This is a genomic window from Acinetobacter sp. YH01005, from assembly GCF_013420465.1.
In the GTDB taxonomy this organism is placed as follows: Bacteria; Pseudomonadota; Gammaproteobacteria; order Pseudomonadales; family Moraxellaceae; genus Acinetobacter; species Acinetobacter amyesii.
Map to the genome: position 1 here is coordinate 1 of NZ_VOYA01000010.1, position 115,343 is coordinate 115,343.

112 protein-coding genes, 1 other RNA gene and 3 pseudogenes (1 of these 116 running past the window's edge) are annotated in these 115,343 nt (G+C 41.2%); 65 read left to right on the forward strand and 51 right to left on the reverse strand.

The genetic code is table 11. The features are described from left to right. Window positions 1-198: 198 nt before the first annotated feature. Window positions 199-324, reverse strand: a pseudogene (locus FTT72_RS16295) (hypothetical protein); the annotation flags it as partial. A gap of 32 nt (window positions 325-356) precedes the next feature. Between FTT72_RS16295 and FTT72_RS08720 the strand changes: the two are divergent. Next, window positions 357-697, forward strand: a pseudogene (locus FTT72_RS08720) (IS3 family transposase); the annotation flags it as partial. A gap of 141 nt (window positions 698-838) precedes the next feature. Here FTT72_RS08720 and FTT72_RS08725 read toward each other — a convergent pair. Genes FTT72_RS08725 through FTT72_RS08735 form a run of 3 tightly spaced genes read right to left on the reverse strand, consistent with a single transcriptional unit; the run spans window position 839 to window position 2,608 of the window. Further along, window positions 839-1,480 (reverse strand): hypothetical protein, encoded by a 642-nt coding sequence (locus FTT72_RS08725; protein ID WP_180178223.1) that lies wholly within the window; start codon window positions 1,478-1,480, stop codon window positions 839-841. Window positions 1,481-1,498: 18 nt separating this feature from the next. Continuing rightward, the gene (locus FTT72_RS08730) at window positions 1,499-1,927 is read right to left on the reverse strand and encodes a ClpXP protease specificity-enhancing factor (protein ID WP_078194278.1); all 429 of its coding nucleotides are present in this window, start codon (window positions 1,925-1,927) and stop codon (window positions 1,499-1,501) included. A 27-nt stretch (window positions 1,928-1,954) separates the two neighbouring features. Then, entirely contained in the window at window positions 1,955-2,608 is a 654-nt protein-coding gene (locus FTT72_RS08735) for a glutathione S-transferase N-terminal domain-containing protein (RefSeq protein ID WP_180005135.1), read from the reverse strand. Window positions 2,609-2,772: 164 nt separating this feature from the next. On the opposite strand from FTT72_RS08735, the gene FTT72_RS08740 reads away from it, so the two are divergent. Then, window positions 2,773-3,018: a hypothetical protein gene (locus FTT72_RS08740; protein WP_180178224.1), complete on the forward strand. Its 246-nt coding sequence runs from the start codon at window positions 2,773-2,775 to the stop codon at window positions 3,016-3,018. Between the two features lie 63 nt (window positions 3,019-3,081). Here FTT72_RS08740 and rpsI read toward each other — a convergent pair whose 3' ends face one another. After that, complete coding sequence (gene rpsI, locus FTT72_RS08745; RefSeq protein ID WP_078190115.1) at window positions 3,082-3,468, reverse strand: 30S ribosomal protein S9; 387 nt, start codon at window positions 3,466-3,468, stop codon at window positions 3,082-3,084. Window positions 3,469-3,480: 12 nt separating this feature from the next. Next, window positions 3,481-3,909, reverse strand: coding sequence for a 50S ribosomal protein L13 (gene rplM / locus FTT72_RS08750; RefSeq protein WP_004722943.1), 429 nt, complete (start codon window positions 3,907-3,909; stop codon window positions 3,481-3,483). Window positions 3,910-4,570: 661 nt separating this feature from the next. Between rplM and pdxA the strand changes: the two genes are divergently transcribed. From pdxA to FTT72_RS08770, 4 genes are read left to right on the forward strand one after another with little or no spacing between them, the layout of a single operon-like run. Beyond that, window positions 4,571-5,554: a 4-hydroxythreonine-4-phosphate dehydrogenase PdxA gene (gene pdxA, locus FTT72_RS08755; RefSeq protein WP_180178225.1), complete on the forward strand. Its 984-nt coding sequence runs from the start codon at window positions 4,571-4,573 to the stop codon at window positions 5,552-5,554. Between the two features lie 21 nt (window positions 5,555-5,575). After that, a complete protein-coding gene (locus tag FTT72_RS08760) occupies window positions 5,576-6,433 on the forward strand; it encodes a pilus assembly protein PilJ (RefSeq protein WP_180178226.1) in 858 nt (285 codons plus the stop codon). 30 nt (window positions 6,434-6,463) lie between these two features. Next, the gene (gene rsmA, locus FTT72_RS08765; RefSeq protein WP_180011634.1) at window positions 6,464-7,276 is read left to right on the forward strand and encodes a 16S rRNA (adenine(1518)-N(6)/adenine(1519)-N(6))-dimethyltransferase RsmA; all 813 of its coding nucleotides are present in this window, start codon (window positions 6,464-6,466) and stop codon (window positions 7,274-7,276) included. A gap of 6 nt (window positions 7,277-7,282) precedes the next feature. Then, window positions 7,283-8,128, forward strand: a complete 846-nt coding sequence (locus FTT72_RS08770) for a symmetrical bis(5'-nucleosyl)-tetraphosphatase (protein ID WP_180178227.1) — start codon at window positions 7,283-7,285, stop codon at window positions 8,126-8,128. A gap of 53 nt (window positions 8,129-8,181) precedes the next feature. Here FTT72_RS08770 and FTT72_RS08775 read toward each other — a convergent pair whose 3' ends face one another. From FTT72_RS08775 to hflX, 6 genes are all read right to left on the reverse strand, one after another. Continuing rightward, window positions 8,182-8,628 carry a DUF2147 domain-containing protein gene (locus FTT72_RS08775; RefSeq protein WP_180024993.1) on the reverse strand — a complete coding sequence of 149 codons (447 nt, stop codon included), beginning with the start codon at window positions 8,626-8,628 and terminating at the stop codon, window positions 8,182-8,184. Window positions 8,629-8,769: 141 nt separating this feature from the next. After that, window positions 8,770-9,219 (reverse strand): DUF2147 domain-containing protein, encoded by a 450-nt coding sequence (locus FTT72_RS08780; protein ID WP_180178228.1) that lies wholly within the window; start codon window positions 9,217-9,219, stop codon window positions 8,770-8,772. Window positions 9,220-9,279: 60 nt separating this feature from the next. Beyond that, window positions 9,280-9,732: a DUF2147 domain-containing protein gene (locus tag FTT72_RS08785; protein WP_180024995.1), complete on the reverse strand. Its 453-nt coding sequence runs from the start codon at window positions 9,730-9,732 to the stop codon at window positions 9,280-9,282. Window positions 9,733-9,980: 248 nt separating this feature from the next. Next, complete coding sequence (locus FTT72_RS08790; RefSeq protein ID WP_078190106.1) at window positions 9,981-10,655, reverse strand: LrgB family protein; 675 nt, start codon at window positions 10,653-10,655, stop codon at window positions 9,981-9,983. Between the two features lie 10 nt (window positions 10,656-10,665). Beyond that, on the reverse strand, window positions 10,666-11,037 hold the full coding sequence (locus FTT72_RS08795) for a hypothetical protein (RefSeq protein WP_078194269.1): 372 nt from the start codon (window positions 11,035-11,037) through the stop codon (window positions 10,666-10,668). 43 nt (window positions 11,038-11,080) lie between these two features. Beyond that, complete coding sequence (gene hflX / locus FTT72_RS08800) at window positions 11,081-12,415, reverse strand: ribosome rescue GTPase HflX (protein ID WP_180178229.1); 1,335 nt, start codon at window positions 12,413-12,415, stop codon at window positions 11,081-11,083. A 410-nt stretch (window positions 12,416-12,825) separates the two neighbouring features. Here hflX and FTT72_RS08805 point away from each other — a divergent pair, with 410 nt between their 5' ends. Continuing rightward, a complete protein-coding gene (locus FTT72_RS08805; RefSeq protein WP_180011647.1) occupies window positions 12,826-13,647 on the forward strand; it encodes a 1-acyl-sn-glycerol-3-phosphate acyltransferase in 822 nt (273 codons plus the stop codon). Between the two features lie 48 nt (window positions 13,648-13,695). Here FTT72_RS08805 and FTT72_RS08810 read toward each other — a convergent pair whose 3' ends face one another. Further along, window positions 13,696-15,315, reverse strand: coding sequence for a phospholipase D family protein (locus FTT72_RS08810; protein ID WP_257233417.1), 1,620 nt, complete (start codon window positions 15,313-15,315; stop codon window positions 13,696-13,698). 104 nt (window positions 15,316-15,419) lie between these two features. Here FTT72_RS08810 and FTT72_RS08815 point away from each other — a divergent pair, with 104 nt between their 5' ends. Beyond that, the gene (locus FTT72_RS08815; protein ID WP_180178231.1) at window positions 15,420-16,430 is read left to right on the forward strand and encodes a metallophosphoesterase; all 1,011 of its coding nucleotides are present in this window, start codon (window positions 15,420-15,422) and stop codon (window positions 16,428-16,430) included. A gap of 299 nt (window positions 16,431-16,729) precedes the next feature. On the opposite strand, the gene FTT72_RS08820 is transcribed toward FTT72_RS08815, so the two are convergent. Together FTT72_RS08820 and FTT72_RS08825 are read right to left on the reverse strand one after the other, a co-directional pair. Then, a complete protein-coding gene (locus tag FTT72_RS08820; protein ID WP_111885003.1) occupies window positions 16,730-18,043 on the reverse strand; it encodes an MFS transporter in 1,314 nt (437 codons plus the stop codon). Window positions 18,044-18,188: 145 nt separating this feature from the next. Continuing rightward, window positions 18,189-18,830: a hemolysin III family protein gene (locus FTT72_RS08825; RefSeq protein WP_180178232.1), complete on the reverse strand. Its 642-nt coding sequence runs from the start codon at window positions 18,828-18,830 to the stop codon at window positions 18,189-18,191. Between the two features lie 107 nt (window positions 18,831-18,937). Here FTT72_RS08825 and FTT72_RS08830 point away from each other — a divergent pair, with 107 nt between their 5' ends. Beyond that, on the forward strand, window positions 18,938-20,161 hold the full coding sequence (locus FTT72_RS08830) for an SAM-dependent methyltransferase (RefSeq protein WP_180178233.1): 1,224 nt from the start codon (window positions 18,938-18,940) through the stop codon (window positions 20,159-20,161). A gap of 11 nt (window positions 20,162-20,172) precedes the next feature. After that, window positions 20,173-20,598: a GNAT family N-acetyltransferase gene (locus FTT72_RS08835; RefSeq protein ID WP_252725871.1), complete on the forward strand. Its 426-nt coding sequence runs from the start codon at window positions 20,173-20,175 to the stop codon at window positions 20,596-20,598. A 79-nt stretch (window positions 20,599-20,677) separates the two neighbouring features. On the opposite strand, the gene FTT72_RS08840 is transcribed toward FTT72_RS08835, so the two are convergent. The 3 genes from FTT72_RS08840 to FTT72_RS08850 all read right to left on the reverse strand — a co-directional run bounded on the left by FTT72_RS08840 (window position 20,678) and on the right by FTT72_RS08850 (window position 24,550). Continuing rightward, window positions 20,678-21,016: a hypothetical protein gene (locus FTT72_RS08840; protein WP_078190097.1), complete on the reverse strand. Its 339-nt coding sequence runs from the start codon at window positions 21,014-21,016 to the stop codon at window positions 20,678-20,680. Between the two features lie 184 nt (window positions 21,017-21,200). Then, on the reverse strand, window positions 21,201-23,333 hold the full coding sequence (locus FTT72_RS08845; RefSeq protein ID WP_180178234.1) for a 3-hydroxyacyl-CoA dehydrogenase NAD-binding domain-containing protein: 2,133 nt from the start codon (window positions 23,331-23,333) through the stop codon (window positions 21,201-21,203). A gap of 11 nt (window positions 23,334-23,344) precedes the next feature. After that, entirely contained in the window at window positions 23,345-24,550 is a 1,206-nt protein-coding gene (locus tag FTT72_RS08850; protein WP_180026706.1) for an acetyl-CoA C-acetyltransferase, read from the reverse strand. A 68-nt stretch (window positions 24,551-24,618) separates the two neighbouring features. Here FTT72_RS08850 and FTT72_RS08855 point away from each other — a divergent pair, with 68 nt between their 5' ends. Beyond that, complete coding sequence (locus tag FTT72_RS08855; RefSeq protein WP_180178235.1) at window positions 24,619-25,026, forward strand: hypothetical protein; 408 nt, start codon at window positions 24,619-24,621, stop codon at window positions 25,024-25,026. A gap of 49 nt (window positions 25,027-25,075) precedes the next feature. Here FTT72_RS08855 and FTT72_RS08860 read toward each other — a convergent pair whose 3' ends face one another. Then, window positions 25,076-26,086, reverse strand: a complete 1,011-nt coding sequence (locus FTT72_RS08860; protein ID WP_180005120.1) for an AraC family transcriptional regulator — start codon at window positions 26,084-26,086, stop codon at window positions 25,076-25,078. A gap of 210 nt (window positions 26,087-26,296) precedes the next feature. Between FTT72_RS08860 and FTT72_RS08865 the strand changes: the two genes are divergently transcribed. The 5 genes from FTT72_RS08865 (at window position 26,297) to FTT72_RS08885 (ending at window position 33,836) form a co-directional block, all read left to right on the forward strand. After that, on the forward strand, window positions 26,297-27,418 hold the full coding sequence (locus FTT72_RS08865; protein WP_180178236.1) for a CaiB/BaiF CoA-transferase family protein: 1,122 nt from the start codon (window positions 26,297-26,299) through the stop codon (window positions 27,416-27,418). 216 nt (window positions 27,419-27,634) lie between these two features. Beyond that, entirely contained in the window at window positions 27,635-28,873 is a 1,239-nt protein-coding gene (locus FTT72_RS08870; RefSeq protein ID WP_257221519.1) for a carbohydrate porin, read from the forward strand. Window positions 28,874-29,043: 170 nt separating this feature from the next. After that, entirely contained in the window at window positions 29,044-31,449 is a 2,406-nt protein-coding gene (locus tag FTT72_RS08875; RefSeq protein ID WP_180178237.1) for a glucose/quinate/shikimate family membrane-bound PQQ-dependent dehydrogenase, read from the forward strand. A gap of 265 nt (window positions 31,450-31,714) precedes the next feature. Further along, window positions 31,715-33,358, forward strand: a complete 1,644-nt coding sequence (locus FTT72_RS08880; RefSeq protein ID WP_111885012.1) for a nitrite/sulfite reductase — start codon at window positions 31,715-31,717, stop codon at window positions 33,356-33,358. Continuing rightward, complete coding sequence (locus tag FTT72_RS08885; protein WP_180085417.1) at window positions 33,351-33,836, forward strand: DUF934 domain-containing protein; 486 nt, start codon at window positions 33,351-33,353, stop codon at window positions 33,834-33,836. The genes FTT72_RS08880 and FTT72_RS08885 overlap by 8 nt, the downstream gene beginning before the upstream one ends. Window positions 33,837-33,905: 69 nt before the next feature. Here FTT72_RS08885 and FTT72_RS08890 read toward each other — a convergent pair whose 3' ends face one another. From FTT72_RS08890 to FTT72_RS08900, 3 genes are all read right to left on the reverse strand, one after another. After that, a complete protein-coding gene (locus FTT72_RS08890) occupies window positions 33,906-34,355 on the reverse strand; it encodes a VOC family protein (RefSeq protein WP_180178238.1) in 450 nt (149 codons plus the stop codon). A gap of 206 nt (window positions 34,356-34,561) precedes the next feature. After that, complete coding sequence (locus FTT72_RS08895; protein ID WP_180178239.1) at window positions 34,562-35,737, reverse strand: acetyl-CoA C-acyltransferase; 1,176 nt, start codon at window positions 35,735-35,737, stop codon at window positions 34,562-34,564. Between the two features lie 113 nt (window positions 35,738-35,850). Next, window positions 35,851-36,372, reverse strand: a complete 522-nt coding sequence (locus FTT72_RS08900; protein WP_180025009.1) for a GspH/FimT family pseudopilin — start codon at window positions 36,370-36,372, stop codon at window positions 35,851-35,853. Between the two features lie 378 nt (window positions 36,373-36,750). Here FTT72_RS08900 and omp38 point away from each other — a divergent pair, with 378 nt between their 5' ends. Next, a complete protein-coding gene (gene omp38 / locus FTT72_RS08905; protein WP_180178240.1) occupies window positions 36,751-37,830 on the forward strand; it encodes an outer membrane protein Omp38 in 1,080 nt (359 codons plus the stop codon). Between the two features lie 432 nt (window positions 37,831-38,262). Beyond that, window positions 38,263-40,439 (forward strand): annotated as a pseudogene (locus FTT72_RS08910) (TonB-dependent receptor). Window positions 40,440-40,503: 64 nt separating this feature from the next. Here FTT72_RS08910 and FTT72_RS08915 read toward each other — a convergent pair. Next, entirely contained in the window at window positions 40,504-41,568 is a 1,065-nt protein-coding gene (locus FTT72_RS08915) for an aldehyde reductase (RefSeq protein WP_180050338.1), read from the reverse strand. Between the two features lie 384 nt (window positions 41,569-41,952). Here FTT72_RS08915 and FTT72_RS08920 point away from each other — a divergent pair, with 384 nt between their 5' ends. From FTT72_RS08920 to bfr, 3 genes are all read left to right on the forward strand, one after another. Continuing rightward, window positions 41,953-42,741, forward strand: a complete 789-nt coding sequence (locus FTT72_RS08920; protein ID WP_180178241.1) for a hypothetical protein — start codon at window positions 41,953-41,955, stop codon at window positions 42,739-42,741. Window positions 42,742-43,098: 357 nt separating this feature from the next. Continuing rightward, window positions 43,099-44,073 carry a 23S rRNA (adenine(1618)-N(6))-methyltransferase RlmF gene (gene rlmF / locus FTT72_RS08925; protein WP_180022679.1) on the forward strand — a complete coding sequence of 325 codons (975 nt, stop codon included), beginning with the start codon at window positions 43,099-43,101 and terminating at the stop codon, window positions 44,071-44,073. Between the two features lie 361 nt (window positions 44,074-44,434). Continuing rightward, a complete protein-coding gene (bfr, locus tag FTT72_RS08930; RefSeq protein ID WP_067762676.1) occupies window positions 44,435-44,899 on the forward strand; it encodes a bacterioferritin in 465 nt (154 codons plus the stop codon). Window positions 44,900-44,956: 57 nt separating this feature from the next. Here bfr and FTT72_RS08935 read toward each other — a convergent pair whose 3' ends face one another. After that, window positions 44,957-45,523 (reverse strand): peroxiredoxin, encoded by a 567-nt coding sequence (locus FTT72_RS08935; protein WP_180146902.1) that lies wholly within the window; start codon window positions 45,521-45,523, stop codon window positions 44,957-44,959. A 160-nt stretch (window positions 45,524-45,683) separates the two neighbouring features. Here FTT72_RS08935 and FTT72_RS08940 point away from each other — a divergent pair, with 160 nt between their 5' ends. From FTT72_RS08940 to bioD, 5 genes are all read left to right on the forward strand, one after another. Beyond that, window positions 45,684-46,445, forward strand: coding sequence for a YqiA/YcfP family alpha/beta fold hydrolase (locus tag FTT72_RS08940; protein ID WP_180178242.1), 762 nt, complete (start codon window positions 45,684-45,686; stop codon window positions 46,443-46,445). A gap of 87 nt (window positions 46,446-46,532) precedes the next feature. Continuing rightward, the gene (gene bioA / locus FTT72_RS08945) at window positions 46,533-47,825 is read left to right on the forward strand and encodes an adenosylmethionine--8-amino-7-oxononanoate transaminase (protein WP_180178243.1); all 1,293 of its coding nucleotides are present in this window, start codon (window positions 46,533-46,535) and stop codon (window positions 47,823-47,825) included. Next, on the forward strand, window positions 47,822-48,988 hold the full coding sequence (locus FTT72_RS08950) for an 8-amino-7-oxononanoate synthase (protein ID WP_180178244.1): 1,167 nt from the start codon (window positions 47,822-47,824) through the stop codon (window positions 48,986-48,988). Before bioA ends, FTT72_RS08950 begins: the two co-directional genes overlap by 4 nt. 1 nt (window position 48,989) lies before the next feature. Next, complete coding sequence (gene bioC, locus FTT72_RS08955) at window positions 48,990-49,763, forward strand: malonyl-ACP O-methyltransferase BioC (protein ID WP_180005440.1); 774 nt, start codon at window positions 48,990-48,992, stop codon at window positions 49,761-49,763. Then, on the forward strand, window positions 49,764-50,426 hold the full coding sequence (gene bioD, locus FTT72_RS08960; protein ID WP_180041076.1) for a dethiobiotin synthase: 663 nt from the start codon (window positions 49,764-49,766) through the stop codon (window positions 50,424-50,426). Window positions 50,427-50,473: 47 nt separating this feature from the next. Here bioD and rluB read toward each other — a convergent pair whose 3' ends face one another. The 3 genes from rluB to FTT72_RS08975 are packed head-to-tail and all read right to left on the reverse strand — an operon-like array spanning window position 50,474 to window position 53,021. Then, window positions 50,474-51,592: a 23S rRNA pseudouridine(2605) synthase RluB gene (gene rluB, locus FTT72_RS08965; protein ID WP_168379582.1), complete on the reverse strand. Its 1,119-nt coding sequence runs from the start codon at window positions 51,590-51,592 to the stop codon at window positions 50,474-50,476. Window positions 51,593-51,633: 41 nt separating this feature from the next. Continuing rightward, window positions 51,634-52,230: an SMC-Scp complex subunit ScpB gene (gene scpB / locus FTT72_RS08970; RefSeq protein ID WP_078190063.1), complete on the reverse strand. Its 597-nt coding sequence runs from the start codon at window positions 52,228-52,230 to the stop codon at window positions 51,634-51,636. Next, entirely contained in the window at window positions 52,227-53,021 is a 795-nt protein-coding gene (locus tag FTT72_RS08975; protein ID WP_078190062.1) for a ScpA family protein, read from the reverse strand. Before FTT72_RS08975 ends, scpB begins: the two co-directional genes overlap by 4 nt. A gap of 339 nt (window positions 53,022-53,360) precedes the next feature. Between FTT72_RS08975 and FTT72_RS08980 the strand changes: the two genes are divergently transcribed. Beyond that, on the forward strand, window positions 53,361-54,080 hold the full coding sequence (locus FTT72_RS08980; protein ID WP_180178245.1) for a GNAT family N-acetyltransferase: 720 nt from the start codon (window positions 53,361-53,363) through the stop codon (window positions 54,078-54,080). Window positions 54,081-54,094: 14 nt separating this feature from the next. On the opposite strand, the gene FTT72_RS08985 is transcribed toward FTT72_RS08980, so the two are convergent. The 3 genes from FTT72_RS08985 to FTT72_RS08995 all read right to left on the reverse strand — a co-directional run bounded on the left by FTT72_RS08985 (window position 54,095) and on the right by FTT72_RS08995 (window position 55,897). Continuing rightward, window positions 54,095-54,424 (reverse strand): hypothetical protein, encoded by a 330-nt coding sequence (locus FTT72_RS08985; protein WP_180063865.1) that lies wholly within the window; start codon window positions 54,422-54,424, stop codon window positions 54,095-54,097. Window positions 54,425-54,527: 103 nt separating this feature from the next. Next, complete coding sequence (locus FTT72_RS08990) at window positions 54,528-55,145, reverse strand: L-threonylcarbamoyladenylate synthase (protein ID WP_078190059.1); 618 nt, start codon at window positions 55,143-55,145, stop codon at window positions 54,528-54,530. Between the two features lie 89 nt (window positions 55,146-55,234). Then, window positions 55,235-55,897, reverse strand: a complete 663-nt coding sequence (locus FTT72_RS08995) for an elongation factor P hydroxylase (RefSeq protein WP_111885029.1) — start codon at window positions 55,895-55,897, stop codon at window positions 55,235-55,237. Window positions 55,898-55,994: 97 nt separating this feature from the next. Here FTT72_RS08995 and FTT72_RS09000 point away from each other — a divergent pair, with 97 nt between their 5' ends. The 9 genes from FTT72_RS09000 to FTT72_RS09040 all read left to right on the forward strand — a co-directional run bounded on the left by FTT72_RS09000 (window position 55,995) and on the right by FTT72_RS09040 (window position 61,113). After that, window positions 55,995-56,552 carry a DUF177 domain-containing protein gene (locus FTT72_RS09000; protein ID WP_078190057.1) on the forward strand — a complete coding sequence of 186 codons (558 nt, stop codon included), beginning with the start codon at window positions 55,995-55,997 and terminating at the stop codon, window positions 56,550-56,552. Between the two features lie 77 nt (window positions 56,553-56,629). Continuing rightward, the gene (gene rpmF, locus FTT72_RS09005; RefSeq protein ID WP_004279227.1) at window positions 56,630-56,812 is read left to right on the forward strand and encodes a 50S ribosomal protein L32; all 183 of its coding nucleotides are present in this window, start codon (window positions 56,630-56,632) and stop codon (window positions 56,810-56,812) included. A gap of 205 nt (window positions 56,813-57,017) precedes the next feature. Next, window positions 57,018-57,998, forward strand: a complete 981-nt coding sequence (gene fabD / locus FTT72_RS09010; protein ID WP_168379587.1) for an ACP S-malonyltransferase — start codon at window positions 57,018-57,020, stop codon at window positions 57,996-57,998. Next, window positions 57,995-58,729: a 3-oxoacyl-ACP reductase FabG gene (fabG, locus tag FTT72_RS09015; RefSeq protein ID WP_180066832.1), complete on the forward strand. Its 735-nt coding sequence runs from the start codon at window positions 57,995-57,997 to the stop codon at window positions 58,727-58,729. Before fabD ends, fabG begins: the two co-directional genes overlap by 4 nt. An 85-nt stretch (window positions 58,730-58,814) precedes the next feature. Further along, a complete protein-coding gene (gene acpP / locus FTT72_RS09020; RefSeq protein ID WP_078190054.1) occupies window positions 58,815-59,051 on the forward strand; it encodes an acyl carrier protein in 237 nt (78 codons plus the stop codon). A 191-nt stretch (window positions 59,052-59,242) separates the two neighbouring features. Next, window positions 59,243-59,716: a peptidoglycan-binding protein LysM gene (gene lysM, locus FTT72_RS09025; protein WP_180008199.1), complete on the forward strand. Its 474-nt coding sequence runs from the start codon at window positions 59,243-59,245 to the stop codon at window positions 59,714-59,716. Window positions 59,717-59,824: 108 nt separating this feature from the next. Next, window positions 59,825-60,358: a hypothetical protein gene (locus FTT72_RS09030; protein ID WP_180178246.1), complete on the forward strand. Its 534-nt coding sequence runs from the start codon at window positions 59,825-59,827 to the stop codon at window positions 60,356-60,358. Window positions 60,359-60,418: 60 nt separating this feature from the next. Continuing rightward, window positions 60,419-60,787, forward strand: a complete 369-nt coding sequence (locus FTT72_RS09035) for a hypothetical protein (protein ID WP_180178247.1) — start codon at window positions 60,419-60,421, stop codon at window positions 60,785-60,787. A gap of 20 nt (window positions 60,788-60,807) precedes the next feature. Continuing rightward, window positions 60,808-61,113 carry a hypothetical protein gene (locus FTT72_RS09040; protein ID WP_180178248.1) on the forward strand — a complete coding sequence of 102 codons (306 nt, stop codon included), beginning with the start codon at window positions 60,808-60,810 and terminating at the stop codon, window positions 61,111-61,113. A gap of 69 nt (window positions 61,114-61,182) precedes the next feature. On the opposite strand, the gene hemJ is transcribed toward FTT72_RS09040, so the two are convergent. Both hemJ and FTT72_RS09050 read right to left on the reverse strand, forming a co-directional pair. Continuing rightward, window positions 61,183-61,635: a protoporphyrinogen oxidase HemJ gene (gene hemJ, locus FTT72_RS09045; RefSeq protein ID WP_180022661.1), complete on the reverse strand. Its 453-nt coding sequence runs from the start codon at window positions 61,633-61,635 to the stop codon at window positions 61,183-61,185. A 68-nt stretch (window positions 61,636-61,703) separates the two neighbouring features. Continuing rightward, complete coding sequence (locus FTT72_RS09050; RefSeq protein WP_180055301.1) at window positions 61,704-62,933, reverse strand: beta-ketoacyl synthase N-terminal-like domain-containing protein; 1,230 nt, start codon at window positions 62,931-62,933, stop codon at window positions 61,704-61,706. 273 nt (window positions 62,934-63,206) lie between these two features. Between FTT72_RS09050 and FTT72_RS09055 the strand changes: the two genes are divergently transcribed. The 7 genes from FTT72_RS09055 to rimI all read left to right on the forward strand — a co-directional run bounded on the left by FTT72_RS09055 (window position 63,207) and on the right by rimI (window position 71,075). After that, entirely contained in the window at window positions 63,207-64,667 is a 1,461-nt protein-coding gene (locus FTT72_RS09055) for an EcsC family protein (protein WP_180178249.1), read from the forward strand. A 155-nt stretch (window positions 64,668-64,822) separates the two neighbouring features. Then, complete coding sequence (gene rpsL / locus FTT72_RS09060; protein WP_000246374.1) at window positions 64,823-65,197, forward strand: 30S ribosomal protein S12; 375 nt, start codon at window positions 64,823-64,825, stop codon at window positions 65,195-65,197. A gap of 178 nt (window positions 65,198-65,375) precedes the next feature. After that, window positions 65,376-65,846: a 30S ribosomal protein S7 gene (gene rpsG, locus FTT72_RS09065; RefSeq protein ID WP_005011815.1), complete on the forward strand. Its 471-nt coding sequence runs from the start codon at window positions 65,376-65,378 to the stop codon at window positions 65,844-65,846. 131 nt (window positions 65,847-65,977) lie between these two features. After that, on the forward strand, window positions 65,978-68,113 hold the full coding sequence (gene fusA, locus FTT72_RS09070) for an elongation factor G (RefSeq protein WP_180004228.1): 2,136 nt from the start codon (window positions 65,978-65,980) through the stop codon (window positions 68,111-68,113). 93 nt (window positions 68,114-68,206) lie between these two features. Continuing rightward, window positions 68,207-69,397: an elongation factor Tu gene (gene tuf / locus FTT72_RS09075; protein WP_180002848.1), complete on the forward strand. Its 1,191-nt coding sequence runs from the start codon at window positions 68,207-68,209 to the stop codon at window positions 69,395-69,397. Between the two features lie 218 nt (window positions 69,398-69,615). Next, complete coding sequence (locus FTT72_RS09080; RefSeq protein WP_168379090.1) at window positions 69,616-70,497, forward strand: metal-dependent hydrolase; 882 nt, start codon at window positions 69,616-69,618, stop codon at window positions 70,495-70,497. A 119-nt stretch (window positions 70,498-70,616) separates the two neighbouring features. Next, window positions 70,617-71,075, forward strand: coding sequence for a ribosomal protein S18-alanine N-acetyltransferase (rimI, locus tag FTT72_RS09085; RefSeq protein ID WP_168379089.1), 459 nt, complete (start codon window positions 70,617-70,619; stop codon window positions 71,073-71,075). Window positions 71,076-71,159: 84 nt separating this feature from the next. Here the strand turns inward: rimI and FTT72_RS09090 are convergent, their stop codons facing one another. From FTT72_RS09090 to trxB, 3 genes are all read right to left on the reverse strand, one after another. Further along, window positions 71,160-71,975: an arginyltransferase gene (locus FTT72_RS09090; protein ID WP_168379088.1), complete on the reverse strand. Its 816-nt coding sequence runs from the start codon at window positions 71,973-71,975 to the stop codon at window positions 71,160-71,162. A 21-nt stretch (window positions 71,976-71,996) separates the two neighbouring features. After that, window positions 71,997-72,728 carry a leucyl/phenylalanyl-tRNA--protein transferase gene (gene aat / locus FTT72_RS09095; RefSeq protein ID WP_180041054.1) on the reverse strand — a complete coding sequence of 244 codons (732 nt, stop codon included), beginning with the start codon at window positions 72,726-72,728 and terminating at the stop codon, window positions 71,997-71,999. Window positions 72,729-72,838: 110 nt separating this feature from the next. Then, window positions 72,839-73,792, reverse strand: a complete 954-nt coding sequence (gene trxB / locus FTT72_RS09100; RefSeq protein WP_180129874.1) for a thioredoxin-disulfide reductase — start codon at window positions 73,790-73,792, stop codon at window positions 72,839-72,841. A gap of 253 nt (window positions 73,793-74,045) precedes the next feature. On the opposite strand from trxB, the gene FTT72_RS09105 reads away from it, so the two are divergent. Next, entirely contained in the window at window positions 74,046-77,159 is a 3,114-nt protein-coding gene (locus FTT72_RS09105) for a DNA translocase FtsK (protein WP_180178250.1), read from the forward strand. 42 nt (window positions 77,160-77,201) lie between these two features. On the opposite strand, the gene FTT72_RS09110 is transcribed toward FTT72_RS09105, so the two are convergent. Further along, on the reverse strand, window positions 77,202-78,098 hold the full coding sequence (locus tag FTT72_RS09110) for a LysR family transcriptional regulator (protein WP_180178264.1): 897 nt from the start codon (window positions 78,096-78,098) through the stop codon (window positions 77,202-77,204). Window positions 78,099-78,202: 104 nt separating this feature from the next. On the opposite strand from FTT72_RS09110, the gene FTT72_RS09115 reads away from it, so the two are divergent. Beyond that, window positions 78,203-79,105 (forward strand): AEC family transporter, encoded by a 903-nt coding sequence (locus tag FTT72_RS09115; protein WP_180178251.1) that lies wholly within the window; start codon window positions 78,203-78,205, stop codon window positions 79,103-79,105. A gap of 81 nt (window positions 79,106-79,186) precedes the next feature. On the opposite strand, the gene FTT72_RS09120 is transcribed toward FTT72_RS09115, so the two are convergent. From FTT72_RS09120 to FTT72_RS09145, 6 genes are all read right to left on the reverse strand, one after another. After that, the gene (locus FTT72_RS09120; RefSeq protein ID WP_067766167.1) at window positions 79,187-79,474 is read right to left on the reverse strand and encodes a PA4642 family protein; all 288 of its coding nucleotides are present in this window, start codon (window positions 79,472-79,474) and stop codon (window positions 79,187-79,189) included. A 286-nt stretch (window positions 79,475-79,760) separates the two neighbouring features. Then, the gene (gene minE / locus FTT72_RS09125; protein ID WP_078190039.1) at window positions 79,761-80,033 is read right to left on the reverse strand and encodes a cell division topological specificity factor MinE; all 273 of its coding nucleotides are present in this window, start codon (window positions 80,031-80,033) and stop codon (window positions 79,761-79,763) included. A 2-nt stretch (window positions 80,034-80,035) separates the two neighbouring features. Then, complete coding sequence (minD, locus tag FTT72_RS09130) at window positions 80,036-80,848, reverse strand: septum site-determining protein MinD (protein ID WP_067670152.1); 813 nt, start codon at window positions 80,846-80,848, stop codon at window positions 80,036-80,038. Between the two features lie 65 nt (window positions 80,849-80,913). Continuing rightward, on the reverse strand, window positions 80,914-81,633 hold the full coding sequence (minC, locus tag FTT72_RS09135) for a septum site-determining protein MinC (RefSeq protein WP_078193110.1): 720 nt from the start codon (window positions 81,631-81,633) through the stop codon (window positions 80,914-80,916). A gap of 125 nt (window positions 81,634-81,758) precedes the next feature. Beyond that, entirely contained in the window at window positions 81,759-82,823 is a 1,065-nt protein-coding gene (locus FTT72_RS09140) for a preprotein translocase subunit SecA (protein WP_373423587.1), read from the reverse strand. 16 nt (window positions 82,824-82,839) lie between these two features. Further along, on the reverse strand, window positions 82,840-83,763 hold the full coding sequence (locus tag FTT72_RS09145) for an acyltransferase (RefSeq protein ID WP_180041048.1): 924 nt from the start codon (window positions 83,761-83,763) through the stop codon (window positions 82,840-82,842). A 247-nt stretch (window positions 83,764-84,010) separates the two neighbouring features. Here FTT72_RS09145 and FTT72_RS09150 point away from each other — a divergent pair, with 247 nt between their 5' ends. From FTT72_RS09150 to FTT72_RS09190, 9 genes are all read left to right on the forward strand, one after another. Next, window positions 84,011-84,643: an OmpA family protein gene (locus tag FTT72_RS09150; protein ID WP_180004246.1), complete on the forward strand. Its 633-nt coding sequence runs from the start codon at window positions 84,011-84,013 to the stop codon at window positions 84,641-84,643. 137 nt (window positions 84,644-84,780) lie between these two features. Next, window positions 84,781-86,820 carry a UvrD-helicase domain-containing protein gene (locus FTT72_RS09155; protein WP_078193107.1) on the forward strand — a complete coding sequence of 680 codons (2,040 nt, stop codon included), beginning with the start codon at window positions 84,781-84,783 and terminating at the stop codon, window positions 86,818-86,820. Between the two features lie 64 nt (window positions 86,821-86,884). Continuing rightward, window positions 86,885-87,337 carry a dUTP diphosphatase gene (gene dut / locus FTT72_RS09160; protein WP_111885270.1) on the forward strand — a complete coding sequence of 151 codons (453 nt, stop codon included), beginning with the start codon at window positions 86,885-86,887 and terminating at the stop codon, window positions 87,335-87,337. A gap of 563 nt (window positions 87,338-87,900) precedes the next feature. After that, window positions 87,901-89,325 (forward strand): phosphomannomutase/phosphoglucomutase, encoded by a 1,425-nt coding sequence (locus FTT72_RS09165; RefSeq protein ID WP_180178252.1) that lies wholly within the window; start codon window positions 87,901-87,903, stop codon window positions 89,323-89,325. A gap of 10 nt (window positions 89,326-89,335) precedes the next feature. Next, window positions 89,336-90,244 carry an acetylglutamate kinase gene (argB, locus tag FTT72_RS09170; RefSeq protein WP_078190033.1) on the forward strand — a complete coding sequence of 303 codons (909 nt, stop codon included), beginning with the start codon at window positions 89,336-89,338 and terminating at the stop codon, window positions 90,242-90,244. Window positions 90,245-90,453: 209 nt separating this feature from the next. Then, a complete protein-coding gene (locus FTT72_RS09175; protein WP_180073195.1) occupies window positions 90,454-91,302 on the forward strand; it encodes a class II glutamine amidotransferase in 849 nt (282 codons plus the stop codon). A gap of 263 nt (window positions 91,303-91,565) precedes the next feature. Further along, window positions 91,566-92,021, forward strand: a complete 456-nt coding sequence (locus FTT72_RS09180) for a bacteriohemerythrin (RefSeq protein ID WP_078190032.1) — start codon at window positions 91,566-91,568, stop codon at window positions 92,019-92,021. A 142-nt stretch (window positions 92,022-92,163) separates the two neighbouring features. Further along, complete coding sequence (locus FTT72_RS09185; RefSeq protein ID WP_180004250.1) at window positions 92,164-93,246, forward strand: hypothetical protein; 1,083 nt, start codon at window positions 92,164-92,166, stop codon at window positions 93,244-93,246. Beyond that, window positions 93,246-93,572 carry an RnfH family protein gene (locus FTT72_RS09190; protein ID WP_180004252.1) on the forward strand — a complete coding sequence of 109 codons (327 nt, stop codon included), beginning with the start codon at window positions 93,246-93,248 and terminating at the stop codon, window positions 93,570-93,572. Before FTT72_RS09185 ends, FTT72_RS09190 begins: the two co-directional genes overlap by 1 nt. Window positions 93,573-93,615: 43 nt before the next feature. On the opposite strand, the gene FTT72_RS09195 is transcribed toward FTT72_RS09190, so the two are convergent. Further along, entirely contained in the window at window positions 93,616-94,014 is a 399-nt protein-coding gene (locus FTT72_RS09195) for an outer membrane protein assembly factor BamE (protein WP_078193102.1), read from the reverse strand. Window positions 94,015-94,126: 112 nt separating this feature from the next. Here FTT72_RS09195 and fur point away from each other — a divergent pair, with 112 nt between their 5' ends. Beyond that, a complete protein-coding gene (fur, locus tag FTT72_RS09200) occupies window positions 94,127-94,564 on the forward strand; it encodes a ferric iron uptake transcriptional regulator (RefSeq protein WP_078193101.1) in 438 nt (145 codons plus the stop codon). 78 nt (window positions 94,565-94,642) lie between these two features. Here fur and FTT72_RS09205 read toward each other — a convergent pair whose 3' ends face one another. Both FTT72_RS09205 and FTT72_RS09210 read right to left on the reverse strand, forming a co-directional pair. Further along, a complete protein-coding gene (locus FTT72_RS09205; protein ID WP_180178253.1) occupies window positions 94,643-95,764 on the reverse strand; it encodes a PilT/PilU family type 4a pilus ATPase in 1,122 nt (373 codons plus the stop codon). A gap of 27 nt (window positions 95,765-95,791) precedes the next feature. After that, complete coding sequence (locus tag FTT72_RS09210; RefSeq protein ID WP_078190026.1) at window positions 95,792-96,829, reverse strand: type IV pilus twitching motility protein PilT; 1,038 nt, start codon at window positions 96,827-96,829, stop codon at window positions 95,792-95,794. Window positions 96,830-96,954: 125 nt separating this feature from the next. Between FTT72_RS09210 and FTT72_RS09215 the strand changes: the two genes are divergently transcribed. Beyond that, window positions 96,955-97,641: a YggS family pyridoxal phosphate-dependent enzyme gene (locus FTT72_RS09215; RefSeq protein WP_180040456.1), complete on the forward strand. Its 687-nt coding sequence runs from the start codon at window positions 96,955-96,957 to the stop codon at window positions 97,639-97,641. Window positions 97,642-97,834: 193 nt separating this feature from the next. Further along, on the forward strand, window positions 97,835-98,635 hold the full coding sequence (locus FTT72_RS09220; protein WP_078193098.1) for a thioesterase family protein: 801 nt from the start codon (window positions 97,835-97,837) through the stop codon (window positions 98,633-98,635). A 48-nt stretch (window positions 98,636-98,683) separates the two neighbouring features. Here FTT72_RS09220 and FTT72_RS09225 read toward each other — a convergent pair whose 3' ends face one another. From FTT72_RS09225 to FTT72_RS09235, 3 genes are all read right to left on the reverse strand, one after another. Continuing rightward, a complete protein-coding gene (locus FTT72_RS09225) occupies window positions 98,684-102,277 on the reverse strand; it encodes an AAA family ATPase (RefSeq protein ID WP_180026561.1) in 3,594 nt (1,197 codons plus the stop codon). 9 nt (window positions 102,278-102,286) lie between these two features. Continuing rightward, window positions 102,287-103,540, reverse strand: coding sequence for an exonuclease SbcCD subunit D C-terminal domain-containing protein (locus FTT72_RS09230; protein WP_168379059.1), 1,254 nt, complete (start codon window positions 103,538-103,540; stop codon window positions 102,287-102,289). A gap of 133 nt (window positions 103,541-103,673) precedes the next feature. Continuing rightward, the gene (locus tag FTT72_RS09235) at window positions 103,674-104,051 is read right to left on the reverse strand and encodes a VOC family protein (RefSeq protein WP_180004259.1); all 378 of its coding nucleotides are present in this window, start codon (window positions 104,049-104,051) and stop codon (window positions 103,674-103,676) included. A 169-nt stretch (window positions 104,052-104,220) separates the two neighbouring features. On the opposite strand from FTT72_RS09235, the gene FTT72_RS09240 reads away from it, so the two are divergent. The 3 genes from FTT72_RS09240 (at window position 104,221) to FTT72_RS09250 (ending at window position 107,018) form a co-directional block, all read left to right on the forward strand. Continuing rightward, the gene (locus tag FTT72_RS09240; protein WP_180004261.1) at window positions 104,221-105,165 is read left to right on the forward strand and encodes a GGDEF domain-containing protein; all 945 of its coding nucleotides are present in this window, start codon (window positions 104,221-104,223) and stop codon (window positions 105,163-105,165) included. 401 nt (window positions 105,166-105,566) lie between these two features. Beyond that, window positions 105,567-106,016, forward strand: coding sequence for an ABZJ_00895 family protein (locus FTT72_RS09245; protein WP_180178254.1), 450 nt, complete (start codon window positions 105,567-105,569; stop codon window positions 106,014-106,016). Between the two features lie 66 nt (window positions 106,017-106,082). Further along, a complete protein-coding gene (locus FTT72_RS09250) occupies window positions 106,083-107,018 on the forward strand; it encodes a TIGR01777 family oxidoreductase (RefSeq protein ID WP_180177325.1) in 936 nt (311 codons plus the stop codon). Between the two features lie 21 nt (window positions 107,019-107,039). Here FTT72_RS09250 and thiO read toward each other — a convergent pair whose 3' ends face one another. Together thiO and hemB are read right to left on the reverse strand one after the other, a co-directional pair. Next, window positions 107,040-108,164, reverse strand: coding sequence for a glycine oxidase ThiO (thiO, locus tag FTT72_RS09255; RefSeq protein ID WP_180178255.1), 1,125 nt, complete (start codon window positions 108,162-108,164; stop codon window positions 107,040-107,042). A gap of 137 nt (window positions 108,165-108,301) precedes the next feature. Beyond that, on the reverse strand, window positions 108,302-109,315 hold the full coding sequence (gene hemB, locus FTT72_RS09260) for a porphobilinogen synthase (RefSeq protein WP_111885258.1): 1,014 nt from the start codon (window positions 109,313-109,315) through the stop codon (window positions 108,302-108,304). Between the two features lie 107 nt (window positions 109,316-109,422). Between hemB and FTT72_RS09265 the strand changes: the two genes are divergently transcribed. The 3 genes from FTT72_RS09265 to FTT72_RS09275 all read left to right on the forward strand — a co-directional run bounded on the left by FTT72_RS09265 (window position 109,423) and on the right by FTT72_RS09275 (window position 112,867). Then, window positions 109,423-109,920 carry a thioesterase family protein gene (locus tag FTT72_RS09265; RefSeq protein WP_180026566.1) on the forward strand — a complete coding sequence of 166 codons (498 nt, stop codon included), beginning with the start codon at window positions 109,423-109,425 and terminating at the stop codon, window positions 109,918-109,920. 262 nt (window positions 109,921-110,182) lie between these two features. Beyond that, entirely contained in the window at window positions 110,183-111,334 is a 1,152-nt protein-coding gene (locus FTT72_RS09270; protein ID WP_180066787.1) for an efflux RND transporter periplasmic adaptor subunit, read from the forward strand. Between the two features lie 6 nt (window positions 111,335-111,340). Continuing rightward, entirely contained in the window at window positions 111,341-112,867 is a 1,527-nt protein-coding gene (locus FTT72_RS09275; protein WP_180178256.1) for a DHA2 family efflux MFS transporter permease subunit, read from the forward strand. A 67-nt stretch (window positions 112,868-112,934) separates the two neighbouring features. Here FTT72_RS09275 and glpK read toward each other — a convergent pair whose 3' ends face one another. Then, window positions 112,935-114,419 carry a glycerol kinase GlpK gene (glpK, locus tag FTT72_RS09280; RefSeq protein ID WP_180022282.1) on the reverse strand — a complete coding sequence of 495 codons (1,485 nt, stop codon included), beginning with the start codon at window positions 114,417-114,419 and terminating at the stop codon, window positions 112,935-112,937. A gap of 128 nt (window positions 114,420-114,547) precedes the next feature. Here glpK and ssrA point away from each other — a divergent pair. Both ssrA and FTT72_RS09290 read left to right on the forward strand, forming a co-directional pair. After that, window positions 114,548-114,907, forward strand: a transfer-messenger RNA (tmRNA) gene (ssrA, locus tag FTT72_RS09285). A 184-nt stretch (window positions 114,908-115,091) separates the two neighbouring features. Next, on the forward strand, window positions 115,092-115,343 hold the 5' portion of the coding sequence (locus FTT72_RS09290; RefSeq protein WP_180026569.1) for a tyrosine-type recombinase/integrase. Its footprint extends 885 nt past the window's final position; the window shows 252 of its 1,137 coding nt (coding positions 1-252); it begins with the start codon at window positions 115,092-115,094; its stop codon lies off the right edge, out of view.

Below are 115,343 nucleotides of genomic sequence, written 5' to 3' on the forward strand. Positions count from 1 at the left end.
CGAACTCAGAAGTGAAACCTCTTAGCGCTGATGGTAGTGTGGGGTTACCCATGTGAGAGTAAGTCATCGCCAGCTCATTATTCGAAAACACCCCCTGACTAGTGCAGGGGGTGTTTTTTTATGCGTGGAAAAAGATAAAAGGGGGCGAAAATAAAGCGTTGGAAATCCAACGCTATAAATCGACCTAAAACGATAAAATTATTTTAACTGACGTCGTGCATGCTTTAATGCAGTTCTTAACCCTTCTTCTAAAGTTGGATGATAAAAGGGTTTATTTAAAATTTCATGAATGGTTCGTTCTTCTGAAATCATCCAAGCTAACATAAGCCAATGACTGCATAATTTGAATTGTGGGCGGGTATCCAACGAATATCATGGTCCATTCTGACCAAGGCTCACAGCACTGTAGTCGTGATTTTAGAGCGCTATTATTGATGAATAACTGCATCCAAAGCATGTCTAGACGAGGCCTTGCGCAGTATATTGCTCATGGGATAATGCAGTAACAGAAAGCTTCTTTCACACATTTAAAGGTCATGTGGTACATGGCAGTGTATTTTTGACCCGAAAAGAAGCCAATGTTGTCTTGTTTGACTATATTGAGATTTACTACAATCGAGTGAGAAGGCACTCTGCAAATGGTTGGTTAAGCCCAGAAGCCTTTGAGCAGAAATATTTTAAGAATTTAGAGGGATAGGTTGTCCACGATACTGCCTGGGATCATTATTTGGCTACCTTTATCGGGTAAATTTTATATTTAAAATATCAATATCCTAAATATTCGATTAAAAAAAACCTGCTTAAAAAGCAGGTCATAGATTTAGAGAAATGAAGTCAATTAAGCAAAAATATTACATGCTGCAGATGCCAAAATCCATAGAATCACCACTGCAACTACTGGCTCTACAATTTTTGACCAAGTCGGTACTTGTACTTCAGTTGTTACGTCTTCTTGTGTATGTTGTTGATTAACCATTTGATTGAACTCCTTCATTGATGCTTCTAATGATATCTCTTCTTGCAGATTTGGTTTAGAACCAAGGAGCTCTGTTAGGTTGTTTGTTGACCAAACCCAATCATCCGCTTGACCAGAAAGATGTTCAATTTGTCCATTGAGTAATTCTCGAATACTTTGTGGCGAATGTGAGCCTGTATCATGAAGTTGTTTTAATTCATTTAATTGTAAATGAAAAACTTCTGTAGTTAGGTTTTCGAGTTCAGAGCGTTCTAATGTTGATGCATTTGAAGGGTTTGTAGTGAGATGGCGTGAAACTTCCTGAATATAGAGTTCATCAGGCTGAGTAATTTCTTGATAAACCTTTTCGCCATTAATGCGTAGCTGATGAATTAATTCACCTAAGGTTAAAGCATTAATTTCACGTAAATGTTGTCGTTTTTCTTCACGATTTAAATGACTTAAAAGCATAGGCTTTTGAGATTCTATTTGTTCGACAAAATATTGTACTAAATCAAAAGCCATTATTCGCTTCCTTATTCTTTAATCGAGCAACCTTAAACCCGGTTTTTTCTTCGGCTGCTCTTGTTGTTCTTGGTCGTTTGATTTTAAAGCATTTTGATCATTCTGAATACCTTCATATTCTTGAGGATCGAAGAACATGCCTTGACCATTTTCACGTGCATAGATACCTAGAACAGCAGAAAAGGGGATATAGAGGTTTTGCGAAACGCCACCAAAGCGTGCAGAGAAAGTAATCGTCTCATTGCTCATATGCAGCGCATGCGTTGCATGGGGTGCAATATTCAGGACAATTTGGCCATCTTGGATATATTGAACTGGTACCATCGTACCATTCTGTGTCGCATCGACAAGTAGGTACGGTGTAAGTTGATTGTCACAAATCCATTCATAAAGTGCCCGTGTTAAGTATGGACGCGTTGGAGTGAGTTGTAGTTCCTGTTCAGACATAATGCTTACTCGAATATTTATGGGAAATTAATTTTTTGCTAAAAGCTCGCTATAGCGATTTTTTTCCTGCAATGTCATCGATTTGATAAATGCAGGACGGCTAAAGATGCGTTGGCAATAGAGAAATATAGGGCGGCATTGCTGTTTGGGAAGCTCAATCCCCATGGCTTTTAGGCGCAGAAATACAGGTGCGAGCATACAGTCTAACATGCTAAATTGTTCAGACATAAAATAAGGATAATGCTGAAACAAGGGGGTTAGTGAAATGAGTGTATCACGTAATTGTTTTTGTGCTTTTTGTTTGGCTTTTTCATCGAGGGTATCGGGATGGCGAAGCATAATATCGGCAAGTCTTAACCAATCTTGTTCGAAGCGCCATACATATTGACGTTGCTCTGCACGAGGCATGGGTGCATCTGCATACAGTTTATTTTGACGATATCGGTCATCCAGATATTCGGCAATAATACTGCTTTTATAGAGTTTTAGGCCATTTTCAATCATCATCGGAAGTTGATTGTAGGGATTTAAACTTGCAAGATCTTCGTCTTCATCATCAGCAATAATTAAATTATGTTTGATTTGCTTCTCTGCAAGTACATAGCGTATCCAGTGTGAGCGAAAGTCATCCGCATGACTGTAAAGCGTAATCCCTTGAAGAGGTGCATTTTCGACTGACATAATCCGAGACGATGAGAAATGAATAAGATAGGATACTAAAATTAGACAGTAAAATCACGGGGACTTTAGCAATATCAATGCAGCTACAGTGAAAATTACAGTTTTGTTTTATTTGATTTTATCTGATAGCTTTTCATGTCATTCATTTACCTGATCGTCACCGCATGATGACCATTGCACTTGTACAAAAATTATTATTTTTAGCTGCTGTTATTTTTATGGGCATTGGCTTTTATACGGCACTCGCTGGAGGTTATGCCTCTGATTATGGAGCAGAGGATAATAGTCCTGAACAAAAAAGCAAAATGACCATTTGTACAATTACACTAACACTGTCGGTTATATGCTTAATTGCGAGTTTGAGTCTCTTTGTTTATCGGATCGTTACTCTATTCGCATCATCTTCATAAAAATTAAGACATAAAAAAACCTTGGCATAAGCCAAGGTTTTTTTGTCCGATTCGGTAAACGAATTAACGTTTAGAGAATTGAGGACGTTTACGAGCTTTACGTAAACCAAGTTTCTTACGTTCAACTTCACGAGCATCACGAGTAACGAAACCAGCTTGACGAAGAGCAGGTTTAAGAGTTTCGTCAGAAGCGATCAATGCACGAGTAATACCGTGACGGATAGCGCCTGCTTGACCACCGATACCACCACCAGCAACAGTGATGTAAAGGTCATATTTCTCAGTAGCTTCTAAAAGCTCAAGTGGTTGGTTAACAACCATACGAGCAGTTTCACGACCGAAATACTGTTCTAAAGAACGGTTGTTGATTACGAGTTTACCAGTACCAGCTGATAGGAAAACACGTGCAGTTGCGGTCTTACGGCGACCTGTACCATAGTTAGTAGCCATGTGCTGTATCCCTTAGATGTCCAAAACTTGTGGCTGTTGAGCAGTATGTGGATGCTCAGTACCAGCGTACACTTTCATTTTCTTGATCATTGCATAACCAAGAGGACCTTTTGGCAACATGCCTTTTACAGCACGTTCGAAGATTTCTTCTGGTTTGTGAGCAACTAATTTTTCAAAATTAGTTTCACGAATACCACCAGGGAAACCAGTGTGGCGATAATATTTCTTATCAAGTGATTTTTTACCAGTCACTTGAACTTGCTCAGCATTGATAACAACGATGTAGTCGCCAGTGTCAACGTGAGGAGTATAAGAAGTTTTGTGCTTACCGCGTAAACGACGAGCGATTTCAGTCGCAAGGCGACCTAAAGTTTTGCCAGAAGCATCAACAACGTACCAGTCGTGTTGAACTTCAGCTGGCTTAGCGCTGAGAGTTTTCATTAAACCACTACCTATTATAGTTGGTTTGGACTATGGAAGCTGTCCAAACAAAAGGAGACGCGATTCTATACGAATACGTGAAGAATCACAAATGAAAATATAAAATTTCAAGCGCTGTATTGTAGTATATTTCTTCAGCAATAAACAGTAGATAATCCAGAAATTATAAAAAAAGCGGATGAAAGTAAATCATGTCGAATTCTAATCTGTTAAAAAACACATCTGAACCCTTATTTTGCGGCATTGGTGGTATTTAATGGGCTTATGTAGCACCTTGATTTTAAGCCCAACTTTTTTGTATTTGGTATATTTGCATGGGGCGGATGGTGCGATCATCGTTTTGTTGATGATGCTCACTTTATTTTTCCTTAGTTATTTATTGGTTTATCTGTTGATTGGATTATTGCTTGTGAGCGTTATGTCTTTTTGGTTGATAACGAAGTACCCGCAGCATGTGTCAGTCGTTCAGCGCGGCATTATGATTCTTATTTGCATTGATTTGGATCATTGACATTTTAGGTTTTGCTTTCGATTTCATTCCATACAATGTCGTACAACGCGCTTATTTTTGAGTTTTGTCAGGTATTTTTAGTCAATAAAATTAGGTCTGTCATGTGCATCACACAGTATAATAATGTTATTGCACACACAGGATAAACCCATGCTGCCTTTATATATCACGAGCGGTGAACCCGCAGGTATCGGACCTGATATTTGTTTGAGCTTAGCCAATCGAATAGATGAAAGGCCAATTGTGGTTCTTATTGATAAAGATTTGCTGCTCAAGCGCGCTCAACAATTAAAGCTCGAAGTTGAACTGATCGACTATGTTGGGCAGGATGAGTCGGCAGCTCTAGGTCAGCTTTATGTGGAACATGTACCTGTGACTAAACCAGTTATTGCAGGTCAGTTAGATGTGAATAATGCAGCTTATGTGTTGGAGCAATTACGACGTTCTGCAGATTATGCGATGTCAGGCAAAAGTGTTGGTGTTGCCACAGCGCCTGTGCAAAAGTCGATTATCAATGATGCTGGTATCCATTTCAGCGGACATACGGAGTTTTATCAAGAATTTGCAGGCGTTGAGCGTGTCGTGATGATGCTTGCTACAAAAACGCTCCGTGTCGCATTAGCAACAACACATTTACCGCTTCGTGATGTTGCAGATGCCATTACTCAAGAACGTTTGCATCAAGTCATTGATATTTTAATTCATGATTTAAAAACCAAATTTAAAAAAGATCATCCGCATATTTTGGTGTGCGGTCTAAACCCACATGCGGGTGAAGATGGCTATTTGGGCATGGAGGAGATTGAAGTGATTAATCCGGTGCTTGAGCGTTATCGCGCTCAAGGGGTGAATATGAGCCTGAGCTTACCTGCTGATACCTTATTTACCCCTGAAAATTTAAAAGATGCGGATGCGGTTTTGGCGATGTATCACGATCAGGGCTTGCCTGTGTTAAAGTCGCAGGGCTTTGGCGAAGCCATCAATATCACTTTGGGCTTGCCGTTTATTCGGACTTCAGTGGATCACGGCACAGCACTGTCACTGGCTGGAACCGGTCTTGCTAAAAGTTCGAGTTTACAGGTGGCGGTTGATTTGGCTTTAGAATTAGCACGTGCGAAAAATAACGAAAATTAATAATAAGGGTTTGAATTTTATATGAATAATAGTAAAAAATTATCAAAAACAAAACAGGAAAATAACAAGATGCTTGGGGCGAAATCGAACATTCGCCCATTTTTTGGGATTGTGTTAGCGTTGATGCTGTCAGCATGTTCAACGCTTGCTACAGATCATCATTTTTGTGAATTAAAAGTATTATCGCTGCAAATTCCAAAACAGACGGAAGGATTTATACGTTTTGCATTACCGGGTGCTGTGGATGGCTTTAAACATAATCAGCAAAAATTTAATCAAGCGCTGACCGCGGTGCATAAAAAATATGCGAATCGTGATGGTGCTGATAAAATGCTTCAAGATGGGCAGGCAATCAATGCTAATATTGATCTGCTTGTACAGCATCAAAATAGCCTGAGTGCGCTATATGAATATCAACTTCTTGTAAGTGAAACCATTCCGGGTATTCAAGCTGAATATAACCTTCTGGCTGATATGATGGCTAGAGCAAACAATTCAGCTATTCAAGCAATGATTGCCAAAAATCAAGTCTATATTGCGGGACGAATGTTGAGTTCTTTGCTGAAGTTAACTGATGTGAATTCTATTCATCCAGACGATTTAGATGACTTTTTAGCAGATTTTGAAACTTTCAATATTTATTTGAAGGCTCAACTGAATGGTAATCCTGAACTGGGTGTAGAGCGCGTAAACAATGCTGAAATGCGCGAAAGTTTGCTCTCCATTCAGGCTGAAACTGAAGAAATGATGAAATCTGAAACAATGGCTTTGTTGAAACAAAAAGAGCCATTGCTCAGTGTAATTAAAGCGGCTCGGGATAATGTGACCAAGTCCGAAGAAATTTTTGCTCGCTTGAGTGAATTTGAATCAAGTCAGTAATCGTTGTAATAAACCTATGCGGAGAATTTTATGTATCAAATTAATGCCCTAAACCCAAAAGATGAAGGGCATCACACGCGTAAGCGGTTTGGACAGAATTTCTTACATGATCAACGTGTTATTGCCAAAATTGTACGTTCGGTAAATCCGCGTACTGGTGACAATATTGTCGAAATTGGTCCCGGTCTTGCCGCGCTTACATCGCCGTTAATTGGTGAATGTGATGCTCTAACTGTGGTTGAGCTGGACCGTGACTTAGCTGCAGGTTTGCCGGGCCGTGTGCCGCATCCTGAGCGCTTGACCATTGTTGAAACCGACGCGCTGAAATATGACTTTACCGAGCTGTTTGCCGAAGGCCGTCCACTGCGTGTGGTTGGTAACTTGCCGTATAACATCTCGACACCGTTGTTATTCCATCTCTTGGAATTCGGGGACAAAGTCAAAGACATGCACTTCATGTTGCAAAAAGAAGTTGTGGACCGTATTACCGCTTCACCGAATACTAAAGAATATGGTCGTTTATCGGTGATGATTCAATATTTCTGCAAACCGACGTTTTTATTTGAAGTGCCACCGGGCTCATTTAATCCGCCGCCAAAAGTCACCTCTGCGGTATTCCGTTTAGAGCCTTATGCCGTTAAACCGATTATGGCGAAAGATGAAAAAGCGCTTGCGCGTTTAGTTTCACATGTCTTTACTCAGCGCCGCAAGACCTTGCGTAACAGCTTAAAAGGCATGTTGGTTGAAGATGGTTTTGAAAATGCAGGGGTTGATCCAATGGCGCGTCCGGAAACTCTAACACTTGCAGAATTTGTCGCATTAGCAGATCAAATGGTGGCTTAAATAATTATGACTCGCTCTATTCGCTATAACTATGTCATTGGTGATGTTCAAGGTTGTTTTGAAGCATTAAAAGCTTTACTGAAAGAGATCAAGTTTGATGCAGACCAAGATTTTATATGGTTGGCAGGTGATCTTGTTGCACGGGGTGAAAACTCGGTAGGTGCTTTGCGTTTCATCAAAAAATTAGTGGATAGTGAAGTTGCAGCGACGGTACTGGGCAATCATGATCTGACTTTACTGGCATGCGCTCGCGGTATTAAGGATATTAATCCTAAAGACAATATCGATGATGTGATTCACGCTTTAGAAAGTGATGATCTGATCGATTGGCTACGCAAGCAGCCGCTGTGTCTATTTCCGAATGAGCAAACCATTTTGACTCATGCGGGTATTCCTTTGAATTGGACTGCGCAGCAAACCGCAGACTTGGCAAAGGAAGTGGAAGTGGTGATTGGTCATGACGACTTTGATGTGGTCGATGCGTTTCTTCAAGTGATGTACGGTAAAGAGCCGAACCTATGGTCGGATGATTTGTCTGGTCATGCGCGCTTACGCTGTATTACCAACTATTTGACCCGCATGCGCTTAACCGATGCAGAAGGTCGATTAGAGTTCAGTTTTAAAGATTCACTCGATGACCCTATGCCGAAGGGTTTTAAGCCATGGTTTGAGTTTGAGTCACAAGCAGCTCAGACCCATCAAATTCTGTTTGGTCATTGGGCGGCTTTGCAAGGAAAAAGCATTTCAGCAAAAATCCAAAATGTGGATGGCGGATGTGTCTGGGGCAATCAGTTGATGGCATATCGTTTAGAAGATCAGCACATGTTTGCGGTCGATAATCCTGTGATGTAAGTATTTAAAAATAAAAAAGCCGCATTGATGCGGCTTTTTTATTAGTGTGAGGATTAGTCTAAACGAATCCAAGTTTGGTTACGGCCCAAGACTGAAACGCCAATACTTGCACGGATCGAAATACGTTTTCCTGTGCTGTTTAAGCGCACTTTAGCATCATAAACCTTGCCAGAAAGAGGGTCGATAATACGACCTTTTTCATAATTATTTGTATTATTAATTTGCTTTAAACCTTTAACAATTTCCATGCCGAGAATCGGTTGGTTGGTATAAGGCGCAGGGCACTTATTACAGTTTTTTTGCGGTGTATAGCCAGGACGTGGTGTAATTTTAATAATTTTACCGGTATAGGTATTATTGGATTCTTTGTGAATCGAAATAATCGCTTTGGCCGCTCCTGTTTTATCGTCAATTTGTTGCCACGTGCCAGTAATGTCATTTGCAAATGCGACATTCATCAATCCGAATGTGCAAAGGCTGAATAATATTTTTTTAAACATAATCGCTTTTCCCCTAGAAGCGTGATTTATGAGCACGTATGTTAGAAAGTTTACGAGAATAGTCAACTTAATTTTTTAAAATAATTTGAATATCTTAGGCATAAAAAAACCGCCATGGCGGCGGTTTTTATAACATTGAGCTTATTCTTGGCGAATCCAAGTTTGACTACGACCAAGTGCTGATACACCCATATAGCCACGTAGCGTGAGACGTTTGCCACTGGCATTTAGGCGAACTTTTGTGTCGTAAATTTTGCCTGAAAGAGGGTCAATAATACGGCCTTTGTCGTAGTTATTAGTGCCTTCAATATGTTTTAAACCTGTTAAGATATCAAGGCCTAAAATCGGTTTGTTTTTATAAGGTGCAGGGCAATTTACGCAGGTGTCGCGCGGTGTATAGCCCGGACGCGGCGTCACTTTGATGATTTTACCCACGAATGTTCCATTACTTTCTTTACGGATTTCAATAATGGCTTTTTGTGAACCTGTTTTATCATCAATTTGTTGCCAAGTCCCTGAAAGGTCTTGAGCAAAAGCTGAACCACTCATTACAGCAGCTAAGAATAAGAGGCTCACTTTTAATTTTTTCATCAGATATTCCCTGTAGGTGGTTCACCTATATCAAATCAATTTACTGAATAAATTTAAAATTTATTCAACGCGAATCCATGTCTGTGTACGACCAATCGCGGAAATCCCCAGATATCCACGTAAATGTAAGCGCTTACCATTGGCAGAAATTTTGCCTTTTAAGCTGTAAATTTTGCCTGCTAAAGGATCAATAATTTTTCCTTGAGAGTAGGTATTTTCACTTTCAAGTTTCAGCCCCTTAAATACATCCATCCCTAAAATAGGCTGGTTGGTATAAGGTGCAGGGCAATTCACACATTTTTCCTTTGGTGTATAACCCGGACGTGGCGTCACTTTTACAATTTTGCCGGTATAGGTGTCTTTGGCATCTTTTCGAATTTCGATCAGTGCTTTAGGCGAACCAGTTTTATCGTCAATTTGTTGCCAAGTCCCTGTAAGATCTTGAGCATAGAGTGCGGAGCTTGTAACTACAGCACCGAATAATGCAGCCCATTTCAAACTTTTTTCGATCATATTAATAATCCTTTATCAATACACTTTGTGAGGGTTTATTGATCATACTAGGTAATATTTAAACTTAGAGCAACTACTCTAAGCATAAATATTTACATTTTATTCGGGAAAGTTGACATGTTGCACAAAAGTGCCTTTACCAAAAATGTAACATCCACAGCACATCGTTCAATGTGTTGTGGTGTACCCTTGAATTTATATTAAGTTTATTTTTTATACAAAACAATCATTTAAAAGTGATTGCTCAGTCACATATTTTGTAGATAGAGTATGAAAGTTGGCAACCAGATTGCTGTGAATACTGCATTTACCGCCATGCCAAATGCCGCATAGCGCCCAGCAATGCTGCCGCGCTGCCAAGCTTGAGCTGTGCCAATCGCATGTGCAGCAAGTCCTAAGGCGAGTCCTGATGCACGTTCATCATGAATATTTTTGAGTATGATGGGTGAAAACGCTGCGCCAATCACCCCTGATAAAATCACAATCAAAATTACCAAAGGAATCGGGGAATGCAACAGCGTGGCAATGTTGATGGCAATAGGGGTGGTCACTGCCCGTGTAGCAAAAGCCATAATGGTTGGATCTGACAAATGCAGCAAATAAGCCAGCCCCATAGGGAGGGCAACGGCACTGATACTGGCAAAGACTAAAATCCCGCCCACGGCTTTTAAAGGCAAGTCATCGTAGCGCATCGCTGCTAAAGGAATAGCCAAGGCCACTGTGACATAGCCGAGTAAGTTATTGAACAGTGGATTGACCTGTGCCATATAACTTTCATAGGAAATGCCAAAAAGATAGAGCATACCAATGACGAAAAACATCCCAATCACAATCACGGGGATTTGCGGTAATTTTTTATTAATAGGTTTTGCGACAAGATAGGCGATCAAGGTAATGATGAATCCAGAGATGATTGAAAGCATGTTGATTCTCCTATAGCCATTTCTTAGACATTTTTGCGTAGACCCATAGCGGTATGAGGGTGCTGACAAAGAGAACAATCAAAAACATTGGAATTTCATCACCTAAATGCATCATCATCAGCAATGAGCCTGCACTAATGGGTAAGAAGGCAAAGGCACTTTCTTTCATGATTTTATTATTGGTATCGACCAAACTGGCTGGAATTTTGTTGAATTTTCTCCAAAATGAAAGCACGATCAAGAGGGCAATCAAACCGACTAGATTGCCTAATTCTGGGTGATTGAATTGCTTCATGACCCAGACCGCGCCTTCACGGAAAATAATAATTAATGCAATAGTGCCTATCCAGGCTTTCCAGTCGATGCGCTTGATCCAGTCCATTTTTGTCTTTCGTTAAAATTATACTAATCAAGTTTTAACCGATTTAGTCTTTAATTTCAAATTCTTCAAGTGGACGTTGAAATTGTTGCGCACGCGTTCCCAAAATTTCTTCGATGGGTAAATGCGCCTGTTTAATCAGTTGTTCTAACTTATGCGGGGCAATGATGACGTGCAAAATTAAGTTGCCTTGTTCATCATAACTTTCATTTTGGATCACATTGAGCGCATACAGTTGTGTTCTTAATTTGCCATAAGCCGGTTTTAGACGGACTTCAAAGCTTTGAATCTGTCCCATTAAGCATTCTTGAACCGCTTGGCGTAATAAGGGAAGACCTTTACCACTATGTGCTGAGACATAGACACGTTCCGGCTGATGTGGCTTGCCATAGATGATTTTAGGATCTTCGCCACTGACATCAATTTTGTTATAAACGCGCAGAATCGGAACATCGACACCAATTTCTTTCAGTACTTTTTCGACAGCCTCGATTTGTTCCATCATGTCAGGACTGCTGGAGTCAATGACATGTAACAATAAGGTCGCCTCCAACGTTTCTTCTAAGGTGGCTTTAAACGACTCGACCAGTGAGTGCGATAAATTACGCACAAAACCTACAGTATCTGCGAGAACTAAGTTGCCGATACCATCCCAATGTAGACGGCGTAAAGTTGGGTCAAGTGTCGCAAACAGTTGGTCTGCTGCATAGACATCACTTTTTGCTAAATTATTAAATAAGGTCGATTTACCAGCATTGGTATAACCCACCAATGACACGGTTGGAACAGCAGCTTTTTGACGTGCCACACGACCTTGCATACGTGTTTGGCGGACTTTCTCAAGATTCGCTTTGAGTTGTCCCATACGGAGCTTGAGTAGCCGACGGTCAGTTTCCAGCAGCGTTTCACCCGGTCCACGTAGGCCGATCCCACCTTTTTGGCTATCGAGATCGCCACGACTACGAATCAGCCGTGAAGCCATATGTTGTAATTGGGCCAATTCAACTTGCAATTTACCTTCATAGGTACGTGCGCGTTGGGCAAAAATATCTAAAATTAATTCAGTGCGATCGACCACACGACATCGCATGATGCTTTCAAGATTACGTGCTTGGGCAGGGGTGAGGGCATGGTCAAAAATGACCAATTCGGCTTCATGCTCTGCAACCACTTCTGCAATTTCTTCAGCTTTCCCTGAGCCGATAAATAATTTGGCATCAGGCTTAATACGCTGAGCATGCACATGTTGCAAAATATTGGCACCTGCAGATTGAGCAAGTAAGTGGAATTCTTCGGCATCAAGGTCTGCGAGCATTTGTACTGCCACACTGACTAAAATTACGCGTTCACCGCTCGCTTGATGTTGATTTAAATTTTCCACTCAGCACACACTCCTGTTTAAAGATTCATTTTAGGCGAAAATGCAGTACGAGGGTTAATCTAAGTGAGGGATTAATGGCTAAGTTCTGTATGTCGTGCTATTCAATTAGAGAAAGCTTCGAAAGCTCAGCGCCAATAAGAAAAGCACACAAACATATATCAATGAAAAACCAGCAATGGCTTTTAACGCTTGCCATGAAGAAATAGGGGGATTGTCTGAATATGAATGATTCATAATTTTAACCTTTAAAACCGATATAAAAATAATATTTGATTTTTAAAAACGATTAAAATAGGGAAATATTATCTTCGACTTCGGTTTTTATGATCAATGCAAAAAAACTGTCTTCGGTATATGATGATGAAAATTTACGCCAAATTGTGGCACCGTGTCCTTTTAGTGAACCGTTTATGAATCAACCTCAAATCGTCAATACACCGCAAATTAATGTGTTTTCAAAATTTTATTTGTATTGTAAAAAAGTCGGTGCAGCAGCTGTTGCCGTGACGCAGGGTTTTTATTTGGTTTATCGTCATCAATTGTATAAAGACCCGAATAACCCGCAAAATACCCGCTATGTGCAGTATTTTTGTCGCAAGTTATGCAAAGTATTTAATCTTGAAGTCAAAGTGCATGGCGAAATTCCACGTCAACCAGCCCTTTGGGTAAGTAATCATATTTCATGGTTAGATGTGGCAGTTTTGGGTTCTGGCGCACGTGTTTTCTTTTTGGCGAAAGCTGAGATTGAAAAATGGCCAGTGCTGGGTAATTTGGCGAAAGGCGGTGGCACCTTATTTATTAAGCGTGGTTCTGGCGACTCAATTAAAATTAAAGAACAAATTACGGGCTTCTTAAAACAAGATACGCCGGTACTCTTTTTCCCAGAAGCCACCACTTCAGATGGCAGCAAAATTAAAAAAATTCATGGTCGTATTTTAGGTGCGGCAATTGAAGCCGAACGTCCAGTCCAAATTTGCTTAATTTGCTATGTGAATCAGGACGGTGAACTCGATAATATTGCGCCCTATGTCGGAGACATTAGCTTTGATCGGCATGTCAAAAATGTCTTAGAAATGCCGAATGTCACCGCGCATCTGATGACATTGCCCGCAATTGATTCGGCAGGTCATACTGTTGACAGTCTGACACAAGAAGTGCAGCAAAAAATGAATCAGGGATTAGCAGAGCTTCAAGCTAAAGTTCTTAAAGCGCCAGTTCCAGTTGAAGCTTAATGAATTAGTGATACATGCTGCAAGGGGGATGCCTTTGCAGCACAATCCTTACATAAAGCCTTCGAGCGGCAACCAAGAGATAAATTTCACCCCTGCTTTTTGCCACCACTTGATTTTCGGTTCACGTGGATAAATACGCGTTTGACCATTTGACAGCTTAATTTTCCAATTGATCTGTTGGTCTGCATTGAGTACTAACTTATAGGCATATTTACTCAAATTTTCATCCATGGTGTAGTGGACTGCTTTGGCTAAGCGTGGGCTATTCAGTAATACCCCAATTTCAGTATTTAAATATGCTGAGCGAGGGTCAAAGTTAAATGAACCGATAAAGACTTGTTTTTCATCAATTGCCATCAGTTTGGCATGTAGGCTTGAACGGCTTAAACCTTTTAGACTAACTTTAGATTTTTCCGCCAACTCTTTGGTATTGGTGTTGAGGTTTTCTGCATCAGGTCTAGAGAGAAATTCATAGAGTTGAACGTCGTTTTCCAAGAGATCTTGACGATATTTGCTATAAAAAGCATGAACCAATGGCACGTCATTGGCCTGGAATGAGTTAGTCAAGACTCTGACTTTTACGCCATCTGCACGAAGATTTTTTAGGCGTTCAGCCCCTTTTTTTTCTGGGACAAAGTAGGCCGAAACGATATCGACACTTTGTTCCGGTTTATCTAAACGGTTGAGGAGCTGAAAGTTGAGATGCTCTTCTTTTTTAGCCTTAGATTTGATTTTGCTCGGGGAATCTTTGACCACTTCGGCTTTGACCCAGTCAAATTGGATTTTATTGTTGAGCCAGTCATCAAAGGCATGTGAACGGTTAGCTAAGTCCAAATAATTGACCACAGTGGCTTCTTGGTTATAGTCATCGAGTTGTTGTTTGAGACTGTCAAAGCGCAAACTATAGTGGCGTGGATTGACCAATTGACGTACTGGAAAGGCATAATCATCATTCCAATATTCGTCAAAAGAATGGATGATTTCATCGGATGCCGCACCGACCAACATGACGTCGACATCGGAAAATTGATAATTATCACTGACGTTATAGTATTGGTTACTCATATTGCGACCACCAATCAATGCGATTTGATTGTCTGCAATAAAGCTTTTGTTGTGCATACGACGGTTGATGCGTTTTAGATCCAACACCATATCGACAGGGCGGAAATGTCGGAAGCGGTACGGGTTATACAGTTTGACATCAATATTGGTATGTTGGTCGAGTGCCATATAAATGCCTTCCATTTTTTTTGCATTATTGTCATCGACCAATAAACGAATTTTCACCCCACGATCTGCAGCTTTGATCATGGCATGTAGGGCCAAAGCACCAATTTTGTCGTTATCCCAAATATAGTATTGTAAATCTAAACTTTTTTCGGCCTTATTGATTAGCTCAATTCGAGCCGCTAAGGCTTCTAATGGGTCATACAGAACGTGGTAACCGGTTAAATTAGGATTTTGTTCACGTAGCGGCAGCACAATTTTCGCAAGGCTAGTATCGTCAGTGGGAGTATTAAAGGCATATTCCACAGGTTGAGTTTGCTGTTTAGGCAAGGTACTACATGCAGATAAAGTCAAAACAAGGCTACAACTCAGCAAAACCGCCTTAGTGTGGTTGTGTATGAAGGGCAAATTCTGCTGTTTCGGTGTAGCTGAGTTCATACTGTTAGACATACTAAAAAATTTGATTTGAGTATAAGTGTCAGCTGTGAAAAGATAAATATAGTGACCGAGTTTTCTCGTTAGGCAAATTGTAGAGCAAATGTATGTGGGAATTAGATTCCGTAGTGATGTATTTTTATATCGGGTTGGCTGTGCTGGGCGTTTGGGCAATATCCCAAGCTTGGTTAAGTCAGTCGCGCACGGAAACGATTCATCCGTTTAAAGCCTTCGTACATTTGTTGGCATTTTATCTCTCGTATTTACTTATTCCTTTATTCTTCTTTAGCTTTTATGCAGGCTGGAGTGGCTATTATTCACTACATGAAGCGATTTTTGTCGGTGCTGTTACGGGGCTTTTATGCTATGCCCGCTTTATCGAGCCGCACATGATTCAGGTGAAAAAATGCCAATATCAATTAAACGAAACACGACAATTATTAAAGCCAGTTCGCATTGCTTTAATTGGTGATTTACACATTGGTTTATTTTCAGGTCATGAACGTCAGTTAAAAATGATCGTCGATAAAATCAATGCGCAAAATCCTGATTTGGTCGTGGTTGCAGGGGATTGGACTTACGAGCCAGAAAATAAGTTAGCTGAAGAATTGGCTGTACTGAAAAAAATTATTGCTCCAATTTATTCGGTGAATGGTAATCATGATGAGCAATATCCCGGTCCGCCTATTCAAGCGCTGTTAAAACATGCATTAGAAAGTAATCATGTGGTGGATATCGAAGGGCAAGTGGTGGAATTTAATGAGTTTCGCTTATTAGGCGTTGGGGATTTGTGGGCAGGTAAAGCCGATATGCGCTATTTGCCAGAATTGCCACAAGATAAGCCTTGGATCATTTTGTCGCATAATCCAGATACAGTCGATATGGTACCTAAACTTCCGGGACGACCATTGATGTTGTCGGGTCATACGCATGGCGGGCAGGTACAACTGCCATGGTTGACTGATTATGTAATGAAAAAAGTGTCCATTTTAGGCCACAAAAAAGGGCTATATCAGCATGATAATGCAGATGTCTTTGTCACTGTCGGTACGGGGATGGTTGGGGTACCTTTTCGTTTTCTTGTGCCACCGACCATTGATATTATCGAGTTGGTTTAATCAAAAACTACCGTTCATTATCGCTAAACGGTTTGGTGACTGTTCCTCTTGATGAAGAGCTACAAACCTTGTTTCGTTAATAAAATTGAATCGTGCCATTAAACATTTGTAGTTTGAAGTTGAGTGAATGACAGTGTCTTGGAACAGATGATGTGTATTGCCACTCAGTGGGATCTAAGCTGCATGCATGAATGAAATTAAAATGATGTCAACAAGAGAGTAGCTAATCAGGTCATTGACTCAATTTGAGACATAAAAAAGCCAGCGATATCGCTGGCTTTTTTTGCTATTGAATCAGATTAAACCTGATTATTCACATCATCATTTTTAGTTTCGCGAATCATTAAGAACGCGATCAATGAAAGGATTGATGCCGCAGTTAGGTAGTAACCTACTGCATATAAACCATAGCCAGTTGCAAGTTTAGTTGCGATCAATGGCGCGAAAGATGCACCAAAAATACCAGCCATGTTAAAGGTTAAAGCTGAACCTGTGTAACGTACAGACGTTGGGAAGATTTCAGACAATACCGTACCAATTGGACCATAGGTTAAACCCATGATCGCAAGACCGATACATAGGAATAAGAACACCATCGCAGTACTGCCAGACTCAAGCATGCTTGAGAAGACTAAGCCAAACAATGCAGATACAACACATACCGCAATCGAAGTCGTTTTACGACCAAATTTTTCAGCAAATACAGCAGAAAGTGGAATGAAGGCAGCAAAACAAAGTGTGGCAACCAGTTGAAGTTTTAAAAATTCTTCACGTGTGTAACCAAGCTGGGTTGTACCCCATTGTAAAGCGAATACTGTGGTTAAGTAGAACACTACAAATGTACAAATCGCGGCAATCGTACCGAGAATTAACATCCCCCAGTGCTTAGTGATCACTTCTTTGAACGGAATATTTACTTCTTTTTGCTTATCCAATACTTTTTGGAACGCTGGTGTTTCATGTAATTTTAAACGAATCCACAGACCGACAATAACCAATAGCGCACTTGCAATGAATGGAATACGCCAACCCCATTGCATAAACTCAGCTTCAGACATGAAGTGACCTAAGGTCAAGAATGAGCCTGTTGCAAGAATAAAGCCGATTGGCGCACCTAATTGAGGGAACATACCATACCAAGCACGTTTGCCTTCTGGCGCATTTTCAGTTGCAAGTAGCACGGCACCTGACCATTCACCACCTAAACCCAGACCTTGACCTAAGCGACAAAGTGCAAGCATGAGCGGAGCAGCGATACCAATTTGAGCATAGGTTGGAAGCAAGCCGATACATACTGTAGAAATCCCCATGGTGAGGAGAGCGGCAACTAATGTGGCTTTACGACCGATACGGTCACCTAAATGGCCAAAGAATGCTGCACCAATCGGGCGAGCAATAAAGGCAATCGCAAACGTTGCTAGAGATTGAATCGTTGCGGTTGTTGGATCTGTACTTGCAGGGAAGAACAGATGCGGGAAGATAATTACAGCCGCAGTTGCATAGATGTAGAAATCGAAGAATTCGATTGTGGTACCTACAAGACTTGCTGTAAGTACGCGGAATTTTGAATTTGTTGGTTGCTGTTCAGTGGCAGCAGCACTTGAAGACGCCATGGTGGACCTTACACTTACTAAAAATAATTGAACTTAGTTTTAAAAGCGTAATCTTTTTAAAAAAGGCGTAATTTCTTAAAAAAATACGAAATACCAACTTACGGACTGCGGAATTAGGGTCACTAAAGAATGCAGTGTCAGTGGGTTATATCACGTAGAGATAAATCGACAGGAAATGTGATCCTGCACCTATCAATACAAAAATATGCCAGATAGCGTGTGTATATCTTACCTTTTTTAAGGCATAAAACAATGCACCGATTGTATAAGATAGCCCGCCAATGATCAGGTAGGTTAAAGCTTGATCAGATAAAAAGCGTTGCATATCATCCATTACCAGTACTGCAAGCCATCCCATCACCAAATAAGCAATCAACGAAATCTTTTGAAAACGATGAATGAAAATTAATTTGAATAGTGTTCCAATAGCGGCAATAACCCACAGTGCAATGAGTAAATAATGCGCTTTTGCGGTAGGCAGTGCGATTGCCAGAAACGGGGTATAAGTACCTGCAATTAAATAATAGATTGCGGTATGGTCGAGTTTTTTGTACCAACCACGGCGCTCAGGAGATTCTGCGAAGTGATATAGACTCGACGCTGAAAACAATAACAGCATACTGAATGCATACACCCAAAGTGCAAGCCATTTTCCAGTTGGAAGATATGATCCTTTTAAAATCAGTAGGATACCTGCGATGACCGACAACGCTGCACCGAAAGCATGGGTATAGAAATTCAGTCTTTCTTCAGCTTGGTCATAAGCTAAAAGATGGGGAGCATTCATAACGTATCTTTTATAATAATTTAAATATACACATGTATAGTAATTCAATTTTGCTTTTGGTGTAAGAAGATTTAAAATTGTTTTGCAAATTTATCTAGGTTTATATTATGTCATCATTGGCTTCTCCCTCTACGCAAGAGCAGCAATTTTTAGCAGCCTTTCAGCAAGCCATTGAAACACAGCGTTTTGATCGCATGATTTTGAGTCAGTATAAAGGTGAATTAGACCAATTAGAAAAAATGACCTTGCGAGTCATTTCGCTGCAAGGTGAGTCATTTCTCAGCTGTTTATATCGTTACAAAACTCAAGATATCACCAAAAACTATCCAATCGCATCCGCATATCAACAAGTCGAAAGTTTATTGAGTTGTTGTAAGCAAGCCAACCTGATGACCTTGGATGAAGAAATTCAGCTCAAAAAAAATAAAAAGAAAGCGATGCTAAGCATCAGCAAAAAGCAGCCAGCCTTAGGGAAAATTCCTACGGAGCAGCAAGGACATGATCGAGCGAAACATCGCTATGTCGATCAAAACAGTTATTTCTTACAGCCACTCGGTATTACGGATGCAAAAGCACAAATTATTCCGAGCATGGCACGTAAATGGAAACAAATTAATAAATTTGTAGAAATTTTTTCAGGCGCTTTAAGCCAGATCAAAGAGAGCGATCAATCTCTACATGTCGTGGATTTTGGTTCAGGTAAAGGCTATCTGACTTTTGCATTATATGATTATTTAGCAAAACACCAGCAAGTGCCTAAAGTGACAGGGGTTGAGCTAAATCCGAAAATGGTGGAATTTTGCCAAAGCGTTGCGCAGCAGTCGAATTTCAGCCAACTGGATTTTTTCCAAGGCGATGTTCGTACATATGCGCCTGAGCGCTTAGATGTCATGATTGCACTGCACGCTTGTGATGTAGCAACGGACTTTGCGATTCATACCGGCATTCGATTAAATGCGCAAATGATCATGTGTGCGCCGTGTTGTCATAAAGAATTGCGTCCGCAATTGAAAGCGCCGCAAGTACTTGCACCGATGTTGCAATTTGGCATTCATGCGGGCCAGCAAGCAGAGATGCTTACTGACACGATTCGTGCACTTTTATTGAAAGCATATGGTTATGAAACCAAAGTCTTTGAATTTGTGGCACTTGAGCATACCAGTAAAAATAAAATGATCTTGGCAACCAAACGTGCAGACTATGTCGAGCCTGATCAAGCGGTATTGGCGCAGATCCAAGCTTTAAAAGACATGTATGGCATTCAAAAGCATTCCTTGGAATTATTGTTAAATGATCAATGGGACCAGCAAGATATTGGCTGTAAATGCTAAAGGATGAAGGGATGCAGCAGTTAAATATTCAATTCGGTCCGTGGGAGCAACTGGCATCTGCAGCTCGATCGATACGTGAACAGGTCTTTATTTTAGAACAGCAGATATCGCCCGAAGATGAATGGGATGCAGAAGATGAGATTTCACTGCATTTTATTGTTCATGATGGGATGAAAGCTATTGCAACTGCACGTTTGTTGAAAAATAACAGTATAGGTCGTGTTGCTGTTTTAAAGGCTCATCGCGGTCAGGGGATTGGTAAAATCTTGATGCAAGCCATCATTCAACAAGCGACATTAGAGCAACGTGAATATTTAAAACTATCTTCACAAGTGCATGCTATCCCTTTTTATGCAGCGTTGGGTTTTGTTGTTGAAGGTGATGAATATTTAGATTGTGGTATTCCGCATCAAGATATGTATATGGCTTTGGCTTAAATACTTAAAATTGGACAGCTATAAATAAAAAACGCTTAATATTTTAAGCGTTTTTTATTTGCATAGATTGGGTCAAAGCTTAGTGACCATGATCATTCGATGCAGTAGGTTCAGGGCTCATGTCATCCATATGTGCATGTTGTTCTTCGGTCATATGCATGTCTGCTGCAGTCGGTGCAGATGCTTCACGAGCTGCTTGATCAGCTTGCGCCTTTTTCAACGCTTCTTCTGACATCACAGGGGCATTTTTAAATGCATGCTGTTGAGTATTGTCTTTTTTCTGTTGGCTCGGCATATAGTCTGGTTCATTGGTCACAGCAAGCCAGAAAATACCCATGAATAGCGCACCTAAAATACAGAAGATAATCAGTGCTTTCCAGCCCCATGGTGATTTTTCAGGAGAAGTATGATCTGTCATAACAAGCTACTCAATCGGATAAAAAGAAATCAAAAAACTTGTTACTTTATAACATAAAACTGATGAGAGTTCGCGTAAATTCTAGGCTTGTTTGCAAACACGCGACTGAGAAGGAAAATAAAAAGGAGCCGAAGCTCCTTTTGATGTGATTGAACAGCAAAATTTGCATGCTCAAAATGAATAATTAAATCTGCTCAGCTTTCGCCACTTTGTCTTTCAGCAATTGCGGTGCTTTGAAGCGTTCGCCATATTTTGCTTCTAGTGTATTGGCACGTAATAGCGCTTTTTCCAAACCATATTGGTTTAAAAATTGAAGTGCACCACCTGTCCAAGGGGCAAAACCAATCCCGAAGATTGATCCGACATTGCCATCAACAGTCGATTCTAAAACACCTTCTTCTAGGCAGCGTAAGGTATCGAGTGACTGTACAAACAGGAAGCGGTCAATCATTTCCTGTTCAGAAATAGCATTATCTTTCTGCCATTTGCTCAAGCCATCCCAAAGGTGCTTTTTACCGCCTTCAGGATATTCATAAAAACCTGCACCAGCTACTTTACCTTTACGTCCGAACTCATGAATCATCGTTTGAATAACGTCATCCGCACCTGAACGTGGTAGGTCTTTGCCTTCGGCTTGCAAGGCTTTACGTGTCTCGGCCGCAACATGCTCAGACAGCGTTAAAGACACTTCATCTTGAATCGCCAATGGGCCTACAGGCATGCCGGCTTTTAGTGCAGCCATTTCAATGCGGGCAGGGTGTACGCCTTCAGACAGCAGACGTAAACCTTCTTGCACAAAGGTGCCAAAGACACGGCTGGTAAAGAAGCCACGGTTGTCATTCACTACAATTGGCGTTTTGCCAATTTGCTGCACAAAGTCAAAGGCTTTAGCCAAAGTTTCAGCCGAAGTGTTTTTACCTTTAATAATTTCCACTAATTGCATTTTGTCGACAGGACTAAAGAAATGTAGACCGATAAATTTAGCTTGATCTTGAGATGCATTGGCCAAGCCTGAAATCGGCAAGGTTGAGGTGTTGGATGCAAAAATACCGCCATCTGCCAAATAGGCTTCTGCTTCTTGTGTCACTTTGGCTTTGAGTTCGACATTTTCAAATACCGCTTCAATGATCAAGTCGCAGCCTTGTAAGTCGGCAGCATCTGCAGTGGCATGAATCAGTCCTAAAACTTGATCACGTTTTTCTGCACTTAAACGGCCTTGAGATACTTTTTTATCTAGCAGTTTTTGGCTATAGGCTTTGCCTTTTTCAGCAGCTTCAACAGAAACATCTTTGAGTACAACTGCAATGCCTTTTGATGCTGTGGCATAAGCGATGCCTGCACCCATCATGCCTGCACCTAAAATACCAACTTTGGTGGCTTGCCATTTCGCGACGTCTTTTGGACGGCTTGCACCAGACTTAATAGCGTTGAGACCATGCCAGAAGGTGCCGATCATATTTTTAGAAATTTGACCGGTTGCAAGGTAAGTAAAGTAACGTGATTCAATCGTGAGCGCCGTATCAACATCGACCTGAGCGCCTTCAACAGCAGCCGACATAATGGCTTCAGGCGCAGGGTAACAGCCCTTGGTTTTGTCACGCAGCATAGCGGGGGCAATGGCGAGCATTTGCGCCACAGCAGGAGTCGATGGCGTACCGCCCGGAATTTTATAGCCTTTTACATCAAAGGGCTGCTGTGATTTTGGATTGGCTTTGACCCACGCAATCGCTTTGTCCATCAGGTCTTCAAGGCTATCTGCAGTGTCTTGAATCAGCCCCAATGATTTGGCTTTTTCGACACCAACTTGTTTGCCTTCCATCAAGAGCGGAAAAGCATTTTGCAGACCCAATAAACGTACCATACGTACAATACCGCCACCGCCCGGTAGTAAGCCTAAAGTTACTTCTGGTAAGCCAAATTTCGCCTTAGCATCATTCAGTGCGATTCGATAATGACAGCCAAGAGCTAACTCCCAACCACCGCCAAGCGCCGTGCCATTTAAAGCTGCAACAACAGGAATGCCACGGGTTTCGATATAACGCAGTTTGGCTTTCATCTCTTCAATCATATTGAAGAATTCAGTTGCATGCTCAGGTGTAGCTTGAATCAGTTCGTCTAAGTCGCCGCCGGCAAAGAAGGTTTTTTTTGCGGAACGGAAAATAATCCCTGCAATATTTTCATCTGCTTGCAGTTTGTCTACCGTTTCAGCCAGTGCCGTGCGGAAGTCTGCATTCATGGTGTTGGCAGATTGGTTTGGAGAATCTAAAGTTAAAATGACGATATTGTCGGCATTTTTTTCAAATTGAATTGCGCTCATTTTTATTCTCCTTATACCAACTCAATAATCGTTGCGATGCCCATACCGCCACCCACGCAAAGTGTTGCTAAGCCGCGTTTTTTACCTTGGCGTTCTAGTTCATCCATCAGGGTGCCTAAAATCATGGCGCCTGTTGCACCCAGCGGATGTCCTAATGCAATTGCACCGCCATTCACATTGACTTTGGTAGGATCAACCTTGAGTTCGGTAATAAAACGCATCACGACTGCTGCAAAAGCTTCGTTCACTTCAAATAGGTCAATATCATCAATGGTTAAGTTAGCTTTGGCTAAGGCTTTACGTGCAGCAGGTGCAGGGCCAGTCAGCATAATGGTTGGGTCTGCACCCACCAATGCAGTGGCAAGCACTTTGGCACGCGGTTTTAGGCCTTGTTCTTTGATCGCTTTTTCAGAGGCAAGCAATACTACGGCAGCACCATCAACGATGCCCGATGAATTCCCTGCATGGTGTACATGGTTGACTGCGCCGACTTCAGGATATTTTTGCAAGGCAATGGCATCAAAGCCCATTTGTCCCATCATGGCAAAACTTGGGTTGAGCTTGCCTAAGCCTTCTGCTGTGGTCGTTGGTTTAATAAATTCATCTTTGGCTAAAACTGTCACGCCTGCTTTGTCTTTAACAGGAACGACAGATTGGTCAAAATAACCATTGGCTTGAGCTGCTGCGGCTTTTTGCTGAGAGTTGGCTGCAAAGGCATCCACATCTGCTCGACTGTAACCGTCAATGGTGGCAATTAAATCTGCCCCAATGCCTTGCGGAATAAAATCACAAGCCATATTGGTTTCAGGATCAAGTGCCCAAGGGCCGCCGTCACTGCCCATCGGCACACGAGACATCGACTCAACACCGCCAGCCACTACAAGGTCTTCCCAGCCAGAGCGGACTTTTTGCGCCGCCATATTCACAGCTTCTAAACCTGATGCACAAAAACGGTTGATTTGAACGCCTGCTACATCATTGTCCCAACCTGCTGCAATGGCTGCGGTTTTGGCAATGTCTGCGCCTTGGTCACCAATGGGAGTCACACAGCCCAGTACAATGTCGTCTACTGCAGCTGTGTCAAATTGATGGCGGTTTTGCAATTCGTTTAATAAACCGGTCAGTAGGCTAATCGGTTTAACGGCATGTAGTGAACCGTCTTTTTTTCCTTTGCCGCGCGGTGTGCGAATGGCATCAATAATGTAAGCCTCGCTCATAATCCTGTCCCTATGATCTATAAATTTTTATTGGTTTTTTGAGTGTACGGATTAATCAAGCCAGTGCAATGATGAGAACGGGCGAGTCGTTTGATATTTTTGGTCAACGCTTGCTGCTGAATAAGGTCAAAATCAAACTGCATATTGATACCGAGGGTCGGTTAAGATCAGTTGCTATCGATTCAGTACAAATTGAAGATCTGCTTATGCATAAAAATGTGAAGCGAGTGTTGAAAAGTCTGGCTTGGCTTGTTTTTGCTGGCTGCTTAGGTTTTGTATGCATAATCGTTTTTTATATTTATATGATTTATAGCATTCATCCTTCAGATGAAGGGACGGGCGGTTTAGCCTGTGAGTATGATCGAAATGATCATGTGACCAAGGCAGAAATGTATCGTATACAGGATGGTAAACGCGTCATCACGCCTGTCGATCCAATACTTTGTCAAAAACAACGCGCAGATTTTCCGAAATAAAAAACCTGATCGAGATCAGGTTTTAGAGAATGGTATTTTTGAATATTGCTTAATGATAACCATGTAATTGGCGATATAGGCCTGGTGTTACACCGGTCCACTTTTTAAATGCACGGTGGAAAGTACTGGTTTCACTAAAACCGACTTGCTGTGCAACATCTTCAAGCGTTAAGTCTGGGTTAAGCAATAAGTGAATTGCAGCATCTCGACGTAAAGCATCTTTTACACCTTGGTAGCTCTTACCTTCAGCGGCTAAACGACGACGTAGTGTTTGCGGCGATAGATACAGCATTGAAGCAACATCGTTCAAGGTTGGCATTTCTTCGCCAATTTGACTCTTCAGCACATCACGGATACGAGATGTTAATGAATTGGTATTTTTAAATTTAACCAATAACTGTGCAGGAGCCGCTTTTAAGAATTCTTCAAGCGTTTCTTCGTTTTGACGAATGGGTAAATCTAAATAATCCGCTGCAAATGTAATTTCAGTTCGTGGTGTATCAAACTGCATGACAGGTGCAAAAAACAAGGCATCATATTCGTCAGCATGTTCAGGACGTTCATAACCGAAGTGAACACGCTCTAAAGGCAGACGACGTTCAATCAACCAAGAAGCGAGACCATGCCAAATCATCAGCATACTTTCTGTAATGAAATGGTCTGGGTCCATAGATTTTGGAATTTGAGGAACTAAACGTGCTTCGTGCTTATCACGTTCTAGTGTCACCGACCATTCATCACCAAACAGTTTGTAGAACTGCGAAGACAATTCGAGTGCATCACCGAGGGTTTTTGCATGAATAATCAATTGGCACATAATGGCAAAAGTACCCAAGCGGCGCGGTTGAATATCAAAACCGACATGTTCGTCTTGAGTCACCATCCACAACATTTTAATAAAACGTGTGTATTGTTCAGGTGAAATACGCGCTTTGGGTTGGCGTAGAAGTTCAGCCTCAATGCCAACATGAGACAATAAAGTTTCGACATCCATGCCGAGACGTCTCACACCAGTTAAGGCTGCGTTGACGAAATGGATACTGATCGTATCACGACTCATGTTTAATCCTTCAGTCTCTTTAATGTTCACAAATGTTTGACCTAAATGACGCTAAAAAAAGAAATCATGGCAATTTACAACAGCGGTTTTGCCATTTTTACATGGTAAATTGCCGAAACTATCAAGGTAAATGGCTGAACATGACATTGTTTTAATCATTTTATATTTCTACCATGGATAAAAAATCTACACAATTAGAGAAAAATATCCATGGAAGCTGCTTTAAAAGGATTGAAAGTACTCGACTTTTCGACATTACTCCCAGGGCCATTTGCGACCTTGTATTTGGCTGACATGGGTGCGGAAGTTGTGCATATTGAGTCACCGACGCGTCCCGATCTAGTTCGTTTGATGCCACCTTATGCCAATGGGCAAGCCACAGCGCATAGTTATTTAAATCGCAATAAACAATCCATCGCATTAGATTTAAAAGATCCGAAAAGCATTGAATTGATCAAAGCTAAAATTTCAGATTTTGATATCGTGGTAGAACAATTTCGTCCAGGTGTCATGCAACGCTTGGGTTTGGATTATGCAGATTTGGCCGAAATTAATCCGCGACTTATTTATTGCTCGATTACGGGTTATGGTCAAACTGGGCATTACAAAGACCGCGCAGGGCATGACATCAATTACTTGGCTTTATCGGGCATTTCAGGTCATAGCGGACGCCAAGATAGTGGCCCGCCACCGATGGGGATTCAAATCGCCGATGTTGCAGGTGGATCAATGCATGCAATTACTGGCATCTTAGCTGCGGTGATTGAGCGTTACCGTAGCGGTTTAGGACAATATATTGATATTTCCATGACCGATTGTGCCGTAGCATTGAACAATATGGCTGCAGCAGGAGTATTGGCTGCCAATGCGGTAACCGCGGCAGAGACGGCGCATCTGAATGGCGGCAGTTTCTATGACTATTATCGAACGCAAGATGGTCGTTATCTGTCAATAGGTGGTTTGGAGCCACAGTTTTTACATGGATTGGCGAAAATTCTAGATTTACCCGCTTTAGCGACGCAAGGCATGTCATTTGATCCACAGGATCAGACTGAAATTAAGCATGCAGTTGCCAGCAAGATACTGACCAAAACATGGGCTGAGTGGAAAATAATTTTTGCCACTCAAGATGTCTGTGTGGAGCCAGTTTTAAGTTTGGATGAAGCTCTAAATTCACAATTGGCCCAAGAGCGGCATTGGTGTGTTGAAGTTCCGCTACAAGAAGGCGACACAATGACACAAACTCAACTGGCATGTCCGATTAAATTTTCTAGATCAGCATTGATTTATACCCATGTGGGTAAAACTTTAGGTGCGGATAGTTGGTTATGAATGGTATGAAAAAAGGTTATAAGTTAAACAATAAAACCTTTAAAATCTCTTAATTAGATAAACATCTATGTAAATATTGAGAGTTGTTAATAAAAAAATAAATAAATTATACAAATGTGAGAGTATTATATGAACTATTAACACAATTGGTATATAGGTCTCCGAATGAAAATAGCTGTGAGTAAACTTGGATCTTTATATCTTAGCCTCGGAATAATGCTTGCGGGTTCAGCAACCCAAGCGGCAACTACTGCAGATGCTTTCAGTTCTGAAAGCCCATGGATGTTCGGTGATTGGAACGGTCAACGAACAGCGCTTCAACAGAAAGGTTACGATTTTAGTTTTAGTTATGGTGGCGAATTAGCCACTTTGTTAGATGCAAAGCATGCTTCTGGTCATGGCACTGAATATGCGGACCAATTCGCGATCGGGGCACATCTCGATTTAGAAAAAATTGCGGGTTGGAAAGATACCGAAGCGCAAATCAATATCACTGAACGTAATGGTCGTTCATTGTCTCAAACTTCAGATGCATTAAATGGTCATTTAAGTGCAACACAAGAAGTGTGGGGTCGTGGTCAAACTTGGCGTTTGACTGATTTTTGGATCAAGAAAAAATTCTTAGACCAAAAATTAGATATTAAAGTCGGTCGTTTTGGTGAAGGTGAAGATTTCAACAGCTTTGACTGTGACTTTCAAAACTTAGCACTTTGTGGTTCACAAGTGGGTAACTGGGTCGGTGACCAATGGTACAACTGGCCAGTCAGCCAATGGGCTGCTCGCGTGAAATATAACATTCAGCCTGAACTCTATGCACAAGTCGGGGTTTATGAATACAACCCTGAAAATCTAAAACGTGGTAAAGGTTGGAACTTGAGTACCGATGGTTCAAAAGGTGCGATTATTCCTGCTGAAGTAGTGTGGACTCCAAAAGTGGGGACACAAAAGCTTCCGGGTGAATACCGTGCAGGTTACTACTACAGTACCGCTGATGCCGATGTCATTGATAGCCCAATAAATGAAAAAGATCACCATCAAGGTGGTTGGATTGTGGCGAAACAACAACTGACAGCGCACAAAGACGATGCTTCACGTGGCTTAAGCGGTTTTGTGAATGTCACCGTGCATGACTCAGACACCAATAATGTGAGTGATATGCAAAACATTGGCTTGGTCTACAAAGGTGCATTCGATGCACGTCCTCAGGATGAAATTGCGATTGGTTTAGGTCGTATCAGCATTAATGATGATGTGAATGATGCCAATATTGCCAATAACAGCGTTGATGCACGCGGTCTACAAAGTGAAGAGTATGACGCAGAGATTTACTACGGTATTCATGCAGCAAACTGGCTGACTATTCGTCCAAATATTCAATATATCCGTCACGTCGGTGCTTACAAAAATGGTGAGAATGCGTGGGTCGGCGGTATCAAATTTCAAACAGCATTTTAATTGATGTCAAATTAGAGTTCTTATAAAAGCAATTCGGTAATTCTGAGAAAAATTACGATATTTTCCCTTGAATTGTTTTTGTAACAACTTCTCTTTGCGACATAAAAACGGTGGTGTGTTGAATGTGTTTCACGCACCAAATACAACATTCGACAATAGAGGTGGTCAACATGAGCAACCCATCTACCGGAACTGGGATGCGAACATTTACCGTCGTTGTGATGGCAATTTTCGCCTTAGTTCTATTGATTGGTGGTATCTGGCTGGCAGTCCTTGGCGGTTCTTGGTACTACATTATCGCCGGCCTGTTAATGCTGGCTTCAGCAATATACTTAAGAAAAATTCAAAACAGTTCTTTATACATTTATGCAGCGTTGATGCTGGGTACAGTGATTTGGGGACTATGGGAGGCAGGTTCTGACTTTTGGGCACTTGCACCGCGTTTTGATATTTTAGGCTTATTGGGCCTTTGGTTACTGATTCCTGCCGTGACACGCGGTATGGAAAATGGCAAAACTGCGAAAATTACATTATCAGGCACACTGGTGATTGCGATTATCGTGATGATCTATTCAATTTTTAATGATCCGCAAGAAATTCACGGTGAAATTAAAAATACACAACCTCAAACAGCCAAAGCGATTGAGGGTATTGCTCCTGAAGATTGGCCTGCCTATGGTCGTACACAAGGTGGTGTACGTTATTCTCCACTCACCCAAATCAATAGCGACAACGTTAAAGATTTAGAAGTAGCATGGACTTTCCGTACGGGTGAGTTACCAACAGAAAATGACTCAGGTGAAACCACAAACCAAGTCACTCCGATTAAAGTCGGCAATGACATGTTTATGTGTACAACTCACCAACGTTTAATTGCACTTGATCCTGCGACAGGTAAACAAAAATGGGCATTCGATCCTAAACTTAAAGCGGACAATACCTATCAACATTTAACATGTCGTGGTGTGTCTTATTTTGACGCTGCAAATACCACTCAGTTTGCAAAAAGCTTAGAGAACAAACGCTCGACTTCAACTGAATGTCCGCGCAAAGTGATCTTGCCTGTAAATGATGGTCGTTTGGTTGCAGTCAATGCTGACACAGGTAAAGCATGTAGTGATTTTGGTCATAACGGCGAAGTCGATCTACAAAAAGATATGCCTTATCCGTATCCGGGTGGTTATATCCCAACTTCACCTCCAGTGGTTACTGGCACAACCATTGTGATTGGCGGTTCAACAACTGATAACTTCTCGACTAAAGAGCCATCTGGTGTCATCCGTGGTTATGATGTCAATACCGGTGAATTATTGTGGATCTTTGATACAGGGGCGGAAGATCCAAATGCCATGCCAGGCGAAGGTCAAAAATACTCTGTAGCCTCACCGAATGCATGGGCACCTTTAGCATATGACGAAAAACTTGACATCGTTTATGTGCCAACAGGTGTAGGCACACCAGACATTTTTGGTGGTCACCGTACGCCATTAGATGAACGCTATGCAAACTCAATGTTGGCATTAAATGCATCAACAGGTAAATTAATTTGGAATTTCCAAACCACGCATCATGATTTGTGGGATATGGATGTACCATCACAACCTTCATTGGCAGATATCAAAGATAAATCAGGTAATACTGTTCCTGCGATCTATGTCTTAACCAAAACAGGTAATGCATTCGTCCTTGACCGTCGTACCGGTAAAGCGATTGTGCCAATCACCGAAAAAGCAGTTCCACAAACTGTAAAACGTGGTCCACAAACTAAAGGTGAGCATTATTCTGCAACTCAACCGTTCTCTGATTTTGATTTAGCACCAAAAGATAAATTGACTGATAAACAAATGTGGGGTGCCACTATGTTTGACCAGTTGATGTGTCGTGTGTATTTCAAATCATTAAACTACGACGGTATTTATACACCACCTTCTGAAAATGGCACATTGGTATTCCCAGGTAACCTTGGGGTATTTGAATGGGGTGGTATGTCGGTGAACCAAGACCGTCAAGTCGCTGTGATGAACCCAATTGGCTTGCCATTTGTGACTAAGTTGATTCCTACAGATCCAAACCGTGAGCAAACTGCGAAAGGTGCGGGTACTGAACAAGGTGTTCAACCGATGTATGGCGTGCCTTATGGTGTGGAAATCAAAGCTTTCTTGTCACCACTTGGCTTACCTTGTAAACAACCTTCATGGGGCTTTACTGCAGGTGTAGATTTAAATACACATGAAGTGGTCTGGAAAAAACGTATTGGTACAATTCGTGATAGTTTACCGAAATTGTTCCAATTACCTGCTGTGAAAATTGGTGTACCAGGTCTTGGTGGATCAATCTCGACTGCTGGTAATGTCATGTTTGTAGGCGCAACACAAGATAACTATATCCGTGCAATCAATGTAACGAATGGTGATACTTTGTGGGAAGGTCGTCTACCCGCAGGTGGTCAAGCGACTCCAATGACTTATGAAGCAAATGGTAAACAATATGTTGTGATCATGGCTGGTGGTCATGGTTCATTTGGTACAAAACTTGGTGATTACCTTGTTGCGTATGCATTACCAGATAAAAAATAAGTGATTTTACATCGCTAAATAAAAAGCCCGATTTATCGGGCTTTTTATTGGCTGAAATTCTTTATGTAAATTTATGCTAAGTAATGGAGAAATAATTCAATATATTAATAAATAAAAAGTAAATGACCGGAATCCGCTATATCAGTGAAATTGCGACAGTCTTATCAATAAAATCGCTATTAAATATGTAAAAAACGCATTTTCTTGATAGATAAAATCTCGTTATGCTGTGCATTGTTATAATAGAAATTACTAGCTGTACGCCATGTATTTATATACTGATTTTGACCAGCAACTGGTTAATGAACGTGTTGCACAGTTCCGTGATCAAACGGAACGTTATTTAGCAGGTAAATTGACGGAAGATGAATACCGTCCACTGCGTCTTCAAAACGGCCTTTATGTACAACGTTATGCACCGATGCTACGTATTGCAGTACCTTATGGCCTGATGAATTCTAAACAATTACGTAAAATTGCGTCATTGGCTCAGGACTATGACCGTGGTTATGCGCACGTATCTACTCGTCAAAACATTCAGTTTAACTGGCCTGCACTAGAAAATGTGCCTGATATGTTACAAGAGCTCGCATCTGTTCAAATGCATGCGATTCAAACTTCGGGTAACTGTATTCGTAACACAACCACTGACCAATATGCAGGTGTGGTTGCGGGTGAAATTGCTGACCCACGCCCAACGTGTGAATTGATTCGTCAATGGTCAACTTTCCACCCAGAATTCGCTTTCTTGCCACGTAAGTTCAAAATTGCAGTTTCAGCACTGGAAGAAACTGATCGTGCGGCAACGTCTTTCCATGATATCGGTGTGTATATCGTGAAAAATGAAGCAGGCGAGATTGGCTATAAAATCAAAGTTGGTGGTGGTTTAGGCCGTACACCAGTGATTGGTAGCTTTATTCGTGACTTCTTGCCACGTGAAGATTTGATTGCTTATTTAGAAGCGGTACTTCGTGTATACAACTTACACGGTCGTCGTGATAACAAATATAAAGCGCGTATCAAAATTTTGGTGAAAGCATTAACACCAGAAGTATTTGCAGAGAAAGTGGAAGCTGAATTTGCACATACCATCAAAACATTAAAAATTGATGCTGATACCTTGGCGAAAATGGATGAGAACTTCACACCATTTGATTACCAAGATTATGCGGATGAAGATTTCACAGAGCAATTTGCCGCAGAGCCGAAATTTAAACAATGGTTCAACATCAACACCAATGCACATAAAGTCAAAGGTTACCGCATCGTTACGATTTCTCTGAAACGTGCGGGTATTGCACCGGGCGATATGACTGTTGAAGAAATGAACCTGATTGCTGACTTGGCTGACAAATATACCTTTGGTGAGTTCCGTACCACACATGAGCAAAACATTGCGCTTGTGGATGTACCACAAAAAGATTTGTTTGATCTATGGAAAATCCTTGATCAACACAATCTTGCACGTGCGCATATTGGGTTCTTAACCGATATCATTTGCTGCCCAGGTGGTGATTTCTGTTCATTAGCAAATGCGAAATCGATTCCAATTTCTGAAGCCATTACACGTCGTTTTGATGACTTAGATACCATTTACAATTTAGGTAAATTGGATCTGAACATCTCTGGTTGTATGAATGCGTGTGGTCACCACCATGTCGGTAATATCGGTATTTTAGGTGTAGATAAAAAGGGTGCTGAATTCTATCAAATCACTTTGGGTGGTAATGCCGACCATGATGCATCGATTGGTGACATCTTAGGCCCATCATTTGCAGCTGAAGTTGTACCTGACATCATCGAAGAAATCTTAAATACTTATCTAGACCTGCGTGCTGAAGGCGAAGAGTTTATTGATACTTACCGCCGTGTTGGCATCCAACCATTTAAGGAGCGTGCATATGCTTAATACAGCACTACAAGTCCTCTCTAAAGATGGCTCGATTGCAGACAATACTTACCAAGTCATTGGTGAAGATGGTGTGTTGCCACAAGGTGACGTGGTTTTAACAGTTGAGCAGTTAGATCAACTTGCGAATGTAACTGGTAAAAAAGCACTTTTCGTAACGGTGGATGCTTCACCTGAAACCAATGAATTCCCGCTTGATCAGTTAGATGCAATCTTTATCGAGTTTGCTGGTTTTAACGATGGTCGTGGCTATTCATTTGCTGCCTTGTTACGTCGCCAAGGTTTTCAAGGCGAGCTACGTGCAACAGGTGATGTATTCAAAGATGTGTTGAACTACATGAAGCGTTCAGGTTTCGATACTTTTGTAGTGAAAGAAGGTAAAGATATTGCTGAAGCTGCTGCTGGCTTAGGTGATTTTACCAATCCATATCAAGCTTCAACTGCAGTGCCGCAAGCGCATTATCAAACTGGTGCTTAAGTGCCTTGATCAATAAAAAAGCCTCCATTCGGAGGCTTTTTTATTGATCGAAATACTTTTAATGAGTGATTATTCATTTTTAAGCTGGCAATTGACCATCCATTTAATACCGAACTGATCGGTAAATGCGCCATAGAGTGCACCCCAAAAGGTCTTTTCGAGAGGCATTTCTATAGAGCCACCTTTGGACAATGCATCAAACAATCGTTTGGCTTCAGCTTGTTCACTACTGTCTAAATTAATCGAAATATAGTGATTGCTGCCTAAGGTAAAGGGTTGATTGGATTGCGCACAGAATTGTTCGTTGACATCTGAGGCCATCAGCACGGTAAATTCATTGATCGGTAGGGAAATATGCATAATCTTTTGCTGATCTGTATTGGATAGTGAAATGCCATCCTCAGCAGGCATATCACCATAACGCATCACATTGAGGAACTCTCCACCAAATACAGAACGATAAAAATTAAAGGCTGCCTCGGTATTGCCTTGAAAATTCAAGTAGTGATTGAGCTGCATGGTGGTCATCCATTTTTATTATGTCGACATTTATTTTAAGAGCCTTGGCTGAGCTGTATGTGAACAATTTATGTCTAAAATGTAAGCATAAAAAATCCCTCTTACAGAGGGATTTTCAGTCTCCCTCCTTTATTAAAGGAGGGGTTAGGGGAGGATTAAACAATATTCCCTCTAAATCGCCCTTTGTGAAGGGAGTCAGCAGAGGATTAAAGCAATTCAATCGCCACAGCAGTCGCTTCACCGCCACCAATACACAGTGCTGCAATACCGCGTTTACCACCTGTGCGTTTTAATGCATGGATCAGCGTTAATATAATGCGTGAACCTGTAGAACCAACTGGATGTCCAAGCGCACAAGCACCACCATTGATATTTACTTTTTCAGCATCTAATTTAAATTCATCAATTGGGCACATCGTGACCATGGCAAAAGCTTCATTGATTTCCCATAAATCTACGTCAGCAACATTCCAACCCGATTTATCTAGAACTTTTTGAATTGCGCCTACAGGTGCAATGGTAAACTCGGATGGATGCTGAGAATTTGATGCATAAGCCACAATTTTTGCGAGCGGATTTAAACCTTTTGCTGAAGCTTGATCTGCTGAAGTTAAAACTAAAGCAGACGCACCATCAGAAATAGAACTTGCATTGGCAGCGGTAATCGTTCCATCTTTAGCAAAAGCAGGGCGCAGCGTTGGAATTTTTTCGATATTGGCGTTAAAAGGCTGTTCGTCTTTATCGATAATCACATCGCCTTTACGACTCGAAACAGTGACAGGCACGATTTCGTCAGCAAAATAACCCTCAGTAATTGCAGTTTGTGCACGTTTAAGCGAGCGAATGGCGAAGTCATCCATTTGTTCACGTGTATAGCCTTTGGTATTTGCCATATCCTGCGCAAAAGAACCCATGAGTCGGCCCGTTTCTGCATCTTCTAGGCCATCTAAGAACATATGATCTTTAACATCACCATGGCCCATACGGTAGCCAGCTCGTGCTTTGGTCAATACATACGGCGCATTGGTCATTGACTCCATACCACCTGCAACCACGACTTGAGCCGAACCTGCCTTAATCATATCTGCCGCTTGCATCACGGCCTTCATACCTGAACCACACAGCTTGTTGATGGTTACGGCACCAGTTGAATCTGGAAGACCAGCCTGACGCATCGCTTGACGGGCAGGACCTTGTTTCAGACCAGCCGGAAGCACACAGCCCATAATGACTTCTTCAACATCTGTCGGTTGTAAACCCGCGCGTTCGATGGCTGCTTTAATCGTAACTGCGCCTAATTCAGGTGCAGTGACAGCGGCTAAACTCCCTTGAAAACCACCCATTGCTGTACGGGCACCATTCACGATGACGATATCAGTCATTACATGTCTCCATTTTCTTATACATTAATTTTTGAATACGTCAGCAGTATAAGTAAAATTGAACAGGAATAAAGCAAATTTAAAAGGCTGCTTTGGACTCACCGGTTCTCAAATTAGCAACTGGTTGGGTTTTCAAATCGGATATGTCCCATTCGACTTAAGACTGCTCGGATCGGTTGAAGCGTTGATTTCGAACAGTAGTAGAAACTACCATTTGAACCATTGGGTAAACCGGAGCTAGCCTGAAAGGTGAGACTTGGAATGTGTAGAGTCCCACGCCAAGACAGATCGCCATATTTTAAATTGAGTTTGTCTTGCAGCAATATTTTTTCATTTGCGTCGACTTGACGGTTTTTATTACTGTCAATAAATATGATCAGACCACTGTTCCAGTTGTTAGGTTGGCAAAGTTTAAAGTTAAGACTAGGACAAATCACAATATTGGAATGATAAATAGTGGCCTGAGCCCGTGCGAATGCATTGTGATTCTGAATAGTCAATTTGATGTTATTCGCTTCGCGCTGCGCCATTAAATTGTTGAAATGTGGTAAAGCTATCGTCACGATAATGACCATAATCGCAATTGAGACCAAAAGTTCAAATAACGTAAAGCCGGTTTCTTTATTGTAAAGCATTGATTTAATCCAAAATTTAATATTATTTTTATATGTCTAATGTTATATGTGTTTTTAATGGCGATATTAATTTTGAGTATAGAATTTTATTACTCAATTTTAGATAAAGCTGTTAAAATGAAAATAGCAAGTGACAATAGGCGATTCACTGCTCAAAATTGAGTAAAAATTTACCGAATTACAACGGAAATTGTAAGTAATTTTGTCAATAATTTACTTGATTAGATTAATCAAGCACTTGGAAAAAGAATAAAGTGTTTGTATGATTCAGCGTGAATAGCTTAAAAAAAAACTGGGGTATTAAGAAAGCCTATCTCAGGATAGCCAATTTTTCGGCTTGAGCTTGAACAACAATTGTTATCTCTGGAGGATAAATCCATGAAAATGAGTCGTATTGCATTAGCAATGCTCGTAGCTGCGCCTTTAGCAGCTGCAAACGCAGGCGTAACTGTTACTCCATTAATGCTTGGTTACACTTTCCAAGATACTGGTCATAATAACAGTACATTAGATAGCGACAATCGTCTATTATGGAGTGAAGGTGCTGAATCACTTTCAATTCAAGATGATCTATTTGTTGGTGCTGCGATTGGTGTTGAATTAACACCATGGTTAGGTTTCGAAGCTGAATATAACCAAGTGAAAGGTGATGTTGACTACAAAGATGTTGGCGTAACAGAAACTGTTGGCGAATATAAGCAAACGCAAATCAATGGTAACTTCTATGTCACTTCTGATTTGATCACTAAAAACTACGACAGCAAAATCAAGCCATATGTATTGTTAGGTGCTGGTCATTATAAATATGATTACTCAGGTGATGTGTCTGATCTTCCTGATGACGAAGGTACTTTAGGTAATGTGGGGCTTGGTGCTTTCTGGCGCTTAAACGATGCTTTATCTCTACGTACTGAAGCGCGTGCTACACATAATTTTGACGAAAAATTCTGGAACTACACAGCTTTGGCTGGTCTTAACGTAGTTCTTGGTGGTCACTTGAAACCTGCTGCTCCTGTAGTTGAAGTTGCTCCTGTAACTCCAGTTGCTCCAGTTGCTCCAGCTCCTCAAGAGTTGACTGAAGATCTTAACATGGAACTTCGTGTGTTCTTTGATACAAACAAATCAAACATCAAAGATCAATACAAACCAGAAATCGCGAAAGTTGCTGAAAAGTTAGTTGAATACCCTAACGCTACAGCGAATATCGAAGGTCACACAGATAACACTGGTCCACGTGCGCTAAACGAACGTTTATCATTGGCTCGTGCTAACTCTGTTAAATCTTCACTTGTTAACGAATATAACGTTGATCCAGCTCGTTTATCTACTCAAGGTTTCGCGTGGGATCAACCGATCGCTGACAATAACACTAAAGAAGGCCGTGCTATGAACCGTCGCGTATTCGCTACGATTTCTGGTAGCCGTACTGTAGTGGCTCAACCTGGTCAAGCTCAATAATTTGAGTTTAACTTGGGTTAGAAAAAAGCGGCTCTTTTGAGTCGCTTTTTTTTATGTCAAAAAATTAAAAAAGAGACTTAAATTTGGCTAACAGGCACTAACCAAAATGCCTTATTAACTTTTGAATAATAGTAGGATGTAAATGGATACATCTATTCAAAGTCAATAAAGCATGTAAAAATTCAAATTATTTGTATGTTAATTAATCATTTGTTTGCGTAAGAGCTTTAATTGAACATACACAGTTTGTGTTTTTATTTTTTATAAAAATAATTAAAAACAAATATTTACATTTGTGTTATCTACAATTTATAAAAAATTAATATTTATATTTCTCATTAAAAAAATATAATCATCGGGATTTATGATGAAGTTGAGAATTATTCTTAATATAATAATGATTCTTATTAAAATAAAACTAATCTTGAAATGATGAATAATTTTGCAAAAACTCATTTAGTCCGTGCGATTTCAATCGCGATCTTAGGGGTGGGTACATCTGCAGCAGTGAATGCAGCAGAGCGAACCGTGCTTGAGACGATTGAAGTTGAGGTGCCAGCCGAAAAGCAGCTTGCAAATGGAAAATTGAAAGCGTAGACAGACCTTGGTGCACTGGGAAATAAGAAAATTGTTGATACGCCATTTAGCGTAACAGCATATAGTGAAAAACTGATTGAAGAACAACAAGCGACCACCGTGGGTGAAGTGCTGAGAAATGATGCAAGTATCCGCATTACCACCAATCAAGGCCACTTGAATGAAAACTTTAACCTACGTGGTTTTGATGTTAATCATGATGATATTGCATTGAATGGTATGTATGGTATGGCACCTTATGGGCGTGTACCAACTGAATTTTTAGATTCGGTAACGGTTTTAAAAGGTCCGAATGCATTGGTTGCAGGTATGTCGCCTGCAGGTGGAGTGGGTGGGGTTATCATTGCCAAAACTAAGCGTGCAGATCAGCAGAAGACCCAAGTTTCAGCGTCAATGGAAGACGGTGGCTTTTATCAATCAGGCTTTGATGTTTCACGTCGCTTTGGTGCTGAAAAAAGTTTGGCTTACGTGTGAATGGGGCTTATGGTCAAGGTGAGCACATCATAGAAGGCATGGATGATAAACATGCTTCAGGTGCAATTGCTGCTGATTATACAACAGATAAATTGAAACTGAATTTAGATGCCTATGCTGTACGTGATGACCGTAATGGCGGTTCGCCTGCGATGGTGGCATTTGGTGTCAAAGATGCACATGGCCATACCTATAATGGTGTTCTTGCTGCACCTAAAGGCGATACCAATTATTTTAAAAATTTGGAAGGCCATACTGATAGTGAGTTTGTAGGCTTAAGTGGTGAATATGCATTTACACCTGACTTAAATGTTTATGCAGGTGTAGGACATATTGACAAGGCGTATAGTGGGCATATTTTTGGTACGCGTCTTGTCGTCGGCCAAGCAGATGGTCATGCTACATCTCAGTACTATCGTACGGGGTCATCTGAGTCGATTACATCAGCAAATACAGGTATTCAATATAAGTTTAATACGGGTGCTGTAAAACATGCTGTAAATGTTCGAGCTGATTATTTGACCAAAGAAACAGATCAGCATGTTGCGGCAACACAAGAGAAAATTAATTCAACTAATTTGTATGATCCTGATAAGACTGTAGGAATGCCTTCTGCGTACCCAGTGGTTAAACCGAATTTAGATAATAAATATACTAGCTATACGGTATCTGATCAGATTTCAATGTTGGATGATAAGTTGCAATTTATTGTTGGTGCACGTTATCAAGATATCGATACCAAGAATTTACAGAAAAATACAGGCTATCAAGATGATAAAATTTCCCCAAGCTTAGGTGTTGTGGTTAAACCATTTGGTGAGAATCTTTCTATTTATGCAAACTATGTTGAAGGTCTTTCTGAAGGTGTAACGGTGAATAATGTTGCGGATGCCAACAATAATGTCACCTTTGCGCCATTCCAAACCAAACAATATGAATTGGGTGCTAAATATCAAACAGGTAGTTGGTTAAATGCATTTGCACTTTATCAAATTGAAAAACCATCGACGATGTCTTCTGATTATTCTGACGGAATTGCAGGCATTGGTGTCAATCAAATCACAACAGATGATGCAGAAACACGTTCACGTGGTGTGGAGTGGGCATTTTCTGGCGAGATTTATACTGGACTAAATCTGATGGGTAGTTTGGCGTATATTGATGCTGAATATACCAAAGCAGCGGTGAAAAGTGGCGTAAATAATCAAGGTAATACGGTGTATGGTATTCCTGACTTTACCGCAACACTCAGCTTGGATTATGCCTTACCTTTACTCGACGGTTTATCTGTGAATGGTCGAGTAAACTATGTAGGTGAACAATATGTTGATTCAGCAAATACCTTACAATTACCTGATTTCACGACAGTGGATTTAGGTGCACGTTATAAAACAAATTTAGGTGGTGTATCTACAACATTTATGGCAAATGTCGACAATGTGACCAATAAAAAATATTGGGAGGGCGTATTTAATGAAAACTTTGCCACGATTGGTGCAGACCGTACCTATAAAGTTGGTGTGACTTTTGATTTCTAAGTTAGATTAGTTTTTTAATATAAAAAGCCACCTATTCAAGGTGGCTTTTTTGTTGATGAGTGATTCACGGAATATATTGCTTCACCACACCATCATCGAGGAGTTGTTGGAAATGCTCAACCACACTGTTTTGAATATCACGGTATTCGATCCCTAATTCTTTCTTGCTCTTATCTGCATTAAAGTAAATTGGGTAACCCATATTGAGTTCAACAAATTTACGTGGGAAGCCGGCAAGAGGGCCAAATGCCTTAAAGGCAAACTTCGGTAAGGTATTGCGCGGAAATGGAAATTTATTCCCAAAATGTGCGCGTAATAATTTGCCCATGTCTAATAGGCTTAGTGTTCCACCACTAATAATATAACGTCCGCTTGCTGCGGGATTGAGAGCTGCTTGTACGTGCGCATCGGCAACATCGCGAACATCGACGATACCATTCCACATTGGTGGAACACCGGCCAAAGTCATACCATTGGCAAACTGTTGTAGCACTTCAACGCTTCCTGACTGTGTTGACGCAGTTAAAGATGGCCCCATGACCAATGCTGGATTGACACAAACCAGATCCCAACGGTTTTGTGCTTTTTGCATATCCCACGCTTTGCGCTCTGCCATTACTTTTGAATATGGATAAGGCTGATGAGTTTCTGAACTGGAGGTATTCCAGTGAGACTCATCAAATTCATTATGCTCGGTCTGTAGAATATCAATGGCATCACCATAGGTTGATGCGATGCTTGAAGTCACGACAACACGTTTTACTGACTCAGTTTTATTGACACTGTTGAGCACATTTTCAGTGCCTAAAATGGCTGGCTCAATAATATCTTTAATCGCGTCTTTATAGTTGGTCACTACAAAAGGAGATGCCATATGGATCACAATGTCACAACCTTGCATGGCTGAATCAAATGCACCCTCATCTAATAAATTGGCTTGGAATAGTTTTAAAGTGCCAGTTCCACCCGCTGCAATTTTTTCGAGATGTGCAAATCCTGATGTTTTATTCAGATCACGAACTGTGGCATGCACTGTATGACCTAATTCAAGTAAGTTTTTAATTACCCAACTGGCAATATAGCCTGTCGCGCCTGTGACGAGTATCTGTTTTGTTGTCTTGCTATTCATATTCTTCAACTTTAATTGACGCATTTTTTATCATATTGAGAATATTTAGTTTTGTCTTTGATTAATTTGAAAAAATATATTTTTATTATTGAGTTTAATGTGCTCTAAATTCAGCAGAAATCTCATGAGAGCGCTACAAAAGTGATTTTTTATTGATCTTAAAAATGCTCAGATGGGATGAGTGTTGGATAGATGCATATTCTTATGATTATGGGCGCAAAATCTCATAAATAAATGGACAAAGAGTCATATCTAACTTGTGAGCTTTAATTTAAAGCCTAGATCTTAGGTCTAGGCTTCCTGTTCATTTCGTATAACAGCCATTATGTTAAATGGAGGAGATCTGACATAATTCTTGGCTTCAGTTAACTTTCTAAAAATCTTATGACTACACTTAATATCGAAAAGAAAGCAAATCCCCTTTTAAGTGATGAGGCTCAAGAATTGTTGTGTTTTGCAACAATTAGTGAATCTAAATCTTGGAAAGATGTTCTCAATTTGTATTTAGAAATTAAAGCAAAAAATGCTCCTAAGAAAGTGTTAATGCTTTTAGAAGATATAGGACAGTGTGAATATACGTCTATGCATGCTTCGATGGGAGATGGACTTTATTTTGATACATCGGAAATTATTGAAGAGGGTGAAGATGAAGATATAAGCTATGACAACACCCTGCCATTTCAGGTTAAGTATCATATTGATCAATTATTAAGATCTGAAAATAAGGTGAATATTCATGATCTACATGGAAAATTTAATTATAGTGATCAAGACCTATCTGTTTTATTAAAAATTAATGAGCAGCCTGAAAAAATTTTAGATGAAGTTATTCAAATTAAATTAGTTAATTCTGAAAATGATCATGAAAAATTTGCAGCACAGCTCAATGGATATTTTAGTTGTGATCTATCTCCTTTTGAATCTTTCAGTTTAATCCAATATTTGAATAAGAATTTTGATCTAGAATATGTTGGCTTAGGTGCGAGTTTATTATTTTTTATCAAGAAGCCAAGCTTTACCTTAGAGAAACTGGATTCTCTCTTCGAAGAATTAGATAACATTTATTCTTATAATCAAGAAACTAGTAGTAGGTTGAAACGACATTTATCAGATCATAATTATATGATCTTACCGTATGTTGATTCTCTAGATATATTTGATTTAGATGGATAATGAATATTAAGTTCCCCTAAAATTAACATAATACACGCTATACGAATACTAACTAACTTTTATTTCATATAAATCATTATTTTATGCTGATATGAAAAGCCCTATCATCACAGATTGGGCTTTTTTGTTGATTCTTCATCTTCCACGGTTTTTTTAATGAAATCTAATGCTATAGCAACCAAAAATGTACAGATTAAATAAGAATAGATGTCCACGTGGTTATTGATTTGCAGATAGACAAATAAAAGGATTGGGGCGTCATTGATGGTCAAATTCACGTACAATATCAACTAATTTGCAGGTAGATATCCTGCCTTATCAGATGATTCTGTTCTCCCGTTGAATATTGGCATACATATGGCGCAAGCAAAGAAATCTTTTCCGCAGCAAAAGTCGGAATTACATGCACGAAATCTGCACCGTAGTCGTTACGATTTTCCTCAGTTAATCAAGAGCTGTAAGGAACTTGCACCTTTTGTCAGCCCAAATAAATATAACGATTTATCGGTAGATTTTTCTGATCCGCACGCTGTGAAAATGTTGAATAAAGCATTGCTCAAGCATTTTTATGGCATTCAATATTGGGATATTCCTCAAGATTATCTTTGTCCGCCTATTCCGGGGCGAGCGGACTATATCCACTATTTGGCTGACTTGTTGAGTGCTAACAATAAAGGTCTGATTCCAGCTGGAAACACCGTTCAAGTCTTAGATATTGGCGTTGGCGCGAACTGTATTTATCCGATCATTGGTCATCGAAGCTATGGCTGGAAATTTGTCGGCTCAGACATTCATGCTGCATCGGTTAAAAGTGCCCAATTTATTGTGGAGGCAAATCCGAATCTGCGTAAAGGTATTCAGATTCGATTGCAGAAAAAAGCGAGCAATATTTTCAATGGTGTGATCAAACCTTCAGATTGTTTTGATTTGACCATGTGTAATCCGCCATTTCATGCCTCGCAAGATGAAGCCAACGCGACAGCAACGCAAAAATTAAGAAAACTGGGCAAGCCGGTTGATCGTACCAAGGTGGTGTTAAACTTTGGAGGTCAAAAAAACGAACTCTGGTGTGATGGCGGCGAAGAACGATTTGTCTGCCAAATGGTGCAAGAGAGCATTCAGTTTGCAGAGCAATGCCTTTGGTTTAGTACACTAGTTTCCAAGAAAACAACATTGCCAGTGCTTTTAAAGGCCTTAGCGAAGAGCGGCGCAGTGGATGTGAAAACCATTAAAATGACGCAGGGACAAAAAGAAAGCCGTTTTGTCGCTTGGACTTTTTTAGATTCAAAGCAGCAGCAAGCGTGGAAGAATGCACGTTGGACTTCAGCTTAAGCCTGTCTTATTTGGAAATGTTCACCTTGCTCTTGACTGCAATGCATAGGGTATCGATATAAAGTTTCCCATATCGATAAGCACCATGTGTTGAATCAATCAGGAGATATTTTTGCTAAACAAGACGCATTGTTAATTGTTACAAAAAACAGCATCCAGCGATTTTTGATTATTTCGTGTTCTAAATGCATTGAATATTCTGCAAGGGCTTCTTTTATATGTGAAAAATGCGCTGAATTGAACTGAAAATGCGTATGTTTATCATTTAAATTTTATATAAATCATAAACTTACAAAAATTATATTTTGCATTCATTTTGAAACTTGTCCATAATATTTGAAAAGGGTATGGAGTGAAGAAAATGCGTGGCAATCCAGAAGTCGTAGACTACTTAAATATGCTGATCGGTGGCGAACTGGCTGCTCGTGATCAATACTTAATTCATTCCCGTATGTATGAAGATTGGGGCCTGAGCAAAATCTTTGAACGTATCGATCATGAAAGCCAAGAAGAAGGCTCACATGCAGATGCATTGATTCGTCGCGTATTGTTCCTTGAAGGAACGCCGAATATGAATCGTGATGATATTGAAGTCGGTACAGACGTTGTGACTTGTTTAAAAGCGGATTTGGCGCTTGAATATCATGTTCGTGAGAAACTTGCTCAAGGCGTAAAATTGTGTGAAGAAAAGGGTGACTATGTGACCCGTGATATGCTCCGTCAGCAAATGTCAGATACTGAAGAAGATCATACTTACTGGCTTGAAAAGCAAATGCGTTTGATCGAACTTATTGGTCTCCCAAACTATATTCAGTCTCAAATGTAATTTAAAAAATATCCAAAAAACTCAGCAGAAGCTGGGTTTTTTATTGGGCCATGAAAACTATTGTTGTAGTTTTTTGATATCTGCCAAGACCTGCGCCGCATGTGTCTGTGTATTCACACTGGTATAGTGATAAACAATAATGCCTTTCGGATCAATGAGAAAGGTTTCACGTTTAGCAACTTTCAAAATCCCTAAGTTTCGTACAATACCTAGCTGAGTCGCCAGCATGTGCTGTTGGTCGGCAAGAATTGGAAAGGGAAGTCCGAGTGCTTTAGAGAACTTTTGATGTGATGCAACATCATCTAAGCTTGCGCCCAAAACAACCGCATTACTTTTTAAAAATTGTGGATATAGGGTTTTAAATTGATTGGCTTCTTCTGTACAACCGGGTGAGTTGTCTTTGGGATAAAAGTACAGAACGAGCCATTTCCCTTGATATTGCTTCAGTTCGTGCCATTTTCCATTTTGATCTTGCAATTTAAAGTTGGGTGCGGGTGTGCCTACCCATTGTTTTTGTTTGTTTTGACTGGTGCTGAGTATTGATGTTTCGGCAACTGTGATTTGGGTAGTTGCTATTAAAGCACATGTCATTAAACAGATTTTTAGCAATGAAGAAACTTTCATAGAGCATCAGTTTATATCGTTCTTTATCCGATCTTAGCAAATTTTAAAGCGCTGTAGGCTGGCTGATTTTATATTTATTGAAGTCGATTGCGAATGTCTTTTGGCAAATCGGTTGATGTGCTGAAATGCCACTATCAAACTTGCTTTGAACTTTTATACTATGTGGAATCGTTTAATTTTAGAGTTTGTATTGAATCAACATATTTTACTTATTACTGGCTGGGGCGGCGGTCGTAAATTACTTGCTCCTTTACAGCAGGCATTGATCGCTCAAGGTTATCAGGTCGAATTATGGAATATTTTTGATGCCTTAAATCTAGCAGTGCTCGAACAGAAAGTTGCATTGGCGAAGCAATTTGATGTGATTATTGGCTGGTCACTTGGTGGTCAATTGGCGACGATTTTGGTAGATGAAATTCAAAAAAAATATCAACAACAAAAAGTGCTGATCACACTTGGCTCAAATCCAAGTTTTGTGGCTCATGAAAAGTGGTCTGCTGGGATGGATCAAGCGACTTTTCAAAGCTTCAAACAATCTTTCGAGCAGGATACGATTTCTACCTTAAAGAAGTTTGGTTATATGGTTTGTCAGGGTACTGATAGCACCAAGCAAGATTTCATCATCTTGCAAAGTTTGATTCAAGCGCAAAATTTAGATGTGCTTCGAGCAGGATTAAACTGTTTGGAGAAGCTTAATAATGTCAGTATCTTGAAAAATTACACTGGTCATCAATACCATTTGTTTGCTAAGCAAGATTATTTGGTTAGTTACAAAGTTGAACGCTTACTGCGTAATTTAGCTGTAAAGTTTTTGGAGACTGAATTGGTTTCTGGCTCACATGGCTTTCCATTGTTTCAATCTGAAGTCATAAGTTGCAAAATCTGCCAATATTTAAAGAAAATAGAACAAATCTCTGACTAGCTGGGCTTTATGGCAATTTATTTTTAATTCCAGCAGGTTTAACATCATTCCGCATTGATGCAATACCGCGCTTATATGGAGTTAAGGATGACCGAACCAACCGATCTACAATTTGATCAGCAGCATATTTGGCATCCTTATACATCGATGACTCAGCCCCTTCCAACGTTTAAAGTGAAACGTGCGCAAGGGGTAATGATTGAGCTTGAAGATGGTCGTCAATTGATTGATGGTATGTCTTCATGGTGGTGTGCAATTCATGGTTATAACCATCCCGAGCTAAATCAGGCAGTGACCGATCAACTGCAACAGATGTCTCATATCATGTTCGGTGGATTGACACATGATCCCGCGATTCAACTGGCTAAATTACTGTTAAAAATCACACCGCCCAGTTTAGATAAAATCTTCTTTGCTGATTCAGGTTCGGTTGCTGTCGAAGTAGCCTTGAAAATGGCAGTGCAGTATTGGGCGTCTTTGCATCAACCGAATAAAACCAATTTTGTCACTCCACGTTCTGGCTATCATGGCGACACTTGGAATGCGATGTCTGTGTGTGATCCCGTGACAGGGATGCATCAGATATTTGGTTCCAGTTTGCCCAATCGTATATTCGTTCCAGCGCCGCAAATTGGCTTTGACCAAGTGTGGAATCCTACGGATATTGCTGAACTAGAAAAGACACTTGCTGAACAGCATGAAAATATTGCGGGATTGATTCTAGAGCCGATTGTGCAAGGTGCAGGAGGCATGCGTTTCTACCATCCTGAATATTTGCGTCAAGCTAAATTACTCTGCGAAAAATATAATATCTTACTGATCTTTGATGAGATTGCGACAGGCTTTGGGCGAACAGGAAAGCTCTTTGCTTGGGAATGGGCCGCAGTTGAGCCAGATATTATGTGTATTGGTAAAGGACTGACAGGCGGTTATATGACCTTGTCTGCAACCCTGACTACGCAGAAAGTCGCGAATACGATTAGCCAAGGCGAAGCCGGCGTGTTTATGCATGGCCCAACCTTTATGGCAAATCCTTTGGCTTGCGCTGTGGCTGTAAAAAGTACCGAACTGCTGCTTTCTCAAGATTGGCAAGCCAATATTCGACGTATCGAAGCTCAATTGAAGTTTCATTTACCAGCACTTTCATCGCTTGAACATGTCAAAGGAGTACGAATACTTGGTGCTATTGGTGTGGTGGAATTGACCTTCAATGTCGATATGAAATCGCTACAACAGGAGTTTATCCGTCGTGGCATTTGGATTCGTCCATTTGGTAAACTGGTTTATGTGATGCCGCCATATATTATTTCTGAACAAGAATTAAAAACATTGTTAGAACAAATGGTTGAGGTTGTGAAAAACATGGAGCAGTCGGTATGAATCTGCTCAGCCATTTTTCAGAGCAGCTTGATCAGCTGAAACAGCATGGCAACTTACGTCAGTTCACGTCAAATCATCAGCACGATCGTTACATTAGTATTCATGATCACAAAATGTTGAATTTAGCGTCAAATGACTATTTAGGTTTGGCTTCAAACCAACATCTACGTGAACAATTTTTTGATGAAACCCCGAACGCACAGCGTTGGATGAGTTCATCCTCTTCGCGGTTGCTGACGGGGAATTTTCCAGAATATGAGCAACTTGAATCAACATTAAGTGATGCCTTTCATGGCCGATCAGCACTGTTATTTAACAGCGGCTATCACATGAATATCGGGATTTTACCTGCACTGGCAGACAGTAAAACCTTGATATTGGCGGATAAGTTAATTCATGCCAGTTTGATTGATGGCATCCGATTATCGACTGCGAAATATGTACGTTATCGCCATAATGATTTGGCGCATCTTTCTCAGCTTTTATGCAAATACCATGAAGATGAGGCTTATGAGCGGATCATTGTGGTGACTGAATCGATTTTCAGTATGGATGGTGATGAAACCGATTTGGCTGAACTGGTACGGATCAAAAAACAATTTCCCAAAGTGATGTTGTATGTCGATGAGGCACATGCGATCGGTGTGCGCGGTGAGCGTGGTTTAGGCTGTGCTGAGCAATATCGGGTGATGGATGATATTGATCTTTTAGTCGGTACATTTGGTAAAGCACTGGCTTCAATAGGGGGGTATCTCATTTGTCATTCGATTATTCGTGACTATTTGATTAACTCGATGCGACCGTTGATTTTTAGTACTGCACAGCCCCCGATCTGTATGGTGTGGACAGATTTTATTTTCAAGAACGTTTTAAATTTAAAAGCAGAGCGTCAATATTTACAGCAAATCAGTCAAAGTTTGCAGCGAGCTGTGCAAGACAAAGGTTTTGATTGTCCATCTACATCACATATTGTGCCCGTCATTATTGGCGAGTCGAATAAAACTGTAGCAAAGGCTCAAGCTTTGCAAGCAGCAGGTTTTTATATCATGCCTGTACGTCCACCCACTGTGCCGCAGCATAGTTCGCGCTTACGCATCTCTTTGACTTCCAACATTGGTCAAGAAGAGCTGCATACATTAATCAAGCAACTAATGGCAGAGTAAGATGCTGGATAAATCTCAAATTAAGCAGCGCTTTTCTAAAGCTGTGTTGACCTATGATCAGCAGGCTGTGGTTCAAAAAAGAATCTGCACAGAGCTGGCAGGACTGATGGATCAGTATGTCGGGAAAAAACATTGGCATCAGGCTTTGGAAATTGGTTGCGGTACAGGAATGTTCACGCAGGAAGTGTTAAAGCATTGTTCAATTGATACTTTATATTTGAATGACTTGTCTGAAAATATCGTCACTTTGCAAGATGCTACCTTTTTGCAAAAGACCCATACCCATCTGCTGATGGGTGATATTGAAAAGCAGGCGCTTCCGCAAAACTTAGACTTGGTTATTTCAAGTTCTGCTTTGCAGTGGATGTCCGATTTACCGCAGTTGTTTAGCAAAATATATGAAGCTTTAAAGCCACAAGGATATTTTGTATTCAGCAGTTTTGGTACGGAAAATTTGCGTGAAATGAAGCAACTGACGGGCTGCGGTTTGGATTATTTTGAAATTCATCTGCTGCAACGGTTTTTGATGGATTGTGGTTTTGAATTTGTCATGATGAAGCAAGAGGTACAGCAATTGTATTTTGAGCATCCCCGCGATGTGCTTCAGCATATTAAGGCAACGGGAGTGACTGCAACGGCACAACATCGCTGGACAAAAAGCACTTTGCAACAGTTTTATCTGGATTATGCACAGTTTGTACATGCTCCTGATTCAGAGGATTTTCAGTATCCGCTGACCTATCATCCCATCCAATGTATTGTAAGGAAAAAATAAGTGGCTCAAATTTACTTTATCAGTGGAATAGACACAGGCATCGGTAAAACTTATGCGACGGGTTATTTAGCGAAATTGTGGAATGAGCAGGGCCAAAAAACTATTACCCAAAAGTTGATCCAAACGGGCAATGTCGATATTTCTGAGGATATAGAACAACATCGTCAAATTATGGGTACGAGGTTGTTGGTCGAAGATGAAACCAAACTTACGATGCCTGAAATATTTAGTTATCCTGCGTCGCCACATCTCGCCACCAAACTCGATGGACGTGACATTGATTTTGCTAAAATTGAATACGCGACAAAACGTTTAACTGAAAAATATGACAACGTTTTACTCGAAGGTGCGGGAGGGTTGATGGTGCCATTGACTACGGACCTTTTAACCATCGACTATGTTGTAGAGAAGCAATATCCCGTTATTTTGGTGACTTCGGGGCGTTTGGGCAGCATTAACCATACGATTTTAAGTTTGGAAGCACTAAAAAGTCGTGGCTTGGCGCTTTATGCACTGGCTTATAATTTAAATGATGAATCGCAAGATGTATTGATTTCTAAAGATACTGCTGAATATTTAAAAGCATATTTAGCCAAACTCTTTCCAGAGGCGTTATGGATTGATGTTCCAGTGATTCCGTCAGTGTTGATTCCGTCAGTATAAAGAAACAAAAAACCGCTCAAATGAGCGGTTTTTTTATACTTAAGAAATTAAAATTTCTTAAAGCCTTTGTTGTTTCCGCTAAATGCACGACTTGGCACAGAGTCATTACGACGCTCACGATTGCCATAATTGTCGTTACGACGTTCACGGTTACCGAAGTTTTCACTGTTGCGATCATTACGGTTATTGTTGAACCCTTCGTTGCGACGCTCTGAACGATTAAATCCATTGCCTTGGAAACCACCTTCAGTACGACCAGTACGACGTTCGCCACGATTGTCTTGATAACCATTGCTTTGTTGTGGCTGGTTTTCGTCACTGTCACGACGTTGTTGGCGTAAGTAACCACCGCGACGTGCTGCCATTGGTTTGTCTTGCATACGTTCAGTACGACGTTTCGCCATACCAAACAGGCCAGTACCTTGACGTGGTTTAAGTTCAACCGACTTGGTTAAGTTGTCAATATCTTGTTTATCTAGCTCGATCCAACGACCAGTACGCAGTTCGCGTGGCAGAATCACTGAACCATAACGTGTACGTAAAAGACGGCTCACTTTTAAGCCTTGAGATTCGAAAATACGACGAACTTCGCGGTTACGACCTTCTTTTACGACCACTTGATACCAACGGTTAATACCGTCACCACCAATTTCAGAGAATGACTCAAATTTTGCAGGGCCATCATCTAAAACAACGCCTTGTAACATGTTGTTTTTTAACTGAGGAGTGACTTCACCCATGACACGAACGGCATATTCACGTTCGATTTCGCTAGAAGGGTGCATTAAACGGTTCGCCAGTTCACCGTCATTCGTGAACAGCAATAGACCTGTAGAGTTGATATCTAGACGACCCACCATTACCCAGCGATCACCGGTAATTTGAGGTAATTGTTCAAATACCGTTGGACGGTTTTCAGGGTCATTGCGTGAACAAATTTCGCCTTCTGGTTTATAGTAAATCAACACACGGCGACGAATTTCGTCTTCAATTTGGAACTGAACTTTACGACCATCGATGCGAAGCTCATCACCCGGTTCAATACGTTCACCCACTTGGGCAACTTGCCCATTTACGCTCACACGACCAGCGGCAATGACTTCTTCCATATAACGGCGAGAACCCAAACCAACGCGTGCGAGCACCTTTTGCAATTTTTCACTCATGACAGCATAACCTTAGAAATTATCATCAACAGTTCACCTATTTATGACTTCGGTGCATTCGCATCGAGGGCCATAAAAGCTTCCTTGGCATCCTGCAGGGGAGGCAATTGGCCCAAAGAGGTTAGACCAAAAGCATTTAAAAATTGAGGCGTTGTAACTAACAACGCGGGTCGTCCTGGGAGTTCACGAAAACCAGATTCTTTAATCCAGTTCCAGTCAAATAACGTACGTAAAATTTGACTATTGTTGGTCACCCCACGGATTTGCTCAATATCTGCGCGGGTTACCGGTTGATGGTAAGCAATGACAGAAAGAGTTTCGAGCAAGGATGGCGATAAACGAGTTGGTCGTTCAGGCCAGGTCTGTGCAATAATATTACGATATTTTGCACGTACTTGAAAACGGAAACCTTGAGCGGTTTCAACAAGTTCAATTGATCTGCCGTGTTGCAGCATTGAAAGTTGCTGCAAATATTGGCGTAATTCAGTTTTACTGAAACGGTCTTGGAAAGCCTCTTTTAAACGGGCAATACTCACTGCCGCTTCACTGGCAAAAATAATGGCTTCAAGCTGCATCAAAATTTCATGCAGATTATCTTCTGAAGACACCGCAGTCATTTGTTTAAGTTCAGTGTTCATGCACGTGCTCCTTGAATTGCAAGCGGTGCTTCTACACCTGATGCGACAATTTGGACTTTTTGTTGGCGTGTCAGTTCCAACACGGCCATAAATGTCACGACAACACCCATGCGGCCTTGGCTTGGTTTGAGTAAGTCCGCAAAGTCTAATACTTCACCTGACTCTAGCTTAGTTTCAATATAAGCAATACGTTCTTCGAGTAAGACAGGCTCTTGCAAAATTTGGTGGGTAACCGGTTCTGGTCGATTAAAGACACAGAGTATGGCATCACGAAGTAATTGAATGTCATAACCATCATTGGTTTCGACAATCGTTCCTAAACTGACATTGGTATCGAAAGTATCTCGATCCAATACCGACATTTGACCTAATCTTTCCGCAGCTTGTTTGATGCGCAAATAGGTTTCTAAACGGTCAATCAATTCTTGTTTAGGATCTTGTTCATGTGCTGCGGTCGATTTAGGTTTTGGCAATAATAGACGCGATTTTAAATCGGCCAATAGGGCTGCCATCACCATATAGTCTGCGGTTAATTCAATATCTAGAGATTTCATTGCATCCATATAGGACAAATATTGGGATGCAATCGGGGCAATATCGACTTGTAATAAGTCGAAGCCATTTTTTTGAATCAGGTAAATCAGAAAGTCGAGTGGTCCTTCGAAATGCTCTAATAGAATTTCAAATGCAGCGGGTGGAATGTACAAATCTTCTGGAATAGCTTCTTGCCACTCATCCAAAACACGAATGTGTGGAGCATCTTCCATAGAATTATGGACAGTTTGGTTCATTGCAATTATAGGCCACGCGAATTTTCAAAGGCATGCAGACAGCTTTCGCTTCGATCTCACATCGAAAGTAAAAGCACAAAAGTTATAGGGAATAGTGTAATGGAAAAATGCGTTTAAAGAAATTACTGAACGGTTGAATTGGGTAAAAAACTTAAAATTTATAGGGAATAGGCTTTATTTATACACATGTAAAATTTTAAAGCTGTGATATCGATCACATCTTGTGTTAATTGTAAAAAATACACTCATCAATCCATGAACTCATTTAAGCTGTGATATCTGGGTGATGGGCGTCCAGCATGAAATGATTTGAATGAATTGACTAAAAGAATATTAGCTATGCCACAACAATATAATCAATGGGGTCAGGCCGTAGGGATGACGTTGGAGCATTTTGAACCTTGCCAGTTCAGATGTAAAACCGAAGTGGGGCAATCTGTTCGGCTTATTCCGATGCTACCCGATCAGCTTGATGATAGTCTTTTACAGCGGCTATGGCAGACAGTACAACAAGAACCTGATGAACGCTGTTGGACGTATTTGCCTTATTCTCAAATTCAAAGCATGCAGCAATTGCGTGATTATTTTCAGCAATCCTTTCATTTTACCGGTTCGATGCATTATGTCATTGAGGTCGGTGATGCCATTGTAGGGTGGATTGGATTGCTCAATGTACGCCCAGCACATGCTGTCATCGAAATTGGCAATGTCTTTTTTTCAAGTTTAATGAAGCGATCAACCGCCGCAACAGAAACCATTTATCTATTGTTAAAAGCATGCTTTTCAGCGGGATATAGACGGGTGGAGTGGAAGTGTGATGACTTGAACACGCCTTCGAAAAACGCTGCTTTGCGTTTTGGCTTTCAATTTGAAGGGTTGTTTCGTCAACATGTGATTGTGAAAGGTCGTAACCGTGATACCGCTTGGTTTGCGATGTTAGATCAGGATTGGCCAATGTTGTCTCAAGCTTATGCAGCTTGGCTCGATACAAATAATTTTGATGAGCAAGGGCAACAAAAAATTCATTTAAAGGAATTTATGCAGCTTTATTGCGTTTGAGCGAAAGCTAATTATCAAGGCTGTGAGTATGTTGGTAAGACTCTTTGCTCAAGTGCAAATTCGATGATGAGTTGGCACTGCGCTTGCGAGCAGAGATTTTGATTAGCTCTACGTTTAAACAGCGATTTGACCGTTGATGCATGCAGAAAGTAAGAAAAAGCCTGCGGCGGTGTTGTCGCTATTGGTGAAATTAAATTTTTATCAGATGCTGCCCTTAGTTGAGCCGTGGATTCTAAAGTCCAAGGCTCAGTGGCATATATAGCAAGATGATTAAGACGGTTTTGTTCGGAGACATTGAGGTCTGTCGCATTTTGCAGCTTGAGTAACATTTGAAATAAAGTCATCAGGTCGATTCCTTTATCGAAAGGTGCTTTAACCGCGTTTTGAGCAGAGGACTTTTACATGCTGTGCCTCTGATCGGATACAGCATGTATTTAACAGTACATGCTATTCAAAGGCACTGACATCACCGACACCACGGCGAATCACTTCAGGGTATTCACCTGCAAGGTTTACAACGCTAGTGGTATTTAAAGTACCTAAACCGCCATCAATTAATACATCTATTCGTTTGCCGATTTGCAGTTCAATTTCATAAGGATCATCAATCGGTTCTTTTTGGCCAGGTAAAATTAAGGTCGATGTTAATAAAGGCTCACCCAATTCTTTGAGTAATAATTGGCAAATCGGGTTGCTCGGAATGCGTAGTCCAATGGTTTTCTTTTTAGGATGCATTAAACGGCGAGGAACTTCACTGGTCGCAGGCAAAATAAAGGTAGTGACCGCAGGGGTGTTATTTTTCAATAAACGATACATGGCATTATCGACTTTGGCATAAGTGGCAATGTCAGATAAATCTGCACAAATAATCGCATATTGATGTTTAGCATCGAGCTGACGAATTTGGGCAATGCGTTCCATGGCATTTTTGTTCCCAATCTGGCAACCGATGGCATAGGCGGCATCTGTAGGATAAACCACCACATCGCCGGCACGAATCCGTTCAACGGCTTGTGTAATTAAACGGGGCTGAGGATTTTCCGGATGTATTCTTAAATGCAACATGTCGTTTTCCTCTTATTATTAAAAGCTCTAGACATTATGTCGCGGTCTATTTGCTTTGTGCAATGTGAAATGCAGTCAAATTGTATAATTTAATCAAGCATTTCACGTTGAAATTCATTCGCCTGTAACATTTTGCCAGCACGTGTACAGTGGCAAATGCATTGGATAAAGCGCCAAGCATCGCGTGGAAGTTTGGCTTCGCCTTTAAAATAAGCCTGTAATTGTGCATAGACATTATCTTTAAAGCTACTGCCATCACCGCCTTCACCAGTGAGGTTATCAAGTGAGACACGAAATTTACGTCCAAAGGCTTTGGCAAATAACCATTCGATCGCTTGGGGCTTAATTTCTACCTGTTCAAAGAGGGCTTGCTGCTCTTTACTACGACCATCTGGTGCATACCAATAGCCTAAATCGGGAAGTAAACGGCGTTGCTCGCCAGCAATAGTCCAATGGCTAATTTCATGCAAAGCGCTATTGAAATAACCATGAGCAAATTGAATACGGGCAGGGCCGTTTGAATCGGCAGGAAAGTACTCGGGCTCACAGTCACCTTTCACTAAGCACACATTCAGGTGGGAAAACCAATGATTAAAGTGTAAGATGAGCCAATCGACGTGTTCTGTTTCTGTGGAAAGTTTCTCCCAAGCCGAGAGTTGCACTTGGTCAGTTGAAATGTCAGAATCAAGCGTTGAAATTGTGCTCATAAGTGATGAAACATTCACTTCTGTTTGCGGCTGCAACAGATGCATAACTTAAGTTACCCAAATGGTCTGTCTAAATAAGTACAAAATTGTATCTTAATCTTTGACAGAGTACTGATGAATTTGTAGAATTGCCGCCTTAATTATGTCAGCAAATACCTTTCCGGCACAGATTGAGCCGTTTAAATGGGCTGAACAGGGCTTTAAATGGTCAGGAACACTGCCATTATCTCGCTTTGTTCGTATTGCTCGTGAAGCTGTTGGATCAATTGATGATCAATTGATTAACATAGACTGTAAGCTATCAATGGATGCTTATCATCGCATTGTATGGCTAGATGGTCATGTTGAAACAAATGTTCCAATGGAATGCCAGCGTTGTCTGGATACTGTTGAGATTCCACTTGTTTTAAGTTTTCATCTAGCTCTTGTAGATGACGAGTCACTGATAGAGCGCTTGGATGAGGATGCTGATTTCATCGTTTTAGGTGAAAGTGAAGCAACAACCAAAGGTTCATATGATGCGCCTGCGACTGCTGATTTACTCTCACTGATAGAGGATGAATTGTTATTGTTGATGCCTTTGTCACCTAAGCATGACGCTTGTGAACATAAGCATCAACCTGCCGCTGAAGAGCTTGTTGAAGAAAAACGGGATAACCCGTTTGATGTTTTGGCAGGTTTGAAGGGTAAACTTAACTAATTTTTGTGTTATACTCTTGAGTATAAGACAATCGAATTTGTTCTGATCCATTTTTTCGATCTTTGTAAGGAGCCATCATGGCCGTTCAGCAAAACCGTAAAAGTCGCTCTCGCCGTGACATGCGCCGTTCACATGACGCTTTAACCGAGAATGCATTAACTGTAGACCAAGCTACTGGCGAGACTCACCGTCGTCACCACGTATCTAAAGATGGTATCTACCGTGGTCGTCAATTATTCGCTAAAGCATCTGCTGAATAATTGGTGATGTATTAAGCGTCAAGCTTAGTAGAAAAAATGGGAGCGTTAAGCTCCCTTTTTTTGTACCGATTTTTTGTTGCATTTGGCAATTACCAAGACAAAAATTAAGTGTTAAATTTCCGTCCCTGAAACAAGCTTACATGGGATTGTGTTGAATAAATGTCCAAATAGCATAAATTCACCAGTCTTTATAAAGGATTTTTTTATGTCTGCTAAACAACTCGAGCAAGCAGCTCAAGCTACTAAAACTGCATTCGTGTTCCCAGGTCAAGGGTCACAGAAAGTCGGCATGCTCGCTGAACTTGCAGAACAGTTTAGTAGTGTGCAAGCAACATTTGCAGAAGCATCAGAAGCAGTTGGTTTTGATCTTTGGCAAATTGCGCAAAGTGGTGAAGGGTTAAACCAAACAGAATTTACTCAACCTGTACTACTGACTGCCAGTATTGCTTTATGGCGTGTGTGGTTAGAGTTAGGTGGTGTTGCACCGAAATACCTTGCAGGTCATTCATTAGGCGAATACAGCGCCTTGGTTGCTGCAGGTGCGATGAGCCTAGGTGATGCCGTTAAACTGGTGAACCTACGTGGTCAGTTAATGCAAAGTGCTGTACCTGAAGGTCAAGGTGCAATGGCGGCAATTTTGGGTCTAGATGATGCTAAAGTGATTGAACTTTGTGCACAAGCAGAAGGCCCAGGTTCAGTAGATGCTGCAAACTACAATGCACAAGGTCAAGTTGTCATTGCGGGCGATAAAGCCATGGTTGAAGCGGTTATGGCTGCTGCTAAAGAAAATGGCGGTAAAGCAATCGCACTTCCGGTTTCTGTACCATCGCATTGTGCATTGATGAAACCTGCTGCTGAACAGTTTGCGACAGCATTGGAACAAACTGCCATTGAGCTGCCTACTATACCTGTAATACAAAATGTAGGCGCTGAAATCGCGACTGATGTAGCGCAATTACGTCAGGCGTTAACTGCACAGTTATACCAATCTGTACAGTGGACAAAGACCATGCAGTATTTGCAAGACCAAGGTATTCAGTACATTGCTGAATGTGGTCCGGGTAATGTCCTTGCGAATCTCGCAAAACGTTTGCCAAATATTGAAAAAGCATTCCCACTCGACACGAAAGGTCGTATGGAAGATGCACTGAATGCCATTTTAGTGGCAGAAGGGAAAATTGCATGACACAAGAACGCAAAGTTGCTTTAGTAACAGGTGCGAGCCGAGGGATTGGAGCAGCAATTGCTCAGCAATTGATTCAAGACGGTTATTTTGTTGTAGGTACTGCAACTTCAGAAGCGGGTGCAGAAAAATTATCTGCTGCTTTTGCTGAAAATGGTGCGGGTAAAGTTTTAGATGTACGTGATGCAACTGCAATCGATGCATTGGTATCAGACATTGAACAAAACTTTGGTTCTGTATTGGTTTTGGTGAACAATGCGGGTATTACCAAAGATAATTTGTTACTTCGTATGTCAGAAGATGATTGGGATGACATTCTCAACATTCATTTGAAAGCCGTTTATCGACTTTCTAAACGTGTTTTAAAGGGCATGACCAAAGCACGTTTTGGACGAATTATTAATATTAGTTCAGTGGTTGCACATTTTGCTAACCCAGGACAAGCAAACTATTCTGCTGCAAAAGCAGGGATTGAGGCCTTTGGTCGCAGCCTTGCAAAAGAGATGGGAAGCCGCCAAATCACTGTAAATGCAGTGGCTCCGGGCTTTATTGCAACAGAAATGACAGAACAGTTAAGCGAAGAAATTCGTAAAAAGATGAGTGATCAAGTGGCTTTAAGCCGTTTAGGTGAGCCGCAAGATATCGCAAATGCCGTAAGTTTTCTTGCTTCTGAAAAGGCAAGTTACATTACCGGAACTGTATTACATGTAAATGGTGGTTTATACATGAGCTAAGCGCTCAAGTATAAACTTTCAAAACGATTTAGATTCAATTAAACTAACGGCATTAAAAACGCCACAAGCAATGAGGAGAATTCCTGTGAGCGATATCGAACAACGCGTAAAACAAGCAGTAGCTGAACAACTTGGTCTTAAAGCAGACGAGATCAAAAACGAAGCTTCTTTCATGGATGACTTAGGTGCAGACTCTCTAGACCTAGTTGAATTAGTTATGTCTTTCGAAAACGATTTCGACATCACTATTCCTGATGAAGATTCAAATGAAATCACTACTGTACAATCTGCAATTGACTACGTTTCTAAGAAACTAGGTTAATTTTAGATTTCAGCGATGCTGATTTAAAAAGCCACCATTCGGTGGCTTTTTTTATGCTGAATATTTTGTTTTTACATTAGCTTACGTTTCTGTCACCAACAACAACTCAAAAGCGGTTATTTTTTAGCTATAAAAATAGAGTTTGAACAATAGTTAAATGATTTAAAACAGTAAAAACAACGGAGAAAAACATGGGTCTTTTTGATTTTGTAAAAGGTATTGGTAAAAAAAATACAGCGCCTGCAGAACCTCAGGCAGCGCCAGCAACACCTTCTGAACCATCTGCACAAGAAATTGCCAATAAGTTATTGGGTCATATCAAAGCACTGGGCTTACCTGTAACTGGCTTGTCTGTGAGTTATAACGGGACTTCAGATCTAGCAACAGTGAAAGGTCAGGTGCAAAGCCAAGCAGATCGTGAAAAGATTATCTTGGCGGTAGGGAATATTGATCATGTGGCGCAAGTGGATGATCAGTTGACTGTAGCAACGCCAGAACCAGAAAGTAAATTTTATACAGTTAAATCAGGCGATAATCTTTCTAAGATTTCTAAAGAATTTTATGGTGATGCAAATCAATACAATAAAATTTTTGAAGCAAACCGTCCTTTGCTAAAAAATGCCGATGACATTTTCCCAGGTCAGGTGCTTCGTATTCCTGCATAAATATTTGTGTTTAAAGTAAAAAAAGCCATCTTGTGATGGCTTTTTTTTGTATGCGTGAATGGTGAAGTTGAATATAATGCGGCTGAAATAATTCAAAATAAGAAATCAATGAAACAAAAAATCATCTTTATTTTCTTGCTGTTGCTTGCAGTTGTTGTGTGTCTTTGGCTGCGGTGGGATGAGCGTATTGATCCTCGGGTGCTCAAGTGGCAGCAGTCTGAAATTTCTTATCATTCAAATTACACACAAGAGCCGTATTTTAACTTGCTTGGGCTGAATGCTGGAGATTGGTTTTCGGCATTGAATGTTGGGCGCTATCGTTATCATCAGGATTGGGTATTTAGTTTGTTGGAGCAAGAGCAACAGAATGTATTGGGCCAGCCATTGAATGCGAAGCTAACGCGTGAAAAGTGGTCAGAAGAACAGACGAATTTAGTTGCTGAGTTTCAGCAATTGCTGGTCGATGATCCTAAAGCGGTTAGTGCATTTGTTGTTGAGCATCGTCTGGTGCTCGGTGCGCTGATACAGCAAGAAAAGGTGCCGTTGCAGCGCTTTAACACATGGTTGCAGCATGCAGACCAATACCTCAGTTTAAGTATGCGGAGCAATTCCGCATATCCAGACTTTAAGTATTTAAATTAGTTAGCGATCCTTTATCAGATCAATATTGCTTTAAATAAAGAGGATAAGCTGGATGGATATATGGCTGAATATCACAGATTGCAGCAGATGCTTGAGCGCCCGAACTCATTGGTTGAAAGGATGCTGATTCAAAACTGGCTGGCACGTTATGTCCGAATTATACGTAATGAACAATTAAAGACTGGACAAGTAGTTTATTTGGAGCCTTTAAGTACTCGTCAGTTGAGTTTGCGCTCAGCAGCGCAATTGGAAGCCTATGGCGTATATGCGGTGTTGAAGCAGGTGCAGCAATCATTGGGCTGGAATACCTCCTTGATGTATTGGTTGTATTTGCCAAATCAAACTGCAAATCAATTGTTTAAGCAATATGAAGAGGCGGCACAGCTATCTGAGCTTTCTTATGATTCGTTTAGGATGCAGGGTGGTTAAAAACAGGGACAGTATTCATCTTGGCATATCAAAAACAGGGACAGTATTCATCTTGGCATATCAAAAACTATTTGGGCAATACTTTGTCCAATATAGAGGGGGTGCCTTGGGAGCGCTATGTGCTTGCAGGGCACATTTTGAATGATCGAATTATGATTTTTAATTTGTTGAATCAGGGTGCGACTGATTTAACGCAGTTGAATCAAAATAGCCACGGCCGACGTTTCTTTAAGAAGGAGGGTATGCTGTGTGCTGAGGTGCCGTATCCGCGTGAGCAATTTAGAGCACACAATTGGAATATTTTAGATAGCTGTGTGCAGTTGTAGTTTTTGTATATAAACATTTTGGTATAGAAATAAAAAAGCCCCAATGAGTAGGGGCTTTTTTACAGTCGTTTAGAAGCTTGGCTTCACTACAACTAAAATAACAACCGCAAATAAAATCAAAGTTGGCATTTCATTAAAATAACGCCAGAACTTATGCGATTTATAATGTGCATTTTCGATAAGCTTTTTACGGTAATAACCACATACAAAATGATAAATCACCAATAGTCCAACCAATCCTACTTTTAGGTAGAACCAAAGCGCTTCATGGTAGTGTCGAGTTGCATCACCCCAATCGACGAGGAAGTGCGCCGTGATTAGTGTAGCAATCATTGCGGGCCACATAATGCCGCGATATAGCTTGCGTTCCATGATTTGAAAGCGCTGATGACTCGTAGCATCATCACTCATGGCATGGTAGACATAAAGGCGAGGGAGATAAAATAGCGCTGCGAACCAGCAAACAACTGCGATGATATGTAATGCTTTGACCCAGAGGAAAGCATCTGATGGAGCATCCATATATTGACCCTTAAAAGGGCGGTGGGTGTGTGCTTTGGCACCGAAGCGCCAAAGCAGCAAACTTTATATTAAGCTTCCCATTTTTTGAAAACGAGGCAAGCGTTTACACCGCCAAAACCAAAACTGTTACTCATCACAGTATTCAATTTTGCATCACGTTTTTCAAGTACGATATCAAAAGGTTTTGCACCTTCGTCAAGTTCAGTCACGTTGATGTTTGGTGCAATAAAGTCATTTTGCATCATCAGAATAGAGTAAATCGCTTCTTGTACACCTGCAGCACCCAGACTGTGACCGGTCATCGATTTGGTCGAGCTGAGCGGAGGAACTTGCCCTTCACCGAAGGCACGCTCCATCGCTTTAAGTTCAGTGACATCGCCTGCTGGAGTAGACGTACCGTGTGTATTTACATAGTCAATTTTGTCTACGCCGTGTTGTTTAGCTTCTTCTAAAGCCATAAGGATACAACGCGTCGCACCTTCGCCCGATGGTGCAACCATGTCAGCACCATCAGAGTTTGCTGCATAGCCGACAACTTCAGCCAAAATGTTTGCACCACGTGCTTGAGCATGTTCAAGAGATTCTAGTACAACGAAGCCACCACCACCTGCGATGACGAAACCGTCACGGTCAGCAGAGTAAGGGCGTGAAGCAGTCTCTGGAGTGTCATTATATTTTGAACAAAGTGCGCCCATTGCATCAAATAAAAGACTTTGTGACCAATGGTCTTCTTCACCACCACCGGCAAGCATTAAGTCTTGTTTGCCCAATTGAATCAGGTTGTATGCATAACCAATGGCATCGGCAGATGTTGCACATGCGCTAGTAATCGTGTGTGCAATACCTTGCATTTTAAATGCAACACCCACGTTTGCGGTAATGGTGTTGGTCATGTTACGTGGTACAAAGAATGGACCAACTTTACGTGCACCTTTAGTGTCTAGAAGTTCTTTCATTTCAACAACAGATGCAGTTGAACCACCACCTGAACCACCAGCAATACCGTAACGTGGATTACCACCAATTTGTTCTGCTGTTAAGCCTGCATTTTCTACTGCAGCCAAAGCTGAGTTGTATGCATACATTGCGCATACGCCCATAAAGCGTTTTAAGCGGCGGTCAATACCGTCAAAGTTTTGTTCTGCAGCCGCACTGACATGACTTTTGAAATTAAGTTCAGCATAACTTGGGTTGAAACGTGTTCCAGAAATCCCGTTTTGCAAAGAATGAGTGACATCTTCTAATGTATTACCAATGCATGAGTTGATGCCCATACCAGTGATTACAACACGTTTCATCTACAGATCCTTTATAGGTAGTGTGTGAGCAAGCTATTGAAAGTATACGAAGGAAACTTTCTAAATAGACGAACTCATATAATTTGATTGGAATAATGATAGCAGAAAGCTTTTTGAATTCTTATGGCAAATCCTATGCCTATTTTTGACTGAGCTAATTTGCAACGATGCAGCAAAAAACTTAACTTAAAGATACATATTCAAGTTGTGATAAAGTTTGACTACACCTAGTATTTATCAAGAATTTCAAGAATAGTCTGAATGGGGTAGGGAATGGCGAAAACGAATAATAAACCAACGGCTGGTCTGCTCTCAAACGCCTTTGGAGTGGCTAAAAAGCTCAGTTCTACTGGGGTGTCCATCATTAATCATGTCGCACCCGAATCCGTAACTAAGGTCATTCAACCTCAAAAAAATGGTCAAACCTTGGAGGGTCAGTCAAGGCAAGCGGGCGTATTTGATGTAAAAAAATATGATAATCCTCAGCAAATCTTGCGTGAACACGTTCCAAATGTTTCTAGACAATTATTGGGTCGACATTTTAATACCGTAAATAATGTGGCTAATTTTGTTGCTCCTCAATTTAGTGACAAAATTTCTGATTATTTATTTGATCGACTGAATAATTTTAGTTCGGATATTTCATCTGTAGATGCTGTACTGGATGAAGCTGGGGTACGTGATTTAGAAGAGTTGACACAAGATGTCGATCGTTCGCGTCGTATTAGTCAGGCTCTGGGTGAGCAAAATAAATGGCTTGCTTCGATTCAAGGGGCTTTAACAGGTGCGACAGGTGTCATTGGTTCAAGTATTGATATCCCTGCATCATTGATTATGACTCTGCGAGTGATTTATCAAGTTGGACGTTCTTATGGTTTCGATTTAAGTAAAGAAAGTGACCAAGATATTGTTCAGTTTATTTTTAAACAGGTCGACTTGAGTTTAATTGCAGAAAAACAAACTTTGCTTATGGCAATAAAAGCTCTGAGTAGTACGCTACAAAATAGTGATTTACATCAATTGCAGCAATTGGTGGGTTCAGATACTGATGCAGCAGCATTGAAAAAATATGTACTAGATGAAAATGGTCAGTTTAAGTGGGCATGGCTCAATCAAATGCCAAAAGTTTCATTGTTAAATCAGCTATCACGATTATCTCCTGTGGCGAGTGTTGGTGTAAGTGTGGTGTATAGTCGCCGTTTAGTGGATGAAGTGAATCAGAAGGCACAGCAAGTCTTTTCTAATGCGCGCCAATATATTTTGCAGCATCAGGATATTAGCTTGTCACCTTTACATGCCTATGAGCTTTCTCTTGAGTTGCTTGCTCAAGCAACACCTAAATTACTAGAAGGTATTAAGGCGAAAGATATTGATTTGGCTGAGCCAGTACTAGATCAGACCATAGATGTTACAGGTCATGAGAGTATCCGCGCAGTAAAAGTCACTAAAAAAGCACAAGTTAAAAACTCTGATGCAGCCGAAGTGGAAGTAGAGCAGGAACAAAAAGTCTCAGAAGGTTTGGAGGCACTTGCGGAGAAAGTTGTTGAGCCTCATGCACCCGGGGCTGCGCAAAAACCTGCTTTAGCTGAAAAAGATGAGTTTGATGTGTTGGAAGCTGTACAGGATGATGATGTCCCTGTGGCGAAAGCTGCACCCAAAGCTAAGCCGCGTAAAGCCAAAACAGCAGCCGTAGATAAAGTTACAAAAAAATCAGCAGATTCTTCTGAAAAATAACCTATTTATTTGTGGGTGAAAATTTGCGCAACTCACGATGAATAAATGTTTTCGATGATCGTATATTGTTGACCAATTTTAAGTCTTCGCTTACAATTGCATGCCCTCAAAAAGTAGTATTTTTTGGGGCTTTTTATTAACGGGAGAATTGCCAAATGGCAACAACAAATCAGTTGATCCGTAAGGGTCGTACAACTTTAGTTGAAAAATCTAAAGTTCCTGCGTTGAAGGCTTGTCCACAACGTCGTGGTGTTTGTACACGTGTTTACACAACTACACCTAAAAAACCTAACTCAGCAATGCGTAAAGTTTGCCGTGTTCGCTTAACTTCAGGTTTTGAAGTTTCTAGCTACATCGGTGGTGAAGGCCATAACCTACAAGAGCACAGTGTTGTTCTTATCCGTGGTGGTCGTGTTAAAGATTTACCAGGTGTACGTTACCATACCGTTCGTGGCTCTTTAGACTGTGCTGGTGTTAAAGATCGTAACCAGTCTCGTTCTAAATACGGTGCTAAACGTCCTAAGAAATAATCTGAAAAGATTAACTTCTTAGTTCGTTAGAACTGCAATCCTTTATCGTCTCGCTTGTCTGATTTCTGCATTTTTTGTGAAAATTCCAAGCGACGTATAGTAAGGCCAGCGAAAGCACATGACACTTTGTGCACCTGCTGGAGTAACCTGAAGTGTCATATTTATTAGGTGTATTAAAATGCCAAGACGTCGCGTAGTTGCTGCCCGTGAAATCCTTCCGGATCCTAAGTTCAGCAGCCAAACAATCGCTAAATTCATGAACCACGTAATGCAAGATGGTAAAAAATCTATTGCTGAAAGTATCGTTTACGGTGCTTTAGACCGCGTTCAAGAAAAATCTAAAGTAGACCCAGTTGAATTTTTCGAGACTACTCTTGAAAAAGTTCGTCCTATGGTCGAAGTAAAAGCACGCCGTGTTGGTGGTGCTACATACCAAGTGCCTATGGAAGTACGCCCATCCCGTCGTACTGCCTTGGCTATGCGTTGGTTAGTAGATGCTGCTGCTAAGCGTTCTGAAAAAACTATGGCTTTACGTCTTGCTGGTGAGTTGCTTGATGCAGCTGAAGGTAAAGGCGCAGCGATCAAAAAACGTGAAGATGTGCATCGTATGGCTGAAGCCAACAAAGCCTTCTCTCATTACCGTTTCTAAGCGGATAAAACAGCCCCTATTCAGGAGGGTGACAAATCAGTTGTCACTGTTTTGTCATCGAATCGCTTTAAGTTGCTATGCAGCTTAAAGCGTCCTGTTTTAAACAACAAAATTTAGGAATGCTAGAAATCATGGCTCGTCAAACCCCAATTTCTCGTTATCGTAACATTGGTATCTCTGCGCACATTGATGCTGGTAAAACTACCACTTCAGAACGTATTTTGTTCTACACAGGTGAGAGTCACAAACTTGGTGAAACTCACGAAGGTTCTGCAACTACAGACTGGATGGAACAAGAGCAAGAACGTGGTATTACTATTACCTCAGCGGCAGTAACATGCTTCTGGAAAGGGATGGGTAACCAATTCGAACAGCACCGTATTAACGTAATTGATACCCCAGGACACGTAGACTTCACTATTGAAGTTGAACGTTCTATGCGTGTTCTTGACGGTGCATGCATGGTTTACTGTGCTGTAGGTGGTGTACAACCTCAGTCTGAAACTGTATGGCGTCAAGCAAATAAATATAAAGTTCCACGTATTGCATTCGTGAACAAAATGGACCGTACTGGTGCGAACTTCTTCCGTGCTGTTGAACAAGTTAAAACACGTCTTGGTGGTAATCCAGTGCCAATCGTTGTTCCAATCGGTGCAGAAGAAAACTTCCAGGGTGTTGTTGACCTAATCGAAATGAAAGCGATTATCTGGGACGAAGCGTCTCAAGGTATGAAGTTTGAATATGGCGAAATCCCTGCTGAATTAGTTGAACTAGCTAACGAATGGCGTACTAACATGGTTGAAGCTGCTGCGGAAGCATCAGAAGAACTCATGGACAAGTACCTTGAAGAAGGTGAGTTAACTAAAGAAGAAATCGTTTCAGGTTTACGTGCACGTACATTGTTGAATGAAATTCAACCAATGCTTTGTGGTTCAGCGTTCAAAAACAAAGGTGTTCAACGTATGTTGGATGCTGTAATTGAATTCTTACCTGCGCCGACTGATGTCGAGGCGATTAAAGGTATCCTTGACGACAAAGACGAAACTGAAGGTTCTCGTGAAGCGTCTGATGATGCTCCGTTCTCTGCGCTTGCGTTCAAAATCATGAACGACAAATTTGTAGGTAACTTAACATTCGTACGTGTTTACTCTGGTGTGCTTAAAGCAGGTAGCCCTTGCTATAACCCAGTTAAAATGAAGCGCGAACGTGTTGGCCGTATCGTACAGATGCACGCAAATGACCGTCACGATATTGAAGAAATTCGTGCGGGTGATATCGCAGCATGTGTAGGTCTTAAAGATACTACGACTGGTGATACATTATGTGATGAAAACAATGTAATTACACTAGAGCGTATGGAATTCCCAGAGCCAGTAATTGCGCTTGCGGTTGAGCCTAAAACTAAAGCTGACCAAGAAAAAATGTCTGTTGCTTTAGGTCGTTTGGCGAAAGAAGACCCTTCATTCCGCGTACGTACTGACGAAGAATCTGGTCAAACAATTATTGCTGGTATGGGTGAGCTTCACCTTGACATTATTGTTGACCGTATGAAGCGTGAATTCAACGTTGAAGCGAACATTGGTAAACCAATGGTAGCTTACCGTGAAACGATCAAAAAATCAGTTGAACAAGAAGGTAAGTTTGTACGTCAAACTGGTGGTAAAGGTAAGTTTGGTCACGTATACGTACGTTTAGAACCACTTGCTGAAGATGCTGGCAAAGATTACGAGTTCGCTGAAGAAGTTGTAGGTGGTGTAGTACCTAAAGAATTCTTCGGTGCGGTTGACAAAGGTATCCAAGAACGTATGAAGAATGGTGTCCTAGCTGGTTATCCAGTGGTTGGCATCAAAGCGACATTGTTCGATGGTTCTTACCATGACGTCGACTCTGACGAATTATCGTTCAAAATGGCTGGTTCTTACGCATTCCGTGACGGTTTCATGAAAGCAGATCCTATCTTGCTTGAACCTATCATGAAAGTTGAAGTAGAAACTCCAGAAGACTACATGGGCGATATCATGGGTGACTTAAACCGTCGTCGTGGTCTTGTTCAAGGTATGGACGATTTACCTGGTGGTACTAAAGCTATCCGTGCAGAAGTTCCACTTTCTGAGATGTTTGGTTACGCAACTCATATGCGTTCTATGTCTCAAGGTCGTGCAACTTATTCTATGGAATTCGCTAAATACGCTGAAACACCACGTAACGTGGCTGAAGGCATCATCGCTAAGTTCCAATCTGGCGGTAAAAAAGGTGACGACGAGTAATCTTTCGATTACTATAAGCCCAAACTAATTCATAGTTAAAAACCAAATGCTCATGCAGTATCCCTGCATGAGTAGTTTAAAAAGGAAGATCTCATGGCTAAGGCTAAGTTCGAACGTAATAAGCCACACGTTAACGTGGGTACAATTGGTCACGTCGACCACGGTAAAACTACTTTAACAGCTGCAATTGCAACTGTATGTGCAAAAAAATTCGGTGGTGAAGCGAAAGATTACGCTGCAATCGACTCTGCACCAGAAGAAAAAGCACGTGGTATTACAATTAATACTTCACACGTAGAATACGATTCTCCAATCCGTCACTACGCTCACGTAGACTGCCCAGGTCACGCCGATTATGTTAAAAACATGATTACTGGTGCTGCACAAATGGATGGTGCGATCCTTGTATGTGCTGCGACTGATGGTCCAATGCCACAAACTCGTGAACACATCCTTCTTTCTCGTCAGGTAGGTGTACCTTACATCGTTGTATTCTTAAACAAATGCGACCTTGTTGACGACGAAGAACTTCTTGAATTAGTAGAAATGGAAGTTCGTGAACTTCTTTCTACTTATGACTTCCCAGGCGACGACACTCCAGTAATCCGTGGTTCTGCTCTTGCAGCGCTTAACGGTGAAGCTGGTCAATACGGCGAAGATGCTGTGGTTGCTCTTGTTGAAGCTCTTGACTCTTACATCCCAGAACCAGAACGTGCTATCGACCAAGCATTCCTTATGCCAATCGAAGACGTATTCTCAATTTCAGGTCGTGGTACAGTAGTAACTGGCCGTGTTGAAACTGGTATCGTGAAAGTAGGCGAAGAAGTTGAAATCGTTGGTATTAAAGATACAGTTAAAACAACTGTAACTGGCGTAGAAATGTTCCGTAAACTTCTTGACGAAGGTCGTGCGGGCGAGAACTGTGGTGTTCTTCTACGTGGTACTAAACGTGAAGACGTTCAACGTGGTCAAGTACTTGCTAAACCAGGTACAATCAAACCGCATACTAAATTCGACGCAGAAGTATACGTACTTTCTAAAGACGAAGGTGGCCGTCATACTCCATTCCTTAACGGTTACCGTCCACAGTTCTACTTCCGTACAACTGACGTAACTGGTGCGATCGCGCTTAAAGAAGGCGTTGAAATGGTTATGCCTGGTGACAACGTAGAAATGTCAGTAGAATTAATCCACCCAATCGCAATGGACGCTGGCTTACGCTTCGCGATCCGTGAAGGTGGTCGTACAGTTGGTGCGGGTGTAGTTTCTAAAGTAACTGCATAATCACTAAATGTGTGTAAAAAAGCGCCTCTTTGAGGCGCTTTTTTTTATGCTTATTCAATGTGATAGGGAAATTGTCTGACAATATTTTTTAAAGCTGTCCTTTAGTGATAATTCACTGTCCTTAACTGAAATAATAACAATTCAATAAAACCGTAATATGAACTCAAGAAAACCAATAAAAAGTTTGAGTATTTAATAACTCAAAAAAGGAGTTAGGCATGAACGCTAAAGTAAAGATTACTAATCGAGCAGGTGCAAGTTTCCCTGTACGTCGCATGAATTTTGATTTTGATGCGGTACCAGAGTACTGGATGAATGGCTCAGCAGGTTTGACACATTTTATGACCGCATTATCTGCTTTATTTCCAGCGGGTGAAATGTTCTTTATTGATAGTGTGCGTGCCGTACGTAAACACCCAGCAATCGCAAATAATGAAGCCCTACAAAAAGAAATTAGTGCTTTCATTGGTCAGGAAGCGATGCATACGCAAGAGCATGAAGGCTTCAATGCTTCTGCACAAAAATACGGTCATGATGTCGAAACACTTGATAAGGCAACGGGTCGAGTTATCCAAGGCGTGCGCAAAGTCTTTGCACGTATTGGTAAACCTGTTGGGATTACTCAAGAAATGGTGGATCTAACCGCAACCACGGCACTTGAGCATTTCACTGCAACGATTGCTTCACAGTTATTGGTTAACCCACATATTCAAGCTTTAATGACAGATGAAACCATGAAAAATATGTGGTTGTGGCATGCGATTGAAGAAAATGAACATAAAGCCGTGGCTTATGATGTTTTTGAAGGTGTCTTTGGTCAGGGAATAAAGGCCTACGCACTCCGTACAGGTTCATTGATTGGCGCAATGGTGACTTTATTCTTCGTACAAAGTTATTTTGTCGCTCGTTTATTAAAAGAAGATAACAAGCTTAATTTTGAAGCATTAAAAGATATTTATACCTATGGTTATAGCCCTTCAAAAGGCATCATCACTGGTATGGGGAAAGAAATGCTGATGTATTTTAAACCCGGTTTTCACCCGAATGATTTAGATACTTCAGGTTTGTTAAAAACGTGGAAAGTATATTTGGGGCTCTAATCACAGCGCTGTGGTGACTTTTTGAGAAGGGCGATGTAAATCGCTCTTTTTTTTTTATTCAACTTTAGAGGCAAACTTTTTATAATGCGCATACCCTAGCTATAGAAAGATAAACGAAGATGATTCGTTTGATGCAAGACGCTGATGTACAGCAGGTTTACGATATCGAGCGCCGCGTACAAAGCCATCCTTGGACCATAAAACAATTTCAAGAATCGATTGCTGCCTATCAAAGTACAGTGATTGAGCGACAAGGAAAAGTTGTAGGTTTTTGCATTTTACAACCCGTTTTGGATGAAGCAAATTTATTGCTAATGGCGATCGATCCGGGCCAGCAAGGCAAAGGCTTAGGTTTTCAATTGCTCGATGAATCTATTGCTTTACTCAAAAATAACCCCATTCAAATCTTCTTAGAAGTACGAGAAGGTAATCAACCTGCGATCCGTTTATATGAAAAAGCGGATTTTCATCAAATCGATTTGCGAAAGAATTATTATCCAAATGCCGATGGAACACGAGAACATGCCATTATTATGGTGAAGGCTTGTAGTGATGATTTTGCAGCTTTATTTAAATAAAAGTGGTGAAGCGTAGTCAGATTTAAAGAAAGCATTCGTGAATAAACGGATGCTTTTTTATTGAATATCTTTTGTTGATCCCTTTTATTTAATAATAGGATTATTCCAACCAGAAGGCAGGGTGGTCATAAGGGAATCCCCCAGTTGGCTGATTTCTTCTTGGGTCAGTGGTCGGTTGAGTCGACGCCATTGTCCATCAAGCAGAAGTTCCAGTGGAATATACTGAGATTTATAATTCATTTTTTGCGAATCGGGCACCCAATAGCCCAAGTAGACATATTGCAGTCCAAGCTTTTGTGCATGCTCGATTTGTTTCAGAATGGCAAAAGTACCTAATGAGCGACGGCTTTCATCAGGATCAAAAAAGGTATATACCGCTGAAATACCATCATCGAGTGGATCACAGGTAGATACACTGATCAGTTGCTCATCCAACCACAGCTCTAAAAAGAAACTGTCAGTGCAGCTATTGATTAAAAATTTTTCAAATTGATCTTGGCTGGGTGGGTACATATCACCATCAGCATGCCGTTCATTGATATAGCGTTCGTACAGGGCATAATGCTTTGCATCGGCATCTTGAGGGCGGCTAATTTTCACCGTTAAATCTTGATTCCGTTTCCACGCTTTTTTTTGCACGCTGTTCATTTGAAATTCAAGAACAGGCACACGTGAGGACAGACATTGGCGACAAAGATGACATTCAGGGCGATAGACAAAATCACCACTACGACGAAAACCCATGCGGGAAAGTTCAGATAACGTGACCACATCAATACGATGGACAGGGTCAAGAAAGACCATCCGGGCAGATTTATTTTCTAAGTAGCTACAATCATGCGGAGGCGTGATGTAGTACTGTAATTCGTTCAACAGGGACTTCGGTTGATAGGAATTCATCGTAATATCCCTCTTTTATTGTCATGCGCTGAGACTTGCCCATTGCGCTATTGTTTTACTTGAAAATACACTGTCCTGATACTTTTTCCAATCGATAGAGGGTTGTTTAACAACATCTTGTAACGAATTAAGGTATTGTTGGCGAGAAAGTGTACTCGCACCTAAGCTTAAGAGGTGATCGTTGACCAATTGGCAATCAATCCATGGCAACTGATTCTCTTGCCCGATGAGCATTAAGGTGTAAAACGCCATTTTAGAGACATCTGTTCGTGTACTAAACATAGACTCGCCAAAGCAGCCATGACCAATATTGACCCCATAGAGGCCACCTACAACAGTCTCGTTTTCCCAAACTTCAATGCTATAAGCATAGCCTGCGTCAAACAGCGCAGAATATCCCTGAATAATATCTTCTGAAATCCATGTTTCATTGGCATAACTACGCGGCAAAGAACATGAGCGAATCACAGTTTCAAACGCATGATTAATGGTGATCTTATAGTCCATTTTTTTCATGCTGCGTAATAACGATTTACTCGGATGATAGTCATGCGGTCGAATAATGCAGCGGGGTTCAGGACACCACCAACAAATTGGATCACCTTCACTGAACCATGGGAAAAGACCGTGACTATAGGCTTCAAACAGTGTGGAAGGGGAGAGGTCAGCACCGATGCAAATTAAGCCTTCACCTTCGGGATCGCATTCAACAGGATCGGGGAAAGTAAATTCAGAAGGAGGGAGTATCGGCATGCCAAGCTTCTTATTGAGGTATACGGATTTTTATCATACATAAAAAAGCCGACCATCAGGTCGGCTAATTTTTAAAAATGTTTAGCTAAGCAAATGACTTAAGCAAAAGATTATTCACCGAGTGCATCAAGGTATTTTTCAGCATCGAGTGCAGCCATACAGCCTGAACCTGCAGAAGTAATGGCTTGACGGTAAATGCTGTCGGCAATATCACCCGCAGCAAATACACCCGGAATAGATGTTTGTGTTGCATTACCCGCAGTTCCGCTTTGAACTTGGATGTAGCCATCACGTAGGTTTAATTGACCATCAAAAATACCGCTGTTTGGTTTGTGACCAATTGCCACAAACATACCAGTGACATCAACATTTTGAGTTGAATCATCTTGCGTAGATTTAATACGTACAGAAGTCACACCGGTGTTATCGCCAATGACTTCATCCACTTGGTGATTCCAGATGATGCTGATTTTACCTTCTTTTTCTTTAGCAAAAAGATGATCTTGCAGAATCTTCTCTGAACGTAAAGAGTCACGACGGTGTACTAAAGTGACATGCGATGCAATGTTCGATAGATACAGCGCTTCTTCGACAGCAGTATTACCACCACCGACAACCATGACTTTTTGGTTTTTGTAGAAGAAACCATCACATGTTGCACATGCGCTTACGCCTTGACCCATAAATGCAGCTTCAGATTCAAGACCTAAATATTGTGCAGTTGCACCTGTACAAATAATTAATGCATCACAAGTGAACTCTTCCATATCGCCTTTAAGTACGAACGGACGAACATTGAGGTCAACTTCATTGATATGGTCATACACGATTTCTGTGCCAAAACGCTCAGCATGTGCTTGCATTTGTTCCATTAGGGCAGGGCCAGTTAAGCCTTCTGCACCACCTGGCCAGTTGTCTACTTCTGTCGTTGTAGTCAATTGACCGCCTAATTGAATACCTGCGATGAGTGTCGGTTTCAGGTTCGCACGAGCAGCGTATACCGCAGCACTATAACCTGCAGGACCAGAACCTAAAATAATTAGACGTGAGTGACGAGCGCTCATCCGTAGAATCCTTTTTTTATATGATAATTTGTGGAATTATACGTCAAAGTTTGAAACGATTGTGTGAGATTAAAGTCGATATTATTGATCATCGAAATCGTTTTGAGCTATATAGAAGAAAGTTAACAACTATACTTAAATTATCTTGCATCTTTTTTATTGAACAGGTGCATAATAACAGGTTTAGATTCAGCCCATTTTTGTTGTGGGTAATGACAAAAACATTCATGAAGAATTGGTTACAGGAACGTATATGACAGCGGTGTCGGGTGCATATGCACAGCGCTTAATAATGACTTTATTCCTTGTTTCATTTGGGATATATCTGTTCCTTGCAACAGTCACATATACGCCATTTGATCCGGGATGGATGCATTTATCCAGTGATACTCAGCAAGTTTCAAATGCCAGCGGCGTCGCAGGTGCATGGATCGCTGATTTACTCTATGGATTTTTAGGTTGGGCAAGTCTGCTGATACCTGTCTATTTATTTCTCGAAGCAATTCAAGTCTGGTGGCCACGTAGTTTTCTAAACCGTCCATTTCGCTATGCTGCTCAGTTCTTTATTTTACTGGCAACTTCAAGTTTACTTTTCCTGTTTTGGAATGTTCCCGAAGATACTTTAGAAAATGCATCGGGCGGGATCATTGGCTATGAACTGGGTCAAAGTCTTGAACAAATATTAACGGTCTATGGTGCAGCAGTATTTCTCATTGCATTTTGGATCATGTTGTTCACTTTGGCCTTTGGTATCAAGTGGAATAAGACATGGGCAACCATGAAGTCCACACCGGCTTATCTGCAAGATTTGTTCTATCGCAATGTGCCTGAAGGCGACACCGCATTTGACCGTACAGTACCAACGACTAAAAAAGATAGTGCTGCTGCGCATGCATCAAAAGTGGTTGCACCAGTAACACCGGCCGACGAACATCATGCGGTCGATGTCGATCCTGTGGTACGTGATCGCGTCGCTGAACGTTTATTTGATGATATTGCCGATAAAGAATGGGCAGACAAAGAAGGCAATGCACAGCTTTTATCTGCGGTAGATTTGGCAGAGACTGCTACGCTATCTGATGAAGATTTTGAACATACCTTGGCGAAAGTGCATCAGCTTGAACAAGATCAACAACGTGTTGTTGCAACAGGTGAAGTTTGGCGCGCATTACATTCCAATGATGACCAACGGCACAAACAAGATATTGATGCTTTACTGAAAGCTGCAGAAGAAGAGCAGCCTGCCAATCAAACTGAATATTTCAACAAAGCAGCGGATGTGCATTCGACTTCTCCGACAGAAGCGGTACAACCTGCTAAAAAATCAGTGGATTGGGATGATGATGAGATCTTCGATGAGCTGTTAGCCGCTGTTCCAAATGGTAAAACAGCGACTGATGTGCATAGCCCATTTAATACAGCACAAAGTGAAAGTCCTGCAACGCATTCAAATGATTTTGCTACAGGTGCTGCTGCCACAGTTGCAGGTTTAGGTGGGGCAGCTGCACAAACGACAACGCTCACCACACCGAAAAATATCAGTGCTGAAGCTGAAATTAATGATCTCGATGATTTGCTGGTTGAAGAAGCAGAGCAAGCAATTGAACAGTCACAACCGGTTCGTACAACCAGTAGTTATGCGCAATCAACGCCTTTGGTTCGTGCTGAAATCAATACGCAGCCACAGACTTTTGTATCTGACGATGAAAAAGCCTTAATCAGCTCGAATAAAGATGCTTTCCGTGAAGTGTGGCAAGAAACGGCGGGCAAACCTGAAGACATCGATTTAGATCTCGAAGATGATTTTGACTTTGATGCTCCTTTAACCGATGCCTCTGGTCGTCCAATGTCACGTGCGATGCAAGTGGCACAAAAACGCTTGGATTTACCGACTTTGCCGGGCTTGGAAATCTTAGATCCGGTTGATCCGAACAAGAAAGTCAATTTCACTGCAGAGCAATTGTCTCGCTTGTCTGAACTTTTAGAAATTAAACTGCAAGAGTTTAATGTCAAAGCCAAAGTTGTAGAGGCACAGCCGGGACCAGTCGTAACACGTTTTGAACTTGATTTAGCACCTGGTGTGAAAGCGTCGAAAGTGACCAATATTTCACGTGACTTGGCACGTTCGATGTCTATGGCCTCTGTACGTGTGGTGGAAGTCATTCCGGGTAAACCGTATATCGGGATTGAAGTCCCAAATAGTTCACGTGAAATGGTTCGTCTTATTGAGCTGTTAGAAACTCCTGCTTACCGTGATCCAAATGCCTTACTTAGTATGGCGATGGGTAAAGATATTTCAGGTAATCCTGTCTTGGCCGATTTGGCGAAAGCGCCGCATATGTTGGTGGCAGGTACTACGGGTTCTGGTAAGTCAGTCGCAGTCAATGCCATGTTGTTGTCGATGTTGTTGAAATACACACCTGAGCAACTGCGTCTCATTATGATTGACCCGAAACAGTTGGAACTTGCCAACTATAACGATATTCCACATTTGTTAACGCCTGTTGTAACTGACATGAAAGATGCGGTGAGTGCATTGAACTGGTGTGTGAATGAAATGGAGCGTCGTTATAAGCTGATGTCTTTGATGAAAGTACGTAAGCTGACTGACTTTAACCGCAAAATTGAAGAAGCAATGGCTAATGGTGAAGATCTCATTGATCCAACTTGGAAGCCAGATGACTCAGCAACGCAAAGTCGTGCGCCACGTTTACAGCCTATGCCGTTGATCGTAATTGTTGCCGACGAATTTGCCGACATGATCATGCAAGTGGGTAAAAAAGCTGAAGAAATGATTACCCGTCTTGCACAAAAATCACGTGCAGCAGGGATTCATTTGCTGTTGGCGACTCAGCGTCCAACCGTAGATGTAGTGACAGGTTTGATCAAAGCCAATATTCCAACGCGTGCTGCGCTACGTGTGAACAGTAAACTGGATTCACGTACTATCTTAGACGCTGGTGGTGCGGAAGACTTACTGGGCCATGGTGATATGTTATTCCTCGGACCGGGGAAAATTGAACCTGAACGGGTACATGGCGCGTTTATTTCAGACGATGAAGTGAACCGTATTTGTGATGCATGGCGTGAGCGCGGTGAACCGAATTATGTCGATGAAATCCTCACGCCTTATGATGAAGAGCCGACATCTCGCGGTTTTGAAGATGGTGATGGTGGATCAGACCGTGATGCGCTGTATGATCAATGTGTTAGTTTCGTTTTGGAAACACGTAAAGCATCGACTTCATCTTTACAGCGTAAATTCAGTCTCGGCTATAACCGTGCTGCACGGATTATTGATCAGATGGAAGAAAATGGTATCGTCAGTGGGATGGGGCCAAATGGTAAACGAGATATTTTGGTCTAAGTCCTAAAACAAAAAACCTGCTTCGGCAGGTTTTTTTTATTTTTAGATTGTGAACTCTTCTTGGTAGAACATGGACTGGGCCAGTTCGATAAAAGCTTTGCAGGCCGGGCTCATGAGTTTTTGATTTTTTACGGCGAGTCCAATCTGCCGTTGGGTATTTGGAAAGAGTGGACGTTTAACCACATGTGGATGTAGCGCCAACAGCTCAGCAGGCATAGCCATATCCGCAACGATAGCAATCCCTTCCTGTAAATTCACCATGTTTAAAATGGTTAACAGTTGCGACATTTGATAGGTAATTTTAGGTTGTATGTAGTGTTGTTTAAGCAGTTTTTCGACATGGGACTGGCTGCCCGCACGGGTCATAATAAAGGGGTAATTTTGCAGGTCTTGGATATTTAAATGACTGTGTTTGGAAACTGAATAACTATCTGGAATCAAGGCAATGAAAATGTCTTGAATTAACGGGAAGGTGAACAGTTGCGGCTTGGGGAGTACGGCAAAACCAACATCAATCTGACGTTCAGAAATCCAACGAGACACTTCTGCATCAGTACCTTCTTCGACATAGATTTCAATGTGTGGATAACGCTCTCTATATGCCTTTAATAGCTCTGGAAGCAGATGAATCGAACTAGAAGAACCAAAAGAGCCAATTCTCAGCGTTCCTTGTTGAATACCATGTGCGGCATGCACTTCTTGTTGCATGATTTGTGCGGTATTGATGACTTCTTTAGCATGCAGTAATAACTGCTGACCAATATGAGTCAGGCTAATTTCGCCTTGTTCACGGCTAAATAAGCTGACATTCCAATGCTGCTCTAAACACTTTAGGGCATGAGAGACAGCTGACTGAGTAATTCCCAGCTGTCGAGCAGCGAGAGTAAAGCTTTGTTGTTCTGCGACTTTAATAAAGATTTCAAGCTGAGAAAATGTCATTGCCATGAGTAATTACTCATTTTGTTATGAGTCTAGATGAGGATTATATTGTGCTACATAAATGGTTAAAGATGAAATAGCTACTTTATTTCAAGGCGTACAGCATGAATATCGTCGTCGCATTGTTTCCCCTCGTTGCATTAATCGCGATGGGCTATGTGCTTAAATATACACAGTTTGTTCAGAATGAATTTTGGGCAAATTCAGAAAAACTTAATTACTACGTTTTATTTCCTGTGCTGCTATTTTTGAATGTATCAGCCGTGCAATTGGATATGAACATTGTTTCACGAATGTTGACAGTACTGGTTGCGGGCACCTGTTTGATCAGCATCGTGTTGTGGGGGATCATGCAGTTTATGCATATCCCCGTGCAGCGTTTTGGCGTGTATATCCAAAGTCATATTCGTTTTAATACCTATATTGGCTTGTCATTAATGGGGGCGCTGTTTGGCTCCACAGGCATGCAGATGTTTGCCATGTTAATTGCCGTTGCCGTCCCCTTAGTGAATATTATTTCAGTCTTGGCGTTTTCAAATTTAAGTGTGAAGCAATTAGGGCAGACCTGTCAGTCCATCGCAAAAAATCCCTTAATTTTAGGCTGTGTTGCAGGGGTATTGTTTAATTTATCAGGCTTGAGTCTGTTTGAAGGCTTACTTGAACTATTAAAAATCTTGGCAGCCATGAGTTTACCGCTCGGACTACTTTCTGTTGGGGCAGCATTACAGTTTCAGCAAATGCGCGCCGATCTACGTCGTTTAAGTTTAAATACGATAGGGCGTCTCATGTTAATGCCATGTATTGCTTATCTATTGAGTACATGGATGGGTTTGACTGATTTTGAGCGGATGATTTTAGTGGTCTTTTTTGCTTTGCCGACGGCATCATCGTCTTATATTTTGACACGCTATTATCGGGGCGATTCACAACTGATGGCGGCGATTATTAGTGTACAAACCATTGGTTTTGGCTTGATGTTTCCATTGCTCATGTTGATCGTGCATTGATCATGATGATATTCAATAACGCCGATTTTAAATCTGATAAAAAAAGCCCGCATCATGCGGGCTTTTTTTTGGTACTCGAAATTAAGCAAATTTTGCCAATACTTCGAGGAAACCTGCGCTTTGACGTGGGTATTGAGCAATTACGTCATGAATACGCTGACCTTCAGGATTAGTTGCGTTCACATCACGGCCATCGGCAACGAATTGAGTCAAAAGACGCTCATAGTCATTTGGACGCATATGTTTGAAAGCATGGTAAAGCACGTGAAAGTCGCCATTCACTCCTTCAGGAGGAAGCTGAGTAAGGTAGGCAAATACACGCTCATCTGACCATTCTTCGTTGAACGTTGCTGGCTGAGATAATGCCATCGCAATCTCCTTGCTGGTTTAAAAATACAAAAAGGCAAAAATGAGTACGCAAGTAAAATGGTTTTATTCGTCATCTCTAAGTTAAGCGACTCATTTTATGGTTGGATCAAAAGTTATTTTTTATCCCGTTTACTCGAAGCAAAGCTTTTGATCTAACAAAGGAATAAAACTAATCCAGCCCACTCGAAGCAAAGCTTCTCATCTTGCGGCTGGGTAAAGCAGCGCTTTACTGATCCAGCCTCACATTTTGCCTTGATTCAATTTACTTGGCTAATCAGAATTCAGATTAACGTTCTTCAGGCAAATTGATATTCATTTCAAGCATTTCAATATTCGCTTCAGAACGAACAGACATTTGAATATGTTGCTCATCTACACCACGAACATAGCGGTTTACTACTTGCATGATTTCTTTTTTCATCATGTCAATCTTGTCTTGGCTAAGGCGTTTACCTAGACCATTTTCAGATGCCACGATGACTTTTAAACGGTCTTTTGCCGTTTGTGCGCTTGACGGTTTCTCGTCGCTGCTAAAAAGTTTGCTCCAGAATCCTGCCATGATTACGCTCCAAATAGACGTGCTAACCAACCCTTAGGTTTTACCGTAATATGACGGTAAGGGCGCTCTTCACCAAGGAAACGTGCAACAAGGTCATCATACGCTTGGCCAGCCGCTTCTTCTGTAAACAGAATCACTGGTTTACCTTCGTTTGATGCTTGTAGAACGCTTTTACATTCAGGAATAACACCTAAAGTCGGTACGCGTAAAATATCTTTTGAAATGTCATCAATCGTCAACATCTCTTGTTTATCCGCACGTTCTGGATTGAAACGTGTAATACAGAGATGCTTACGGATACGACCTTCGTTTTGTTCTACTTTTTTGGTTTTGCTGTCGAGCATACCAATAATACGGTCAGAGTCACGTACCGAAGAAATTTCTGGGTTCGTCACAATGATCGCTTCATCAGCATGATACATTGCTAAAATTGCACCACGTTCGATACCCGCAGGTGAGTCACAAATAATGTAATCGAACTCTTGAGAAAGTTCGTCCATCACACGTGCTACACCTTCATCTGTTAACGCGTCTTTATCACGTGTTTGAGATGCTGGCAAAATGTAGAGATTTTCAATATCTTTATCGCGAATAAGCGCTTGTTGTAATCGAGCTTCGTTATTCAATACGTTTACAAAGTCATATACAACGCGGCGTTCACAGCCCATGATCAAGTCAAGGTTACGTAAACCCACATCAAAGTCGATCACAACAGTTTTGTGGCCGCGAAGGGCTAAACCTGTTGCAAAAGATGCGCTTGTAGTTGTTTTACCTACGCCACCTTTACCTGATGTTACGACAACAATTTTCGCCACCGAATCCACTCCTGTTATGGTTTAAATCCCCTTTTTTAATTAGGGGTTTGGTGATTATTTATACATTAAAATTGCAAAGCTTCAAATACTAGCTCTTGCTGGTCATTCAAATAAATATGTACGGGCTGTTTGACCACATGAGGTGGAATATCATCAGCGACACAGTAAGTCCCTGCAATTGAAACTAATTCAGCTTCTAATGAATGACAGAAAATACGTGCAGCCGTGTTCCCACCAGCTCCGGCAATGACTCTACCACGAGCACTACCATAAATATGTATATTTCCTGAAGCAATTACTTCTGAACCGCTATTAATACCAGCATTAATAATGATATCGCCATGGTCTTGGACTAAACATTGACCTGTACGCAAGATTTCATTGTGATACGACGTAGCATGACGAATGGTCGGTACTTCGACTGCAGCAATTTTATCTTCGGTTTTTTCTTCTGCAGGTGCGGGTTCTTCAACCACTTGTTCGCGTGTCGGTTTAACTTGTTGTAGTTTGCGATCCGCAGGAACTACGGGAAATTGGATAGCACGTGCTTGGTCCGATAGCGGACCTTCAGTGACACCAATCGGTTGAATTTCAATACTAATAAGTAGTTGAATCAGTGCAATTAGTTCTTGATCAACCGTACTTTCAATCACGGCTAATGTTCCGGGTGGAAAAGCCTTTTGGAACATTGGAGTAAGTTGCTGGCGGATCGCATCATGATCATTGGTATCGAGGTGAATGCGAATCGCATTGACCATTTTGCCTTTTATCCGTATATCAGCCATATTGAATCCTTGAGACTTCTAACTATTACTTTTGTGCCGAAGTAGTTATGTTGTAAATAGAGCAAATCCTAGAACAATTTGCATGAATACTCTAGCGGAGTTCGCAATTATTTTTGACTAAGTGTTTATTCTGTAGCTTGGTCCTGTTCCTGCATAATCTGCTGCCACTGTTTTACTTTCACTTGCTTACGAATGGCTTCTAGACTTTCAAAAACCGCAGAGCGAACCAACTCATCCAGCTGGGCATTATTTTCGATTTCAATACGGCTAACACGCTGTGAAATGTCTAAATATAGATTGGGTTTTTGAGCCGTAGATGTATTGGGATAAGCCAATGGGGAAATTAAACCTTGGGTAATATTTTCACCCAAACGTTGCCCGATACTTTGAATCTGCTGTTCAATGCGGCTGCCAACGATTGGCACTAAGCGCAATAGCTGCGTGAGCTCGGGGGTATCTTCAATGGCCTGACTGACGATTTGTCCGACATTTTTGGCGATCAATTCACGTTCAGTACGTAGCTCTTTGCTTAAATTTTCTTGCAAAATCTCAGCTAAAACTTGGGTGAACATCTCACGGTGATGCTGCACAAGATTACTAATTAGGTCTTTATGGGTTGTACTGGTATTGAGCTCATGCTTAACACCATCTAACACGGTAAGTACTACTCGATCAGACAGTTCTTCCATCACCACACGATAATAAAACAAAGCTTTCTTTTGCCATGCCGATGGCACGATCTGATAACCCATTTCATACAGTCGATAGGCAATCACGCCCGCGCGAAATAAACGCAGGAAACGTAAATGCGGCACAATAGCTAAAATTTCGTACCAATGTATAAACGGGAAGAAGAACCAGCGCTGATGGTGCTTGTTGATGATGGCAATCGCCCAACGCACCAACAGTTCTACAATCAAAAAGATAATGAACCACGCTTCGGTGGTAATCACCCACGGATGCAAATGTTCACGGTAAAAACTCAGCACATCGGGCAGGTGGATACTGTTAAAGAACCAACTGCCAAGATTGCTCATGAGGAAAAAGTTCATGCATAGGCAGAACAAGTTAAAAACAATAATAAACACCATGAAAATGTCATAAATCAAAAACAGTTTGAATGACCAACTGTTTGGATTGACATGATGATATTTAGATTTCTTGTTTTGCGGCATGCTGTTCTGCGACATAAAAACTTCTTCTTAATTATTCAGTAACTGAGTATTTAGCTTTCATACGAGTAATGAGTTGGTCTTTCTCTGTCCACAGCTCATCCACCCAATGCTGAAATTTTTCACGGAACTCTACGTCATCTTCATAGTTGCCGCCATGCACCCACGTTGGAATTTCAATTTTACGTAAATCCACGGCTATGCGTGGAACTTCACCGAGCCAAAATTCGCCATAACCCGGCGCACCATTTGGATAGACGATGGTCATATCCACGAGGGCATCAACTTGATCCCCTAAAATATTGAGTGCCAGTGCTAAACCACCTGCTTTCGGCTTTAGAAGGTTTTGATACGGCGACTGCTGCTGCGCATGTTTTTCAGGTGTAAAGCGAGTGCCTTCCAAATAGTTCAGCAGGGTAAAAGGCTGGCTCAATAACTGTTCACAAGATTTACGCGCTTCTTCCATATCTCGATATTTAAGTTCAGGATTTTTCGCGATTTGTTCTTTGCTATGACGTTTCATCATTGGAAAGCCTAAAATTTTAAAAGCTTGTCCCACAAATGGAATGAAAATGAGCTCCCATTTGGTAAAGAAACGTGTCAGTGGCATACGGGTTAAACCAAAATATTGGTTAACTGTTGTATCGACCCAACTCTGATGGTTACAGGTCATGAGATAACGACCCTGCAAATTTAAATCGAGGTCTTCATCGATGGTGATATCCCATTTTGTGTTGGGTAAAACGTGATCAATTAACCAGTTATTGACCGTGAGCCAACTGTTGGTAATTTTTATGTTGGTTTCATCAACCTTTTTTGATTTTTTAAAGAGTTTGGTTAGACCAAGGGCTAGTACAGGAGGACCATGGAAAAAAGTACTGCCTGTCATAACTGAACCGACGGTAAGTCCTTTGCTAATTTTTTTTAGTGTCGGTTGCTTATTTGTTTGAGATGACATATAAAAAGTCCTAGCGGAAATTGTCCAAATAATGATTGATTCTAATAAATATAGTTCGAGTTGATTAAATAAAAAAGGGCATCTGCAGAACTGTGAAGAAATTGTGATGGAATTAACAAATAAATCTCGTATTCATATTACAAATTGTAACTAAACGTTTTATTATTAACAAAAAATCAATGGTTCAGCCATTTGTTTTACTTCATCATTTCAACCATACAACAAAACACAAAGAAGGAGGCATGCAATGCGTGCACTAGTAATTTCGGCAGTAGTTGGGGCAATGGCACTTACTGGTTGTCAAAACATGGAATATGACAAAGCAGCAATCGGTACTGGTCTAGGTGCTCTTTTAGGCGCTGGTATTGCTTATTCTAATGCTGATAAAGACAAAATGGGTCAAGCAGCTGCAATTGGTGCTGTAGTTGGTGGTGGTGCAGGTCTTCTTCTTGATAAGAAAGAACAACGTCTTAAACAAGAATTGGCTGGTACTGGTGTTGACGTAGGTCGTAATCCAGATGGTTCGATCAACCTTGTTATGCCATCAGTAACTTTCGCAACTAACTCTTCAACTATTCAATCTCAGTTCCAATCTGCGTTGAATGACGTTGCTAAAGTATTGCGTGAAGACGGTACTGCAAACAAACTTGCAATCGTTGTACACGGTCACACAGATAACACAGGTTCTGATGCGATCAACAACCCACTTTCTCAAAACCGTGCAAACTCAGTGAAAAACTACCTAGCGTCTCAAGGTATTTCTTCAACTCGTATTACTGCACGTGGTTACGGTTCAACTTCTCCAGTAGCGGATAACTCAACTGCTGCAGGTCGTGAACAAAACCGTCGCGTAGAAATCTCAGTTTACGAAACTAAATAAGTTTTAGTTCGAAACGAAAGGCCACCCTCGGGTGGCTTTTTTTATGGCATTTTTAATGACCGATAAAATACATTTTGCATTAGGCAAGATCGTTTCAGATGACTATAATCATCCTCGAATTAATAAGAGGAAAGACTATGTCACTGGCAAGTCAGTTGAACGACAAGCAACTTGAAGCAATGAAATACACTCAAGGACCCTTGTTAGTACTTGCAGGGGCAGGTTCAGGCAAAACATCGGTGATTACCCGTAAAATTGCCTATTTGGTGAAGCATTGTGGTATTCCTGCGCACCGTATCACCGCGATGACCTTTACCAATAAAGCTGCGCGTGAAATGAAAGAGCGTGTGACGAAGCTGATGAGCCGTGAAGAGGCAAAAGGGCTGTCGGTTTCTACATTCCATAACTTCGGGCTAAACATGCTCCGTTTGGAATTAAAAAATACACCACTGAAAAATAACTTTTCAATTTTAGATGCAGATGACTGCAAACGCATTTTGATGGACTTAATGCATCGCGACAATTTATCCGGTGCAGAAAGTAAAGAGCTGATTGCCAAAGCCATGAAAATGATTTCAGATTGGAAAAACGATCTGATTCCACCTGAGCAAGCGCATACCACCTGTGAAACAGCAGAAGACGTTCAGTTTGCACATCTGTATCAACTGTATGAGCGTAATTTACGTGCCTACAATGCTGTGGATTTTGATGATTTGATTGTCATGCCGACGCGCTTATTACAAGAAAATGCAGAAGTGCGTGATCGTTGGCAGAATCGAATCCGCTATTTATTGGTCGACGAATATCAAGATACCAACACCGCGCAATATATTTTGGTGAAATTACTCGTGGGTGTTATGGGACAGTTCACCGCGGTAGGTGATGATGACCAATCGATTTATGCATGGCGTGGTGCTAAGCCTGAGAATATGGCTTTATTGAAGGAAGATTTCCGTAATCTGAAAGTGATTAAGCTTGAGCAAAACTATCGCTCGACCAGTCGTATTTTAAAAGCTGCCAATACAGTTATTGGCAATAACCCACATATTTTCGATAAAAAGCTTTGGTCAGATAAAGGCCATGGTGAAGTGATCCGCGTGATTACTTGTCGTAATGACGATGATGAATCAGAACGCGTCGTAAAAGACTTGATTACGCACAAGCTGATGAACGGTAAAAATTGGAAAGACTACGCCATTTTATACCGTGGTAATTTCCAAGCGCGTGCTCTAGAGACACAGCTACGCCAAATGCAGATCCCGTATAAATTATCGGGTGGTCAGTCTTTCTTCGCTCGTGCTGAAATTAAGGACTTGATGAGCTACTTACGTTTGATCATCAACCCTGAAGATGACAGTGCATTTTTACGAATTATCAATACGCCAAAACGTGCGATTGGTCCTGTGACTTTGGAAAAGCTTGGCTTATTTGCGCAGGAAAGTAATTTATCCTTACTCAGTGCAGCAGGTGACCAGCGCTTAAGCATGGCGATTCCGAAAAAAGCCACAACCCAATTGGCCGAATTTGCGGACTTTATTTCGACCTTTACTCGTGAATTATTAGAAGATGATGAACCTGTTCCGATCATTCGTCGCATGATGATTGAAGCAGGTTATATCGACTATGTTAAAGAATCTGCAGCTACACCTGCGCAGGAAAAAACCAAACTGGATAATATTGAAGTGCTATATAGCAGTATTCAAAGTTTGATAAACCGCGCTGAAGATGTAGATGAAAAGAACATTGAAAGTGTGATTCGTAAAATGGTGCTGCTCGATATGTTAGAACAGCAACAAGAAGAAGAAGACACCGATAAAGTCAATTTGTTAACACTTCATGCGTCGAAAGGTCTGGAATTTCCATTCGTTTATTTGATTGGTCTGGAAGAAGAAATTCTACCGCATAAAAACTCCATTGCTGCCGACACGGTTGAGGAAGAACGTCGACTGATGTATGTGGGGATTACTCGTGCACGTCAAGGTTTAACCATGACTCTTGCAGAGCAGCGTAAAGCCGGTGGTCAAATGCGACAAATGACACCAAGCCGTTTCTTGGACGAACTGCCACAAGATGAATTGGAGTGGTTAGGGCGCAAGAAAAAGCTGGCAGGGGATATCGATCCTAAACAGCAAGCACAGCATTATTTAGAAAATTTACGTGCGCTGATTAAGCGTTAAAGCTTAAAGCGTAGAATATTTTATTTATTTTTTGAAATTCGTTTTATTGAAACAGGAATGGACCATGAAAGTTCAAGTTAAAGTTCTCGACACACGTTTAGGTACGGAATGGCCAATGCCAACTTATGCAACAGCAGGTTCAGCAGGTCTTGATCTACGTGCATGTGTAGAAGAAACCACCGTGATTGAACCGGGTCAAACTGTTCTGGTAAAAACAGGCCTATCGATTTATATCGAAGATACTAACTTTGCAGGTTTAATTTTGCCGCGTTCAGGCTTAGGTCATAAACACGGAATCGTGTTGGGTAACTTGGTCGGTTTAATTGATTCTGACTACCAAGGTGAATTGATGGTATCTGTTTGGAACCGTAGCCAAACGGCATTTAGCCTAGAGCCGGGTGAGCGTTTAGCACAATATGTTTTAGTGCCAGTTGTACAAGCTCAGTTTGATATTGTGGATGAGTTTGAAGCCACTGAACGAGGAGCAGGCGGTTTTGGTCATACAGGTAAAAACTAATCAGCGCAAGACTTTTGATCCAGTGTGTTGACAAGTAAATGCCTACAATCAAGTAGCGAATAAAAAAACCATCCTCGTGATGGTTTTTATTTATATCATTTAATTTAAATTTTTAATTTATTCAAATTCAAATCGATATTTAGAATATTTTGGATCTTATCGGGATTTTTAATTCTGATGAATTTACTTGGTTTATATTTTAGAGGTGAGGGTAAAGAATAATTAGAATTTTGTATATTGGTTTAAATTTGATCGATTTACTATATTTATACACATTAGAAAAATGAATTAAAAATGTTTGAAAAGTAAAATATTTAAAACTAAGGGATGATTTGATAATTTTTTTAATATAAAATATTGATTTAATTTTAAAAATAATTTAGCGGATAAATGTTATTGTAATTTTTAGATCAGTATTTAAATATTATTAATTGATTATTAACTAAAATTGTTATAAAAAAGTTACACTTTTTTACAGGATTTTATCCTTTAATTAAAAGCTTAAATTCTCATGAGAATTTTAGATTTTTTAATTAATAAAGATGTAATTAGAAGAACATAGTATGGGTTCACTGTTTAATCACTTTCCGCAACATATTTTTCGTGCATATGATATTCGCGGGAAAATATCGCTATTAAATGCTGATTTAGTTCAGTCGATTGCTTACGGCTTAGTAAAACAATATTTAGATGCAGGTCAAAAGAGCCTTGCTATTGGCTATGATGCGCGTTTAACCAGTCCAACCTATGCAACAATAATTCAAAAAGTCTGCCATGATGCTGGCCTTGAAGCGGAAATTATTGGCTGCTGCTCAAGCCCGATGTTGTATTTTATTGCGGGACAATTTCAAGGCAATGGCATTATGGTGACGGCGAGCCATAATCCAAAATCAGATAATGGTATCAAGTGGATTATCAAAGGTGAGCCACCTTGCCCGGAGATGATTCAACACGTCGCAGTCGAAGCACGAAATTGTTTTTCATCGGAACGTGTACATTTGATGACTGAACTTGAGCCACACGAAATCAAGCCTGAATATTGTTTGGCCTATCAGAAATTTATTTTAGATGACATTCATTTACAGCAACCACTTAAAGTTGTGATCGATGGCATGCATGGTTCAGCTGGGCATTGTGCAGCCTTATTATTAAATAAATTAGGCTGTGAAGTTTTGGCATTACGTTGCCAAGCTGATGGACATTTCCCTGATCATGCTCCAGATCCATCACAGCTCAAACATTTAACCCATCTCCGCCAAGCTATAAAGCAACAACAAGCCGATATTGGCATTGCTTTAGATGGTGATGGTGATCGTTTAGTGCTGATTGATGAAACTGGCAAAGTGGTTTCTGCAGATCGATTATTGTGTTTATTTGCTGAAATTTGTTTGACTCAAAAACCACATGCAGAAATGGTATTTGATGTGAAATGTTCAACAATGATTCGCGATACTGTGTGTGATTTAGATGCGCAGCCTGTCATGATTCGAACGGGCAGTAGTTTCTTGCGAAAATATATTTCCCAATCTAAAGGCAAAGCGGTTTTTGGTGGTGAATACGCAGGGCATTATGTTTTTAATGACGGTCGTGGTGGTGGCTACGACGACGGTCTATATGCTGCCTTAAGGGTCTTAGAATATATTCAAACTCAGGGGCTGACATTGTCAGAAGCTTTGGCGAAATATCCGGAGCGCTTTAGTACCGAAGATTTATATGTCAGTACGCATCAGCATGATCCAGCGGAAGTTTTAAAGCAGGTTGAAGCTAATTTTGCGCGAATTCCGGCACAAATCAGTAAAATTGATGGAATACGCCTTGATTTTGATGATGGATTTGGCATCATTCGAGCATCGAATACAGGTGAGTATTTCACTTTACGCTTTGATGCCAACTCATCAGAACGCTTAAAAGAAATACGAGATCTGTTTGTTTCCATGTTAGTTGAGCACTATCCAGACATTGCTCATGACATTCCAGATGCTCAATAAGGAGAGGCAAATGCCACATCAACATACTGGCATCGACAAAGCACAAATCCTGACGGAAGCTTTGCCGTATATTCAACGTTTTGCGGGTAAGACGCTGGTAGTGAAGTATGGTGGTAATGCCATGACCGATCCTGAGCTTGAGAGCTCATTTGCACGTGATATCGTATTGCTGAAAACGGTTGGTCTAAACCCGATTGTGGTACATGGCGGTGGTCCACAAGTGGATTCATTCCTTAAACAATTAGGCCGTGAGTCTGATCGTATTGACGGTATGCGCGTGACTGATCCTGCAACGATGGAAGTTGTCGAGATGGTCTTGGGCGGCAGCGTGAACAAATCGATTGTGAACTTAATCAATAAACACGGTGGCCGTGCCATTGGTTTAACGGGTAAAGATGGTAATTTGATCCGTGCGCAAAAATTATTGATGGAAAAAACAGCCGAAGATGGTTCAGTAAAACAGATTGATTTAGGTCTCGTTGGCGAAGTGGTTGGTGTGAAAACTGACGTACTTGAAATGTTTACCCAAAGCGATTTTATTCCTGTGATTGCACCATTAGGTGTAGACGAAGACGGCAACACCTATAACATCAATGCTGACTTGGTTGCAGGTAAAGTGGCGGAAGCATTGGGTGCGGAAAAGCTAATTCTATTGACCAATATCACGGGCGTTTTAGACGAAAATAAAAATCTGCTGACTGGATTAACCACCCAAGAAGTCGATCGTTTGATTGAAACTGGCGTGATTTACGGCGGCATGATTCCGAAAGTTGGCTGTGCATTAGATGCAGTCAAAGGTGGCGTAATCAGCGCGCATATTGTTGATGGTCGTGTACCTCATGCAACATTACTTGAAATTTTTACGGATCATGGTGTGGGTACATTAATCACCAATCGAACCAATGTGAAAAAAGCTTAAGATACTTAGCATTTTTTGATATAAAAAAGCCTCTTTTGAGGCTTTTTTATTATTTATCAGTTGGCTAAGTGAGATTTGTAAAGATCAAATAATGTATTTGCCTTGTTGGATTATAAAAACTCTTATAATGGCGCCGATTTTAGATTTACAACAACTAAAACTGTCATGCACAATAGAGAAATCATAGATTTACTGCTGAAATGATCAATATGTGCCAGCTGCTCGGAATGAATTGTGCGACTCCCACCGATATTACTTTTTCGTTTCGGGGATTTTCGCAGCGAGCAGGAATTACCTCAGATCATTGTGATGGCTTTGGTATCGCTTTTTTTGAAGATAAAGCATGTCGTTTATTTGTCGACAATCAATCTGCTGTAGAGTCTCCGATTGCTGAGCTGATCCGAAACTACCCGATTAAATCTCGCAATGTGATTGCACACATTCGTAAAGCGACGCAAGGCAAAATTAATCTTGAAAACTCACATCCATTTAGTCGTGAATTGTGGGGCAGACAGTGGATTTTTGCGCATAATGGCGACCTGCATGGCTTTCAGCCTGAGCTCACAGGGCGCTTCAGCCCCGTCGGCAATACCGACAGTGAATTGGCCTTTTGCTATATGCTCGAGCAAATGGTGAAACGTTTTGGTTATACCGAACCTACACTCGATCAGGTGTTTGATCTGTTATTAGAAATTTCTCCTAAAATTGCAGAACATGGCACCTTTAATTTTTGTTTGTCGAATGGGCAGGCGCTATTTAGTTATGCGATTACCAAGCTGCATTGGCTGGTTCGAGAGTTTCCATTTCAGCCTGCACAGTTGATTGATATTGATGTTGAAGTCGATTTTAGTGAAGTCACTACGCCTGAAGACCGTGTTGCCGTGATTACCACTGAACCCTTAACACAAAATGAAGTTTGGACAGCATTTGAGCCGGGTGAAATGATTTTATTTCAACATGGTCGTCCAATACGTGCTGCAAAGACGGTTGTTGAACGTTTAGAACGTGAGCGGCTAGACCCATCTTTAAAACGTGTCACACGTGCAGATCAGTATTAATTTTGAATGAAAGATATTCATTATAAAAATGAATATCTTACACTTTATTGAATTAAGGGTATTTTCTAAGATATTGAATTGATTAAAAAATATCTTAGCTTTATGCTCGGGATTAAATAAATTAACATAATAAAAACAATTGATTACAATATAAATGGCAGTATTTCAATTAAAACCAACCTTTTTACTTCATTTTTATTTAAGTTCTTTAATTATATGATGAAATTTACGTGATAAGTCCTTCATATTTATAGGTGGTCGTAATGAAAATGAAATGGGTTCCAGAATACAATACTGGTATCGATGTGATTGACGATCAACACAAACGGATTCTTGACTACATCAATGAAATTGATGGCATTGACGCAAATACAGATCGTGATCGTGTAAAACAAATTCTGGAAAACATTATTGATTACACGCAATCACATTTTACCTTCGAAGAATCTTTACAAGAAGAAGCGGGTTATAAATATCGTGTGCCACATAAACGCGTACATGATTTATTTATTAAAAAAATTGAATCTTACCGTGACCGTTTTGAAATGGGGCATGCGATTGAAAATGAATTACATGAAGTGCTTTCAAAATGGCTGATTAACCATATTCAGCACGATGATGCTGATTATGTCGGTGCGGTTAAAGAAAATATGATGGGTATCATCAAAGAAAAAGAAAAGAAAAAAGGCAAAAATTGGTTTGCACGTTTCTTTTCATAACCTCAAAAAATGAAATAAAAACAATTAAATTCTAATAATATCATTTGCGCAGCAAATCACCTTTAAGGTGATTTGCTTTTTGTTTTTGATTTTCAAGGCACAGCAAGGCAAAATAGCGCTAGAATTTTCAAAGGAATTTGTCATGCAGGACAATGCGATGTCGAAATGGTTATCGCCACTGATGGCGTTCTGTTTATCTTTTATCATTATTGCAACTTTAGCACCGGTAACAGGTATTCAAATTGAACGTCAGCTAGATTTCTGGCTGTTGTGGCTAGGTACAATGCTTATTTTAGCTTTACCGCTATGTTATTTGGAAATTGCTTTAGCAAAACGTTCAAAAATTACAGCAGTTCAAGCACTGTCTTCGCTAACACGTGATGCGGATGCTTCACCCAAATGGCGTATAGTCGGTTGGCTTGCCGTAGTATTTATTCCATTTTTAGCAGGTGCCATGCTTTCAGCCGCGTCGCAATATGTGGCAATTTTTACAGCTAATGGCTTTGCCTATAGCATTATTTTGGCTGTCCTTGCGGTCATTGCATTTGCATTGTCGTTTGTACCACGCCAATTTTTAGTGATTTTGACCGCTATTGGTGTGATTGCTGCAGTAGTTTTAGCGAATGTTATGGGAACTGCCTTACCAGAGTGGAAAATGACTGCGCTCGAATTTAGTGAGTGGGGCAATGCAACTGTCTTGGCGCTCGTAGCAAGTGGTTTGGGGATGGGCTTGTATTGGCAGTCAAGTTTACCAGCCGTGAAGCAACAAGAGATTGCAAGCAAAACGGTATTTCCGATTTGGATCGCTCAACTTTTGGCAGTGGTTGCTTTTGCCTTTTTCGCAGCAAAAGCACAAGTATCTGCTTTAGCACTGGTTGTGGGTTTAGTCGCAGCTTCAGCATTGCTGATTCAAATGGCACGTGAACAATTACAACAACGCCAATTGGCCATAGTGGTGCAATGGGCGATTTTATTGGTTGCGGTTTTTGTATGGGCACTGAGCACTGTTGTTCCAGTATTTAATATTGCCTTGTTGATTTGGGGCTTAATTATTTGTCTGATTTATGCGATTTTCGCAGGTTGGATTATGAAGATTAGTCATCTACGTAAGTCAATGAACTTCAGTCATGAAACCTTTTATAATATTTGGCGTATTGCTGTACGTATCGTAGTGCCCTTGTCAATAATATTGGCATTGGTGGCTGTGATTGGGCAGTTATTCTAATGACAGCTCAGTTACAAGTGTGGGTGGCTTATGCGAGCGTGGAACAGCAGATATTAATTCCTCTAATCTTTAATCCCGGTATGACGGTTGAAGATGCTATTGTGCAAAGTGGCATTCGAAAACAAGTAGATTTACCAGAAGTATTAACACTAGGAATCTTCGGGGCGCGTGTAAGCGATTCATCTCAGTTACTTGAAGCAGGTGATCGTGTCGAAATCTATCGTGCATTAACCATTAATCCGAAAGATATTCGTCGTAATCGCGCCAAGAAAAATCCCGTCGGCCGTTATTGTCGAGGCAATCGTTTCAAGCAATTGTACTTATAAAAAAAACCCCTAAATTTAGGGGTTTATTTTTATCTTAAAGCGACTATAGTGGTGGCGCAGTTAAAATCGCTTCTTTAGAACCTGGTAAGCCCGGTTGAGACTCTGGAATGGTTTCTAAGCCTTCAATTTTTTGAACGATACCGTTTTGGTCAAAGAAGATTTTTAAGTGTTGACCATGTGCAGCAGGAATCTTGGCTTTTTTAGCATATGTTCCTGGGGTATACTTATAAATGTAGTCCCAACGTAACGGATTCATTGGATCGGCAACAGTTGGACTACCTAGCAAAAAGCGAACTTGTTGGTGGCTCATTCCCACTTGAATTTTAGCCGCTTGTGCTTGAGTTAAAGGTGTACCTTGTGGAATATCAACTTTATAAACGCCCAAGGTTGAACAGCCTACGAGCAATGAAGTGACGAATAACGTCAGCATGATTTTTTGCATTTTGCTAAACTATCCCAAATTAATTATGATGCATTTGATCCAAGGATAGATCATACTGCATCTACACTTTGTTGCATATTCCAACTTTAATTTTGTTGAGAGACCTTTTTTCATGCCTATTTCAAATCAAGATTTACGTAAAGCTGGACTTAAAGTTACACTTCCACGAATTAAAATATTGGAATTGCTTGAAAATTCAAGACAACATCACTTAAGCGCAGAAGATATTTATAAGACTTTACTTGAACAGGGTGAAGATGTGGGTTTAGCAACTGTGTATCGCGTGTTAACACAGTTTGAAGCTGCAGGTATTATTCAACGCCATCATTTTGAAAACAATCATTCTGTTTTTGAGATTATGCAAGAAGATCACCATGACCATATTGTGTGTCAAAACTGCAATAAAGTGGTGGAATTTACTAATGATGTGATTGAGCATGAGCAACATCAAGTGGCAGAAAAATTTGGTTTCCAACTTACAGGTCACTCATTAAATCTTTATGGCTATTGTGATGCGCCTGAATGCCAAGAAGCATATCGTAAAAAATAATCCGATGCGGATGAGAATGAATAAAAAACAGACTTCATGTGAAGTCTGTTTTTTATTTCCGAAAGCGTTTAAGCAAAATTAATGTTGACCATCAAAGGTAATATTTGAATTTGCACGCAGTAAATGCTCACCGCCTTCTTCAGACAATTTAATTTGTAGACGCAGGTCGTTCGGTGAGTCGGCATGTTTGAGCGCATCTTTGTAGCTAATTTGCTTGGCTTTATAAAGGTCATATAAGGCTTGGTCAAAGGTTTGCATACCTAGTTCACGAGAACGCTTCATCAGGTCTTTAATTTCATGCACTTCACCCTTACGGATTAAGTCTGAAATTAAAGGTGAGTTGATCAAAATCTCAATGGCAGCACGACGTGAATTACCATCAATGGTTGGAATCAACTGCTGCGCAACCATTGCTTTTAAGTTCAAAGACAAGTCCATGAACAGTTGACTATGACGATCCGCTTCAAAGAAGTGAATGATACGGTCGATGGCCTGGTTGGCGTTGTTGGCATGCAGAGTAGCAAAAACCAAGTGACCGGTTTCAGCAAAGGCAATCGCATAGTCCATGGTTTCACGTGAACGAATCTCACCAATCAGAATCACGTCAGGTGCCTGACGTAGCGTATTCTTTAAGGCAATTTCGAAAGAGTCAGTATCAATACCCACTTCACGTTGGGTAATGATACAGCCTCGGTGTTGGTGCACAAATTCAATCGGGTCTTCAATCGTAATGATATGACCTTTGCTATTTTCATTACGATAGCCAATCAAAGATGCCAAAGAGGTTGATTTACCTGTACCCGTTGCACCTACGAAAATGATAATTCCACGCTTGGTCATCGCTAATTCTTTTAAAATGGGTGGTAATTTCAACTCATCCATCGTTGGAATAACGGTTTCGATACGACGCAGCACCATACCTGGCTGGTCACGTTGTTGAAAGGCGCTGACACGAAAACGAGCAGATTTACTGGTATTGCTAATGGCAAAGTTACATTCACGCGTATCGGCAAATTCCTTACGCTGTTTGTCAGACATAATCGAATGTAAGATTTGACCGACAGTCGGGCCCGGTAACTTAGTCGAGCCAATTGGCAAAATTTGCCCATTGATCTTAATCGAGGGTTCAACATCGGCTGTAATAAACAAATCCGATGCTTTTTTCTCCACCATATAATCAAGTAAGCCGTTAAAATCCATAACGATCGCCCCAAAAAAATAAAAAAATTACAAGAAAGATTCGGGTTGTTTCGCTGCAGTCCGTGCAGTTTGCGTACTAATAATGCCTTTTGCGACAAGGTTTTTTAAGCTTTGATCGAGTGTGGTCATACCGTAGTTGGCACCCGTTTGAATCGCTGAATACATTTGCGCGACTTTGTTTTCACGAATCAAGTTACGGATCGCAGGAATACCGATCATGATTTCATGCGCAGCCACACGACCGCCACCATTTTTCTTGAGTAGGGTTTGTGAAATTACGGCTTGAAGTGATTCAGATAACATGGCACGAACCATGTCTTTTTCTTCAGCAGGGAATACGTCAATCACACGGTCAATGGTTTTTGCGGCAGAGGTTGTATGGAGTGTACCGAAGACCAAGTGACCGGTTTCAGCAGCTGTCAGCGCCAAACGAATGGTTTCAAGGTCACGCATCTCACCGACTAAGATAATATCCGGGTCTTCACGCAGTGCGGAACGAAGTGCTTCGTTAAAGCCGTGCGTATCACGGTGTACTTCACGTTGGTTGACCAAGCATTTTTTTGATTCGTGTACAAATTCGATCGGGTCTTCGACCGTTAAAATATGGTCATAACGGTTGTCGTTGATGTAATCAACCATCGCAGCAAGCGTGGTTGATTTACCCGAACCTGTTGGACCGGTCACCAATACGATGCCACGTGGATATTCACAAATATCTTTAAAGATTTGGCCCATGCCAAGATCTTCAATGGTTAGTACTTTTGAAGGAATGGTACGGAATACGGCACCAGCACCACGGTTTTGGTTAAATGCGTTCACACGGAAACGAGCCACACCAGGTACTTCAAATGAAAAGTCAGTTTCTAATTTTTCTTCGTAATCACGACGCTGTTTATCGTTCATGATGTCGTAAACCAATTTGTGCACTTCTTTATGTTCAAGAGCAGGAAGGTTGATACGACGAACTTCACCATCCACACGAATCATTGGTGGCATACCAGAAGATAAATGTAAATCCGAAGCGTTATTTTTGGCAGCAAAGGCCAATAGTTCTGTAATGTCCATAAAATCCCCGAGATAAAAATTAAATCTTAATTATTTTGATAGAATAATAAGGCTTTCCCACAGCTTAACCAACACTTAGTTGCAGGGCAATGCAAAAAAAGATGAATGAAATGAGAACCCCGTCAATGAATAAACTTCAAGAAGCACGAAATCAAGTCTTGCAGCAAATTGAGCAGGCTTGCCAACTTGCGGGTCGACCACAGCAATCGGTTGAATTGTTGGCTGTATCTAAGACGCATCCTGCTGAAATGCTAAGAGAAATGTATGCAACGGGGCAACGCTCATTTGGTGAAAATTATCTGCAAGAAGCGCTTGAAAAAATTGAGGCTTTGGCAGATTTAGAGATTGATTGGCATTTCATTGGTCATGTACAGCGCAATAAAACCAAACATTTGGCTTCAAACTTTGCTTGGGTGCATGGGGTAGACCGTTTGATTATTGCGGAGCGTTTATCAAGCCAGCGAGAAGCGACGCAAGCACCTTTGAATATTTGCCTACAAGTCAATATTGATGCGCAAGATACGAAGGATGGCTGTCAGCCGAATGAAGTAGCAGGTTTGGTCGCACAGATTTCTACGCTACCGAATTTACGCTTACGTGGACTGATGGTGATTCCTGCTCCAAACAATCCGCAAGCGTTTGCTGATGCCAAAATGCTCTTTGAACACGTCAAAGCACAGCATGCGAAACCTGAAGATTGGGATACATTAAGTATGGGGATGTCAGGCGATATGACTGATGCGATTGCTGCGGGTTCAACGATGGTTCGCGTGGGGACAGCATTGTTTGGCGCACGTGATTATTCAAAATAGGACAGAAGATTCAGCCTGCTTTCAAAAACTAGGCTTATAAAGTGTAAGCACAGCAGATAAATTTTCACAATAGATGAAACCTATGGGTTCAAAGTGAGCCTTTTAATTTGAACTTTCCATTAAAGTTGAGTACAAAATAATCAGGATGTTTTTGATATTGAAGTAATTCACACTTGGACAAATAGGGAAGTTCATGACGGCATATTATCAGTTGATTCAACGCGACGTAGATGCGCAAGGCTGTGTCACGGCACATTACCATTCGACCAATTTAGCACAAGGTGCATGGAATGCACATGAGCAACACATGGCACCAGCTACAGGCATTATTTGTGCTGAATTAGACCGTTTTTCACCACGTCATGATATGCGTATCGGGCGCATTAGCCTCGATATTTTGGGCTTAATTCCTGCTGGCGAGTTTGAAATAATCACGCAAGTGATTCGTCCGGGAAAAACCATTGAACTGATTGAATCTGAAATGCGGGCTCAGGGCAAAACCTGCATTGTGGCACGCACTTGGCGCATGATGACGCAAAATAGCCAGTCCGTGAAAGGTTTGGAGGATGCTGATGTGACTGGGCCAGAAACTGCGCCGATTTGGGACGGTATCCGTCAGTGGCCGGGGGGATATATTCAGTCGATTGAAGCAAGAAGCCATGGGCGCCGTGCAGGTCAAGGCATTGTGTGGCTGAGAACACAGCATGACATGGTTGAAGGTGAGCCGACTGCTGATTTTGTCCGTTTAATGGGCATGGTTGATACCGCCAATGGTATTGTTCCGCGTCAGGATTGGCCATTTGGCTGGGGCTTTCCAAATCTGGATCTACAAATCCATTTGCACCGTTTACCACAGGGACAGTGGTTAGGTCTGGAAACCGTGCAGCAGTATGGAGCGGATGGTGTTGGTTTGAGTAGTTCTGTATTGCATGATGTCCATGGCCCATTTGGGCGTAGTGAACAGATTTTAACGCTACGTCCACTCGGGACGTAATGATCTAGAGAATCAAAAATTATAAAGCCTGCTTTAAGCAGGCTTTTTTTAAGATACGATTTGGATGGTGCTTGCACCTGCTCCGACAGGATTGACTTGAATTTGCACAGGGATTCGTTCGTGCATTTCTTGAATGTGAGAAATTAGCACGACTTTACGCCCTTGGTTTTGTAGCTGATCCAGAGCATTCATCACCATGTGCAGACTTGAAGCGTCTAGCGTACCAAATCCTTCGTCAATAAATAGGCTTTCAATTTTTGTTGTACCTGATGCCATGCTCGCAATGGCTAAGGATAAAGCGAGTGCTGTTAAGAACGACTCACCACCTGAAAGCGAAGAGACAGAGCGAGTTTCGCCATCCATGTCATGATCGATAATGGCTAGACTTAAGGAATTTTCAAGGCGCTTTAAGGTATAGCGCTGTGAAAGTATCGCCAATTGCTGGTTAGCATACTCGATTAAAATATCAAGGTTATATTGCTGCGCCAAATCACGGAACTTCTTGCCCGTTGCATCGCCCATTAAGCTCGAAATTTTATTCCAACGATGTTCTTCAGATTGGATCTGTTGAATCTGATCGGCAAATTGTTTTTGTTTGCTGAGGTTAGAAAAATGAACATCTAACTTACTTTTAAGTTGATCTCTAAGTTCTTGCTGTTCTGCAAGGGCTTTAAGATTTAGTGCAATGACACGCTCGATTTGTAAAATTTGTATTTCAGGCTGTGTTTTTAAATGCTGTTTCAACGTTTCTTGAATAGCCTGAATACCTGCTTGAGCATCTGAATAGGCACGTTCTGCATTTAAAACACGCTGTTTAAGCTGCTGTTCTTGTTCATATGAAATTGCACTAAGTTGCGCTAACAGCGTTTCACTAAATTCTGAATTTTGGCTCATCCATTGTTGAAGCGTATTTTCAACATGCCTCATTTGAGTGACTAATTGTGTTTGCTGGGTGAGGTATTCTTTTAAGCGACTTTGACTGGTTTCAAAGGCTTGACGTACTTGATCGAATGTTTGACGAGCCTGATTGAATCTCGTCTGTAACAGTTGTCTGTTTTGGTCAAAATCATTTAACCAATCATGTGGTTTTTCAACTTGTGTTTGGGTCATCTCAAAAATAGTTTGAATCGCAATATCACTATTTTTTTTGCCCTCAATTGTTAAATTTTCAATTAGATTTTGAGCCGTTTGAATTTTTTCCTGACTAAATTTAATTTGTTGCTGATAGTGCTCAAGCTGTTGTGAAGTTTGATTATATTGAGTATTTAACTCGTGGCGTTGCTTTAAGTAATTTTGACGTTGTTGTAGTGTGTGATAAATCTGTTCAGCCGCGCTTAAAGTCGACTGTTCCCATAATTTTTTTTCTACGTCATTCAACACAATGAGAATATGCTGAATATTGATTTCAGCTTGTTGCACACTGGATAAGTGCTGTGTGGTTTGTTGAATTGAAGTTATGAGTGCATGACTTTGTTTTTGAGCATTTTCATGTGAAATTAAGGCATCTTCAGTTTGTTTTTGCGCTTGTTGTGATTCATTGATTCTTGTCTGAATCAGTTGCGCCAAGGCTTCATGCTGATGTGAAAAATCAAAAGAAATATTTAGAATATTTAATTGTTGTTGAAGCGCATTTTTTGCCTGATCAAGTTGTATTTTTAAGGTCGCTAGCTGTTGCGCATTGGCATCCATTAACGCGGTTTGCTGAGTGGAGGTGGTTTGTAATTTTTGCCAAGCTTCGAAAGCCACTTTTTCCAATGCAAGTGCTTGTTGTTCTTGTTGCGTTTGTAGTTTCAGTAATTCATCAGAAAAAGCTTCTTTTTCTGAATAAGGATGATGGGTACTTCCACAGACTAAACACGCTTCGCCATCGACCAAATCTGCACGCAATTTTTCAATATTTTCCGTATTCAGTAAGCGCTGTTGTTGCAACATGTGTTGCAGTTTTTCACGCTCATTTTTCTGCGTTTGATAGGTAAGTTCGGCCGTTTTTAGCTGCGTATGACTTTGTTTAATTTGCTGAGCTAGTGTACGTTTCACCGTCATGAGATTGTTGTTTTCAGCATCAATATTTTGGAAGCTTTGCCATTGTTGCTGAACAACATTGAGCTGATTTAATTTTTGTAAAAGCTGGTCACGTTCGTAACGTAGTGATGAAATTTTCTGATTGAGCGCATCTTCTTGCCCAAATGTTTGCGTTAATTTTTCAAGTTGTTTTTGTTGTGTCTGTAATTGTGTATTGGCTTGTTGCACATTGCCATAATTTTTTTCAAATTGTGCATAACTTTGAATAAATCGTTGAGTCTGTGTGATATGCGCTGAAAGTGCATCATCGAGTGAGGCAAAGTGATTTGAACTTTCTAGCTGTGCCGTGTGTTGAGCAATATTGGTTTGCAGTTGCTCAAGCTGTTCCTTCATCTGTTTTTCATTGTTGATATGCGGAACAAGTTGGTTTTCAATCTCTTTAAAATCACCTTGCGCTTTGCGTAATTGATCTACCAATACAAGACGTTCAGCAATCCGGTCACGCACCAGTTTAATTTTGTCTTGATGTTGAATCTCAAATTGATGCTGTTGTTTTTGTTCTGTATCTATTTTTTCAAAGATGGTTTTTTCAGCATTGAATTGTTGTTCAATCTCTGAAAAATGCTGTTGTGCATGTGTCAATTGCGGCTGTAATTGTGCAATTTCAAGCTTGATATTTTTTTGTTGAATTACACTTGGGCGTATAGATGAAAAGCGTTCAAGTTGTTGCAGTTGTAGCTTTTCAGGCGCAAGTGCATCAAGTTGTTGTTGCTGATTTTGTAGTTGTTGCTGACGTGCTTGCACATCAGTTTCGTATTTTTGCTTTTGTTCATACCACTGTTGATTTTTTTCGAACGCTGATTTTTCTATTTCCAGCTTTTTATATTCTGTAGAAACCGTATTGAATTGATTCGTGGTTGTTATTAGATCTTCATCAGACAATATTTCAATATGTCCTAAAACATTTTCCAGCTCTTTACGCTGATTGGCAATTTGTTTAGTTTTTTCAAAGGCCAATTGACCAATTTTTCCGAAAATACTGGAATTGGTCAGATATTCCAATAGCTCGCCACGTTCATTATCACGCGCTTTTAAAAAAGCGGTCACTTCTGACTGAGCCAGTAAAACAGCACGAGTAAATTGCTCAAAACTGAGTTGAGTAATGCGTAAAATTTGGCTCTCAACCGCTTTAGTTTTATCTGCAACGACACTGCCATCCGTTAAGCATTTCAGTGAACGCTGTACGCTTTGCAATTTGCCATTTGGGTTTTCACGGGCACGTTTAATTTCCCAACGCGCTGAATAGACTTTTTGGTCTTGGGCAACAAAGCTGAGCTCGGCAAAGCCTTGACCTGTGCCACGGCGTAATACGGTTTGCGGTGAGTTGGTTGGCAACTCTGAACCATCGATATCGATCAGTTTACCATCGCTGTCTTTTAAACGTGGCACACGATTAAACAGCGCCAAACACATGGCATCTAAAATGGTTGATTTACCTGCACCAGTTTTGCCAATAATTGCTACTAAGCCTGCACTGGCTAAAGGCTCAGATTCAAAATCAATAAAATGTTCACCCGCTAAAGATGCCAAGTTTTTAATACGTATAGATAAAATTTTCATGGCAATTCCTTAAGCATTCACATCATCTTCAAGTGATTTTTGTGCTTCATCGACCAAACTTAAAAAATCTTTCATTACGGTGTCATCAGCACCATAGCCTTGTTTTTCCCAAAGGTTTTGGAATAATTTTTCAGGCGTAGGTGGATCAAGGTTGATTGCGGCTTGTTGCTGATTATTTTGATCTGAGTTTAAATAACGGCGGCTGATGCGCACCAACCGATAACGGTTCGGCGCTAAAGCCTCTTCAAACTGCTGTCTTAAATTAGGTGCAGGCGGGGTGTCGGTATGGTATTCAATTTCGACATATTCACGCTGATCAATATCTTCAATTTCACCGCTCGCCAAAGCAGATAATTGTGCCAAAACTTCTGGAATTGTGCCTTTGATGCGATGCAATTGCACACTGCGCGGAATTGCTAAGGACCCCATTTGAAAGCGTGATTCATCTGTTTGAGTTGGATCAATACTGATCTCAAGCACTTGGTGCTTATAATTAATTTCACTAAATGACAGGGGAATCGGTGAGCCGCTATAACGGATATGGGTCTGTGCGACTTTTTGCGGTTTATGCAAATGCCCAAGTGCGACATAGTCAATTACATCATCAAATAGGGCAGTCGAAAGCGCTTCTTCATTGCCAATAATAATCGGGCGCTCTGAGTCCGACGTTTCACCGCCTTGCATGTGGGCATGTGACATTAAAATTAAGGCTTGATCTGAAGTTTTACGTGCTTTGGCTTCCGCAATTAATTGCTGATGCACATAGGTAATAGCGTTTTGGCTATTGGTGGTTTGATCATTGAATCCGGTGATCTCGGCAGCCCGTAAAAAAGGTAAGGTTAGACACCATGCCACAATATTTTTGTGTTCATCATAAATAGGCACGAGTAATCGGTCTAAATCGAGCTGACCTTCAGTATTTTTATGGACCACGCCAACAGCTTTGGCATGGTATTTTTCTAATAATGGCTCAACTTGTTCAATACGGTAACCTGAGTCATGATTGCCTGCGATCATCAGGGTTTGCATGTGCGGGGCACGCACATGCGCATCGGCTAAAAATTGATAGAGCTGTTTTTGCGCTTTGGAAGCTGGGTTGATGACATCAAAAATATCGCCAGCTATCAGCAGGGCATGCGGCTGCTTTTGTTCTATTTGTTCGAGTAACCAATGAAGAAACTGTTCGTGTTCGTAGTCACGTGAGTGGTTATAGAAGAATTGTCCTAAATGCCAATCAGAAGTATGAAAAAAACGAACAGTCATGCAAGCCCCCAAAAATCAAAAAAATTGATTGGGGTCTAAAGTATCACAGATGTTCACATTTTCGAGGGTGATTAATCATTCATACGTCAAACTAAGTCGTTCTCGACAGTTACAAGGTCATCAATCTAAGCTGTTACTGTGCATTTGAATCGACTTGTACGAGGCCAAAGGTATTGTGGTCTGGGTCTAAGAAATAGCCTTGCCAACATTGACCAGGAATCGCAAATTTTTCCATGGCAATTTGACCACCCTGCGCCAAAATTTTCTCAGCGATATGGTCGAAATCTTCAACTTCAAAACTACAGGTAAATGCATTGGTGCCGCAGTGCGTTGGTGGAGTCTGAGCAGGGCGCTCTAAGAGGCCACCATGAATGCCTTGAGTTTCAATACGGAAGTATTGAATCGGTAGCCCTTCAACTGGGATAAATGACCAACCGAAAACCGCAGAATAAAAGGCCACTTCACGCTTTGGATCGGAGCTTTGAATTTCAAAATAGCAGAGCTGGTTCATTGTTATTACTCTTTGTTTGATGGATTGCACATTTCAAATAGCAGAGATTTGAAATTAGGCTAAAAAATACCAAGAACTAGGAATATAAAATGTTGTTCTAATCCTGTATATAGATCAATTGTTGTACAGCAGGTGTATTACCTGCATTTGGGGTAGCAGGAGATGCAACATGCCAAATAATCCTTTTGATGAAGAAAAACTTGCAAATAGTATGGTGTATAAGACTTTATTAGAGTCTACATTAGCCATTCCTTGGTGTATTGATTGGGACAGTAAAACATTCAGCTATATTGGACCGCAAATTGAAAAGTTGCTCGGTTGGAAGCAAAATACTTGGCGCACCGTTCAGGACTGGGCATCACGTATGCATGAGGAAGACCGTGATTTTGTGCTGAATTATTGTGTTTCGCAGTCGATGGCTGGTATAGATCATGAGGCAGATTATCGCGCACTTAAAGAGGATGGTTCATATCTTTGGATACGTGATGTTGTGCATGTCGTGCGTAAACCAAATGGTGATGTAGATTGCCTCGTAGGATTTATGTTTGATATTTCCGAACGTAAAAAACAAGAAGAACAGTTACAAAAATTGCAACGTCAGCTCGAAGAATATTCATATAAAGATGGCTTAACCGGTATTGCCAATCGACGTTTGTTTGATGACTTTTATCAACGCGAATGGTTGAACGCGATACGCACACAAAAGCCACTGAGTTTAATTCTGATCGATTTAGATTATTTTAAACAATACAACGACTTGAATGGTCATGTGATTGGGGATACCTGTCTGCGTCAAATTGCGAAAAGTTTGGAATCTTGTTGTACACGACCTCGTGATTTAGTCGCGCGTTTTGGTGGTGAGGAATTTGCTTGGATTTTACCAGAAACCAATGAGGCAGCAGCAGCAGTGATGGCCGATAGAATTATGGAGGCCGTGCGTGCTGCACGATTACCGCATAAAGCTTCAGCGGTGTCTGAACTCGTCACACTCAGCATGGGGGTAAAAACCATTATTCCATCAGATCTAGATAATCGAATGCAATTTTTGGATCAGGTCGATAAAAACCTCTATGTAGCGAAAAGACAGGGGCGTAATCGCTATTGTGCTGCATAACATGGCTTTGCTGTTGTGACTTATTTTAAAGTTGCAGCAAGTTTTTAGTCAGTCGATATTTTTATCGGCTGATTTTTTTTGGGTGTAGAATATAAAAATAAAATTCGATGCTAAATGCATGAGGCACAAAATAAAAGACCGACGATTCGAGTGATGATGAAATCGTCGGTCAAAAAATCGATTTTAAATTTAAGTGATGGCTGCTGTTCATACTTAAATTCAAAATGAAGCTTATTGCTTTTAAAAAGGTCACCGAAACATTGTGGATGCCGTCCAAATCATCGGTTGCTACAGACCTTGTACCCTATATAACGTAGCCGTTTACAGATTGGTTGACATGAAAATGAAAAAAAATGCATTTTTTTTTATACTAGGTGTCAACTTCTTCTTGGGTTAAGGTCATGGTGTCTTTAACACGTTATTTTTTCTTGTTTTTTTTCATTTGTTTAATCATGACCTGTATTTGTGGTGTGATCGCTGCATTATTGCCACAGGGTGTAGGCGGTATTTTAACGGTCGTACCCTATCTGATTGCCATGATCGTGGTGTTATTTCGGTTTTTAAATAAAAATCAGAGAGCACCGACACAGGCGGAACGTAAAAAATTTACCTTAGGTTTTAGCCTGATTTTTTGGTTATATAATTTAGCTTTTGTACTTTTGGGTATCGTAATTTTTTCAAGAAAAGATCCTGAAATTTGGCAAAATTTAATGCTCTATATTCAACATCCTCAGTTTATGAGTTTAATGGTGATCATGTTGTTGCTGATGGCTATCCCTTTGTATTTAATCACCTATTGGTTTTATGGTCCGCAAGCACAGCGGATGGCTGCTCAAAAGTTTGGTGCATAAAGCTTGATCGTTTGGTGATCTTGTTCTATAGATAATAGTATTATTTCATATAGATAAGAACAAATTATGCATCAGCCCACAGTACTGCTGACGGGTGGCAGCGGTTTTATTGGCACACATCTCATCAAGGCACTTTTAGCTGCGGATTATAAAGTGATTGGGCTCAGTCGTAAGGCTGGGCGTATTTCTACATCGCCACATTTAACTTGGGTACAGCAGCTCGATCAAATTCCTCATGACAGAATTGATTATGTGATTAATCTTGCAGGTGAAAGTATCGGCAAAGGTCGCTGGACAGAGACGCGTAAACAGCAATTATTAGAAAGTCGGGTCAAAACCACGGAAGCGCTGTATCAATATTTACGTAAACGTAAAATTTTTCCGAAATGCATTATTTCAGGTTCGGCTGTTGGCTATTATGGTATTGATATTGAAGAACAATGGACAAAAGTGTGCGATGAAAATGCTGCACCACAAGCCATTTTTATGTCAGAGCTATGCCAAAGTTGGGAGCAAGTCACACGCCAATTTCCTGAACAAAATACCATTATCACACGACTAGGTGTGGTCTTGGCTGAAGGTGGCGGGATCTTACCGCAAATGCTGCGACCGATTCAGTTCAATTTGGTTAATAAAATAGGTTCTGGTCGGCAGCCTTTTGTGTGGATACACATACAAGATCTGATCCGAAGTATGCTGTTTTTAATGAAACAAGCAGAGAAAAAACATGCGTTGCTTGAACCCACGCCAATCGAACCGTATATTTTTAATTTAGTTGCACCAGAAAAAACGACGCAGGCTCAGTTTGCGCAGATTGCAGCACGTCAATTAGCCAAAAAGCCGTGGCTCAATGTGCCTGCAACTATCTTTAAAATTTTATTGGGTGAGCAATCGCAATTAATTTTAAATGGTCAATTGGTTCAGCCTGCTGCTTTATTACAGCAAGGCTTTGAGTTTAAATTTCCGACGTTAAAAGAAGCCTTGCAGGATTTATTGGCTTAGTTGAATTTGACGGATTGACCATTATTCGACGCTTAACAATGCATCTTGAAACAGGCGACTCGGACTATAGTGGTCTGCATTGAATGAAGGCGTTTCCCCAGTCATCAGTTCAGCCAATAACTGAGCTGAAGCTGGTCCCATGCATAAACCATTTCTAAAATGCCCAAAATTTGCCCATAGATTGTCGTAATTTGGCATCTGCCCAATATACGGAATCCCTTCAGGGGAAGATGGACGCAGGCCAGCCCAAGATTTCACAATCGGAAAGTTGGCAAGCTCTGGCACCATGTCAAAGCACGATTCTTGAATATGCTGTAAGGTTGCATCTGTGGTCTGAGTATCAAAACCACATTGGCGCATACTTGAGCCGCAAACCACATGACCATCTTGGCGTGGAATCAAGTACATGACTTTATTCATGCACATGGTCGGCAACCAGTTCTGCGGGGTTTTAAAAAGAAGCATTTGTCCCTGCACAGGTTGTACGGGTATCTCAATGTCCAGTTGTTCACTCCACTCGGCTGACCAAGCGCCCGTGGCAATAACGAATTGATCTGCTGTATGTTGCGTACCATCTGCGGTGGTGATGGACTGGATACGATTATCCGAACGGTTTAATTGGTGGATCGGGCAATGTTCATAAATCTGAACTTTAGGATGCTGCTGTAAATAAGTCGTTAAAGACTGCAAAAGTCGCGGATTACGGATGTTGGCTAATTGCGAAAAATAAATGCCATGTGCAAAGCGTGCTGAAATGTGAGGATTAATCTGCTCAATTTGCTCGGATTGTAAATATTCCGCCTGTTGCATTGGGTCTTGGTGCAAACGGGCATAATCTAAACCGATTTCAAAATCATCTTCATCAAAAATCAACATGCCAGTTTCATGAATTTCAAAATCAATCCCAGTCATAGGTTTTAATTTTTCATTCCATTTTTGGTAGCTCTGCTTGCCATAACGTGCGAGCGCATTGACTTCATTGGGATATCGCCAAGGATACATCGGGGAGAGGATGCCACCACCAGCCCAAGATGCGGCAGAACCTGTGCGTTGTTGGTCGAAAATCGTCACCGTACAACCGCGTTCAACGAGTTCCAATGCGCTGAGTAAACCACTAATACCCGCCCCAATAATGGCAATATTCATGTTCTTTTAACCGATGAATGTATGAGTTTGATCTTAACTTCAGCAACGCCGAAGTTTTTCTTCCATGACTGTTTTTTGAATTTTACAGAGATAAAAAAGCCTTCCTGAACGTTACTATTTCAGGAAGGCTTTGCAGGTTATTTCATGTCTTTCAACATGAGTGCTGCATCTTCAGCAAAGTAAGTCCAGATCCCATCTGCACCTGCACGGCGGCAGCTCATAAGCGATTCGATAATCACGTTTTCAGACAGCCAACCATTTTGAATGGCACCTGCCAACATGGCGTATTCGCCACTCACTTGATAGACAAAGGTTGGAACACCGAAATTATCTTTGACTTCACGGACGATATCTAAATACGGCATACCCGGTTTTACAATCACCATGTCGGCGCCTTCTTGGATATCCAGTGCGATTTCATGTAAAGCTTCTGCACGGTTACCGATGTCCATTTGATAGTTATATTTATTGCCACCTTTGAGGTTGCTTGAAGAACCTACCGCATCACGGAATGGCCCGTAAAAGCTAGACGCATATTTTGCAGAATAAGCCATGATGTTGGTATAGATATGGCCATTGGCTTCAAGGGCTTGGCGAATTGCACCGATACGACCATCCATCATGTCACTTGGTGCAACCACATCTGCACCCGCTTCGGCATGGCTGAGCGCTTGTTTAATTAAGCATTCAACGGTTTCATCATTCAGTACATAGCCGGTATCATCAATGATACCGTCTTGACCATGTGTGGTGTATGGGTCGAGAGCACCATCAGTGATGAGAACCATTTCTGGTAGTTCTTTTTTTAATAAGCGGATGGTGCTTTGGACTAAGCCATCTTCATGCCAAGCTGCTTCAGCCGTTAAGCTTTTATCTTCCTGTGGTGTAACTGGGAACAAAGCTAATTTTGAAACACCCAATTCGAGTAAACGTTCTGCCTTTCTTAGTAACAAGTCAGCAGATAGACGCTGTACGTTTGGCATGCTTGGAATGTCTTGAGTTTGTTGCTGGCCTGGCAACACAAATACTGGATAAATGAGATGATCAGTCGTCAGTTGAGTTTCACGCACCATGGCACGAAGCTGGTCATTTTTACGAATGCGACGCATGCGGGTAGCAGGAAAAGCTGGACGATTGAACGTATAGGTCATAACAATCTCATTGATCAGTATTAAACTTTGACTATTGTAGACGCATAATGAGGGTTTGGCGCACCCCGTATTATTTTTTTATTCAATGACAGCGATTCGAGTAGGCTATGACAGATGTAAATAAGAGTTGGACCGGTAATATTGACCTAAACTCGAAGATTGAAATCGATACTTTATTAAATAACATTGCTCAAGCATTTAACAGCTCCCCATTTTTTGTACACAATGCAATGAAAATGACGGTGATCGATGGTCAGATCGAAGCACGTGTGGACATGGCCAGTAATCTAATAGGAAATGTCGCATTCCAAATTTTACATGGTGGTGTTGCGGCAACTTTACTCGACAGTATCGGTGGTATCTCTGCAATGGCAGAATTGTATAAAAAGGCCACAGCTGAAGATCTAGTAGAAACGAGTAAAAAGGTATCTCGCTTAGCGACCGTCGATATGCGTGTGGATTATTTAGCGCCAGGACGTGGACAGTATTTCGTTGCACGAGCTGAAACCTTACGTTTAGGTCGTAAGGGCTGCACCATGCGTATGACCATGGTCAATGATGAAGGTAAAGCGATTGCAACAGCGATTGCATCGTATGCCTATTAAGCCATTCTTAAGTTAACACATTCAAAATGATGAAAAAATAAAGTCCAGTATTGGCAGCAGGGCATGATTTTATCCTGTTGCCGACGAAAAAAAGACTGACGAGTTACATTTTCTATTCTCAGGATATGATTTTTTAGCTTTAAAATGCCGGAAAATTGAAGAAGATAGACTTTCTCACGACACCATTATCTGACAGCAAAGTTGACATGCTTTGCAAAGCTCATGATGCCATGACCAAGTCTGCTAGATTTAGGACAAATCTATGACAGATACCGTTAGTAACCTGCCAGAAACCCCATCTACAGAGCAGCCCACCGATCAGGAATTAAAAGCACGCAGAAAAAAAGGCCTTGGTATAGTGGCTGTATTGATCGTGATTGCTTTGGTGATGTATTTGATTTGGTCAATATTTCTAAATCATTCCGTCAGTACCGATAATGCCTATGTCGGTGCAGAAACAGCGTCGATTACCTCGATGGTCACGGGGCAAGTGGCAGAGGTTTTGGTGAGTGATACGCAGCAAGTGAAAAAAGGCGATGTGCTTGTTCGCATTGATGCTCGTGATGCTGAAATTGCCTTAGCTCAAGCTCAGGCTGAATTGCTCAAGGCGAAACGCCAATACAAACAAACTGCGGCGAATAGTAGCTCTTTAAACTCACAAATCTTTGTCAGTGATGATGCGATTCATAGTGCAAGCGCACAAGTCGCCAAAGCACAAGCCGATCTGAATAAAGCACAAGATGAATTACAACGTCGTCAACAATTGGCTGCTTCGGGTGCGATTTCTAAAGAAGAATTAAGCACAGCGCAGAGTGCTGTGAATACTGCTAAAGCCAGTTTTGATGTAGCACAAGCAGGTCTCGCTCAAGCCAAATCTAGTCAAAAAGCGGCACAAAGTAATAAAGCGGCGAATGATGCATTAATTCAAGACAGCAATGAAAACTCAACCCCAGATGTTTTAGTTGCACTAGCACGTCTACAACAAGCCCAGTTGGACTTAGAACGTACACAAATCAAAGCACCCTTTGATGGTGTGGTGACACGTCGCAATATTCAAGTTGGGCAACGCATTGCACCGGGAACGTCATTAATGATGGTAGTTCCAGTCTCTCAGTTATATGTCGATGCTAACTTTAAAGAAAGTCAATTGGCAGGGGTACAAGCGGGTCAAAAAGTTGAACTGACGTCTGATCTGTATGGTGACAAAGTTAAATTTAATGGCACAGTGACTGGTTTTTCTGGTGGCACAGGCTCAGCATTTGCCTTGATTCCGGCACAAAATGCCACAGGAAACTGGATTAAAGTGGTTCAGCGTTTACCTGTGAGGATTCGTTTAGATCCAAAAGAGTTGGCAGAACATCCACTCCGTGTGGGGCTGTCTATGGAAGCGACGATTGACCTGAAATCGAAGTAATTGCCTATGAATCAGCAAATGCAAATGACTGACCTAAAAGGTGGTCGTCTGATTCTCGCTGCCTTGGTCTTGGCATTGGCAAACTTTATGGTTGTGCTCGACATGACCATTGCGAATGTATCTGTGCCGCATATTACCGGTAGCCTTGCAGTATCGGCATCCCAAGGGACATGGGTCATTACTTCCTATGCCGTGGCCGAGGCGATTTGCGTGCCATTAACCGGTTGGCTCGCTGGGCGCTTTGGTTCTGTACGGGTTTTTGTGATCAGCCTATTCGGCTTTACTGTATTTTCGATACTGTGTGGTTTATCGACCAGTTTGGAAATGTTGGTGTTTTGTCGAATTGGGCAAGGCTTGTTTGGTGGCCCGATTATGCCACTGAGCCAAACGTTGTTAATGCGCATTTTCCCTCCTGAAAAGCAATCCCAAGCCATGGGCATGTGGGCAATGACTACCGTCGTTGGTCCCATTTTAGGTCCAATTTTGGGTGGTACGATCAGTGATAATTTATCTTGGCATTGGATTTTCTTTATCAATATTCCTGTCGGAATCGGTTGTGCTATCGCAGCGATGCGCTTACTGAAAACGGCTGAAACTCCAACACAGAAATTGAAAATTGACCGCGGTGGCTTGCTGCTGTTGGTGTTGTGGATCGGTGCCTTGCAATTGATGTTGGACTTAGGCCATGAGCGAGATTGGTTTAATCATCCATTTATCGTGGTGTTGGCACTGACGGCATTTGTTGGGCTGATCATTTTCACGATTTGGGAGCTGACTGAGCGGCATCCAGTGGTGAATATACTGCTGTTTAAGTACCGAAGTTTTACCATTTCGGTCTTGGCTTTGGCGTTTGGTTTTGGTGCCTTCTTTGGCAGTATTGTCCTGATTCCGCAGTGGTTACAAATTAACTTGGGCTATACCGCAACGTGGGCCGGTTATCTTACTGCAACTATGGGCGTCGGTAGTTTGACCATGTCGCCAATTGTTGCAAAGTTTGCAACCAAATACGATCAACGTGCTTTGGCGAGTTTTGGTTTAAGTATCTTGGGCGGAGTCACCCTTATGCGCGCCTTTTGGACCACGGATGCAGACTTTATGGCTTTGGCTTTACCGCAAATATTACAAGGTTTTGCCGTGCCATTTTTCTTTATTCCTTTGTCAAATATGGCCTTAGCATCTGTACTGCCACAAGACATGGCATCTGCAGCAGGTTTGATGAACTTCTTAAGAACCATGGCTGGGGCGATTGGAGCGTCGATTGCAGTAACCATTTGGGATGATCACACCAAAGTCGCACGCAGTGAAATGGTCAGTAATTTACATGTTACTGAGGTACAAAATACCTTGGTGAATCATGGAATGAGTTCAGAAGCTGCTTTGGGATATATCTCCAGTTTAGTGGATAAAGAAGCCTTAACGCTTTCAGCCAATCATGTGTTTTTAGTCTTGGCGGGTGTCTTTATATTCGCTGCACTGATCATTTGGCTCTGTCCGCGACCTAAAGCAGGTGTGGGTGGCGGTCATGCACACTAAATATCATCAAGTATAAAAAACCGCTCATTCGAGCGGTTTTTTTGCGTACGGCGTTGATTGGAAAAAATTAAAGGTCCGAGCGCGCCCGTTTGAGTGCAGACTGCCACTGAGCCAAATGAAATTCACGTTGATCAGCATTCATTTTTGGTTCAAAAGCACGTTCTAATTGCCATGATGCAGCAATTTCATCAAGATTTGAAAACACACCCGCTTTGAGTCCGGCCATTGCGGCAGCGCCCCATGCTGTTGATTCTAAAAGTTTAGGACGCAGTACAGGCACATTTAAAATATCGGCCTGAAATTGCATCAGCATATCATTGCTACTGGCACCGCCATCGACCCTGAGTTCTTTAAGTGGACTAGACAGGTCTGACTGCATGGCGGTCAATACATCCGACACTTGAAAGGCAATGGCCTCTAAGGCGGCACGAGCTATGTGGGATTTATTTGTACCACGTGACATTCCACAGAGGAGGGCACGGGCATCACTATCCCAATGCGGAGCGCCTAGCCCAGTAAAGGCAGGAACCAAAACCACGCCATCGGTATGCTCCACTTGGCACGCGAGTTTTTCAACATCACTGCTTTTTTGAATAATCCCTAAACCGTCTCTTAGCCATTGCACAATGGCACCCGCCATAAAGACACTGCCTTCGAGTGCATAATGGGTTTGGTTTTGTGCTTTCCACGCCAATGTCGAGAGTAGTTTATTTTGACTATATTGAACTTCAGTGCCGGTATTAAACAACATGAAACAGCCTGTACCGTAGGTATTTTTGGCTGTACCGGCTTCAAAACAAGATTGACCAAATAGCGCAGATTGTTGATCACCTAAAATGCCGGTAATGGGAATGTTTGCGCCAAGTAAACCTGTAGCGGTATCTGCAATATATTCATCTGAACTGATGATTTTAGGAAGGACCGAAAGGGGAATATCAAATAATTCTAAGAGTTCTTCATCCCAAGCTTGTTGCTGCAAGTTCATTAGCATGGTTCGTGAGGCATTGCTTGCTTCAATCACATGCTCTGCACCTTGTGTCAGGTTCCACACCAACCAACTGTCAATCGTGCCGAAAGCCACATGACCTTGCTCTGCGAGTTCACGTAGACCTTGGGTGTGTTCTAATAACCAGACCAATTTCCCAGCACTAAAATAGGGGTCGATACGTAAACCGGTCTTTTTGTGAATGAGGTCATTGAGGTTTTGTTGAGTTAGTTGCCCACACCACTCGGTTGCACGGCGGTCTTGCCAAACAATTGCAGGAGCAAGTGGTTGACCTGTGCGTTTATCCCAAACCACAGTGGTCTCACGTTGATTGGTCAGGCCAATGGCTTTAATATCTTTTGCGAGGATACGAGCAGAAGCGAGTGCTTGTTGCACGACGGCAATTTGGGTACTCCAAATTTCCTGAGCATCTTGCTCCACCCAACCCGAATGTGGGGTTTGAATATGGGTTTCCCGTTGAGCTGTAGCTTGAACTTGTCCATGTTCGTTAAAAATGATCGCACGACTTGAAGTCGTTCCTTGATCGAGTGCCAATAAATAGCTCATATATTTTTCTTTTGCGGTCTTGAAAAATAAAATATTAACGCAATTATGTAATTAAGCGCAGATCAATGTGTAATTGTTTCGAAATTGCATCGCAATTTTTTGCAGTTATGCTATGATGACGCTACTTTGGGGATGTTTCTGGCTTCGACGCTGGTGATGAAACTCATAGATGCATGTCGAGAGCGCATTTTCTCTCGTAAATCAAATTTGCATATTTTAGTCGCAAACGACGAAACTTACGCTCTAGCTGCCTAAGGGCAGCTTGTCCGCATCCCTGAATACTTGTGGTTAGGGGTCCCGACTGAAGCGAACGCACACAAGTCCGTATAAGATCAAGCCTTGGGGTCTTATACTAAATCTTAAAGGATCGCGATTTGTACCCTGTTCGTCGGGTCACAAAGAGCTAAATCAATAGACGATATCTAAGCATGTAGTATTCTCGAGCGTAGTGCTGGCGGACGCGGGTTCAACTCCCGCCATCTCCACCAAAATTCAATTCAGAGATGTTCGACTGAATGTAAAAAAGCCCTTAAATTCAATATTTAAGGGCTTTTTTATTGGCTGTATTGTCCGATCCTGTCCTAAGCTGTGTGACCCAATTTTTGCCTTCTGCGGGTAATTATTGGGAAAATTTACCCAATTATTTTTAGTCTAGATAAAGGGTATATACAGATGAAACTCACGGATACTGAATGCAGAAAAGCACAGCCCCAATATAAGCGTTATCGTCTTTCAGATGAAAATGGTTTGTCATTATTGGTGACACCTGCAGGGCAAAAATACTGGAATGTACGTTATACCGTTCATGGTGAGCGTAAGTCAGAATCACTTGGTCTATATCCAGACATGAGTTTAAAGAAAGCGAGAGAGCTTGCCCTTGAGCTGAAATACAAGCATTCCAAATCAGTCTTATACGAAGACATC

Coding starts and splice junctions, on each gene's coding strand:
- FTT72_RS08975 (WP_078190062.1), bottom strand. CDS start 53,021: ATGAACCAAACTGTCCATAATTCTATGGAAGATGCTCCACACATTCGT.
- FTT72_RS08785 (WP_180024995.1), bottom strand. CDS start 9,732: ATGATCGAAAAAAGTTTGAAATGGGCTGCATTATTCGGTGCTGTAGTT.
- FTT72_RS09270 (WP_180066787.1), top strand. CDS start 110,183: ATGACAGATACCGTTAGTAACCTGCCAGAAACCCCATCTACAGAGCAG.
- FTT72_RS09140 (WP_373423587.1), bottom strand. CDS start 82,823: ATGTCGCAGAACAGCATGCCGCAAAACAAGAAATCTAAATATCATCAT.
- FTT72_RS09110 (WP_180178264.1), bottom strand. CDS start 78,098: ATGACATTTTCTCAGCTTGAAATCTTTATTAAAGTCGCAGAACAACAA.
- FTT72_RS09250 (WP_180177325.1), top strand. CDS start 106,083: ATGCATCAGCCCACAGTACTGCTGACGGGTGGCAGCGGTTTTATTGGC.
- FTT72_RS08810 (WP_257233417.1), bottom strand. CDS start 15,315: ATGAACTCAGCTACACCGAAACAGCAGAATTTGCCCTTCATACACAAC.
- FTT72_RS09235 (WP_180004259.1), bottom strand. CDS start 104,051: ATGAACCAGCTCTGCTATTTTGAAATTCAAAGCTCCGATCCAAAGCGT.
- FTT72_RS09210 (WP_078190026.1), bottom strand. CDS start 96,829: ATGGACATTACAGAACTATTGGCCTTTGCTGCCAAAAATAACGCTTCG.
- FTT72_RS09090 (WP_168379088.1), bottom strand. CDS start 71,975: ATGAATTCCTATCAACCGAAGTCCCTGTTGAACGAATTACAGTACTAC.
- FTT72_RS08790 (WP_078190106.1), bottom strand. CDS start 10,655: ATGCTTTCAATCATCTCTGGATTCATCATTACCTTGATCGCCTATCTT.
- FTT72_RS09150 (WP_180004246.1), top strand. CDS start 84,011: ATGCGTGCACTAGTAATTTCGGCAGTAGTTGGGGCAATGGCACTTACT.
- FTT72_RS08850 (WP_180026706.1), bottom strand. CDS start 24,550: ATGAGCGAGGCTTACATTATTGATGCCATTCGCACACCGCGCGGCAAA.
- FTT72_RS09080 (WP_168379090.1), top strand. CDS start 69,616: ATGAACGCTAAAGTAAAGATTACTAATCGAGCAGGTGCAAGTTTCCCT.
- FTT72_RS08740 (WP_180178224.1), top strand. CDS start 2,773: ATGATGACCATTGCACTTGTACAAAAATTATTATTTTTAGCTGCTGTT.
- hemJ (WP_180022661.1), bottom strand. CDS start 61,635: ATGGATGCTCCATCAGATGCTTTCCTCTGGGTCAAAGCATTACATATC.
- FTT72_RS08770 (WP_180178227.1), top strand. CDS start 7,283: ATGACTCGCTCTATTCGCTATAACTATGTCATTGGTGATGTTCAAGGT.
- FTT72_RS09055 (WP_180178249.1), top strand. CDS start 63,207: ATGGCGAAAACGAATAATAAACCAACGGCTGGTCTGCTCTCAAACGCC.
- glpK (WP_180022282.1), bottom strand. CDS start 114,419: ATGAGCTATTTATTGGCACTCGATCAAGGAACGACTTCAAGTCGTGCG.
- FTT72_RS09220 (WP_078193098.1), top strand. CDS start 97,835: ATGACGGCATATTATCAGTTGATTCAACGCGACGTAGATGCGCAAGGC.
- FTT72_RS09205 (WP_180178253.1), bottom strand. CDS start 95,764: ATGGATTTTAACGGCTTACTTGATTATATGGTGGAGAAAAAAGCATCG.
- FTT72_RS08885 (WP_180085417.1), top strand. CDS start 33,351: ATGCTTAATACAGCACTACAAGTCCTCTCTAAAGATGGCTCGATTGCA.
- minC (WP_078193110.1), bottom strand. CDS start 81,633: ATGGCTGATATACGGATAAAAGGCAAAATGGTCAATGCGATTCGCATT.
- thiO (WP_180178255.1), bottom strand. CDS start 108,164: ATGAATATTGCCATTATTGGGGCGGGTATTAGTGGTTTACTCAGCGCA.
- FTT72_RS08735 (WP_180005135.1), bottom strand. CDS start 2,608: ATGTCAGTCGAAAATGCACCTCTTCAAGGGATTACGCTTTACAGTCAT.
- bioA (WP_180178243.1), top strand. CDS start 46,533: ATGACCGAACCAACCGATCTACAATTTGATCAGCAGCATATTTGGCAT.
- FTT72_RS08830 (WP_180178233.1), top strand. CDS start 18,938: ATGTCATCATTGGCTTCTCCCTCTACGCAAGAGCAGCAATTTTTAGCA.
- FTT72_RS08795 (WP_078194269.1), bottom strand. CDS start 11,037: ATGGACTGGATCAAGCGCATCGACTGGAAAGCCTGGATAGGCACTATT.
- FTT72_RS09145 (WP_180041048.1), bottom strand. CDS start 83,763: ATGTCATCTCAAACAAATAAGCAACCGACACTAAAAAAAATTAGCAAA.
- FTT72_RS08860 (WP_180005120.1), bottom strand. CDS start 26,086: ATGAGTCGTGATACGATCAGTATCCATTTCGTCAACGCAGCCTTAACT.
- rplM (WP_004722943.1), bottom strand. CDS start 3,909: ATGAAAACTCTCAGCGCTAAGCCAGCTGAAGTTCAACACGACTGGTAC.
- dut (WP_111885270.1), top strand. CDS start 86,885: ATGAAAGTTCAAGTTAAAGTTCTCGACACACGTTTAGGTACGGAATGG.
- FTT72_RS08985 (WP_180063865.1), bottom strand. CDS start 54,424: ATGACTTTATTTCAAATGTTACTCAAGCTGCAAAATGCGACAGACCTC.
- FTT72_RS09175 (WP_180073195.1), top strand. CDS start 90,454: ATGTGCCAGCTGCTCGGAATGAATTGTGCGACTCCCACCGATATTACT.
- FTT72_RS08805 (WP_180011647.1), top strand. CDS start 12,826: ATGAATCAACCTCAAATCGTCAATACACCGCAAATTAATGTGTTTTCA.
- FTT72_RS09105 (WP_180178250.1), top strand. CDS start 74,046: ATGACAGCGGTGTCGGGTGCATATGCACAGCGCTTAATAATGACTTTA.
- FTT72_RS08900 (WP_180025009.1), bottom strand. CDS start 36,372: ATGCTTTACAATAAAGAAACCGGCTTTACGTTATTTGAACTTTTGGTC.
- FTT72_RS08870 (WP_257221519.1), top strand. CDS start 27,635: ATGCTTGCGGGTTCAGCAACCCAAGCGGCAACTACTGCAGATGCTTTC.
- rlmF (WP_180022679.1), top strand. CDS start 43,099: ATGGCGCAAGCAAAGAAATCTTTTCCGCAGCAAAAGTCGGAATTACAT.
- FTT72_RS09155 (WP_078193107.1), top strand. CDS start 84,781: ATGTCACTGGCAAGTCAGTTGAACGACAAGCAACTTGAAGCAATGAAA.
- rpsI (WP_078190115.1), bottom strand. CDS start 3,468: ATGGCTACTAACTATGGTACAGGTCGCCGTAAGACCGCAACTGCACGT.
- FTT72_RS08855 (WP_180178235.1), top strand. CDS start 24,619: ATGATGAGAACGGGCGAGTCGTTTGATATTTTTGGTCAACGCTTGCTG.
- FTT72_RS08950 (WP_180178244.1), top strand. CDS start 47,822: ATGAATCTGCTCAGCCATTTTTCAGAGCAGCTTGATCAGCTGAAACAG.
- scpB (WP_078190063.1), bottom strand. CDS start 52,230: ATGAACACTGAACTTAAACAAATGACTGCGGTGTCTTCAGAAGATAAT.
- FTT72_RS09190 (WP_180004252.1), top strand. CDS start 93,246: ATGACAGCTCAGTTACAAGTGTGGGTGGCTTATGCGAGCGTGGAACAG.
- FTT72_RS09180 (WP_078190032.1), top strand. CDS start 91,566: ATGAAAATGAAATGGGTTCCAGAATACAATACTGGTATCGATGTGATT.
- FTT72_RS09245 (WP_180178254.1), top strand. CDS start 105,567: ATGGTGTCTTTAACACGTTATTTTTTCTTGTTTTTTTTCATTTGTTTA.
- rimI (WP_168379089.1), top strand. CDS start 70,617: ATGATTCGTTTGATGCAAGACGCTGATGTACAGCAGGTTTACGATATC.
- FTT72_RS08845 (WP_180178234.1), bottom strand. CDS start 23,333: ATGAGCGCAATTCAATTTGAAAAAAATGCCGACAATATCGTCATTTTA.
- FTT72_RS08865 (WP_180178236.1), top strand. CDS start 26,297: ATGGAAGCTGCTTTAAAAGGATTGAAAGTACTCGACTTTTCGACATTA.
- rsmA (WP_180011634.1), top strand. CDS start 6,464: ATGTATCAAATTAATGCCCTAAACCCAAAAGATGAAGGGCATCACACG.
- FTT72_RS09185 (WP_180004250.1), top strand. CDS start 92,164: ATGCAGGACAATGCGATGTCGAAATGGTTATCGCCACTGATGGCGTTC.
- FTT72_RS09265 (WP_180026566.1), top strand. CDS start 109,423: ATGACAGATGTAAATAAGAGTTGGACCGGTAATATTGACCTAAACTCG.
- FTT72_RS08875 (WP_180178237.1), top strand. CDS start 29,044: ATGAGCAACCCATCTACCGGAACTGGGATGCGAACATTTACCGTCGTT.
- FTT72_RS08880 (WP_111885012.1), top strand. CDS start 31,715: ATGTATTTATATACTGATTTTGACCAGCAACTGGTTAATGAACGTGTT.
- FTT72_RS09050 (WP_180055301.1), bottom strand. CDS start 62,933: ATGAAACGTGTTGTAATCACTGGTATGGGCATCAACTCATGCATTGGT.
- FTT72_RS08995 (WP_111885029.1), bottom strand. CDS start 55,897: ATGCATCTGTTGCAGCCGCAAACAGAAGTGAATGTTTCATCACTTATG.
- FTT72_RS09215 (WP_180040456.1), top strand. CDS start 96,955: ATGAATAAACTTCAAGAAGCACGAAATCAAGTCTTGCAGCAAATTGAG.
- FTT72_RS08915 (WP_180050338.1), bottom strand. CDS start 41,568: ATGAATAGCAAGACAACAAAACAGATACTCGTCACAGGCGCGACAGGC.
- FTT72_RS08725 (WP_180178223.1), bottom strand. CDS start 1,480: ATGGCTTTTGATTTAGTACAATATTTTGTCGAACAAATAGAATCTCAA.
- aat (WP_180041054.1), bottom strand. CDS start 72,728: ATGCCGATACTCCCTCCTTCTGAATTTACTTTCCCCGATCCTGTTGAA.
- tuf (WP_180002848.1), top strand. CDS start 68,207: ATGGCTAAGGCTAAGTTCGAACGTAATAAGCCACACGTTAACGTGGGT.
- FTT72_RS09000 (WP_078190057.1), top strand. CDS start 55,995: ATGTCAGCAAATACCTTTCCGGCACAGATTGAGCCGTTTAAATGGGCT.
- pdxA (WP_180178225.1), top strand. CDS start 4,571: ATGCTGCCTTTATATATCACGAGCGGTGAACCCGCAGGTATCGGACCT.
- argB (WP_078190033.1), top strand. CDS start 89,336: ATGCCACATCAACATACTGGCATCGACAAAGCACAAATCCTGACGGAA.
- fur (WP_078193101.1), top strand. CDS start 94,127: ATGCCTATTTCAAATCAAGATTTACGTAAAGCTGGACTTAAAGTTACA.
- FTT72_RS09230 (WP_168379059.1), bottom strand. CDS start 103,540: ATGACTGTTCGTTTTTTTCATACTTCTGATTGGCATTTAGGACAATTC.
- FTT72_RS08815 (WP_180178231.1), top strand. CDS start 15,420: ATGTGGGAATTAGATTCCGTAGTGATGTATTTTTATATCGGGTTGGCT.
- FTT72_RS08760 (WP_180178226.1), top strand. CDS start 5,576: ATGAATAATAGTAAAAAATTATCAAAAACAAAACAGGAAAATAACAAG.
- FTT72_RS08920 (WP_180178241.1), top strand. CDS start 41,953: ATGACTACACTTAATATCGAAAAGAAAGCAAATCCCCTTTTAAGTGAT.
- rluB (WP_168379582.1), bottom strand. CDS start 51,592: ATGAGTGAAAAATTGCAAAAGGTGCTCGCACGCGTTGGTTTGGGTTCT.
- FTT72_RS09115 (WP_180178251.1), top strand. CDS start 78,203: ATGAATATCGTCGTCGCATTGTTTCCCCTCGTTGCATTAATCGCGATG.
- FTT72_RS08835 (WP_252725871.1), top strand. CDS start 20,173: ATGCAGCAGTTAAATATTCAATTCGGTCCGTGGGAGCAACTGGCATCT.
- FTT72_RS08780 (WP_180178228.1), bottom strand. CDS start 9,219: ATGAAAAAATTAAAAGTGAGCCTCTTATTCTTAGCTGCTGTAATGAGT.
- FTT72_RS08980 (WP_180178245.1), top strand. CDS start 53,361: ATGCCACAACAATATAATCAATGGGGTCAGGCCGTAGGGATGACGTTG.
- minE (WP_078190039.1), bottom strand. CDS start 80,033: ATGGCAGGATTCTGGAGCAAACTTTTTAGCAGCGACGAGAAACCGTCA.
- omp38 (WP_180178240.1), top strand. CDS start 36,751: ATGAAAATGAGTCGTATTGCATTAGCAATGCTCGTAGCTGCGCCTTTA.
- FTT72_RS08840 (WP_078190097.1), bottom strand. CDS start 21,016: ATGACAGATCATACTTCTCCTGAAAAATCACCATGGGGCTGGAAAGCA.
- FTT72_RS08890 (WP_180178238.1), bottom strand. CDS start 34,355: ATGCAGCTCAATCACTACTTGAATTTTCAAGGCAATACCGAGGCAGCC.
- FTT72_RS09240 (WP_180004261.1), top strand. CDS start 104,221: ATGCCAAATAATCCTTTTGATGAAGAAAAACTTGCAAATAGTATGGTG.
- FTT72_RS09275 (WP_180178256.1), top strand. CDS start 111,341: ATGAATCAGCAAATGCAAATGACTGACCTAAAAGGTGGTCGTCTGATT.
- FTT72_RS08730 (WP_078194278.1), bottom strand. CDS start 1,927: ATGTCTGAACAGGAACTACAACTCACTCCAACGCGTCCATACTTAACA.
- FTT72_RS09225 (WP_180026561.1), bottom strand. CDS start 102,277: ATGAAAATTTTATCTATACGTATTAAAAACTTGGCATCTTTAGCGGGT.
- rpmF (WP_004279227.1), top strand. CDS start 56,630: ATGGCCGTTCAGCAAAACCGTAAAAGTCGCTCTCGCCGTGACATGCGC.
- FTT72_RS08895 (WP_180178239.1), bottom strand. CDS start 35,737: ATGACTGATATCGTCATCGTGAATGGTGCCCGTACAGCAATGGGTGGT.
- FTT72_RS08990 (WP_078190059.1), bottom strand. CDS start 55,145: ATGTTGCATTTAAGAATACATCCGGAAAATCCTCAGCCCCGTTTAATT.
- FTT72_RS08825 (WP_180178232.1), bottom strand. CDS start 18,830: ATGAATGCTCCCCATCTTTTAGCTTATGACCAAGCTGAAGAAAGACTG.
- rpsL (WP_000246374.1), top strand. CDS start 64,823: ATGGCAACAACAAATCAGTTGATCCGTAAGGGTCGTACAACTTTAGTT.
- FTT72_RS09165 (WP_180178252.1), top strand. CDS start 87,901: ATGGGTTCACTGTTTAATCACTTTCCGCAACATATTTTTCGTGCATAT.
- fabG (WP_180066832.1), top strand. CDS start 57,995: ATGACACAAGAACGCAAAGTTGCTTTAGTAACAGGTGCGAGCCGAGGG.
- FTT72_RS08820 (WP_111885003.1), bottom strand. CDS start 18,043: ATGGCGTCTTCAAGTGCTGCTGCCACTGAACAGCAACCAACAAATTCA.
- rpsG (WP_005011815.1), top strand. CDS start 65,376: ATGCCAAGACGTCGCGTAGTTGCTGCCCGTGAAATCCTTCCGGATCCT.
- trxB (WP_180129874.1), bottom strand. CDS start 73,792: ATGAGCGCTCGTCACTCACGTCTAATTATTTTAGGTTCTGGTCCTGCA.
- FTT72_RS09120 (WP_067766167.1), bottom strand. CDS start 79,474: ATGGCATTATCTCAGCCAGCAACGTTCAACGAAGAATGGTCAGATGAG.
- hemB (WP_111885258.1), bottom strand. CDS start 109,315: ATGACCTATACGTTCAATCGTCCAGCTTTTCCTGCTACCCGCATGCGT.
- bfr (WP_067762676.1), top strand. CDS start 44,435: ATGCGTGGCAATCCAGAAGTCGTAGACTACTTAAATATGCTGATCGGT.
- FTT72_RS08935 (WP_180146902.1), bottom strand. CDS start 45,523: ATGAAAGTTTCTTCATTGCTAAAAATCTGTTTAATGACATGTGCTTTA.
- fabD (WP_168379587.1), top strand. CDS start 57,018: ATGTCTGCTAAACAACTCGAGCAAGCAGCTCAAGCTACTAAAACTGCA.
- FTT72_RS09030 (WP_180178246.1), top strand. CDS start 59,825: ATGAAACAAAAAATCATCTTTATTTTCTTGCTGTTGCTTGCAGTTGTT.
- lysM (WP_180008199.1), top strand. CDS start 59,243: ATGGGTCTTTTTGATTTTGTAAAAGGTATTGGTAAAAAAAATACAGCG.
- FTT72_RS08775 (WP_180024993.1), bottom strand. CDS start 8,628: ATGTTTAAAAAAATATTATTCAGCCTTTGCACATTCGGATTGATGAAT.
- fusA (WP_180004228.1), top strand. CDS start 65,978: ATGGCTCGTCAAACCCCAATTTCTCGTTATCGTAACATTGGTATCTCT.
- bioC (WP_180005440.1), top strand. CDS start 48,990: ATGCTGGATAAATCTCAAATTAAGCAGCGCTTTTCTAAAGCTGTGTTG.
- FTT72_RS09195 (WP_078193102.1), bottom strand. CDS start 94,014: ATGCAAAAAATCATGCTGACGTTATTCGTCACTTCATTGCTCGTAGGC.
- FTT72_RS09035 (WP_180178247.1), top strand. CDS start 60,419: ATGGCTGAATATCACAGATTGCAGCAGATGCTTGAGCGCCCGAACTCA.
- FTT72_RS08940 (WP_180178242.1), top strand. CDS start 45,684: ATGTGGAATCGTTTAATTTTAGAGTTTGTATTGAATCAACATATTTTA.